A 114791-nucleotide genomic window follows, 5' to 3' on the forward strand; every position below is an offset into this window, starting at 1 on the left:
GAGGGCTACATGGATGTCATCTCGATGCACGAGGCCGGCTTCACCAACACGGTGGCGGCACTGGGCACCGCGCTCTCCGCAGACCACATCCGCACGCTATCGCGCTTCGCGAAGACCATCGTGTGCATGTTCGACGGCGACGCAGCCGGCCAGCATGCGGCGGAGGCCGCCGTTCGCTACGTCGAGAGCACGAAGGCGTCGCTTACCTGCGTCGTGCTTCCAGACAACCAGGACCCTGACGAGTTCCTGAAGGCTCACGGCCGCGAGGCGATGGAGGAACAGCTGCGCCAGGCGAGGCCCCTCATCGAGTTCGTTGTCGACAAGAAGCTCGAAACGCTCGATCTTTCGAGCCCCGGCCTGAGAATCGCCGCGCTCGAGGAGATCGCGAAGGTGCTCGCGCCTCTCAAATCCTCGTACCTCCTCGATGGCTATGCGCAGCAGGTCGCCGGCAGGCTTGGCATCGACGTCGAGGTGACGAAGGAGAAGATCCGCTCCACACCCGTCGAGGGGGAGGAGACGGGGAACGCTCCCGCCGATGACTATGGCTATGAGTACGCGCCCTCGGGTGGCTATGGAGAAGAGTATGCACCCGTAGATGACTACGGCTATGACTACGTGCCAGAGCCCGAGCCTATGGTGCAATCGCAGCCTTCGGTCTCTCTTGGCGCGCTCTCTGCCGAGGATCGCACGCAGATTCGGGCGGAGAGGAACCTGCTCGCCATGATGGCGGACAACATCGACCTGTTCCGTGGCTACGCGGATCGCATCGCGACCTTTGCCTGGGCTGATTCGCGTCATGAGGCGATTGCCTGGTCGATGCTCGCGACGCCGGTGGGCACCACGCCCGCAGACGTCGTTGCCGCCGCGACGCGCGCCTGTCCGGACGCGCCGAAGATTCTCTCGGCGAGCTCCTTCTCCTCGACGAGCGCGTGGGACACGCAGACTAACGTCGAATTCGTCGTTAACGAGGCTGAGATTCGCTCCATTGACCGGAGGGTTTCGATGCTCACCGCGTCTCTTGCCGGCGGCGCAGATCCGGCACGCTCCCGCGAGGCGCTTCAGGAATTGGGGCAGCTCCGGGCGCGCCGGGGTGAGTTGCGGGCATCACAGCCCCTTGAATAGCGATTCTCTGGAATTCTATGAGTTAAACCCCGATATCAGGGTAAGATAGCAATAACTGTGCATCGACGGCCATGTCGAGAGGAAGTCCGTGGCAACGAGTAAGAAGGCAAAGAAGGAAACCAAGCTCTCCGCCGATCTCGAGGGGGTGTTTGGTCAGCTTGTCGACCGCGCCAAGGGCGTCGGTTCAGTCAGCGAGGATGAGATTCAGGTCGCTCTCCGTGACGTCGACGTGGATGATGACGAGCTCGAGGATCTCTACGGGGCCCTTCGTTCCCGTGGCGTCGAGGTCCTCTCTGATGACGACAGCGACCCGGACTCTGATATCGAGGAGTCTAGCGACGACGATGACGATGACAACGTCGGTATCGGCTCCCTCGATGACGATGACGACGATATGCCTCGCGAGAAGATCCCCGCGATTCCTGCCGCCCCCAAGCGCTCCAAGAAGGGCTCGAGCCTCAAGGCTCGTCGCCGTCAGGACGCCGCCACGGTGATGCTCACGGGTGACCCCGTCCGCATGTACCTCAAGGAGATCGGCAAGGTGGACCTTCTCACCGCTGCCGAGGAGGTCGACCTCGCCATGAAGATCGAGGCTGGCACCGAGGCTACGGAGAAGCTTGAGGCTCACGAGAGGGGAGAGCTCGAGCTTTCCCGCGTCGAGCTCCGCCGCCTCAATCGCGTCGAGCAGGTGGGTCTCGAGGCCAAGCAGTCACTCATCTCCGCGAACCTCCGCCTCGTCGTTTCCATCGCCAAGCGCTACGTTGGCCGCGGCATGCTCTTCCTCGACCTCATCCAGGAGGGCAACCTCGGCCTTATTCGCGCGGTCGAGAAGTTCGACTACACGAAGGGCTTCAAGTTCTCCACCTATGCCACGTGGTGGATTCGCCAGGCCATCACCCGCGCTATCGCCGACCAGGCGCGTACGATCCGCATCCCGGTCCACATGGTCGAGACGATCAACAAACTCGTCCGCGTGCAGCGTCAGCTCCTGCAGGACCTCGGTCGCGACCCAACTCCCGAGGAAATCGGCGAGGAAATGGGCATGAGCGCCGAGCGCATCCGCGAGATCCAGAAGATCAGCCAGGAGCCGGTCTCTCTCGAGACGCCGATCGGCGAGGAAGAGGATTCTCAGCTCGGCGACTTCATCGAGGACTCCCAGGCTGTCGCTCCTCCCGAGGCCGCGAGCGACTCAATGCTTCGCGAGCAGCTCGAGCAGGTGCTCGATGGTCTTGCGGATCGCGAGCGTAAGGTCATCAAGCTCCGCTTTGGTCTCGAGGATGGTCACCCGCGCACCCTCGAGGAGGTCGGCCGCGAGTTTGGCGTCACGCGCGAGCGCATTCGCCAGATCGAGAGCAAGACCCTCGCCAAGCTCCGCCACCCGAGCCGCTCCGGCAAGCTCAAGGACTATATGGAGGAGTAAGCGCGTTTGCAAATCACCGGGTAGATGGGTATTCAATACGTTCTTGTTACCCAATAATGCCTAAGTGTTTTGTTTGCTCCGAGTCATCATCTTCTCTGTCCTCCAGATGACGCATAAGGTAACGAAGAACACGCCATTCCCGCAAATACGGGATGGCGTGTTTCATTTATCTTGCGGCCTGTGAGGACGCTCGAGAACGTCTTTAACACCGTACCAACCATCGTGCTTGCGGTAGGCTTGTCGTAGCGTGCGACGTTTAACAAGGATTGTGCGTCGTCTCGAAAGCCCCGAAGATTATTTCTGTTCGATGTTGTCTGGGCGTAAGGAGGGTCGATATTTATGCGCGTATTTGGAATCAGACGCGAAGCTGACACGGTCGGCGGGTGGTCCGACTACGTCGTCGACTCCGTCAATCTCCTCAACGAACACCTGAACCCACGAGGGAAGTACTTCTACTTCGACGAGATCGACGTCGCCCAGCAGATCATCGGCGGATATAAGGTCTGGGATATGTACGGGTGGGTAATCGACGAGTCTGAGCGCGGCGAATTCGAGCCGCTGTGGCTCGCCGAGGCAGACCGGCACGCCGCGCCCGACGGCTCGACGCCGCTCGACAAGTCCCGCGACGTCACCGTCATATGGGAGGACAGGGACGGCGCCCCTCACGCCAGGATCACGTTCTTCGACTCCTTTGACGAGGAACCGGAAGTCATCCCGTACGATTAGCCGATATCAAAGTAGCGACCGATTGGGCCGTCCGAGAGGGCGGCCCTCTTCATGCCGCGATATCATGGCATGTCATTCCGAATCAAGCCTCGCATGGGGCTTTTTTCATATGTGCAGGTAGTCATCAAGGTCGAAGTCATCATCGTAGCCGTCATGCATGGTGAGCCTCCTTAGCCTCGCCAGGTCAAACTCATACCCTATCTCGAATACTACCCACCATTGTGGACATTAAGTTTCGGCCTCGATCAAGGTCGTGGCGCACCGATTTTGCTGCCGCCAAACAGCATGTGCCCAATGGTTTGCCTGGCGATAAGCACGCAGTGAGTCCTTGTGCCCTGGCTCGCTATACTTGACGCGAGATGTTCGCAACTACATCGCTCGGGGGCACCCATGAAGAAGCTTGCCAAAGAGTTCCAGGAGTTCATTAGCCGCGGCAACGTCATGGATATGGCCGTTGGCGTCATCATCGGCGGCGCGTTCACTGCGATCGTCACCTCTCTGACGGAAGACATCATCAACCCGCTTATCAAGCTCATCGCGGGCGGCAACGTCGGCGAGATCGGCGGCCTTGTCGTTCCGGGTACGGAAATCGACTTCGGCAAGTTCCTGGGTGCCGTTATCAACTTCCTCATCGTCGCCGCCATCGTGTTCGCCATCGTCAAGGCGTTCAACGAGGCCCAGCGACTGGCCAAGAGCCACACCCACTCCGAGGAAGAGACTCCTGCCGCGCCTGCGCCCACCTGTCCCTTCTGTCTCGAGGAGCACAAGCCTGGTGCCACGCGCTGCCCGCATTGCGGAGCCGAGCTTCCCGTTGAGACCGAGGCCTAGCTAGGGGCACCACCCCTCATGCGAAGGCGAAGCCATCCTGGCGAGTCATCGCGGTTGACCTTCTCGGCTTTTGCATGCGTCAACGATCGTTTGACTCTGCTGCTGGGTATACGGCTTACAGCTTCTTTGCATGAAGCGACTAGTATGAGTGGGCGCGCATCTGAGCGCGCTTGGTCTTTATGGCCCGGCAATCCGTTTGTCTCGAAAGGCATCTCGTCTGTATGATTGAGCTTCTTAAACGCTTCTCTGGGCCTTACATGCGCTACTTCGTGCTGGGCCCTCTCTGCAAGCTCATTGAGGTCTTCTTCGACCTGCTCACGCCCCTCGTCATCGCGAGGATGATCGACTGGGGCGTCATTGCCGGCGACGCCCGCTCCGTCTTTATCAGCGGCGTCGCGCTAATAGTTATGGCCGTCGTCGGCATCGCGTTTACGCTCGTTTGCCAGAAGATGGCGGCCCTCTGCTCTCAGGGCATCGGTACTGAGATTCGCGGCGCTCTCTATGCACACGTCAACGAGCTCTCCTCCGCCGAGCTCGACCGCTTCGGTACGCCCTCGCTCATCACGCGCATCACCAACGACGTCAATCAGGTCCAGGTCGCGGTCGCTCTCGGCGTGCGCCAGCTTATCCGCTGGCCGCTGCTCGCCGTTGGGTCCATGATCGCGGCGCTGCTCATCGACGTCAGGCTCGGCCTCGTCTTTCTGGTGTCCACGCCTTTGATCGGCGTCATCTTCTGGGTGGTTATGGCTCGCTGTGTGCCGTACTTCTCGAATATGCAGAAGGCTCTCGATCGAATCGCCCTGGTGTGCAGGGAGGGCCTGTCTGGCGTCCGCGTCGTGAGGGCCTTTGTGAGGGAGGACCACGAGCGCAAGCGCTTCCGCGAGGCCACGGAAGCGCAGGCGAGTATAGCCACTGCGGTTGGCAGCCTCTCTTCCATCCTCAATCCCGCCACCTTTCTCATCATGAACGTCGCCGTATGCGTGATTCTCGTTCTCGGCGGTCAGTCCGTTAACGTCGGTGGCCTCACGCAGGGCCAGGTCATGGCATTCGTGAACTACATGACCCAAACGCTCCTCTCGATCGTCTACGTTGCCAATCTCGTCGTCGTCTTCACGCGTGCGAGCGCCTCCGCGGCACGCATCAACGAGGTTTTCGCGACGGAGCCCTCCGTTCGCGATGTCGCAGACCAGGCCTGGGAGAAGCCCGTGTGCTCCGCGGATGTCCCCGCGCTCGCCTTTGACCACGTGACCTTCTCCTATGGAAGCGGGGCGCCTGCCCTCAGTGATGTCACGCTGGCGCTCTACCCAGGTATGACCCTGGGCGTCATCGGCGGCACCGGCTCGGGCAAGTCCACGCTCGTCTCCCTCATCTCACGTCTTTACGATCCAAGCGCGGGCGTCGTCAGCGTTATGGGCGAAGACGTTCGCTCTTGGCCTCTTTCGAGTCTGCGCCACGAGGTCGCCCTCGTTCCACAACGCGCGTCGCTCGTCGCGGGCACGATTCGTTCAAACCTGCTCTGGAGGGACTCCGGCGCCTCAGATGACGAACTTTGGGAGGCTCTTGAGGTCGCGCAGGCGACAGACTTCGTGAAGGCCATGCCCCAGGGCCTCGATAGCGCGGTCGAGGCGGGTGGCAAGAACTTCTCAGGAGGCCAGCGTCAGCGCCTGACCATTGCCCGCGCCCTTGTGGGGTCACCTAGCATCCTCGTGATGGATGACTCGGCCTCGGCGCTCGACATGAGGACGGATGCCGCTCTGCGCCATGCCATCAGGGAGCTTGGCAAGTGCGATGCCGCTGCTGGCAAGACGCCGCTTACGACGGTCATCGTCTCCCAGCGCGTCTCTGCGGTCCGTTCCGCCGACGTCATTTGCGTCCTCGATCATGGTGCCCTCGCCGGCCTTGGCACACACGAGCAGCTCCTTGAAACATGCGGCCTCTACCGCGAGATTTGCGATTCCCAGCTTAAGGGGGAGGCGAACTAGATGAATCCCTATGCTTCGACCGGTTCCGTAGCGACCGTCACCGCGACTGTTGCAGGTAAGGACTCCCTCGGCTGCCCCAATGGTGATACCGGCGGATCTTCCTCCAGCATGTCCACGCTTGAGGTGACGCGAAGGCTCCTTGCCTACGTCGGGCCTTACAGGGGGCTGCTGGTCGCATCCCTCTTGAGCGCGATCGCGGGCGTGACGCTGCAGCTTTACGTACCCATTCTCATCGGTCGTGGAATCGACTGCATGATTGGCGTCGGGCGAGTTGACTTTGACGTCCTCGTCCCCCTCGTGCGCGAGCTCGCCATTGTCGTGATCGCTGCCTCGGCGCTCCAGTGGGTCCAGGGCTACTGCGTGAACCGCCTCTCATACGAGACCGTTCGCGATCTTCGTAATGTCGCCTCTGACAAGCTCAATCGCATGCCCCTGTCTTTCATCGACTCGCATCCGCACGGCGACCTCATTAGCCGCGTCGTGAACGATGTCGACCAGATCGGCGACGGCCTTCTGCAGGGAACCAACCAGCTCCTGAGTGGTGCCGTGACCATCGTCGGCACGCTTGGCTTCATGCTCGCGACTTCCGTGCCCATGGCGCTCGTCGTGGTTCTCGTGACGCCGCTGTCCGTGGGCGCCGCCTGGCTCATCACCCGCCTCTCCGATAAGAGCTTCGCCGAGCAGCAGCGCATCCAAGGCGAGCTTGGCGCCCATGTCGAGCAGTATGTCGGCGAGCAGCGCCTTGTCGACGCGTTCGCATTTGGGCCAGAGGCATGCGAGCGCTTCGATGAGATTAACAAGCGCCTCTACACGTCCGGCGAGCATGCCCAGTTCATGAGTTCGCTCTCGAATCCCGGCACGCGTTTCATCAACAACATCATCTACGCGGTAGTTGCTGTGGTGGGATGCCTGAGCGTCATCACGGGTGCCCCCGCACGCCTTACCGTTGGCGAGGTCCAGGCGTTTCTGAGCTACGCCAACCAGTACACGAAGCCTTTCAACGAGATTACGGGCGTCATCGCCCAGATTCAGACCGCCTACGCGTCTGCTCGACGAGTATTCGCCCTTCTGGACGCCACCGAGGAGGGGCCGGATGGTGCGGGGGCCATAGAGCTCGTCCGTCCGTGTGGCGAGGTCAGCTTCGACCACGTGGACTTCTCCTATGTGCCTGACCGTGAGCTCCTCAAGGACATCTGCATCCACGCGACTCCGGGCGAGCGTATTGCCCTCGTTGGCCCCACGGGCTGCGGCAAGACGACGCTCATCAACCTTCTGCTGCGCTTCTATGATGTGAACTCCGGAACCATCGCGGTGGACGGACGCTCCTCGGACGAGTACACGCGAGCGAGCCTGCGCAGATCGTTCGGCATGGTCTTGCAGGATAGCTGGCTCTTCGCCGGAACCGTTCATGACAACATCGCCTATGGGCGCCCTGGTGCGACGCGCGAGCAAGTCGAGGAGGCGGCGCGCCGTGCCCATGCGGACAAGTTCATCCGTCAGCTTCCCCAGGGTTATGACACGGTTATTGGCGAGGACGGTGGCTCCTTCTCCCAGGGCCAGCGCCAGCTGCTCTGCATCGCCCGCGTCATGCTGACGGATCCCGCGATTCTTCTTCTCGACGAGGCGACCTCGAGCATCGATACGCGCACGGAGCTCCAAGTGCAGGCGGCGTTCGACGAGCTCATGCGTGGTCGCACGAGCTTCGTCGTTGCCCATAGGTTGAGTACGATCCGCAATGCCGATTGCATCCTTGTCATGCGCGATGGCCGCATCATCGAGCGCGGTACGCATGAGGAGCTTCTGAGCCTTCGTGGCTTCTACTCGAGTCTTTACGAGAGCCAGTTTGCCCGAGAAGAGTAGGATGGGGCAAACTTCGATGTTTCGAGTGTCTGTGGGGTGTCGCCATGCGTAAGGATAAGTTCGCTGTTATAGCCGCAATCGTTGGGATCATTTTTGCCATTGGTCTTGTGGGGTGCGGCGATTCCGGCGATGCCGAGTCCAAGGCCGCCATTGCCGATGGCGTGACGGACGGGCTCGAGCAGCTCAAGTCCGGCTCTGGAGAAGCCGTGGACCTTGCGAAGGAGACGCTTAACTCCTATGTTGGGAGCCAGCTCGAAGACATGGGCATATCCGACGACGAGCTGATCTCCACGTATCTCCAAGATTTTGATTACGAGGTTGGCGACGTGACGATGACGGGGTCCTCTGCCACGGTTCACGTGACGCTTACCTGCCGCTCGGTAGCAGATATCGCCAAGGAGTTCGTCTCTCAGTCGCGCGGGCTGAACGACGAAGAGGCGGGCAAAGTCCTCATGCAGTGCGTGGAGAATGCCACCCCGGCCCAGTCCGAGGCCGATGTCTACGTGCAAAAGGGAGCGGATGGCTCATGGGATACGCTTGGGGGACTCAAGAGCGCCCTCGTCAAGCTGTGCGTCTAGTGCCTAGTAGCTAACCTGGCAGGGGATGCCGAGGGCCTCGACGCGTCGCGCGATTGCGTCTAGCACGTCCGGGGAGGCCTTCCTAAGCCCCGGAGCCGGCGTGTCCCTCGCGACGGTGTAGATGGTTGTCTTTTGGGGGCGAATGCGCTTGAGGGCCGCTAGCCATGGCGTCACATACTCGTCGCCGGTGTTGTCGAGCCTCTTGCCCCCATACTCACCAGCCAGGAACATCGTCTGCACGATGACGTGGCCATTAAAGCTCGCAAAGGTCTCGATCTGGTGCTCGACATCGTAGCTGCCCACGGGCCTGTCGAGAAGCTCGATATAGGCGGGGTCGACGGTGTCGAGCTTGAGGATGTTGTCATCGACGAGCATCAACGCATCATGGACGGAGGGCCTGTCGGCGAAGGTCCCGTTGGAGAGAACGGCGATTTTCGCCTTGGGCGCGAGCTCGTTCCTTAGCTTGACTGCGCCTGCGATTGCTTCGGGGAACTCCGGTGCCCCCGTTGGCTCTCCGTTGCCGGCAAACGTGATGACATCTGGCAGCTCGCCCTGGGCAGACATTTCGCGGAGCTTGGCCTCGAGCGCCGGGAGTACCGCAGAGGCGCTATTGTGCCTTCCGTCGCAACGGCGCTCGGAATTAAAGCCGTTCTCGCAATAGAGGCAGTCGAACGAGCAGATCTTTCCCGTCGCGGGCATCATGTTGACGCCGAGGGAGAGGCCGAGGCGCCTGCTACGGACTGGGCCGAATACGGGGCTGTCGTTCAGAAACGTTGCCATGCGTCGCTCCTCGGGTTGGTTGCGTGAGACCATTATCGCATTGAGGGGGAGGCGATAGTCCGGACGAGCGGCGTGGGAAGGCTGCCACGCGAATCCCGCTCAGCAGGGGGGTGCGGCGTAGTGTCCATCTAACAAAAAAGCCTCGCTGGAATCCAACGAGGCCATTCAAGTCTGGCTCCTCGAGTAGGACTCGAACCTACAACAACGCGGTTAACAGCCGCGGGCTCTACCATTGAGCTATCGAGGAATTCATTTGTCAGGAGCGCGTGCTTTGCTCCGTGCGAACGAGGATTAGTATACAGAAGCTGTGGGCGAGTGCAACCATAAATTTTTACAAATTTTGGTGTGATAGGGTTATTTGTGTCCCCAGAAGTCGTTGACCGTAGCGTTTTCGCTGGTAAACGGCCTATTGGGGTAAATTGAACTTGCAAAAAAAATGTTGTCAGAGATGCTAAGTTGCGACTCTCGGGGGATTCATGCTCGTCTATTTGCTTACTGCTGCGGTTGCCATGCTGGCGGCGCTATCTGCCGAGGGGCTGCGGGAGGAGAACCCCAAGGTCTCGAACCTTTTGTGGTCCGTCGTGTTCTTGGCCCTCACCATTCCGGCGTCCCTTCGATATGACATCGGCGTCGACTACAGCGCATCGATGGAGTCAGCAGGCTATCTCGGCTACTGGCAGCTGTATCATCTCTACGCCAACCAGTCGCCCGCATCCGGTATGGATCCCGGCTTCTATGCCCTCATCCGCATCCTCAACCTGTTTACGGACAACCCCCAGTGGATGTTCGCCTTCTTGTCCGCTGCCACGTATGCGCTTGTGATACGAGCTTGCCGCAGGCTGTCGCCCGACCCCGTCCTGTCCCTCGCTCTGTTTCTCGTCGCAGGCTTCTACTTCGAGTCTCTCAACATCGCGCGCCAATGGTTCGCCATTGCGTGCGTTATGAACGGCCTCGAGTGGGTGGGGGAGCGCGACATGAGCGCGCGCCAGGCTTTTGCGCGCTATGCCGTCTGGGTCGTCCTGGGAAGCCTCATGCATCTGAGCTGTCTCATGTGGCTTGCTCTTTGGCCGTTGCTCCGCCTCAGAATGACGCCGGCGCGCGCGGTGCTTCTTCTCGTGGGCTGCGTCGCGTTTGCCCTCGTGGGGATCTCCGTCGCGCGCGTCGTGTTCGCCCAGACGAGGTTCGGCCTCTATCTCGACCCCTCTAGCAGTGTCTATGTCGGCCCTCGCCCGCGCGTCAATGCCATGATCACGCTCGGCCTCACGTGGGCATTCCCGTTCGTGGTCGTCTTGCTGGCTCGCACGAAGGCTGCGGGTTCCGTTGGGGCAAGTGAAGCGCCTGAAAAGGGTGACTCTCGAGTTCAGCTTGCCGGCTCCGGTCTCGAGTCTGCGCTTGTCGCGTGCGCGACCCTGGCGTTCGCTCTTTACGTCTCGGCTGCATTTCTCCCATTCATCGTTGACCGCGTCGCGCGCTACTTCGCGCCCATGCTCATCCTCCTCATGCCTCATACGATCGTGCGCATCGAGGACAAGCGCCTGCGTGCGGCGGCGATGGCCCTCGTACTTGTCGCTTGGGCAGCGGCGACGTACGTACAGGTCGTTGTCGGCGGCCAGTATGGGGTCGTGCCCTATGTGTCCGTGTTTGGTGAGCGTGCAGCGGCGGGCCTTCTCTCGTAGGGCTCCCTTGCTATCATTTACTGGTTACGTTGCGCCTTGGTGTTTGCGAGGCGCTGACAAGACGGGCCCGTATGGGCCAAACATCGTCAAGGAGATGGCTTTGTCCCAAGAGCAAACCACTACAGCCACGGCAACCGTTCCGGCGTCTGAGGCCTTCGCCAAGTCTGACCGCGCCAAGGAGAAGTTCATCCTCGCGCAGCTCGTCGGCAAGGACTTCAAGCGCAAGTATCGCCGCAGTGTGCTCGGAGTCGTGTGGAGCGTCCTCAACCCACTGCTCATGATGGTCGTCATGTCGCTCGTGTTCTCGTTCTTCCTGCGCTATGACAACATGGAGCACTACCCGCTCTACCTCATCCTCGGCAACGTCATCTGGACGATCTTCGCGGACTCCACCAACCAGGGCGTCACTTCGATCCTCGACGCCGCACCCCTGCTCAAGAAGGTGCGCATCAACAAGACGGTGTTCCCGGTCGAGCGCGTTCTCTTCTCGCTCGTCAACTTCGCGTTCTCGATGATCGCCGTCTTCATCGTCATGCTGTGGGAGGGCGTGTGGGTCAGCTGGACCATCATCCTGCTCCCGGTGCTTCTCGTTCTGCTCATGGGCTTCTGCATCGGTATGAGCATGCTGCTCTCTTCGCTCGCAGTCTTCTTCCGCGACGTCATTCACCTGTGGGGCGTCGTCATCCTCGCTTGGAGCTACGTGACGCCGCTGTTCTGGCCCGTCAGCATGATCGCCCAGGTTCCGTACGCGTTCATGCGCGTCATCATGCTCGCGAACCCCATGTATAACTACGTGACGTTCATGCGCATGATCCTCCTTAACGGCCAGCCGCCCGAGCTCATCACCGTCGCCATGTGCGCCATCTGGGCCGTCATCGCGATTGCCCTTGGCTGGGTGGTCTTCCACAAGCTCGAGCGCAAGTTCATCCTCTACATCTAAGTCTCGCACGCGAGAGATTGGCTCATACGTATGGCTTCTAAGACCGACATCACCCCGGGCGAGGATTGTGCTATCGAGGTAGACGACGTCACCATGATCTTCAACATGGCGAGCGAGCGCCTCGACAACCTCAAGGAGTACTTCATCAAGCTCGTGAAGCACGAGCTGTTCTTCGAGGAGTTCCACGCCCTCAAGCACATCAGCTTCAAGGTCAAGAAGGGTGAGGTCCTCGGCCTCGTTGGCACCAACGGCTCCGGCAAGTCGACGATGCTCAAGATCATCGCCGGCGTGCTCGAGCCCAGCGAGGGCAAGGTCACCGTTCATGGCAACATCGCCCCGCTCATCGAGCTTGGCGCTGGCTTTGACATCGAGCTCACCGCGCGCGAGAACATCTACCTCAACGGCGCGCTCCTCGGGTATACCAAGGAGTTCATCGACGCCCACCTCGACGATATCGTTGACTTCGCGGAGCTTCGCGACTTCATGGACATGCCGCTCAAGAATTACTCCAGCGGCATGGTCGCGCGCATCGCGTTCGCAATCGCGACCGTCGTCGAGCCTGATGTCCTCATCGTCGACGAGACCCTCTCCGTCGGCGACGTGTTCTTCCAGGAGAAGTGCGAGAAGCGCATCCGCCAGTTCATCGAGAGCGGCAGCGTCACGGTTCTCTTCGTGAGCCATTCTCTCGAGCAGGTCGAGCGACTCTGCACGCGTTGCGTCTGGATCGAGAAGGGCGAGCAGCGCATGATCGGCGATACGGATGAGGTCTGCAGGGCCTACAGGAGGCAGTACAACTAATGGCCTCCGTCTGCGCTGACTCCGAGAACCGCAAGAGCGTCGCTGCCGTCGTTGTGACGTACAACCGCAAGGACCTGCTGCTCGAGTGCCTCGATTGCCTTTGCAAGCAGGACCTTGGCGTCCTTGACGAGCGCTACGGCCTTTCCGTCATCGTCGTTGACAACGCGAGCACGGATGGCACCGAGGAGGCGCTGACTGCCCTCGCTGAGTCCGGGAAGATCACTTACTTCAACACGGGCGAGAACCTCGGCGGTGCCGGTGGGTTCAACTATGGTATGCGCAAGGCCGTCGAGCTTGGTCACGACTACGTCTGGGTCATGGACGACGACTGTATGACGCACCCTGACACCCTGCGTGAGTTCCTCATCGCGGGCGAGGGCCTGAACGGGGAGTACGGCTATCTCACGAGCGTCTGCCTCTGGACTGACGGCACCCCTTGCTCTATGAACCGCCAGAGGCACCCGCTGCATCACACGATCGAGGATTTTACCCCCGAGCTGCAGCCCTGCACGCTCGCGTCTTTCGTCTCGCTGTTCGTGCCTGCGGACGTCATCGCGGAGCTCGGTCTCCCCATCAAGGACTTCTTCATCTGGACCGACGACTGGGAGTTCACGCGCCGCGTCTCGAGGAAGTATCCCTGCTACGTCGTGGGCACGAGTGTGGTCACGCACAAGTGCAAGGTCAACGGTGCCGGCAACGTCGCCATCGACTCCGGTGAGCGCATCGCGCGCTTCCGCCTTGCGTACCGCAATGACATCGTGCTCTATCGCGGTGAGGGAGCTGCGGGTTACGCGTATGTCGCCGCGCGAGACCTCAACCACCTCTGGCGCATCGCTACCGAGGCGAAGGGTCGCAAGCTCGAGCGCGCCAGGGCCGTGCTGGGTGGAACGTTCGAGGGCTTGAGGTTCCATCCCGCAATCGAGTACGTGAAGAGGCCGGAGAAGCGCTAGTCTCTCCCTTCGGCTGGTTGCTAGATCGAACTGACAGTGTGGGCTCCATCGCCATGTGCCCTGGCGTTCCTGCAGCCTCGGCGAGCTTAGCCATTCCCCAAAACAGATGTGCGCCCCGTCAACAGACTTTGTGACGGGGCGCGCTTTTTGCACCTGGATGGGCCGCAGGACGCCGAGCGTCCCTCCGTAGGATGCCGGGCGTCCCTACTCTTCCATGCCGAGGTAGTGTCGCCAGAACTTTTGGCTGATCATGGTCGGGAAGGCTGCCTGGTAGTCTGCCGCCACGCGCTCGTGCTCGAGCTGCCAACGCTGCTTGAGCTCGCGGACGCGCTGCTTGATCTGTGCGTTGCGCGCGCGGTCCATGCGGCGGACGCAGGCCTTCTCGCCCGTGATGTCGAGGACGACGATGGTCTCGCGAGCAAGGGTGTTTCGGCTGTAGAGTGTGGGCCCGCTGACCATGAGGTGGCCCGGAGCCTTCTTGAGGAGGGCATCCGGCAGCAGGTGCTTGTCATATGGGATGGTCTTCACTAGCTTGTCCGCGAGCGTGAGGCCATGGTGCTTCTCGAGGGTGACCTCGCGAATATTGCCCTCGGAGATGATTGCCGGATCGATCTCATCGAGGGGCACGAACTTGTCGTTGAGCTTGGCGTTCTCGCGCATGAGGGCACTGCCGTCGGCCTCCATGAGCCACTGTGGGCCGCGCAGGTAGTCTTCCACGCCCTGGAGGAGAAGCTCGGCGGCTCCGTACTCGAGGTCGCGGCGGCGAAGCAGAACGTTTCGCCAGACGCGGGCCATGAAGAGCTCGGTGTTGACGTGTCCATCGCACGCGGCCATGACGAGGAAGTTGCGCACGTACTGGTAGCAATCGACGGAGGCGCGTGGGCGTCCCTCGAAGCTCTCGTGCCAGACGCAGATGCCGTTCATCGTCATGTACGTGGGGTTGGAACGCAAGCCGTACTCGACGTCATCGCAGCGCACGAAGACGGGGACGGGCAGTCCCTTCTCGCGGATGTTGGCGACGGGGATGCACGAGAACCACCATGCGCCGTAGGCGTTCTCCACCTCGACGTCGATCCTCTCGTTCTCGACGACCTGGTCGAGGCGATCGACGAAGAGGTCCGGCTTCACCTTGTGGTAGACCCCGCTGCGCAGGACATGGCTCACGTCCTCGAAGAGCCTCTCGGGCTGCTCGACGGAAAGCATGGCGCCGTTTATGAAGGCGTGGGCGTACTTCTCGTTCGCGAGGGCGAGGAGATTGTAGGTGCGCTTGATGCTCTCGGGGAAGACGTGGACGTCGTCGTCCATAAGGATGACGTGGGTGAACTCGGCGGGGGAGTCCATCGCGGCGATCATGCCGCGGGCAAAGCCTCCCGCGCCGCCGACGTTGGCGTTGGGGATGACGGTCACGAGGTCATCAGAGAGGGCCTCGGCGCCGAGCGTCGAGCCGTTGTCGACCACGAACATGTGGAAGGCGTCGTGGATGGGGCCATCGTCCGAGCGAATGGCGTCGCGCATGAGCTCGATGTTGGGGACGATGTAGTGCTCCTTCTTGAAGGTCGTCGTGGAGAGCGCGATGCGCACCGGGTGGATGCGTCCCTCATCGACCTCGGCGAAATAGGCGCCGGAGTGGAGGAGAGTCGTGCCGGATGGAAGAAGCTCGAACGCGACGAGGTCCATGCCCGAGCAATCGAACGTGGCAGAGACGCTTGCGACCTTGCCCGCTTCGGGCTCGACGGTGATCCGGTCAAGTTCGACGGTGTTCTCGGAGTCAGCCTTGGCGCTCTCGGGCATGCCCTTGATGATGACCTCGCAGGTATCGCCGGAGAGCTCGAGCCTGAGCGTCACGGTGGTAATGTCGCAGTACTTGGCCCACTTCGAGGCGGAGCACGCGTTCAGGAAGGTCATGAAGTCAGCGGGCTCTGCGAGCCTGAGCGCAGCCGTCTCCTCGTCGTAGTCGAGGGGGCTCGCGCAGAAGGCGTAAAGCTCGTCGTGTCCCGCGAGGTGCTCCGCGGGCTTGAGAAGGACGTTAGAGAGCTTGTGCTCGATCATGGGCGCTCCTGGTTTCTCAGTCGCTTAGTCGACCGTTTGGCGATTCGGTGAAGGGCGTTTCTCGCCCAGTAGTTAGTAATCAGTAGTATAGTTGTCACAACCTTTAAGACGGTGCGGGACACCGGCAAGGAACAAGCTGGTGAGTTTCCCAGCCTCATGCGAGACCCTTGGATGACGTCCCGTGCCGCAACAGGCATAGGCGTCTTTTTTTGTGAAGGGAGCCACATGGAACAGCAGGGACTGGGACCCAAGGCGACCATCATGGACGCTGCGGCGATGGGCAGAGCCCTTACCCGCATCGCGCATGAGGTCATCGAGAACAATGAGGGGGCGGAGAACCTCGCGATTGTGGGTATCGTCCGCCGCGGTGCCAACATCGCAGATCTCCTCGCGTCTGAGATCGAGTCCATCGAGGGTATCCGCCCGCCGGTGGGCAAGCTCGACATCAGCTTCTACCGAGATGACGTGACCCGTCGCCTCGCACCCGTCATTCACGAGACTCAGATCAACTTTGACGTCGACCACAAGGACATCATCCTCGTCGACGACGTTCTCTTCTCGGGACGTACCGTGCGCTCCGCGCTCGACGCCCTCATGGACCTGGGTAGGCCCAGGACCATTCAGCTCGCCGTCATGGTCGACCGCGGCCACCGCGAGCTTCCCATTCGCGCGGATTACGTCGGCAAGAACGTGCCGAGCTCCCACGAGGAGGACGTCCGCGTCTTCGTCGAGTCGCTTGACGGCCGCGATGCGGTCGAGATTTGGGACATCGAGGCCGAGAAGGCCGCAATCGCCAATAAGGAGGTCGGTGCATAGTGCTTTCCGTTCGCAACCTCATCAACACGACGGACCTCACTGCCGATGACATCACGCAGATTCTCGATACGGCCCGTTCCATGGAGGAGATCAACCACCGCACGATCAAGAAGGTCCCCGCTCTTCGCGGCCGCACGATCGTGAACCTCTTCCTCGAGGCCTCCACCCGTACGCGCTCCTCGTTCGAAATCGCCGAGAAGCGCCTCTCCGCCGACTCCCTGAACGTTCAGGGCTCCAGCTCCTCAGTCTCCAAGGGCGAGTGCCTTGAGGACACCATCAAGACGCTCGACTCTTACGGCGTCGATATGTTCGTCTGCCGTGCGCGCAATGCTGGCACCGCCGAGCTCATCACCCACTACACCGATGCCCGCGTCATCAACGCCGGCGACGGCAAGCACGCTCACCCCTCCCAGGCTCTGCTCGACCTCTACACGATGCGCGAGCACTTCGGCAAGCTCGAGGGCCTCAAGGTCGCCATTGTCGGCGACCTGCTCCACAGCCGTGTCGTCGGTTCCCTCGCCCCGGCTCTTCGCACCATGGGCGCCAAGGTCACGCTCGTTGGCCCTCCGACGTTCCAGCTCCCTGAGCCCGAGGTCTTCGGTGCCGAGGAGACCTATGACTTCGACTCCGTCATCGAGGACGCCGACGTCGTGTACATGCTCCGCGTTCAGCTCGAGCGCATGGAAGGCGCCACGATCCCCTCGAAGCGCGAGTACAACCGTCTCTGGGGCCTCACTGCCGAGCGTCACGCTCGCATGAAGGAGAACGCCCTCGTCATGCACCCGGGCCCGATGAACCGCGGCATGGAGATCGACTCGATCCCCGCTGATGCCCAGAACTCGTTCGTGACCCGCCAGGTCGCCGCGGGCCTCTACACCCGTATGGCCGAGATGTACCTGCTGCTTGGAGGAGAAGAGAATGCTGCTGATTAAGGGTGCTCACGTCGTCGATCCGCAGGTCGGCCTCGACACCGTTACCGACGTCCTCGTCGAGGGCGCTCGCATCGCCCGCGTGGGCGCGAACATCAAGACCCCCGAGGGCGCTGAGGTCATCGATGGCACGGGCAAGTACCTCGTCCCGGGCCTGACCGATATCCACGTTCACTTCCGCGACCCCGGCTACGAGTACAAGGAGACTATCGAGACGGGCTCCGCCGCCGCTGCCGCTGGTGGCTTCACCGACGTCGCCACCATGCCCAACACTAACCCCGTGACCGACACGGGCGAGGGCGTGCGCTACCAGATCGCCAAGGGCGATGCCGCTGGCCTCGTGCACGTCCGTCCCATCGGCGCTTGCACCCGTGGTGAGAAGGGCGAGGCCCTGGCCGAGATCGGCGATATGGTCGCCGAGGGCGCCTGCATGTTCTCCGATGACGGCCACGGCGTCCAGAGCGCTGGCATGCTCCGTACCGTGATGGACTATGTCCGTCAGTTCGATCGTGCCGTCGCCTGTCACTGCGAGGTCAAGTCCCTGACCGAGCACGGCATGGTCAACGAGGGCCGCGTGAGCACCCGTCTCGGCATCGCTGGCTGGCCTGCCGCCGGCGAGGAGATCGAGATTGCTCGCGACATCGAGCTCTGCCGCCTCACGGGCTGCGCTCTCCACATCTGCCACATCTCCACCGCCCGTGGCGCCGAGCTCGTCCGTGCCGCCAAGGCAGAGGGACTGCCCGTCACGGCTGAGGTCTGCCCGCACCACCTCTTCCTCGACGAGGAGCTCCTCGACGAGACCTACAACACCAACCTCAAGATGAACCCGCCGCTGCGCACCCCTGCCGACACCGCGGCTCTCCGCGAGGGCATTTGCGACGGTACGCTCGACTGTGTCGTCACGGACCACGCGCCGCACGCCCTCCACGAGAAGGAGTGCGAGTTCGAGATCGCTCCCTTCGGCGTCGTCGGCCTTGAGACGAGCCTCCCGCTTATGCTCACCAACCTTGTCTCCACCGGCAAGATGAGCTGGCAGCGCCTCGTCGAGGTCATGTGCGTGAACCCGCGCAAGGTCGCCCGCCTCGAGGCCGTTAAGGTCGAGGCCGGTTCTCCCGCGGACCTCACCCTTATCGACCCGACCATCGAGCTCGAGGTCACGCCGGAGCTGTTCTGCGGCAAGCAGCACAACTCCGCCTTCATGGGCGCCAAGCTCACCGGTCGCGCGACGGACACCGTCGTTGCCGGCAAGCATGTCCTGAAGGATTGCAAGCTCGCCTAGTTTTATCTCGCGCGCCCCGGGAGACTTCTCTCGGGGCGCCGTCGCGTATCGTTCGGCCGTCTCGTGCGGCCTATTGCCCGAAAGGAGAGACATGGCCTATCCCACTCCGTCGCCGGCTCGTATCCACGACTTCACCGTCGTCTCGAACGAGCCTGTGGCCGAGGGCGTCTATCGCCTCACGATCGAGGCCCCTCGTCTGGCGGCAGCCCTCGAGCCTGGTCAGTTCATGAGCTTCGAGGTCCCCGGCGATACCCGCCAGCTCATCCGCATCCCTCTCTCGTATTCCTCCGCTGACGCCGAAGCCGGCACCGTGACCACGTACTATGCGGTCGTGGGCGATGGCACGCGCAGGCTTTCCGCCATGGGCGTCGGGTCTAGCTCGACGGTACTCGGCCCCGGCGGCCACGGCTGGAAGATGGACAAGGGCGCGAAGAAGGTCCTCGTCGTCGCTGGTGGCATCGGCATCACGCCCGTCATCGCCGCCGCTCGTTTCGCCGCTGACAACGCCGCCGAGGTCGACGCCGTCGTGGGCGCCCTCACTGCCGCCAAGATCTGCGGGACCGACGAGCTCGAGCCGCTGTGCGGCGAGGTTCGCCTCACGACTGACGACGGCACGGCTGGTACGAAGGGATTCGTGACGGCCGAGGTCGAGCCCATGCTCGCCACGGGCGCGTATGACCTTGTCCTCACTTGCGGACCCGAGCCCATGATGCGTGCCGTCGCGGCTATCGCCGAGGCTGCCGGCGTCAAGTGCGAGGTCTCCGTCGAGCGCATGATGACCTGCGGCTTTGGTGCTTGTAACACGTGCAACGTCGAGACCGTCTACGGCATGGTGGGAGCCTGCATGGCAGGTCCCGTCTTCGACTCGAAGGTGGTGGCATGGTGAGCAACGTCGATATGTCCGTCGATCTCGCCGGCATCAAGCTCAAGAACCCGATCAACACCGCGAGCGGCACCTATGGCTACGGCTGGCAGTTCGAGAGCTTCTATGACGTGAGCCAGCTCGGCGCGATCACCACCAAGGGCTGCGCCGCCGAGGCCTGGCCCGGCAACCCCGCCCCGCGCATGACCGAGGTCACGAGCGGCATGATGAACTCCGTGGGTCTCCAGAACCCCGGCGTCCGCGGCCTCATCGAGGGCTCCGGCGAGTACCTCCAGGAGCTTTCCGACAAGGGCACCGCGGTCATCTGCCAGGTTGCGGGCCACTCCGTCGAGGAGTACGTCGCAGCCGTCGAGCTCTTCGAGGAGCTCGCCCCGTTCGCCGCCGGCCTCGAGATTAACATCTCTTGCCCCAACATCGCCGCAGGTGGCTGCGCCATGGGCTCCACGCCCGAGGGTGCCGCGGGGGTTATCCGTGCCGTCCGTCCGCATACGAAGAAGCCCCTTCTCGTCAAGATGGCTCCCGCTCGCGTCGTCGACGTCGCGAAGGCGCTCGAGGCCGAGGGCGCGGATGCCCTTACGGTCATCAACTCCATCCCTGGCATGGCCATTGACGTCAACACGCGCAGGAGCAAGCTCAGCCGCCCCACCGGCGGCATGAGCGGCCCCGCCCTTCACCCTATCGCGGTGCGCATGGTGTGGGAGGTCCACAATGCCGTCAGCCTCCCCATCGTGGGCGTTGGTGGCGTCATGACCGGTGCCGATGCCGCGGAGTTCATCCTCGCCGGCGCCACGAGCGTGTCCGTCGGCATGGCTAACCTCGTCGACCCGATGGCGGCTCCCCGCATCCTCGGCGAGCTCACCGAGTGGGCCGAGTCGCAGGGCGTTTCCAGCATTTCCGAGCTTATCGGCGCCTTCGAGGGCTAGTCGGACTTTGATTCTCTGGGGCGACCTCCGCGGTCGCCCCTTTTTCGATGGGCGACTCGCCCGGAAGGAGGCCTCATGGGCCGCTTTGACGATCTCTCCGCTCGCGACCGCGTGATGGTTGCGCTCGATTGCGGGCCCGAGGAGGCTCGTGCCCTCGCTGACAAGCTCGAGGGTCATGCCACCTGGCTGAAGGTTGGCATCACGCTCATCTATGACGGCGGCCTGCCGCTCGTCAAGGAGCTCCGCGACCGCGGCTTCAAGATCTTCGTCGATTCCAAGTTCCATGACATCCCGCATCAGGTTCGCGGCGCCGTGATGAGCGCTGCCCATTCTGGCGCGGATTTGGTCACGGTTCACGGCTCTGGTTCCGAGAAGATGCTCGTTGCCTGTCACGAGGCCGCCGAGCAGTCCCTCGTCGAGTTTGGCCACAAGCCCTATGTGATCGCCATCACCGTGCTTACCAGCATGGACGCCGAGGAGCTGGCTAAGGTTGGCGTGACGCGCCCGATTCCCGAGCAAGCCGCGGCCCTCGCGAAGCTCGCCGTTGACTCTGGCCTCGACGGCATCGTGTGCTCGCCCATGGAGGCGCGCGAGATGCGCGAGCTCCTTGGCCCGGATGCACTTATCGTGACCCCGGGCGTTCGTCCGGCTGGAGCCGCTCTGGGAGACCAGAGCCGCGTCGCGACCCCTGCCGCCGCCGTCAATGCCGGCGCGAGCCACATTGTCGTCGGCAGGCCGATTACCCAGACAGAGGATCCGGTCGCCGCCTTCGAGGCCATCGTCGCGGAGATTGAAGCACGCTAAAACCCGCCGAGTCCTGACACTAATCGGCGTATTTGTATCCAAGGTGCCGTTTTTGTGGGGCGGTGAGGTATAAAACGCGGGTAAATGCGTGAAAGTTCTTGCAAAGTGGCTGCTACATTGCCATAGTGTCATACAGCCGATTTGCGGGGCACCCGAAGCCCCTTCGGAACTTGTGTTGAGAAGTACTTACATTTGGAGGAAATATGGCTCTCCCTACGCTTTCCGACGAGCAGCGCGCTCAGAACCTTAAGAAGGCCGCCGAGGCCCGCCACGCTCGCGCCGAGCTCCGTGAGAAGATCAAGAACGGCGAGGTCACCCTCGAGTCCGTCCTGAACTCTGAGGATGAGGCCGCCAAGCGTATGCCCGTCCGCGCTCTCATTGAGTCCCTTCCGGGCTACGGCAAGGCTAAGGCCGCCAAGATCATGGACGAGATCGCCGTCGCTGACAACCGTCGCGTTCAGGGCCTTGGTGCCCGTCAGCGTGAGGCCCTCCTCGAGATTCTCTCCAAGTAGTGTCGCGCACACCTAAGCTGTTCGTAGTTTCCGGACCGTCAGGCGTAGGGAAGGGCACGCTGGTTTCTCTTGTGAGAGAACAGCGCCCGGACCTGGGCCTGACGGTCTCGGCCACAACGAGACAGCCACGTCCAGGTGAGGTTGACGGGGTTTCCTACCACTTCCTCACCAACGATGACTTCGACCGTCGTGTCGAGGCCGGGGAGTTCCTCGAGTGGGCTAACGTCCACGGGAACCGTTATGGCACGCTTGCCTCCGAGGTTGACCGTAACCTGAGCGCCGGTAAGTCCGTCATCCTCGAGATTGACGTCCAGGGCGCGCTCAACGTTCGCAAGGTCTTTCCCGATGCCGTCCTCGTCTTCATCGAGCCTCCTTCCATGGAGGTCCTCGAACAGCGTCTCCGCGGTCGCGAGACGGAGAGCGAAGAGTCCCTTCGCCTGCGTCTTGCGGATGCGGCCGGCGAGCTTGAGCTTGCCCCGCGCTATGACGAGCGAATCGTCAACGATGATCTTGAGAGGGCCACTTCGGAGCTGCTCCGAGTGCTCGAAACGCACGAGATGAATTGAGGAAGTTCAGCAATGTCTGTGATCAAGCCTGAAATCGACACCCTGCTCGAGAAGACCGAGCACAACCCGTTCCTGCTTTGCTCCGTCGCGTCGAAGCGCGCCTGCGACATCAACAACATGCTTCGCGGCCAGCACCTTCGCGTCGTTGCCATCCAGGATGTCGACGACATCACCACCATGGTCTCCGGTGAGGACACCACCTCCATCGCCATGAATGAGCTCGCTGACGGTAAGCTCGGTTACGTCCAGGACGACTTCGACGAGGCCATCAAGGACACGAACGTCACGATTGCCGAGTAGCGCCGTGGCTGATCGCGTCTGCCTCGTTCATTATCACGAGATTGGTCTCAAAGGTAAGAACCGTTCTATCTTTGAGCGCCAGCTCATCACCAACCTCAAGCGTGCCCTTAAGGGGCGTTCGGCTCATGTCGAGCGCCTTGCGGGGTACGTTCGCGTGAGCTTCGAAGACGGTGGCATGCCCGAGGATATCCCCGGCATGGTTGCCGCCGTGCCTGGTGTCGCTCGCGTATCCGTCGCGTGGCGCTGCGCCCGTGACCCCGAGGAGTACAATGCCGCGGCTATCGAGAGCCTTCGTGTCTGCAAGGGCTGCGAGTCTTTCAAGGTTCACGGTCGCCGCTCCAACACCGATTACCCAATTCACAGCATCGACCTCAACCGCCAGGTTGGATCCGCCCTGTGCGAGGCCTTCCCGGATCTCCGCGTTCAGATGCACCAGCCTGATGTCACGGTGAACGTCCACGTCGTTCAATCTGACGTCTACGTGTATGCGGATGCCACCTCTCAGCGCGGCGCGGGTGGTCTTCCCGTGGGTACCGCGGGCAAGGTCGTTACGTTGCTCTCGAGCGGCTTCGACTCTCCCGTCGCCACGTGGATGGTCGGCCGTCGCGGCGCGATCTGCGTGCCCGTGCACTTCTCCGGCCGTCCGATGACGAGCGATGAGTCCGAGTGGCTCACGCAGGATATCGTTCGCGCGCTTGAGCCCGCCGGTATCATCGGGCGCCTCTATGTGGTGCCCTTTGGCGAGTGCCAGCGCGAGATTTCGCTCAAGGCGCCGCAGGCGCTCCGCGTCATCATGTATCGCCGTCTCATGTTCGAGGTTGCGCAACGCGTGGCCGAGCTCGAGGGTGCGAAGGCTCTGGTCACGGGCGAGTCTCTTGGCCAGGTCGCCTCTCAGACCCTTGAGAACATCACTGCCACGAATGACGTCGCCACGATTCCGGTCTTCCGCCCGCTCATTGGCACGGACAAGATCGAGATCATCGATCGAGCCCAGCAGATCGGCACGTATGACATCAGCGCGCAGACGGCTCCTGACTGCTGCACGCTCTTCATGCCGCGCCGTCCCGAGACACATGCCAACCTCCGCATGGTACGTGAGGCGTGGGAGACCTTTGACCATGAGGCGATGGTCGAGTACCTGATGAAGAACATCGAGTACGTGGACTTCAACACCTGCGCCTCGTATCGTCCTCCGCGCGAGCTGAGGGCGAGGCACCGTGAGCTCGCTCCTGCCGAGTGGCCTGGCGAGACCGGGGATGTGGCTGCAAAGAGCGAAGAGTCTGCGAACGAGTAGCCTTTCCTCATTTGGGGACAAAATAGTTTTTTCTCATTTGAAGCGCCGATGCCACGAGTGTCGGCGCTTCTTCTACCTCGTGCTTTCTAGTTTGTTTGACGCGATTTGGCATGTTTTTGCGAAATCCTGTTAGGTCTTCGTTTGATTTGGGTTTGAGTGCGTGGGACTTTCTTGCCCTCGCGCCGCTCTTTGGTCCTAGTTGCCTCCACGATTGAGGGGGAGGCGATTACATGGCTCAACTCATTCGAAAGAACTACAGGTGTTCCCATGGCTCCCGAGGGAAGTCGAGGCTCGCGTTGGTGGCGGGCGTTGTCACGGCGGGCGCGCTCGCTCTCGCCGTTGTCGCCGCTCTTGGAGGATTCCGTGGCGGTGTCGTGATCGAGCGCGAGAGCGTTCCAGCCACTGCCCCCGCGGTAACTGCGGAGACCCTCTCTGCCGCCTCGCCACCAGAGTCAGTCGTTGCTTCCGTCTTCGTCCACATTGACGGGGCGGTTGTGGCCCCGGGAGTCTATGAACTGACGGGGGCGCATCCGCGTGTGAATGACGCCGTCATGGCCGCTGGTGGCCTCGCTGGGGATGCGGATACCACTGCGCTCAACCTTGCTGCCGCGCTTTCCGACGGGGAAAAGGTCCATGTGCCGAGGCAAGGGGAGGCGGTGGCGTCGGGGCAGACTTCTTCGGGACCTGCCTCGGGGTCTGATGGCGGCGCCTCTTCGTCCGGAGTGATTAACATCAATTCGGCGACGACGGAAGAGCTTGACTCGCTTCCTGGCATCGGTCCCTCCACAGCTGCGGCGATCGTGGAGGACCGCGAGCTCAACGGTCCCTTCGCGAGCCCCGAGGACCTTATGCGCGTTAGCGGCATAGGCGAGGGGAAGTTCTCCAAGCTTAAGGATCAAATCCGTGTCTAGGGGGCTTGTGGCGGCCCTATCGCGCAAGAGGGTGTTTGCGTGGGGCCGTGACGAGAGCAGGCCTTGCCTTGAGGACGATGCCTCTCGTGCGCGAGAGGATGCTCGGCCGGCATCGGCTTGCCCAGGCGAGGATGGTCTTTCGCCCTATCCGGAGCGCCCTTATGTGCCCCTCGTCCTCCTCGCCGCCCTCGCGTTTGTGGGTTCGCAATCGCTGGCCTTGCAAGGCTTCTCGGGGATGAAGCTTTTGCTCCTATTCGCGTCGATCGCCTCCCTTCTCGCCTTGGTGATAATTCGGCTTGCTGGGGCATCATGGTCCTTGGCTACGGGAGCATTGGCGCTATCGGTCGCGGTCGTCGCTGGCGGCCTCGAGGGCGGCTGGGCGCTTGCTCGCGCGGATGATGCCGCTTCGGCGCTTGAAGGCACGAGCGTGAGTTCGTGCGAGTTTGTTGTTCGGTCTGATTGCACGAGCGGTCAGAGCGGGTGGCTATGCCGTGCCGAAGCAATGTTGGGAGGCGGAGGACGTGCCAAAGTCTGGCTCACGCTTCCCGACAGGGTCGAGTTCGGCTCTACGGTGACCGGCATCGGGCGCTTCTCGGCAAACGGGAACGATGATTGGGGGCGCACGAGCCGGTCCCAAGGGCTTTGCGGCAAGGTAAAGATGATTCGAGTCACGGGGGTGGCACCCGCGACCGGCGTGGAAGGGGCTCTTGCGTCCTTTCGCGCATGGGCGCTTCGTGCCATTGACCCGTCTTCTGGTGATGGCCGCGCCCTCATGGCTGGCCTGGTGGCAGGTTCGAGAGCGGACCTCAAGGAGCGAGGCCTTGATGACGCGTTCGCGTCCGTCGGGTTATCTCATCTCATCGCGGTGTCTGGCGCTCATCTCGCAGTGATGGCCGGTGGTGTCGAGACCCTGCTCGGTCTTGTGGGCGTAGGCCTTCGTGTTCGGGTTCTCTCCGTGCTTGCGTCGAGTGCTGTCTACGTCGTTTTCTGCGCCTGCCCGTCAAGCGCCGTGCGCGCCTGGGTGATGTTGCTTGCCTCTCGGTGTGGGAGGTCACTGGGCAGGAGGTCTCATTCCCCGTCTGGCGTCGCCGTCGCATGCCTCGCGATGTGCGCCTTGGACCCCTATTGCTCTTGTGACCTTGGGTTCAGGCTTTCGGTCTCGTCCGTCATCGCGCTCGCCTTGTTTGGCTCGTACGCGGATGCCCTTCTAGCTCGCATTTCCTTAGTGTCGTTTCTTCGTAAGGACGGAATCAAAGTTCCCTATCGACTCAGAAGGCGGGGTAGAGCGTTACTTCGCTCGTTACGCTCCGCGATTGCCGTCTCTCTCGTCTGCCAACTGGCGACTGCAGGGACTTGCGCGATGACGTTCGGGCGCCTTTCACTCGTCTCGACCCTCGCAAACGTGTTGATCGGGCCTTTGTTCACCCCGCTTGTGTCGCTTGGCCTTGCGGGGGCTGCGATTTCATGGCTACCGTTTCTCGGAAGCTTGGTATTGAGTCTGGATGCGACGCTCTGCGAGATCGTCATTTGTTTCGTTCGAGGCTTGGGAAAGCTGCCCCTCGCCTGCATTCCCGTTTGCTTGCCGGCGTGGGCCGAGTATGTCCCCCTGCTTGTCATGGCCGTTGTGCTGGTCGTGTGGCCTCGGCCCTCCCGCCGGGCCCTCTTGGGAACGATATCGGCTGCGACGGTCGTCGCCGGTGCCTATGTGTTGCTTTCCTGCGTGCTTGTGGGCCCTAGCGTCACAATTCTCGATGTCGGCCAGGGGGATGCCATCCTCATTCGCCAAGGTCCCCACGCGATCCTTGTCGATTGCGGCCTCGAGGGGAGCCTTTCCTCGGCCCTCGCGAGGAACCACGTGTATCACCTTGACGCCGTGGTCATCACGCACCTTCACGAAGACCATTACGGAGGCTTGGACGATCTCGTCGGCCTTATAGGGGTCGATGCGGTATATGTAGGCGAGGGAGCTTCCGGAAACCTGCCGGATGAGCTCGAAGGCTCGGTGCGAGACCTTACAGGGGCTGCTCCCGGCGAGATAGCGGATGGGGATGTCCTGCGACTTGGTTCCTATTCGATGGGGTGCGTTTGGCCCCATGGTCCTACAGACGGATCGGAGAACGAAGACTCCCTTTGCTTCGTCCTCTCCTATGATGGCGATGGCTGCTCGTTAGAGATGCTGCTCACGGGCGACGCCGAGCAAGAGCAGCTGGAGGAGTATCAGAACGACGTTGGCGACATCGATGTCCTAAAGGTTGGGCATCATGGCTCTCGAGTCTCAATATCGCTCGACCAGGCCCAGACTTTGAGGCCCGAGTTCGCGGTGGCAAGTGCGGGGGAGGGCAATTCCTATGGGCACCCGACGTCCGAGTGCATAGAGACCCTCGAGTCTGCGGGTGCTATGTTTCTCTGCACGATCGAGCACGGGGACGTTCGGGTCGAGCCCTCGCCTGATAACGCGCCTCCTCGCGTTGTGTGCCAGAGATGATTTTGGTGGCGATTGCTCGCCACGTGGTGACGTCTCGCGTTGCGTTGGGGATGGGCGAATCGCATCAAGCGGCTACAATCAGACACGGAAAACATAACGGTTTGGGGGAGAGATGGCTGAAGGAGCAGCGTTGCTTGCCGCATATCTCGTCGTTGGTGCCGACGAGCTCAAGCGTGACACCGCCGTGCGGAGACTTCGCTCCCGCGTGCCGTCTGACATGGCGGATTTCAACCTCGACGAGCTCCAGGGCTCGCAGATCGAAGACCCGATGACCCTCGTGTCTTCGCTGGAGACAATGCCCTTCTGCGCGGACTTCCGCCTCGTCATCGTCCATGAGGCGGATAAGCTCGTTAAGGCCGTCTCGGAGGCAGTCGTTAGCTATCTCGCTGACCCCAACCCCTCCTGCGTCCTCTGCCTCGATGCCGAGAAGCTCGCCAAGAACACGCGCCTGTACAAGGCGGTCGCCAAGGTGGGTGCGAAGTCGGTTATCGATTGCTCCCCGCTCAAGCGTTGGGAGCTCCCTCCCTATGTCGTCAAGCTTGCCGCCGGTCATGGCATGTTCATGGACAACGCCGCTGCGGAGGAGCTCGTCAATCGCGTCGGCGAGGCGACTGTCGCCCTCGATAACCAGGTTGCGACGCTGGCTGAGCTCCTCCGTGCCAGCGGTCGCATCACGCTCGCTGACGTCGAGGCGAACGTCGCGCAGACTGCCGAGGTTAGCCCCTGGGCGTTCGCCGACGCGGCCTGTGAGCGAGATGCTGCTCGCGCGCTGCGCATGTATCGCCTTATGGACAACCCGTCCCTCGTGTTTCTCCACTCCGTTCTCGTTGGGCGCATTCGCGAGCTCATTTGTGCGAAATCCCTCGCGGCGCGTGGTGCCGGTTCGTCGCTTGCGGGTGAGCTTGGGCGTGCTCCCTGGCAGGTGAAGAACCATTCTCGCTGGGCATCTCGATTTGCTTCCGGCGAGTTGGAGGCCCTCCTCTCCGAGGCGGCGTCGTGCGTGCGAGCCCTCAAGGGCAGCGCGGATTCTGACGCCGCCTTCGAGCGCCTCCTGCTTGCGATGACGACGCCGGGGCTCGTGCTTCGCTGATGCGGGTTGGCTTGGCGGAGCCCGAGTCCGCTCGACGTCTGGGTGGAGAAACCCATCGCTGTGGTTGCGGAGTGGCAGGGCATTGCCTCTGGCGGTATCGCGACGGCTTTCTGGCCACTAATTCTCGTCAGAAACTTGTGATTCCTCGTGTTTCGGCCACAAGTCCTTGTAGTTTTGCTATAGTGGCGAGGTTGACCTTGCCGTGTCCGGCTTGTGGAACCCCACTCCACTTGCCAACAGGGGCCTCGCATAGAAGAAATTGAAAGGATCTGCACGTGGCTAACATTAAGTCGCAGAAGAAGCGCATCATCACCGCCGAGAAGGCTCGTATGCGCAACAAGGCCGTCCGCTCTGAGCTCAAGACGGCTGTCAAGCGCGTTCGCGCTGCCGTTGAGGCTAAGGACGCCGAGCTCGCTCAGGCTGAGGCCAACAAGGCTGGTCGTCTGCTCGACAAGGCCGCTTCCAAGGGCATCATCCACAAGAACCAGGCTGCCCAGCGTAAGTCTGGCGTCCAGAAGCTCGTGAACACCATCAAGTAGCTTCTGTTTCATTGTTTTGTAGAAGCCCCGTCGGCGTGCTGGCCGGCGGGGCTTCTTTTGTGCGAGATTCGCTAGGCAAGTTCTCTTCCCGCTGCTTTTCGCGTGCATGCGGTATCATCGTCCACATGACTACTACAGACACATCCCACATCAGGAACTTTTCCATCGTCGCTCACATCGACCATGGCAAGTCCACCATCTCTGATCGCATCCTCGAGCTCACTCGTACGGTTGAGGAGCGCGACATGGAGTCGCAGCTTCTCGATACGATGGATATCGAGCGCGAGCGCGGCATCACGATCAAGAGCAACGCCGTTCGCGTGATGTATGACGCGGATGATGGCGAGACCTACCAGTTCAACCTCATCGACACCCCGGGTCACGTGGACTTTACCTATGAGGTCTCGCGATCGCTCGCCGCGTGCGAGGGTGCCGTTCTCGTCGTCGACTCCACCCAGGGCGTCGAGGCGCAGACGGTCTCCAACGCCAGCCTCGCCATGAACGCCAACCTCGATATTGTTCCCGCGATCAACAAGATCGACCTTCCGAGCGCCCATCCCGAGGAGGTCAAGGAGGAGATCGAGGAGGAGCTCGCCATTCCTGCCGACGACGCTGTTTGCGTATCTGGCAAGACGGGCGAGGGTATCCATGACCTTCTTGAGTCGATCGTCTTCCTCATCTCGCCTCCCAAAGGAGACTACAACGCTCCGCTCAAGGCGCTGATCCTCGACTCCTACTTCGACGAGTACCGTGGCGTCGTCGCCACCGTGCGTGTGTTCGACGGTCACATCGCCAAGGGCGACGACCTCCTCATGATGCAGGGCGGAGAGCGCTTCTTGGCTGACGGCGTGGGCGTCAAGCGTCCCGCGGAGACCCTCGTCGGCGAGCTCGGTGTGGGCGAGGTTGGCTTCGTCGTTACCGGTCTCAAGGATCCCGAGGCCGTGCGCGTCGGCGACACCATCACGCTTGCTGAGAGGCCCTGCGACGCCCCCATGCCGGGCTATCGCGAGGCGAAGCCCATGGTCTACACCGGACTCTTCCCGGTGGACAACAAAGAGTACGAGAACCTTCGCGACGCCCTCGAGAAGCTTCACGTCAACGATCCGTCGCTCGTCTGGACGCCCGAGACCTCCGTGGCCCTCGGCTTTGGCTTCCGCGTGGGCTTCCTCGGTCTCCTTCATATGGAGGTCGTCAAGGAGCGCCTCGAGCGAGAGTTCAACCTCGACCTCATCGCGACGAGCCCCTCGGTCGACTATCACGTGTACAAGACTGACGGCGAGATGGTGGGCGTCCGCAGCCCCCAGGACCTCCCTGATGTCACCTGCATCGACCACATCGAGGAGCCCTTCCTCAAGGCGAAGATCATCTGCCCGCCCGAGTTTACGGGTGCGGTCATGCAGCTTGCCATCGAGCATCGCGGCGTCACAACGAACATGGTCCACCTCACGCAGAAGTCCGTCGAGATGCAGTTCGACATGCCCCTCGCGGAGCTTATCCTCGACTTCTTCGACCAGCTCAAGAGCCGCACGAAGGGCTATGCCTCGCTTGACTACGAGTTCTCCGAGTATCGACCGAGCGACCTCGTGAAGCTCGACATCCTGCTGTCCGGCGACGAGGTCGACGCGCTGTCGTTCATCGTCCACAAGGACAAGGCCTACACGCTCGCGCGCGGCCTTTGCGACAAGCTCAAGGAGATCATCCCGCGCCAGCAGTTCGAGGTGCCTATCCAGGGGGCTATCGGCAACAAGATCATTGCGCGTTCCACCGTTAAGGCCATGCGCAAGGACGTCCTCGCCAAGTGCTACGGCGGCGACATCTCGCGTAAGCGCAAGCTCCTCGAGAAGCAGAAGGAGGGCAAGAAGCGCATGAAGGCCATCGGTTCGGTCGACGTGCCGCAGGAGGCCTTCATGGCGATTCTCAAGGTGGACGAATAGTGGCACGTTCTTCAGTTCGCACGGACGAGCAGCGCGCGCTCGCGATGAGCGATGCCGCTGCTCGCGTCATGGAGGAGGGTGCCGCTTCCGCAGGCCTGTCCTGGCCGCCCGCTCCTTTTGCCAGCAGCGAGGCCGGTTCCTTGGCGGACCGGCTTTCCGCCAACCCGTTTCTCATGGCTCCCATGGCGAGCGTCACGGATTCCGCCTATAGGATCATGGCGCGTGCGGGTGGCGCCGCCATCGCGTACACCGAGATGGTCTCCGTGACGGGTATCCACTATAAGAGTGAGAAGACCTGGCAGCTGGTCGAGCCCAACCAGGCGGAGCCGGATCTTGCCGTGCAGCTCTTCGGCGCTGACCCGGAGCACTTCCGCGAGGCGGCGCCTCTGGTGGCCGAGCGCGTCGGCGATCGTCTTACGCTCGTCGACGTCAACATGGCCTGCCCCGTCCCTAAGGTTACCAAGGGGGGAGCTGGCTCTGCGCTTCTTGATGAGCCTGAGCTCGCCGCAAAGATCGTTCGCGCGCTCGTCGACTCTCTAGACGTTCCGGTTACCGTCAAGATTCGCGTTGGCCGCACGCCCGGTAAGATCGTGGGTCCGGACTTCGCCCGTGCCATGGAGGCGGCTGGCGCGTCCGCCATTGCCGTCCACGGGCGCTTGGCGTCCCAGATGTATCGCGGCGAGTCAGATCCCGCCGCGATAGCGGAGGTCGTCGAGGCGGTGAGTGTGCCCGTCATCGCTTCTGGCGACGCGTTAGACGCTGCTCGCGCCACTCGCCTGCTATCTGATACGGGCGCTGCCGCCTGCTTCGTGGCGCGCGGAAGCTATGGCGACCCTTGGATCTTTGATAACGCTCGCCGCGTGCTTGCGGGGGAAGGGGAGATCGAGGTCACGCCCAGGATGCGGCTCGCTGCCTTCAGGCTTCATGTCCGGCTGCTCGTCGCGACGGGCGCGCATATGGCCCGCGCTCGCAGCCTGGCCGGATGGTATCTCCGTGGCGTTCCTGAGGCCGCGGCGTGGCGCGAGAGGGCTATGCACTGCCGTGACGTCGCTGACTACCTTGCCCTCGCCGACGAGCTCGAGGCAACGCTGTGACGCCACGTCCCTCTGCCGGCGTCGGCGCGTTCTATCTCCATGTCCCCTTCTGCGTGAGGCGCTGTCGCTATTGTGACTTCTCGACGGCGGCGACCCGTCATGATGACCCGCTTATGGCGGCCTATGCGTCCTCGCTTGAGAACCTGGTCGAAGAGGCTCGCGAGCTCGGATTCCTTGCGGAGTGCCAGACCGCCTACCTAGGCGGTGGCACGCCGACGATGCTTGGTGCCAAGAGCCTCTCTTCGCTCGTCTCGGCCGTTCGCTCGGTGCCGTCCGTCCGCGAGCTTAGCTTTGAGGCGAATCCCGAGTCTTTAACCGACGAGGTCCTCGGTGCCACTGTCGTCTCCGGGGCGACGCGCGTCTCTATTGGCGTCCAGAGCTTTGATGACCGTGAGCTCCGGGGCCTTGGTCGCGTGCATACGGCCGGGCTTGCCTCTGATCGCGTAGCCGCCGCCGTGGCTTCGGGTCTCGACGTGTCCCTTGACCTTATGTGCGGAATTCCCTTCCAGACTCCGGAGTCTTGGCACAAGTCCCTCGCGCGGGCAGTCGAGCTTGGCGTTGGGCATGTGAGCTGCTACCCGCTCATGATCGAACCCGGCACCCCACTCGAGCGCATGTGCGAGTCCGGCGAGGTCCCCTGGCCCTCGGACGATACCGAGGCGGATGACATGGAGACGGCGTTCGACGTCTTCGAGTCCGCTGGATATTCGCGATATGAAGTTGCGAGTTACGCCCAGCCTGGAAAACGCTGCCAACACAACATTGCCTATTGGACGGGCATCCCGTATCTTGGCCTCGGAGTCTCCGCGGCTAGCATGCTGAGCCTGCCCGAATACGAAGCCCTTCAAACTGTGGTGTCCTCCCTTCCGGCTCCTTCGGATGGCGCCTGGCGCTTCAGGCTCACGTCGTCGGATGACGTTCGCGCATACGCGCGGGTGCGTTCCCTTGCCGAGCTTAGCTTTGAAGTCGAGCAGATGACCGAGACCGAGGCCGTGGCCGAGGACCTCATGCTGGCCGCGAGGATGACTGACGGAATCCCCGCCGCACTTCAGGCACGCGCCCGTCATGTTCTTGGAGAAAACCGTGTGGGGGAGTGCTTCTCCGCCCTTATCGGCAACGGCTATCTCGTGGCGGCCGACTGCGGCTCGCTCGTTCCGACCAAAAAGGGGTGGTTGCTCGGCAACGAGCTATATGGTCCCCTTTGGAACCTTGCGAGCGAAGGATAGAGTTCGTCCTCTGCGCTCCTAATGTTGAGGACTACTGCTGCGGTTCACGCTATCCGATATGAGTAAACACGTGAACAACCTGGGACAATATAAACGGTTATTCTGATGGGGCTGCAAAAATACTGCCGGTATTCCGGCGCCGAATTGGGAGATAGCCTTGCTTTCCTGGATCACAGACATCTTCATGGCCGTCATGCGTCCGTGTTATGACCTCACGCAGAACTGGTGGCTCACCATCCTCCTCTTCACGCTCATCGTGAAGGTGGTTCTCATGCCGCTGTCGCTGTGGTGCCAGTGGAACTCCATCATCATGGTGCGCATGATGCCTGCCCTCAACCGCGTGAAGGTGAAGTACTTCGGCGATCAGGAGCAGATTGGCGAACGCCAGAGCGAGCTCAACCGCGAGTACCACTACCACCCGCTGCTCTCGCTCATTCCCCTTGCCGTGCAGATCATCATCCTGTTCGGCCTCGTCGACGTCATCCACGCCATCACGGATTCGGGTGCCGCCGGTACCGAATTCCTCGGCCTTGTGCCCATGGAGGATGGTGGGACTTCCTGGATCATGCCCATCCTCGCGACGCTTTCCGCCGTCGTCATGGGCGTGGCCTCCAACCACATCAACCCGCTCCAGCGCGAGCAGTCCACCGCCGAGAAGAACTCGACCAATGGCCTGTCCATCGCGCTCTCGTTCTTCTTGGGCATTTACGTCGCTGCGGGCATGGCCTTCTACTGGGTGTGCTCCAACCTACTGTCCGTCGTGGTCCAGGCCGCGTGCAACCTCATCATTCGCCCGGCGAAGTACGTCGACTACGATGACCTCTCCGCCTCCAAGGTCGAGCTTGCGGAGCTTAACAACCTCTCCAAGAAGAAGGGTCCCTGGTGGAAGCCCGACCCGCTCGCCAAGCGCGAGAAGGCGGATTACAAGCGATTCTTCTCTATCGTTGGCAAGCACGTCGTCTTTTATTCCGAGCGCAGCGGCTTCTGGCGCTACTTCCAAGGTGCCATCGAGTGGCTTCTCGCTAACTCTGATGTCTGCATCCACTACGTCACTGGAGACCCGAACGACCAGGTCTTCGAGTACGCGAAGAGCCATCCGCGCGTTCTCCCGTACTACATCGGCGAGAAGCGCCTCATCACCCTCATGATGAAGATGGACGCAGACGTCGTGGTCATGACGCTTGAGGACCTCGATAACTTCTACATCAAGCGCTCCTACGTGAAGAAGGATGCCTTCTACGCGTTTATGTTCCACCACATGACCTCGACGATCCTCACTGCCCGCCGCGAGGCCTATGACAACTACGACGCTCTCCTTTGCGTGGGCCCGCATCAGCGTGACGAGGTCCGCGCCGCGGAGAAGCTCCGCAACCTGCCCGCCAAGGAGCTTCCCGAGATTGGCTATGACCTTCTCGATCGTGAGATTGCCGCCTACCAGGCACGCGATCACGAGGCGAAGTCTCGTCCGAGCATCCTCATCGCCCCGTCCTGGCAGGAGGATAACATCCTCGATCTCTGTGCTGATGACGTCATTCGTCCGCTGCTTGGTCGCGGCTGGCGCGTCATGGTCCGTCCTCACCCCGAGTACACGAAGCGATTCCGCGCTCGCTGGGAGGCCCTCCAGGCTCGTTATGCGGATGTCCCCGCGGAAGACCTCTACTTCGAGCAGGACTTCTCTTCCAGCGAGTCGATTCTCGAGGCTGACGTCCTCATGACTGACTGGTCGAGCGTCTTCTGCGAATTCTCGCTCGTGACGCTCAAGCCCAGCGTGTTTATTGACACCCCCATGAAGGTGAGCAACCCGGATTGGCAGGAGCTCGGCATCGAGCCGACAGACGTCTCGCTGCGCAACGAGGTTGGTCGCTCCGTCTCCCCGGACGACCTCTCGAAGCTACCCGACATTATCGCGGAGATGATCTCCAATCCTGATGCCTGGCATGACCGCATCGAGGAGGTTCGCTCCCACATGATCTTCAACCTCGGGCACGGCGGCGAGGCAGCTGGCCGTTACCTGCTCGGGAAGATTCTCGAGAAGCAGAATGCTCGAGCCTGCGAGGACGTTGAGGCTAAGGACGAGGACATCCACGATGCCCAGGAGGAGCGAGATGAGGACCTCTAAGAGTCTTGCCGTCTTTTGCTTTGACCTTCTCTTCTTCGCCTTTGGGGCGGGATTGCTGTTTGCGTCGCTTGCGACCCCCGCGTTTGCCTATGTAGACCCGAGTGTCATGACCTATACGATCCAGGCGCTTGCTGGTGTCGCCGTCGCGCTATCTGCTGTGATTGGCGTTGCCTGGAGGCGTCTGCGTCGTGTCGTCCTGAAGTTTCTCAAGGTTGACGAGAACGCTGGAAAGACCGTCGAGACACGCGTGAGCAAGGTAAACGCTATCTCTCACCCGGACTATGCGATGTCTGCCCCCACGACGCTCAGGGAGCCGACTGGCGGGGCCTTTGACGGCGCCCCGCTCACCTGGTCGAAGCGCTTCGGCATCGCGCTGCTCGCTATGGCGTTCTTCATGTTCACGCTCTTCGTCGCCCCCTCCTTCGAGCTTGTCGACGGCAACACGGACAGCCTCTTCTTCACGATCCGCGACGTGTGGGCCCTGCTCGTGGGGTCGGCCTTTGTCATCGGGAGCGTCATCGCCCTCGCGATCTCTTGCGCGCGTGGTAAGGCCTATGACGTGCTCGTCGCCATCGTGTTCGCGCTTGGTGTCGCGGGTTTCGTACAGGCGCTCCTCCTGAACGGCGGCCTGCCGGTGGCGGACGGCCGCGAGGTCGCCTGGGCGAGCTTCTCGTCGAAGATGATTATCGGCGTCATCGTCTGGACCACCCTCGTCGCCGTAGCCGTTGCGGTCGTCGTGAGGGCCCCGGCGCTCGGCCGCCTCTCGCTCGCCACCGTCGCAGTCGTCCTCATCCTGGTCCAGGGCATCTCCATCGCCCGCCCCATCAAGCACGCGGTCTTCGGCACGCCCTCGGACTACATGGTCACGAAGGCTGGCCTGTTCGAGGTCTCCGACAAGAGCAACGTCGTGGTCTTTTGCATCGACACTGTCGACACACAGGAGTTCGACTGCGTTCTCGAGCAGTATCCCGACACCCTCGAGGGTTATGAGGGCTTCATCTACTTCAGGAACTCCGTCGGTTCCATGATCCCCACGGCCTATGGCGTCCCCTTCCTCGTCTCCGGCCAGATGCTCCAGGGCGGCGAGGACTTCCAGCACTACATCGACACGCGCTTCACGCGCAGCAGTTTCGTTTCGGACATGCGTGCGCAGAATTACTCGGTGTCGCTCTACGCCGATTGCCTCTACAGCTACAAGCAGATCGTCGGCGATCAAACGGTCAACATCAAGTCTTCGAGCGACAGAAGGGTTGACGCTTTCGGCACGGTCTCAATTCTTTACAAGGTCGCCCTCTATCGCAACGCCCCCTGGGTCGCGAAGCCAATGTTCTGGTACTACACGGACGATATGAACCAGGCGGTTCTTGGTGGCTCCGCCTCCGGGACGGGTCCCGAGAGCGATGCGTCTTCCCCGTACGTTCTCGACGACGGCGCCTACTACCGCGAGCTTTGCGAGCGCGGCCTTACCGTCTCCGAGGACACGGAGTCCGACGGTGCTTTCAAGTTCATCCACCTCAACGGCGCCCACGTACCCTTCACGTATGACGAGGAGATGAACCAACCCGAGGGCGGCACGGACATGGTCCGTCAGACCCGCGGCACCTTCACGATCCTCCAGCGGTATTTCGACGAGCTCAAGAGGCTCGGCGCCTATGACGACACCACCATCATCGTCACCGCAGACCACGGATATTGGAACTCGGGCATCCACGGCTCTCCCGTCAACAAGCGGGCTGACGGCCTGACCAACCCCGTCTCGCCCATCTGCCTGGTGAAGCCCGCCGGAGCCACCGGCTCCCTCAAGGTGTCCGAGGCCCCCGTGAGCCACATCGACTTCCAGCCGACCGTTCTTCAGGCGATGGGTGGCGATGGTACTGCCTACGGTGAGGGGACAACGTATTTCGATATCCCCGAAAACGCCGACCGTCCGCGCTATTTCGTTGATGAGATCTACGATGGCGTGCAAGAGACCCAGATGAACGAGTGGGTCATCAACGGCGATGCCCTCGACTTCTCCAACTGGTCCCTTACGGGCAAGGTGTGGATGCAGGGCGACCTGTAGAGGCCTCTCCGAGGAAGACGATTCCCCGCGCTGCCAGCGGGATCAGACAGAGGAAGAAGGGCATGGCATACATGCCCTTTGCCTCCCAGAGCAGGTAGACCACGAAGCCAATGAAGAAGGCACAGGGCAGAGCGTATTCTAGGGCGCTCTGCCCTTCTTCTCTAGATTTCTTTGCGAGCCTGAACGCTCCGAATGCCGCGCCAGCGTAAACAAGCGTCTGGAAGCCATCCATGACGACGAGAAGGGTTCTGCATACCCAACCATGGGCGAAGCTGACGTCCCATGCGTCGTAGCGACCGTCCGGCGCATTGGTGCCTTGCGGCGCGGCTTCCGGCCTCATTGTTCCGATCGAGGCGATGTAGAGCGATTGGAATGTTGGGTCGAGCCACTCGGAGGCAACCTTTTTCGAGAAGAACCAGGCAGCGTAGGTGGGGTTTTCCGCAAAGTGTCCAAGAGAATCTCGAATCGAGTCCTCCGCCTCGTGCTCTTGGGCCGTGACATCGCCCTCGTTTCTGATCTGGCTGTCGAGCGCGAATGTGCTCCACCATCCGGGCATGCCCTCCCCGAGGACTCCGTCAGGGCGAAGACCCATCGCAATCCACATCGTCTTCGGTTGGTTGTCTGGGAACGTGACCCCCAGCCTCGATTCCATAATCGATACGGGAATCGAGCCGGCGAGGTTCGACGCCAGTAGGAGCAGGGCGATGGTCGCGGGAATGCGCCACCATTGGGATTTCCTTGCCGAGTCGATGGCGAAGACGATGACAAAGCCGATCGCCACCAGGATATAGGTCGACTTTGCGATGAGCCCAACAAGGAGGAGCAATCCACCTGACACGAGTTGGGCGAATGCCCTTCCTCCGCTCGAGCGCTGCGACTTCATCCATAGGAGCATCGCGAGCATGCAGAGGCACAGGCCCAAAGCGTTGCCGTAGGGAAACACGCAGAAGAGGAGGGGCGCCGCGAACGTGAGCGTCAAGAGCTCGACGACGAGTCGCGTGGGCTTATCCATGCCTGAGGTCCTCGCCATTTCGATTACTACGAGCGAGGTCGCGACGGTTGAGGCCGCGTTGGCGAACTGGAAAGCCATGATGGCGCGTGTGCCAAACAGCCTGAAGAACCCCTCCAATATGAGCAGGATGCCAGACTGGAAAGGATAGTTGGACAGGTACATGTCTCCCGGAAGCCTATTTGCATAGGCGTCTGCCCGGGGCAAGAACGAAGAATACTGGCCTCTTGCGAGCTCCTCGGCATATTGGGTGAGCTGCCTTGAGTCTGAGAATCCGTTGTAGGCGGTCGCGTTGTCCAAGATCCACCAGGTGCAAAAGGCCAGTGCTATGAGGGACAATGCACAGATGAGTCCTCGTTCGCTCACTTTGTCTGCGTGCCTGGCAAGGGCTAGGCACGCAGACGCATAAGCGATGGTGACGAGGGCGCTCCCCGTGATCTCAATCGCCCATTTTGGCTGCAGGGGCGTGTTGAAGGCAACGCGCTCGCCGACGATGGCTCCAAGTGGTCCCATGACGGTCAAGATGAGAGAGCCCGCCGCAAGTAGCAGGCTGATCGCACCAACAAGCACGCAACCCAGCGAGAGGAACCAAGCAAAACGGCCTCTCTTTATGTTTCTCTGGTCCCTCTCGCCTTCCATGCTGATCTGCCTAGTCCCTGGTGAGCTTCCTGTGGATGCGGTGGGGCTTGGAAGCCTCCTCGCCAAGACGACGCACGCGGTCGCGCTGGTAGTCGTCGAAGTTGCCCTCGAACCAGTGCCAGCGGCCAGGCTCCTCGTCGGTGCCCTCCCACGCCAGGATGTGCGTGGCGACTCGGTCGAGGAACCAGCGGTCGTGCGAGGTGATAACGGAGCAGCCGGGGAAGGCGAGCAGGGCCTCCTCGAGGCTCTCGAGGGTCTCGGTGTCGAGGTCGTTCGTGGGCTCGTCGAGAAGCAGCAGGTTGCCGCCCTGCTTGAGCGTGAGCGCGAGGTTCAGGCGGTTGCGCTCGCCGCCGGAGAGGACGCCGGCAGCCTTCTGCTGGTCCGGGCCCTTGAAGCCAAACGCGGAGACATAGGCGCGGGAGTTGATCTCGTCCTTGCCCACGATGATGAAGTCGTTGCCGTCGGAGACGACCTCCCAGACGTTCTTGTCGCCATCGATGCCAGAGCGCATCTGATCGACATAGGAGAGTTTAACCGTCTCGCCGAGCGTAATGGAGCCGCTCGTGGCCTCCTCGGTGGCAGAGCTTGCGAGCGAGCTGTCGCCGGCGGCTACGGCGGCGCCCACGATCATCTTGAAGAGCGTGGACTTACCAACGCCGTTGGGGCCGATGACGCCGACGATGCCGTTTCGCGGCAGCTCGAAGGAGAGGTCGTCTATGAGGACGCGGTCGCCAAAGCTCTTGGAGAGGTGCTCCGCGACGAGGACCTTCGTGCCCAGGCGGGGGCCGGTGGGGATGCGGATGTCGGTCACGCTGACGGTGCGACCGGAACGCGCCTCGGCCTCCATCTGCTCGTAGCGCTCGAGACGCGCCTTGTTCTTGGCCTGGCGGGCCTTGGGGCTGCTGCGGACCCACTCGAGCTCGTTCTTGAGGCGCGTGGCGAGCTTGGCCTCCTTCTGGCCCTGGGCCTCGAGGCGGGCCGCCTTGGTTTCGAGGTAGGTGGAGTAGTTGCCCTTGTAGGGGTAGAGCTGGCCGCGGTCGACCTCGCAGATCCACTCGGCGACGTTGTCGAGGAAGTAGCGATCGTGGGTAACGGCAAGGACGGCGCCGGGATAGTTCTTGAGGAACTTCTCGAGCCAAAGGACGCTCTCGGCGTCGAGGTGGTTCGTGGGCTCGTCGAGAAGGAGCAGGTCCGGGGCCTCGAGCAGCAGGCGGCAGAGGGCGACGCGCCTACGCTCGCCACCGGAAAGCACGTTTACCGGCATTTCGGGATCCGGGCACTGCAGGGCGTCCATGGCCTGGGTGAGCTGGGAATCGAGGTCCCAGCCGTTCACGGCGTCAATCTCATCCTGGAGCTTGCCCATCTCGGTCATGAGGGCGTCGAAGTCCGCATCGGGATCGGCCATCTCGACGCTGATCTGATTGAAGCGCTCGATCTTGGCGAGGGTGTCCCCAAAGGCGAGGCGGACGTTCTCGATGACGGTCTTGTCCTCGTCAAGCGGGGGCTCCTGCTCGAGCAGGCCCACGGTGTAGCCCGGGGTGAGGCGAGCGTCGCCGTTGGTGAGCTCGGTCTTGCCGGCCATGACCTTGAGCAGCGTGGACTTGCCCATGCCGTTGGGACCCACGACGCCGATCTTGGCGCCGGGGAAGAAGCTGAGCGTGACGTCATCGAGAATGACCTTGTCGCCGACGCTCTTACGAGCCTCGAACATCTGATAAATGAACTCTGCCATCTGGATACCTCCTGGTAGCGGTGGCTTGGTTTCGGGTGCGGCCGCGCCGCGCTATGCCATAAACGCTTCAAGACTATCAGAAGATGCGTGCATCGTCTGTGAGCTGCCGTGATGTTTGGGTAGAATGACGGGCGTTAGTGTTTCCGGGAAGTCCGGGATGGGCCTACGAGACGGGAGACCACGAGTCCATGGCCTCGATGAACGATAAAGACTATTACGCGATCCTCGGCGTCGATCACGATGCGACCGAGGAGCAGATTCGTAAGGCCTTCCAGCAGAAGGCTCGCAAGCTTCACCCTGATATCAACAAGGAGCCTGACGCCGAGGAGAAGTTCAAGGAGGTCTCCGAGGCCTACGCCGTGCTCTCTGATCCAGACAAACGCCGTCGTTATGACGCCATGCAGTCTGGCAACCCCTTCGCCGCTTCCGGCGGCTATGGCTCGCCCAGTGCCCAGGGCGACCCCTTCGGGGGCATGGGCGACTTCTGGGGCTTCCCGTTCGGCGGCGGGTTTGGCTCGCAGCGCTCGGCTCGTTCGCGCAGCCGCGCTTACAATCCCCAGGCTGGCGGCGATGTCGTTTATCAGCTTGACATCGACGACAAGCAGGCTAAGGAGGGCTGCCGCAAGGGCGTTACCTATCAGCGCTACGTCGCGTGCGAGGTCTGTCACGGCATGGGCTCCGTGCACACTGACCACGCGAGGACGTGTCCCACCTGCGGTGGCTCGGGCCACATCTCGGTGGACCTCGCGAGTCTCTTTGGCATCGGCGTCATGAACATGGTCTGCCCGGAGTGCGAGGGGTCGGGCAAGGTCGTTGCGGATCCGTGCAGCTCCTGTGGCGGTTCCGGCCGCGTTCTCTCTGCGAGCGAGGTCGTCATCGATATCCCCGCAGGTAGCCACGACGGCGACACCGTTCGCGTGAGCGGCATGGGCAATGCCGGAACGAATGGCTCCACGTCCGGCGACTTCGTCTGCCGCGTTGGCGTGCCCAGCGAGCGTCTCAGCCCTCGCGCGGCCCAGGGCTTCCAGATGATCGGCTTTGCGTTGCCGTTCATCATCCTCGGTCTCACGGTCAAGGTGCTCGTCGATGTTGCCGCCGTGTTCTCGCTGCCCCTGTGCGGCATCGGCATCTGGCTGATTCTGAAGTCCGGCGGCTTTCTGCACCATGGTTCCCGCTGGTGGAAGAACGCCAGCAGCTATCTGGTGAACGGAGCCGTAAACGGCGCGACAGTCGCCATCTTCATGAGCTTTATGGTTTCGTGCATGAGCGGTCTTGGAACCGCAGGCTATACGGGTGCCACGAGGCTTGGCTAGTTCTTCTTCGGCGGCTCGTGCCGCCTTCGGTTCGAACAAGTGAGTTGGGAAGCGAGTATAACGAGCGTGGAAGCTAAGATCGATTATTACGAGGTCCTCGGCGTTGACCATGACGCTGACGCGCGAGCCATCAAGCGTGCCTACATCAAGAAGGCGCGCACCCTCCACCCGGACGTAAACGACGCCCCGGATGCGGAGGAGCGCTTCAAGGAGGTCAACGAGGCGTACTCCGTCCTCTCTGACGAGCAGAAGCGCGCTAACTATGACCGCTACGGGGACCCGGACGGTCCCGCCGGCTTCGGTGGTGGTTATGCGGACGTCTCCGATATCTTCGGCGGCTTTGGCATGGATGACATCTTCTCCTCGTTCTTTGGAGGGGGAGCCTCTTCTGGTGGCGGGAGGGCGGCTCGTACTGCGGGTCGCGACATGGGCATCACGCTTCGCGTCAGCCTCGCGGACGCGGCTCGTGGCGTCACCAAGACCATCACCTACGATCGCCTCGCTCCTTGTGACGATTGCAATGGCACCGGTGCCGCGGAAGGTGGCAAGGTCACCACGTGCTCCCGCTGCCACGGAACTGGTCGCGTCGTGACCGTCCAGCGCACCATCCTCGGCCAGATGCAGACCCAGAGCGAGTGTCCGGAGTGCCATGGCACGGGTAAGGTTATCGACCACCCATGCGAGACCTGTGGCGGACAGGGTCGCACGCCCAATCACGAGACCGTGAAGATCGATGTTCCCGCCGGCGTCCATTCCGGACAGACCCTTAAGGTCGAGGGATACGGCGAGGCTGGAATCCGTGGCGATCGTTCCGGAGACCTTGTCGTTCGCATCGAGGTCCGTGAGGATGAGCGTTTCGAGCGCCAGGGCGATGACCTCTTCTGCGTCGAGGACGTCTCCGCACTCGAGGCCATGTGTGGTTGCACGCTCAAGGTGGAGGGCATCCTCGAGGGTGAGACCGTCGAGGTAAAGGTGCCTGCCGGCTGTCAGCATGCACAGCACATCGAGGTCGAGGGCTATGGCATGCCGCGTCAAGGCAGCTCCGCGAGGGGTAGCCTCGTCGTCGTGGTTAACATCGTCGTGCCGCAGGACCTCTCGAAGGCGGATCTTGATTCCTTGCGTGCCATCGCCGCCTCGCGTGGCGAGCGCGTCTCTGACGAGACGGCTTCCCATGAGGGCTTCTTCGGCAAGCGCCCGGGTCGCGCGGCGTCTGCGAAGAAGGCGTCTGGCGAAAGGCACGGCAAGTGACGCGGCTCGGCTCTTCGCGAGCACGCGTGGCCATGTCGAACCTTGGCTGTCGAGTGAATCGCGTCGAGCTCGACGCGATCGCGCGCGAACTCGAGGCTGCTGGCTGCGAACTCGTCAAAGAGGACGATGCGGACGCCATTGTCATCAATACCTGCGCGGTGACCGGCGAGGCCGAGGCAAAGGCTCGCAAGGCGGTTCGCCATGCCGCCGGCCTTCCGCAGGAGCCAATTGTGCTTGCCACGGGATGCGTGGCGAGCCTCTTCGCTCCCGAGCTCGAGGCTCTTGCCGCCAACGTCATCGTCGAGGCGGACAAGGCCTTTGTCGCCGGTCGAGTCCTGAGCGAGCTTGGCGTTGACTGCGCTTCGGGAGGCCTTGGCGCCTTGCGTTCCCACAGCTCCTCCGTGACTCCTACGGGCCGCATGCGCCCGGGTCTCAAGATTCAGGATGGCTGCGACAACCGTTGCACCTACTGCATCGTCTGGAAGGCTCGCGGAGCGGCAAGGTCCGTCTCGCCTGAGGAAGTGCTCTCTGGCGTTCGCAGCCTAATCGAAGATGGCGCTCGAGAGGTTGTGCTTACGGGCATTGACCTCGGGCGTTATGAGTCCGAGGGCCTTGACCTCGCCGGTCTTCTCGCGCGCATCCTTGAAGAGACCGAGGTTGCCCGTTTGCGCCTTTCCTCTATTGAGCCTGCGGGTGTCACAGACGAGCTTCTCCGCGTAATGGCGAATAGCGAGGGCAGGGTTGCGCCGTTCCTCCACATCCCGCTCCAGAGCGGGTGCGACGCCACGCTGTCCCGTATGGGCAGGCCCTATACGGTCGCGGAGTACGAGGAGGTCGTCGAGCGCGCTCGCATGGCGCTTCCTGGACTTGCTGTCGCGTGTGATCTCATTGTTGCCTTCCCTGGCGAGACGGACGAGGAGTTCTCTGAAAGCCTCGCCACCTGCGAGAGGATCGCTTTCTCGAAGATGCACGTGTTCCGTTACTCTCGTCGCCCGGGAACCGTGGCTGCGAGTATGGATGGCCAGGTCGATCCCGTCGTGAGCGCCGAACGTGGACGTCTCATGCGCGAGTGCGCGGCGGCGTCTCGTCGTTCGTATGTCGAGTCGCTCGTGGGCTCTGAGCAGCTCGTTCTTGTTGAGCATGATGCTCGTGGCGTCACGGGCGGGCTTGTCGATGTGGCTGTCGACGAGGGCCACCTTGGCGAGCTTATTAGTGTCGTCCCAAGTGGGCTTACGCCCGCCGGTCTTCTCGATGCCAGGTCGTGACGTATCATTAGATGATGGCAACGCACAAAAAGGAGGAGCATGGAGCCGTCTCTCGTTAGACTCACCATTCCTGATTCCGTCGACATGACAGCCCTCATGGGCCCTGCGGACTCACTCCTCCGCAGGATTGAGGCCATGACGGACGCAACGATCACGGTACGAGGCAATCAGGTCTCCGTCATGGGTGAGCCCGTTGAGGCTAATCGCGTTATCTCGATATTCTCGCAGCTAATCCAGATGGTTTCTTTGGGCGAGACACCCTCTCCCGACGAGGTTGACCTTCTCCTTACTCGGTCTCGCACGTCCGGCGAGACGGATGCGTCGTTTGCCGACGACATCCTCCTAACCTATCGCGGCCGTGCACTCAGGCCAAAGACCGCAGGACAGCGCCGTTATATCGAGGCCGCCCGCAGGAACACACTTACGTTCGCTCTCGGTCCCGCTGGCACGGGCAAGACCTACCTTGCCATGGCCATGGCCGTGGCAGCGCTCAAGCGTCGTGAGGTTGGCCGCATCGTGCTCTGCCGTCCCGTCGTCGAGGCGGGGGAGTCTCTCGGTTACCTTCCGGGAACCCTCCAGGAGAAGCTCGACCCCTACGTTCGCCCGCTCTACGACGCGCTCTTCGACATGACGGACATGGAGAGGGGAAACGCCCTCATTGAGCAGGGGGTTATTGAGATCGCTCCGCTCGCCTATATGCGCGGCCGCACGCTCAACGATGCTTTCGTCATTCTTGACGAGGCTCAGAACACAACGCCCGAGCAGATGAAGATGTTCCTTACGCGCATGGGCTTCCGCAGCAAGTTCGTCGTCACCGGCGATGCGTCCCAACGTGACCTCAACGGTCCCAGTGGCCTTACGAGTGCGCGCCGCGCCCTCGAAGGCGTGGAGGACATAGCGTTTGTTGACCTTGGCCGCACGGATATCGTGCGTCACGCTCTCGTCGCGCGTATCGTCGAGGCGTATGAGGCCGCCGAGGCTCGTTCGTCTCGTACGCAGGGAGGTCTTGCATGAGCGTCGACATCGCCCTGTTCGTGGAGGACGGCAGCGAGCTTGCCATTTCGGCCGAAGAGCTCGAGCGAGTCTTCAACCTCGTGCTCGATGAGGAGGGGGTCGATCGGCCTTGCTCCGTCTCCGTGAGTGTCGTGGGCGAGGAGTCGATGCAGGAGCTCAACGCGGAATGGCGTGGCGTTGAGTCGCCGACCGACGTCATCTCGCTTGAGTGCGAACGCCCGGATGACCCGGACCTTGTTCCGAGGGAGCCCTGCGAGCTTGGCGATATTGCCATGGCTCCCGCCGTCCTTGCAGCTCAGTCTGTGAAGTTTGGCACTTCGGCTGAGGACGAGACGCGTCTCATGGCGATTCATTCGCTCCTTCACCTTCTCGGCTATGACCACATCGAAGAGGGGGACGCTCGCGTTATGGAAGCTCGCGAGGACGAGCTCCTTGCTCTTGCGTGCGGGCGCGACCTCGGGCACGTCGCAACCACGCGCCATATGGACGACACCCCGCTCCCTTCGTCGCCTGAGAATTCGGAGGGCTAGCATGATTCCTGGGTCAAAGCGCAACCACCCCACGTTCTGGCGAAGCTTTGGCTTTGCCCTCCAGGGCTTTCGTTTTGCCGTTACGAGCGAGCGCAACATAAAGGTCATGCTGGGCGGCTTCGCGTTTGCCGTCGTATGCGGCCTGTTCCTGGAGATTGACCCCGTGCGGTGGGGCGTCATTCTTCTATGTTGCGGAGCCGTGCTGTGCGCCGAACTGCTCAACACCGCCATCGAGACCATCGTTGACCTCGTGAGCCCGGAGTATCATCCGCTTGCCGGGCGTGCGAAGGATATCGCCGCTGCCGCGGTTTGGATTTTATGCCTGTTTGTCGGTATTGCGGGGCTTGTCGTTCTTGGGTCCGCAGCAATCGAGAAGTTCTTCTAGAGAGTGATTCCCATGTCTGAGAACAAACCATTTCGTAGCGGCTTCGTTGCGCTCGTCGGTCGTCCCAATGCTGGCAAGTCTACGCTGCTCAATGCCTGCATGGGCGAGAGGCTTGCCATCACCAGCCCCGTTGCGCAGACCACGCGCAAGCGTCTTCGCGCCGTTGTCAACACGCCTGACAGCCAGATCGTGATAGTCGATACCCCGGGCCTCCACAAGCCGAAGGATGCCCTTGGCAAGGAGCTGAACCGCGCCGCCCTGGGCGAGCTTTCCGACGTTGACGTGGTGGCGATGCTTGTTGATAGCACCAAGCCCGTCGGCACTGGCGACGAGTGGGTTGGCACGCATGTTGACCATGCTCGAGCGCCCAAGATCCTCGTTCTCACCAAGGCTGATCTCACCAAGCCCGATCAGATGGCGGCTCAGCTGGAGGCTGCTGAGAAGCTCGCGCATTTCGATGACGTCATCGTGACGAGTGCCACGGAGGGCTTTAACGTCGACGCATTCCTCCGCCTCGTGAGTGACAAGCTGCCCGAAGGGCCGAAGTGGTTCCCGGAGGGCATGGATTCGGACGCTACGGAGGAGGACCTCGTCAGCGAGTTTATTCGCGAGAAGGTCCTGCTCAACTGCCGGGATGAGGTTCCGCACTCCGTTGCCGTCGTTTGCAACGACATCGTTTGGAAGAAGGGTGGGCACGCGAGCGTCTCAGCCACGATCCTTGTCGAGCGCGATGGACAGAAGGGCATCATCGTCGGCAAGGGTGGTTCGATGATCAAGAAGATCGGCATGACCGCCCGTCCCGACATCGAGCGTCTGCTCGGCGGCAAGGTGTTCCTCGAGCTCCGCGTGCAGGTGCGGCCGCAGTGGCGCCGCGATCAGAACGAGATCCGCCGCCTAGGCTATGAGGCGGCGGAATAGCGTGCCAAGAGGTCGATCCAGGCATACCTCCGCCATTGTTGTCGACAGGACCAAGCTAGGGGAGAGCGATCTTATTCTCACTCTTCTCGAGCGCGACGGCTCCCAGGGGCGCGCGGTTGCGAAGGGCGCGCGCAAGCCCGGGGGCAAGCTTGCGGCGCGGGTCCAGCTGTTCTGTGAACTTGATTTGCTCCTCGCGCTGGGTCGCAACCTCGATGTCGTGGCCGAGGCGCAGCTTACGAATCCGCACCAAGCCCTTCGCGGCGATCTAGAGCGTGTGAGCGCGGCGAGCGTCGTGTGCGAGGTCGCCAAGCTCACGAGCTTTCCCGACGCTCACGATCCGTTCTTGGCCCCCATTTGCTCTCGAGCCCTACTTGCGTGTGAACAAGCCGCCGATCAGGCGCATCTCGACCTCGTTGTAGGGGCCTATGCGCTCAAGGTGCTCTCTCACCAGGGCTGGAGACCAGTTCTTGACGAGTGCGTCGCTTGTGGTGACGCCGCGGTGACTCGATTCTCTTGCGCTGCGGGCGGGGCGCTCTGTGAGAGCTGCGCGCGCAATATCGAGGGAGCGGAGCCGGTGGATGCCGCCACCCTTGGCTGGCTTGCGGCTCTTGTGGGCAGCACGTTCGATCAGCTGCTCGAGGTGCCTATCGACGGACAGGTTTCCTCCCTGTTGCTCGTCATTTGCCATAGGTGGGCGGCGACGTACCTCGAGTCCCGCTTGCGGGCGTTCGAGTTTATGCTCTCCGTCTAGCGAGTCGTTTATTGTTCGAGTCGCGCTCGCGAGCGCGTGTTTTTGATGAGCAGGGTTTTCTAGCTCGCGCGTTATCGTTTTGCAACGTCTTCGTCACCGGTTCTCCACGGTGAAAAATATGCGCAGTCATTCAGATATTGACGGGTCTATCATGCCCATCCGTAATTGAATCCCACTGGATTAGGGGCTTTAACTAATGGAGTTCGTGCTCGACGTTCTGCTTGATGCCGTGAAGGACACTCTCGTCCTCATTCCCTTTCTTTTCTTGACGTACGTCGTCGTCAGCCTTCTCGAGCTGTTCGCTGGCGACAAGGCCGCCTCCGCGATTCAGCGCGCCGGCCACGCCGGGCCTGCCATAGGTGCTGTTCTCGGCGTCATTCCCCAGTGCGGATTCTCCGCCGTTGGCGCCATGCTCTACGCGGACCGCTTCGTCACGCTTGGCACGCTTGTTGCCGTCATCCTGTCGACGTCAGACGAGATGCTGCCGCTGCTCGTAGCTGAGCATGTTGACCCTGCTGTTCTCGGCCATATCCTTTTTAGTAAGGCAGCGATCGGCCTTGTCGCTGGTTTTGCGGTTGATGGAGTCTTGCATCTTCTTGGAAGGGGAGAGCTCGCTGAGCCCGAACCGTTCGAGGCGGAGGATAGCGAAGGGGATGACTTCGATCCGTCGCAATACACCTGCGATTGCGGCTGTGGCGAACCCCTTACTCGTGGTCAGGCTGTCGTATGGGTGCTTATCAACTCCGCTTACCGTACGGCTCAGGTGGTTGCGTTCATCTTCTTCGTCACGCTTGTCCTCGGCGGCCTTATCGAGTGGGTAGGGGAGGACGCCATCAGCGCGTTTCTCTCCAGCAACGCCGTGCTTGCGGTGTTCTGCTCCGCGCTCGTTGGCATGGTGCCCAATTGCGCCGCGAGCGTCATCGTCACGCAGCTGTATCTCGACGGGGCTCTTGGGCTCGCGCCCATGATGGCGGGCACGCTCGTTGCGGGCGGTGCCGGTTACCTCGTGCTATTCCGCACGAACGAGAATGCCCGACAGAACGCCGCGATCCTCGGTCTGCTCTACGCCATCGGCGTCGTGTCGGGCCTCGTGATCCTCGGCCTTGGTCTGTAGGGACGCTTGCGAATGGGCCGCGAGCGAATTGCCCCTTGGAGGGTTTCTATCCGCGCTTTCCGGTAAGGACGGCCGCCACTTTCCTGCTCACGGCGTAAGGGGCAACTCGGCCGAATCCGTAGCAGATCTTCGACAGGAGCCCTGGGGCGCAAGCAGCCCTACCGCGCGCGAGCGAAACGAGGGCGATGCGGCACACCTCTTCAGGGGTGAGGAACAGCGCCTGGGCGCGCGTGGCGCCATTCTCCGCGACTTCCCAAAAGCGGGTGTTAACCGGGCCAGGGCAAAGCGCCATGACCTGCACGCCCCTGGGGGAGAGCTCCTCGTGAAGTGCCTCTGAGAGGGAGAGCACGAAGGCCTTCGAAGCGAAGTATGTGCTCATGCCAGGTCCCGGCATGACGCCCGCAACGGAGGCGACGTTCATGATCTGGCCGTGGCCACGTGCGGCCATACGTGAGCCAAATGCATGGCAAAGCTCGAGCGGGGTCATGACATCGAGCTGAACGAGCTTGCGCTGGCGGTCGAGGTCGCTCTCGACGAATTGGGCCGTATAGCCAAGCCCTGCATTGTTTACCAGCAGCTCGACCTCGATTCCAAGAGCGTCTATCTCGGCGACGAGCGTCGCTGGGCCGTCAATTGTCGCGAGGTCTGCGGTTACCGTTCGAACGATGGTCCCTTCTCGAGCCGTCTCGCCGGCGAGGGCCATGAGGGCGTCGGCGTTGCGGCCATGGAGGACGAGAGACCAGCCTTTGGCTGCGAGCTGTCTTGCCATTTCGCGGCCGAGCCCGCCCGTTGCTCCCGTGATGAGTGCCCACTTGGCCGTATCGCTCACGACGAATCACTCCCAATGAATTCATGGCCTATTCTGCATTCCCATTATGGGGGACAGATTGGGTCATCGACTAGTGCCGTTTAGGAAATGTGCCTAGCGGTGAGCGGACGTCTTGGGAGTGGAAATCCTAGCCCTTAGAGGCGCCTTCACGACCGAAACGCCGGCATAATTGCCGCATCTAAGGGCGAGGACGACGTCGTCCGTCGCCTCGGACAAAGACCGCCTTGCGCTTCCCATGCGGGGCTTGCCCATGTGCGCCTCATACCACACACGGCAAGGAACGGCGAGACCGCCCCTCCAAGAGAGGCCCTGCTCATTGCAGGCGTCTTTAAGAGCGTCAAGGGCCCTGAGCGCATTTTTGGCATCTTCGGTGTCGTCAGACGCCAGGGCATAGACGAGGCACGTACTTTCGAGGCTTTTAAGCAGGTTTTCTGCCAATTGCGCGTCGTTGGCTGCGAATATGATGACCACGGCGTCGACCGCTAGTTCACCCTCGAGAGAGTGCAGGACTGCGGGAGGTCTTGTCCCGCCAATCTCCGAGTACGCGCCCAGGGCATCCTCGAAGTCATTTGCTATCAAAGAGGGGAGGGCGTGGGTTTCGCCAAAGGTGACAAGCGCGATTCGCTTTGGCAAGCGTGAGCGAGCAACATCTGCCATGGTTCTCTCCTCCTCTTTGAAGTACTACAGTATAGCTATGCGTCTGAATGGCACTCGGCGCAGCGCATTACCGTTGGCTCGCTCGTTCCGGCGGAATGCCGAAGCGGGAGGCTCGTCACTTTCACTCTTTGCGGCCCAACTTGTGTTCTTGTCGTGCTCGCGTCGTATCTGTGCTAATCTTTTACAGGTTTGTAAGTACCCCTCACTTGGACGAACGCTTACACCGGCGTCGATCCCAGTTTGGGGCGAACGAGAGAGAAAGGTGTCATCATGACCATCTCCAAGGAGCGCAAGGCCGAGCTCATCAAGGAGTACGGCAAGAACGAGCAGGACTCCGGTTCCGCCGCCGTTCAGGCCGCCATCCTCACCGACCGTATCCGCGAGCTCACCGAGCACATGAAGTCCCACAAGAAGGACTTCCACACCCGTCGTGGCCTCCTCATGCTCGTCGGTAAGCGTCGTCGTCTCCTCTCCTACATCAAGAAGAACGACATCAACGAGTACCGTGAGCTCATCGCTAAGCTTGGCATCCGCGACAACATCTAATTAGCGGGACCTACGGGGCGCCTCAGGCGCCCCTTTTCATATCGTGTGCCCAAGGGTCTGGGCACGGCGGGCTTGCGCGACGTTGCCGCGCCAGACCAAGCGAGAATGGGATCCACTCGTTCTTGGAGTCCGCAGACGGCCCGTCTGCAACGTGGCAGGCGGAGATAAGGGAAAGAAATGGCAAAGGTTACACACGAGTTTGACCTCTACGGCAAGCACTACGTGCTTGAGACCGGTGAGCTTGCGAAGCAGGCCACGGGTGCCGTTCTCGTCAAGCAGGGCGACTCGACGGTGCTCGTCACCGCCGTCGTCTCCAAGGAGCGCAAGGATTACGACTTCTTCCCGCTGACGGTTGACTTCATCGAGAAGATGTACGCCGTGGGTCGTATCCCCGGTGGCTACCTCAAGCGTGAGGCCCGTCCTTCCGAGAAGGCCACCCTCACCGCTCGCATGATCGACCGTCCGCTGCGTCCGTCCTTCCCGGCCGGCTTCCGCAACGAGGTCCAGGTCGTCGCTACCTCCCTCGTGGCAGACCAGGTCAACCCGGTCGACACCATGTGCGTCATGGCCGCTAGCTCCGCCTTCACCGTGGGTGGCGTGCCCTTCGAGGGCCCGCTGGCCTGCGTGCGCATCGGCCGTAACCCCGAGACGGGCGAGTTCATCGTGAACCCGACCTACGAGGAGCGCGACGCCTCCGATCTCGACCTCGAGCTCGCTGGTTCCACCACCTACATCTCCATGCTCGAGGCTTCTGCCGATGAGATCTCCGAGGACGACATGCTCGCCGCCATGGCCTTTGGCCAGGAGGCCATTGCCGCCTTCTGCGAGGAGCAGGAGAAGTTCTTCGCCAAGTACGAGGAGGCCAACGGCCCGATCGTCAAGCGCGAGTACGTCTATGACGAGCCTGTCGCCTACGTCCACGACAAGGTCTTTGCCCACTATGACGAGATGAGCGCCGCCCTCAAGGACGCCGACAAGCTCTCCCGCATTGGTAAGGTCGAGCAGCTCAAGGCCGCCATCAAGGACGAGTTCACTCCCGAGGAGCAGGCCGAGTACAGCCGCGAGATCCCTGTCGAGCTCAAGAGCCTCGAGAAGCATGCCATGCGCATCATGGTCGTCGAGACCGGCGAGCGCGTCGACGGCCGTGCCGCAGACGAGATTCGTCCGCTCATGGTGAAGCCCGACTACCTGCCGCTGGTTCACGGCTCCGGCCTCTTCCAGCGCGGTCAGACCCAGGTCCTCTCCATCTGCACCCTCGGCATGCTCAACGAGTGGCAGCGCCTTGACACCATCGAGCCGGTTGACGGCAAGCGTTACATCCACCACTACAACTTCCCGCCTTACTGCACTGGTGAGACCGGCCGCATGGGCAGCCCGAAGCGTCGCGAGATCGGCCACGGCAACCTCGCCGAGCGCGCGCTTCTCCCGGTGATCCCCTCCGAGGAGGAGTTCCCCTATACCATTCGCGTCGTCTCTGAGGTCATGGAGTCCAACGGCTCTTCCTCGATGGCGTCTACCTGCGGCTCCACCCTCGCCCTCATGGACGCCGGCGTGCCTCTGAAGCGCCCCGTCTCTGGCATCGCCATGGGCCTCATCCAGGAGGAGGGCAAGACCGTCGTCCTGTCTGACATCCAGGGTCTCGAGGACTTCCTCGGCGACATGGACTTCAAGGTGACCGGCACCGAGCGCGGCATCACCGCCATGCAGATGGACAACAAGGCCACCGGCCTCACGCCTGAGATTCTGACCCAGGCCCTGCACCAGGCTCACGAGGGTCGCGCCTTCATCCTGAAGGCCATGCTCGACGAGATCCCCGCTCCTCGCGAGACCCCGAAGGACACCGCCCCGCAGATCATCACCATCCAGATCCCGACTGACAAGATTCGTGACGTCATTGGCTCTGGCGGCAAGGTCATCCGCGGCATCCAGGATGACACGGGCGCCACGATCGACATCCAGGAGGACGGCAACGTCTTCATCGCCGGCACCGATGGTGCTGCTGAGGATGCCGCCGCTCGCATCAAGGCCATCGTCAAGGTCCCCGAGGTGGGCGAGGAGTACCTGGGCCGCGTTGTGGGTATCCAGCCTTTCGGCGCCTTCGTCGAGCTTCTTCCCGGCAAGGACGGTCTGCTTCACATCTCTCGCGTCGCCCAGGGCCGCGTTGACAAGGTCGAGGACGTCCTCTCTGTCGGCGACGAGGTCAAGGTCCGTGTCCTCGAGGTCGACGAGAAGGGCAAGATCAGCCTTGATCGCATCGACAAGCCCGAGGCTCCTGCTGGCTCCAAGCCCGCTTCCCACCACGAGGGCAAGCGCGAGGAGAGGGGCGAGCGCAAGCCGCGTCGTCACCCCGGCGACAACGGCAACACCGGCCGCGCCCCGCGTCGTCACCACGAGGGCTAATCGTATGAATTGCGGACGTTAGACAGGTTAATTCCTGGTTGACACCGCATGCGAAGGGAGGGTCCTCTTCTGGGACCCTCCCTTCGCTGTTATAATTACTTGGTTGCAGAAGGCACGTTCGATGTCTTCTCCCCACACTCATGAAGACGCGGCTTTGCCGCTTTACCTTTTAGTCCCTAGACCAAGGAGGAATTCCTCACATATGTCAAAGACCCCGACGCTCAAGATCATCCCGCTTGGCGGCCTTGATGGCATCGGAAAGAACATGACGGCGTTCGAGTGCGGCGATGACATGGTCCTCGTCGACGCTGGTCTCATGTTCCCCGATGATGATCAGCCTGGAATCGACCTCGTCCTTCCTGACTACACCTATGTCCTCGAGAACGAGGAGAAGCTCCGCGGTATCGTGATCACTCACGGCCACGAGGACCACACGGGCGCGCTCCCGTACCTCCTCATGGACCTCACGCGCAAGGTGCCTATCTTCTCGAGCAAGCTCACGCTTGGCATGATCGAGGGCAAGCTCGCCGAGCACAACATCAAGAGTCCGAAGTTCCGCGAGGTCACTGATGGCTCTAGCCTCAGTCTCGGCTGCTTTACGCTCCAGTTCTTCGCGATGACGCACTCGATTCCCGGCGCGCTCGGCCTCTATATCAAGACGCCTGCCGGCACCGTCATGCACACGGGCGACTTCAAGCTCGACCAGACTCCCATCGATGGCGTCACGCCCAACTACAACGCCATCAACAAGTTTGCCAAGCAGGGCGTCGACCTGCTGCTTTCTGATTCCACGAACGCCAACATCCCTGGCTTCACCCCCAGCGAGGCCACGGTGGGCGCCGCACTCAGGCACATTATCAAGAACGCCCCCGGTCGCGTGTTCGTCGCGAGCTTCTCCAGCCACATCCACCGTCTCCAGCAGGTCTGCGATGCCGCCACTGCGGTCGGTCGCAAGGTCGTCGTGACCGGTCGTTCCATGGTGACTAACACCAAGATTGCCCGTCAGCTCGGCTATCTCAAGATTGCGGACGAGGACATCCTGGATGCGTTCGAGCTCCGCGATATCCCCGAGGACAAGATCGTCGTGCTCTGCACCGGCAGCCAGGGTGAGCCCCTCTCCGCGCTCGCCCGCATGGCGAACGGCGAGCACAAGAGCCTCTCCATCTGCGAAGGCGACACCGTCATCATCTCCGCCACGCCTGTTCCCGGTAACGAGAAGAGCGTTCAGGGCATTATCAACTCGCTGTCCAAGATCGGCTGCGAGGTCTTCGATAAGTCAAACGCCGTCGTGCACGTTTCTGGCCACGGTCGCCAGGAGGAGCTCAAGCTCATGCTGGCCATGGTGCATCCGCGCAACTTCATGCCGGTCCACGGCGAGGCCGTCCACCTTCGCGCTCACGCGAAGCTCGCGGAATCCGTAGGCGTTCCCCGCGAGAATATCTGGCTGCTCGACAACGGCGACTCTCTCCAGATGCGCGATGGCAAGGTCACGCTTGGCCCCAGCGTCGATTCCGGCATTATCTACGTTGACGGCCTTCGTATCGGCGACACTGACCCCGTCGTTCTTCGCGACCGTCAGAAGCTCGCCCAGGACGGAATCGTCACCTGCGTCGTCATGCTCAAGAGCCGCTCCCTCAAGGTCGCTGACGTCGACGTCTCCAGTCGTGGCGTCTCGTTCTCGAGCGATGACGAGCTCCTTGCCGGCATCGAGGACCTCGTTCGCTCCACGGTTGACAAGAACAACCAGGGCAGCCCTTCTGTCGACGTCCTGCGCAAGGCCGTCCGCAACTCGCTCACGAACTACCTCTGGTCCAAGACCCACACCCGCCCGATGATCATTCCGGTCGTCATGGAGGTCTAGCCCCGCATGCCCGCGAAACGCAGCTCAAACGCACAACAGAACAGAAGCTCGCAGAGGAGGCCCGCTTCGGCGGGCGCTCCTTCCGGCATGGCAAACGACCTCGTCGGCGTCGTTATCATTGTCGTCGCGGTTGCGATGATCGCCGCGCTCGTCTCCACGAGCGATGCGATTCTCACTCGTGCCGTGGCTGAGGGCTTGCGCCTTGGCTTTGGTGAGGGCGCACTTCTCGTGCCGATCGCGCTCATCCTCTTTGCCGTGACGATGTTCCTCCCAACGGATTCCTCAATCGTCGCGCGCGTGGCCGCTGGCCTCGCAATGGTCGTGCTTTCGGTTCTATCGATGCTGTCCATCCTCTCTCCCGGTGCCGCAGCGAGTGCGGATGCGGTCCTTTCCGCTGACGTTGCCATTGCATATGGCGGATATGTCGGGTCGGGTGTCGCTTGGGTCCTGCTTACGTTTATGGGGCAGGTCGTCGGCATGGTCATCCTCGTGGGACTCGCCATCTGCGGCCTCGTTGTGTGCGGCTTCTCCATCTCGAAGCTCGCCCTTCGTATCCAGCGCTCCATGGGAGTTGCTGCCGATAAGTTCGTCGCAGCTCGAGAGAGGGGAGCGACTCGTCGTCGCACCGAGCGCGCGAATCAGGCTCAGGCATCCTGGGTCGAGGACGAGCCGTGGGACGATTCTCCTGAGCCTGAGATGCCGCCTACGGAAGAACCTGCGACATCGTTCATCGGTTCTCGCAAGACGTCCGTCCTGCGTCGCAGCTCATCCTCCCCTGATCACGTCGATCACGCCACGGCAACGATGCCCCTGGGTGTCGCTTCCGAGCCTGAGCCCAAGACCTCGGTGCTACGGCGCAAGCGCCATCCCAAGCTAGATATCGAGGACGAGCGTCCCGCTGGTGGCGTTATGCCCGTTGCCGGCGTTAAGGAGGAGCTTGCTCCCACTGAGACTGCCGCTGCTTCCGGCGACGTCGAATCGTCCTCTGCCGATCCGACCATCTGGGACGCCCCCTTTGACGAGGGCGAGGCCAAGTCTGCTGCAGACACGGCCCCTGCGACCGCCGTCCCGTCGTTCCTTATCGACACGGCCGCCAAGGCCGGTGCCGACGTGGACGCGTACAGGAAGACAAAGGAGGCCGCTTCTCCCGCAAAGCCAAAGCCTGGCAGGGGGTCTCGCAAGCGTGTCGCTGCGGCCCCCGATTCGCCGTCGCGTCCGGGTGACGCATCGGATGATTTCACGTTGCCGCCGCTTTCGCTCCTTTCGAGCAACCCGAATTCTGCCAGCTCCGCAAGCACGGACGCCGAGCTCGAGCGTACGGCGAGGCGCCTGCAGTCGACGCTCGAAGAGTTCGGCCTCACGAGCCGTGTCTCTGGTTGGACGGCTGGTCCTCTTGTCACGACCTTCAAGATCGAGATGGGCGATGGCGAGCGCGTCAACAAGATCACGAATCTGCAGGATGACATCCAGCTTTCGCTTGCGTCCGAGTCCGTCCGTATCTTTGCGCCCATCCCGGGTACGTCGCTTGTCGGTATCGAGATTCCCAATAAGAAGCGTCAGAACGTCTGCCTTGGTGACGTTCTCCCGTATGCTCAGGGTGGCCCCCTCGAGTTCGCGATCGGAAGGGACTCAGAGGGCGCGCCGGTCGTCGCGGACCTTGCGCGCATGCCGCACATGCTTGTTGCCGGTACCACGGGCTCTGGTAAGTCGGTGCTCATCAACGCGATCATCATGTCGCTTATCATGCGCACCACGCCCGAGCAGGTGCGTCTGATTCTCGTTGACCCCAAGCGCGTTGAGTTCTCCTGCTATGCGGGCCTTCCGCATCTGTATGTGCCGGTCGTGACCGAGCCCAGGCAGGCTGCGAGCGCCCTGCAGTGGGCCGTCACCGAGATGGACCGTCGCCTCAAGGTCTTCGAGAGGGCCGGCGCGCGCGACGTGAAGGTCTATAACAAGATGGTCGAGGACGGCAAGTTCGCGGACATGGAGAATCCGCCCAAGCCGATGCCATACCTCGTCATCGTCATCGACGAGCTGAGTGACCTCATGATGGTTGCCGGCAAGGACGTTGAGGCCTCGATCGTCCGCATCGCGCAGCTGGCTCGCGCGGCGGGCATTCACCTTGTGCTGGCCACGCAGCGTCCTTCGGCAGACGTCGTCACGGGCCTTATCAAGTCGAACGTTGACACGCGCGTTGCCCTTAAGGTCTCGTCTTCCATTGACTCTCGCGTCATTCTCGATCAGACCGGTGCGGAAAGGCTCATGGGTAGGGGAGACATGCTCTTCCGCAAGAGTGGAGGCGTTCTTCGCCGTGTCCTTGGCGCCTACGCCAGTGACGATGAGATCGAAAACGTCGTCTCCTTCATTCGTGACCAGCGTGAGCCTGAGTATCACGCCGAGATTCTTTCTGCGGTTGCGCCTGCTGCCGCGGGTGGAGCCGCTACCGCGGAAGGCATGGAGGACGATGATCCTCTCGTGTGGGAGGCGGCCCAAGTTGTTGTGGACTCTCAGCTAGGTTCCACAAGTGGCCTTCAGAGACGGCTTAAGGTGGGGTACGCTAGGGCCGGAAGAATTATGGATAACCTCGAGCAGAAGGGCATCGTTGGTCCTCCGGATGGCTCAAAGCCCCGTGAGGTCCTCCTTGATGCCGACGGACTCGAAGAACTTAGGGCTGCTGAGGCGGCCTATAGGGAGGTGTAGATAGGCCAGTGGCTCGTTATCGTTATGCCGAGATTCTCTACAATCGTCGCAGGCAGCTGCGCCTCTCGATCCCGCAGGCGGCCAAGGTGCTTCGCATGCGCGAAAGCGTGCTTGAGGCGTTCGAGGCCGGCGACTTCGATCATCTTCCTGCTCTAGGCTATGCCCAGGGCATGGTTTCTAGCTATGCGAGATACCTTGGCCTTGACTCTCGCGAGATCAGTGAACTTTATGAGCGCGAACACGCCGAGTATGTCGCCGGCGTTACCGGTCGAGCCCCTTCCGGCCTTGCAAGCCTTTCTGATGAGCCCTCTTATAAGGGCGCGGCATCGGCCACGAACATCATCAAGCCCGTCTCGATGACTCCGCCGTCGCTTCCGTCTGCTCAAGATGATTCTGCCGGTATGCCGCGTGCTCGCTATGACTATCGTTCCGAGTATTCCTCTCGTGGCAATTCGTACGTTTCTCGCACTCAGCCCGGAACGTCTCGTTACGGGCAATCCGTATACGCTGGATATCGTGGTTCGCAGGAACAGGATCGTCGCTATACGCGGCGCGATCCCAACGAGCCTGATCGCGATCGTCGAGCTCGCGAGGCCGGCTATGCAAGGCGCTCCCGCGGAGATGGGGAGTCTTACGGCTCATCGTATGGGTCTTCTAGATACGCCGGTCGGGGTGGGAGCTCTCGTGGTCGCGAGCTTCCCGGTGGGGACGTGACCACGCGTCGTGTGAATGCTGGCCAGTATCGCGATGACCTTCGCTTTGACTCTGAGGCACGTCCATATCGTCCTTCTTCCACGCGTGCGGGCCGTGAGGGCTCTCGCAATGTGCCCACGCCCGAGCGCCCCAATGTCAAGAGGCGCCCTCAGCCCAATCGCTCTCGCGATCTTCGCTCGCGCAACAATCAGCCGCAGGCTAGCGGCTTCGCTGGCTTCATCCAGGCCTTCGCCTCGGATCCGAGGCGTGTCGTCGCGCTCATCGCGATTGCCTTGGCTGTCGTTCTGATCATTATCATCTCTTCTTCGGTTCGCTCGTGCGCTTCCTCGAAGAACGATAACGGCAAGGTCGATGTGGTAACTGCTGTCACCTCTGACACCGCTCAGGCTGCGACTACCGCTTCGACGCTCGAGCAGCAAGTTCTCTCTGACGCTGCGGAGAGGAAGGCTGCGTCGAGCGCGGCCGCCGCCTCTCAGGAGACCAAGGTCGCGGTTTCAGTGGATGAAGGTGCAACGACATGGGTTGAAATCACCTGTGACGGTGAGCAAAAGGTGGCAGAGTCCATCACGGGGGCTTGGTCTGAGGAGTATACGGTCACGAAGAACATCGAGATTCGCGTGAGCGACCCAAGCGTCGTCACCGTGACGAAGAATGGCGAGCGTCAGATCTTCGGCAGCAAGAGCGCGGGCGTGTCCTCCGTCACGATTCAGGGGACGGATCCCTCCGCGGCCACGAAGGCGTCAACAACGGCTTCTGCTGGTTCTTCTGACGATGACTCGGATTCTTCCGAGGAATAGCGTCTATTCAGTTTCGTATTCACTACCAGGGCAGTCGCCCCGAAGGGATGCCATATGGCAAAGGATTCAAGTTTTGACGTCGTCTCCACCGTTGACATGCAGGAGGTCGACAACGCCTATCAGCAGACCGCTCGCGAGCTAACGCAGCGTTATGACCTGAAGGGTTCCGGTGCATCCATCGAGCTTTCGAAGGCTGATGCCATCGTGACCGTCAACGCCCCGGCCGATTTTGTCGCTAAGCAGGTCATCGACGTTTTCAACGGGCGCCTCGTTAAGCGTCAGGTCGACCTCAAGAGCTTGAGCTGGGATAAGCCCCAGGCCGCCTCGGGCGGTAGCGTTCGCGTCGTTGGCCATATCGTCCAGGGTATTGACAAGGAGTGCGCGAAGAAGATTTCGAAGGATATTCGCGATCTTAAGCTCAAGGTGAAGGCTACCGTCGAGGACGATAAGCTTCGTGTGACGAGTGCTTCCAGAGACGCGCTCCAGGAGGTAATCGCCTTCCTTCGCGACCAGGACTACGGCATTCCCCTTCAGTTCAACAACTATCGCTAGATTGAGCGTGCGTCCCGGACATTTATCCGGGACGTTCTATCAGTTGGACGTAGAGACGAGAAACGACTGTTGACTCCTTTTATGCGGCGTAGGCCGTCGGGAGTCTTTTGCAAGAAAGGCATCGTATGACGATGAGCAATGTCAATGAGGCTGACGCCCCCCTGATTCTTTTCGTAACGCTCGGGTGTGCGAAGAACGAGGTCGACACTGACCGTATGCGCAGCCTCCTGTTGCGAGCCGGTTATGGAGAGGCCGATGACGTGGCCGATGCGGATGCGGTCATCGTCAACACCTGCTCCTTCCTCGCAAGTGCCGCCTCTGAGAGCATCGAGCGTACGCTTGAGCTCGCTGAGGCTGCCCGCGAGGGCGTTCGCGAGCGTCCCATCGTCATGTGCGGGTGCGTCCCCTCAAGATACGGAGACGATCTCCCTGCCGAGCTCCCCGAGGTCGCGGCTTTCGTTCGGGCGGATGCCGAGGACGGGATCGTCGGGGTCATTGATGGCGTCCTAGGCAGAGAATCTCTCGTCCCAGCTGCTGAGGGCTCCGCTGCCGGCCCGCTTGCCGAGCCGCTCCGCACCGTTGAGGGCGCGAGCGCGTACATCAAGATCTCTGACGGTTGCGACCGTTTCTGCTCCTTCTGCGCGATCCCCTATATTCGCGGGCGCTATGCCTCGAGGCCTTATAGCGAGATCGTCGCCGAGGTCAAGGCCCTTGCGGAGCAGGGTGTTAGGGAGTTCGTTCTCATTGGCCAGGATACGGGCATTTGGGGCAAGGACCTTGGTGAGGACGACACCCTTGCGAGCCTCCTTGTGCGCCTTGCAGAGGTCGTAAGGCCGTACGGCGCATGGCTGCGCGTCCTGTATCTCCAGCCAGAGGGAATGACCGACGAGCTCATTGCTGCGATTCGGGATACGCCCGAGGTTCTCCCGTATATTGACATGCCCATCCAGCACTGCAATGCTCGCGTGCTCAAGAGCATGAACCGTTCCGGCAGCGCCGAGGAGTACTCCGAGCTGTTCGCGCGTCTTCGCCGCGAGATTCCCGGTATGGTTCTGCGCACGACCGGTATGGCCGGATTCCCCGGAGAGACCGACGACGAGTTTGAGGAGCTTGTCGAGTTCATCTCCAAGGAGGAGTTCGATTACACCAGCGTCTTTGCCTATTCGCCCGAAGAGGGCACGCGCGGCGCCGAGATGGACGGCCAGGTTGACGAGGAGACGAAGCTCGAACGCACCCAGCGCCTGATTGACATTGCGGAGGAGCTTGGTTTCTCTGCGACGGCGAGCCACGTCGGCGAGGTGGTCGACGTCATCATCGACGGCGTCGACACAGACGGAGACGAGCCCGAGCTCATTGGTCACGCTTGGTTCCAGGCTCCCGATTGCGACGGCGCGGTTCACATTCCGGAAGGGGAGGCTTCCGTCGGAGACGTCGTTCGCGTACTGCTGACCGAGGCTTTCTGTTACGAACTTGAGGGCGAGATCGTGCCCCCTGATGAGGAGGACTAAATGGCTGACGTCAAGAAAGGCCATTCCATCTGGACTCCCGCTAACATTGTCACCTGCATTCGAGTCGTCTTCGTTCCCGTTTGGCTTCTCATGGCCGAGGTCCTTGGCGGTAAGGTGCCCACTGAGGGTATTTCCTTGGGTATGTTTGCGGTATTTGTCGCGTTCTGCCTTCTTTCCCTTACCGACAAGCTCGACGGATACCTCGCGAGGAGTCGCAACGAGGTGACCACCTTCGGTAAGTTCCTCGATCCGATTGCCGACAAGCTCGTCGTTATCGTTTCTCTGTGCTACCTGCTTGAACGTGGTGAACCTGTTACGTGGCCGCTGCTCGTTATCGTGTCGCGAGAGTTTCTCGTTAGCGGCCTTCGTATGGTCGTTGCTTCCAAGGGAGTTGTTATCGCCGCAAGCGACCTTGGCAAGTGGAAGACTGCTACCACCATGGGAGCCATTTGCACCAATCTTCTTGCGCTTGCGCTGCCTGCGGACACGATTCTGCATACCGTGCTTATCAATCTTGCCTATGCAGCCCTGTTTGTTGCCGTGCTTCTCACGATCTGGAGTGGCGTGGACTATTTCATGAAGGCGTGGGGTTCTCTTGTCGATGAGGAGCCTGTCGATGAGGCGGGTGCTGAATCTTCAGCTCTGACCTGGGATGACGTCACCAAGAAGGCTGAGGGCGTTCTTGAGGCCGCTCGTGCGAAGGGCCTCACTATTGGTACTGCCGAGAGTTGCACTGGAGGTCTTGTCGAGGGTGCCCTCACCGCTATTCCTGGTTCGTCTGATGTCGTCATGGGCGCCGTGGGAAGCTATGCTTGCTCAGTCAAGGAGGCACTGCTCGGCGTTTCGCATGAGACCCTCGAGCGCGTTGGTGCTGTTTCTTCTGAGTGCGCGTCTGAGATGGCTGCCGGCGCACGACGGGCGCTTGATTGCGATGTGGCGGTTAGTGTGACCGGCATTGCTGGCCCGGGAGGCGCTGTTCCTGGCAAGCCCGTGGGTCTAGTTTGGTTTGGCCTTTCGTTCGGTGACGGGACGCGCACGGTCAGTGAGGTCTTCGAGGGGAATCGAGACCAGGTTAGGCTTCAGTCCGTCATGCGTGCGCTCGAGCTCGTCTCTGAGGCTCTGTAGCTCGCTCTGGAGGCCGTGTCTCCTAATCGCATTCTGGTCAACCTTAGCTCTGTGGTTTGTAAGGTTTGCCATTTGGGCTCAATAAGGCGCCGTTCGCAGATTGGCGGGCGGCGCATTTCTGTCTTCATGATGACCCTGAGCTTGGGTGTCAGGTTTCTGTCTGAGGGTTGCAAGGTAGTGTCGGGTTTCCTCGTTATACGCTTTCCCCGTTCTGTTGACCACGAACGAACGTTCGCGTACTATATGGAGGACGACAATGGAAGGGAACGAGGAAATGGCAAAGTCCAGCGGTACGTCTCGCGAGATTCATGCGCCCACCACGGGCAAGGCTCGCGAGGAGATGATCGAATCCACAACTGCGGAGATCGAGAAGAAGTTTGGCAAGGGCGCAATCATGAAGTTCGGTGATGGTGGCCCAGACCTCCACGTTGATGCCATTCCCACCGGTTCTATTGCTCTTGACGCCGCGCTTGGCATCGGCGGTGTTCCGCGTGGTCGCATCATTGAGATTTATGGTCCTGAGTCCTCTGGTAAGACCACCCTTTCCCTTGAGATTCTTGCGGAGGCTCAAGCCATGGGCGGCGTCGTTGCCTTTATCGACGCGGAGCATGCTCTTGATCCTGGTTATGCCGCCCGCATCGGCGTTGATATCGACGAGGTCCTGATCTCCCAGCCGGATACCGGCGAGCAGGCGCTTGAGATTTGCGACATGCTTGTCAGGTCTGGTGCGATTGATGTCGTAGTTGTCGACTCCGTCGCCGCCCTTGTTCCCAGGGCTGAGATCGAGGGAGAGATTGGTGATACCACGGTTGGCCTTCAGGCCAGGCTTATGAGCCAAGCTCTCCGTAAGCTTGCCGGTTCTCTCTCCAAATCGAACACGACCTGCATTTTCATCAATCAGCTTCGTGAGAAGATTGGCGTCATGTTCGGTAACCCCGAGACAACGCCGGGTGGCCGCGCCCTCAAGTTCTTCTCATCCGTTCGTATGGATATCCGTCGTGTTGACTCCATCAAGCAGGGCGGCGATATCATTGGCAACCGCGTTCGCGTGAAGGTCGTCAAGAACAAGGTCGCATCTCCGTTTAAGGTTGCCGAGTTTGACATCATGTATGGCACGGGTATCTCGAAGGAGGGCTCGATTCTTGACCTTGGCGTCGAGAAGAACGTCATTAATAAGTCTGGTGCCTGGTATACCTACGAAGGCGAGCGTCTTGGGCAGGGACGAGAGGCCGCCAAGGAGATGCTCCGCAGCCACCCGGATCTTCGTGAAGAAATCGAGAACCGCGTGAGGGTTGCCGTGGGCCTTATTGACGCTCCGGAGGAGGATTCTCCTGAGGCCACCTCGCCTGAGGCTGACGGTGCCGAGTAGTCGCGCTCGTAAGATCGTCAAGCCGGGGGAGCCGCATGAGCATCATGCGTCCTCCGGCTTTTGTTGGTCTGCGACCTATCCAGACAGAGCAGCTGCCCTGGGCCAGCGTAAGCCCAAGGTGATAGTCGCTTCAGAGGGTTTCGATGACCTATATATTCCTGTGCCCGTAGCCAGGAAGCTTGAATCGTCGGATTCCAAAGAGCCGCAGAGCCATGCCGAGCTCATGTACATCATTCGCGAGCTCGGGGATGCCTGTGCCTGGGAGCGCTTGGTCGACATGGTTTCTCGCAGGGAATATTCGTCCAAGGAGGCCGAGGACAAGCTCGTTAGAGATGGCTTTTCGCGTGACTGTGCGCGTCGTGCCATCGAAAAGGCAATCACTCTCAGGGTTATTGATGACGAGAGGTTTGCAGGATCCTTTATTCGCATGAAGCTATCCGCTGGCTGGGGGCCAGTTCGTATCGAGCGAGAGCTTGCGCATCGTGGCGTAACGTTGTCTGACGTCGCTGGCTGGCCTGAGGAGTTCCTCGATGACGAGAGCCCTGAGGACCGCGCTTTTGAACTCCTTGAGCGTAGGCGTATCCCTGAGAAGAACCCATACCAGAAGCTCGTGAGGTTCCTCTGTTCTAAGGGATATCCACTTTCTGTCTGCACGTCTGTCGTTTCAGATTATCTGTCCAGAGCTCGAGAAGACGGCACGTGCTAGTTCCATTTAAGACAGTGAGTGTCATGCACGGCATTTGCGGCGGGGTGCGGGTGTCATGCACGGCATTTGCGGCGAGCTGCGGCCATCCGCTTTCGCACTTGTTCGCACTTGATGGGGGACGTTACATAACGTTGACTGAATATTCGGTTAACCATAAAATAGAACAACCATTTGGGTTTATCCCGTCCGCCGGCCTTATCGCGGCAGACGTACTCTTTGTTCATGTACCTGCGATGTTCGCATAAGCATAGACGCCGGGATTCGCTCGGATGGTGGGCTCTGTCTCGTTGTGAGACGGTTTCCTGAACATCCTCACCAAACGTTTTCCTAGGAGTCACTATGGGCATCGAGATCGTCGTTATTGCAGCGCTTGTTGCGCTTGCAATTGGTTTTGCAATTTCGCACTTCGTCGTCAACGGTCAGAACTCCGCTCGAGTACAGGATGCAAATCGTCAGGTTTCTGAGGCCGAGGAGAAGGCCAAGCAGATTACCCACGATGCAGAGCGTCAGGCTGAGACCACGAAGAAGGAAGCTGTTCTCGCCGCTAAGGAGGATATCCTTAAGCAGCGTCAGGCCGCCGAGGCTGAGGAGAAGCAGCGCAAGAGCGAGCTTCGATCCATGGAAAGCCGCATCATGCAGCGCGAAGAGTCTCTTGATCGCCGCAATGACGCCCTTGATCGTCGCGAGCACCAGCTCTCTAGCCAGGCTGGCCAGCTTGACCGTCGCCAGTCTGACCTTGACGAGCTCATGAAGCAGCAGACTACCGAGCTCGAGCGCATCGCCGCCCTTTCCACCGACGAAGCTCACAAGGAACTTCTCGATCGCGTCCGCAAGGATACCGTTCGCGAAGAGGCGCAGATTCTTCGCGAGAGTGAGCAGCGTGCCCGCGCCCAGGCGGATAAGACCGCTCGCGAGATCGTCACCACTGCTATTCAGCGTTGCGCTGCCGATCAAGCTGGTGAGGTTACGGTAACTACGGTTCATATTCCTTCCGATGACCTCAAGGGCCGTATCATCGGTCGCGAGGGTCGAAATATTCGCACCTTCGAGCAGGTCTCTGGTGTTTCTCTCGTAATCGACGATACGCCTGAGACGGTGCTTCTCTCCAGCTTTGAGCCAGTTCGTCGCGAGACGGCTCGCGTTGCTCTCGAGAACCTGATCGCAGATGGCCGCATTCACCCCGCCCGCATCGAGGAGATGTATAAGAAGGCGGAGACTCTCGTACAGCAGAGGGTTCAGGAGGCCGGTGAGCAGGCAGCCTTCGACGCTGGGATCCATGATCTCCACCCCGAGATTGTAAAGACGCTCGGCGCTCTCCGTTACCGCACTTCCTTTGGACAGAATGTCCTCTCACACTCCAAGCAGGTTTCTGAGCTTTGCGGCATCATGGCTTCCGAGCTCGGTCTCGACCCGACGCTTCCCAAGCGCGCTGGTCTTCTCCACGATATCGGCAAGGCGATTGACCACGAGGTTGAGGGACCTCATGCCGTTATCGGCGCTGATCTTGCCCGCCGTTATGGCGAGCGCCCTGAGGTCGTACACGCTATCGAGGCTCACCACGCAGACGTTGAGCCCAACACCATCCTTGATCAGCTCGTGATGGCCGCCGACGCCGTTTCCGCCGCGCGCCCCGGTGCTCGCCGCGAGAGCGCTGAGACCTACATCAAGCGTCTCCAGAAGCTCGAAGAGATTTCGAACGCCCACGATGGCGTCGAGCGTACCTATGCCATGCAGGCTGGTCGTGAGCTTCACGTTATGGTGCAGCCCGAGAAGATCTCTGACGCTGAGGCCACGGTGCTCGCCCATGACATCGCCAAGCAGATCGAGGACGAGATGGAATACCCCGGTCAGGTCCGCGTCGTTGTCATTCGCGAATCTCGCGCTGTCGACGTTGCCAAGTAGACGTCGTTTACCATCGAATGGCTGAAGATAGAACAGATTTCATGAGCGAGGGGGCCTCGAAGGGGACTCCCTCGCTCGCTGATTTCGTTGCAAGCGTTTCGGGGGATTCCGCCATTAGGGTTGAAGAGTCCCTGGGTAACGGCTTTGTCAGGCTTCGTGTCGGCGAGGCGGAGCGAAGGCAGGCGAAGCATGACATTCGCTGTGCCGAGGACGTTGTCATTGAGATGCTTCGTAACTCTCGTGACGCCGGTGCCCACACCATATTCGTAGCTACGAATCGCGATGGTGATGAGCGCAGCATCGTTATGATTGACGATGGCTCTGGCCTTCCTGATTCCATGCGTAAGAAGATTTTCGATGCGCGCGTTACGTCCAAGCTCGATTCGGTGCATATGGACAGATGGGGCGTGCACGGAAGAGGCATGGCCCTGTTCTCCATTCGGGAGAATTCTAAGAGCTCCGATGTCATGGCCTCTGGCGTAGGGCTCGGCTCTTCCATTCGTGTCGTCTCGGATACGACGGCTTTGACCGAGCGCAAGGATCAAAGTACGTGGCCGACTATCGGCCGCGGAGATGAGGGCGAACCTAGACTTCGTGGTCCTAAAAACATAATCCGAACGAGCTGCGAATTTGCTTTGGAAGAGCGTGGCGTTTGCGAAGTGTATCTCGGATCTGCGGCAGAGGTACTTGCCACTATGCGCGCGCTCACTAATGAATCTCCAGATCGCTCCCGCCTTCTATTCGTTGATGATATCGATGAGGTCAGAGTGATTGATCGTCCTGCTGTTGCCGGGGATGCCCATGAGCTCGCTTCTATCGCCGAGTCACTTGGACTCTACATTTCGGAGCGGACTGCCCACCGCATATTAGCCGGTCAAATTAAGCCGCTTAGATCGGTCGCAAATAGGCTCACTCATCAGGGTGGCACCCCTGGTCCAAAGGAAATCGATCTCACTCGGGATCGTAGGGGCCTTCGTATTTCCAAAGACGACGTCGAGGAGTTCGCGCGTATTATGGAACGGGACTTCTCGTTATTGTCTGAGCGCTATTACCTCGCCCTTGCTGGCGACCCGAGGATTAGCGTCTCGCATGATAAGGTAGTCGTAACGTTTGACCTTGAAAAAGAAGACTGACGCGTCAGATCCTGCGCGTCTTATCGCGGTTCCAACGCTAACTATCGCAGCACAACAGCACCCGAATTATTCCAGTACACGACAGGAGCTTTACCCATGGACTACCTAAAGGTCTCGAGCAAGTCGTCTCCCGCCTCTGTTGCGGGTGCCATTGCAGGTATGGTCAAGGATGGCGTGCCGGTCAATATCCAGTCTGTGGGTGCCGGCGCTGTTAACCAGGCTATCAAGGCCGTCGCAATTGCACGCGGATTCTTGATTCCTGCCGGCTATGACATCTCCTGTGCCCCGACTTTCTCTGATATCGACATTGATGGCCAGAGTCGCACGGCAATTCGTATTGCAATTTATGTTCATAGGCTTACCCCTGCCGATGCCACTCGCATCGAGCAGGGCGCTGGATCGGTGGTTGCGTAGTGGAAGCTTCTCGTTCTCTTGCTGGTCTTACGTATCACGTCAAGACCTTCGGTTGTCAGATGAACCTTCATGACTCTGAACGCGTTTCTGGCGTGCTTGGGTCGTGCGGCTGTATCGAAGTTGCCTCGCCCGATGAGGCGGATATCGTCGTCTTCATGACTTGTTGTGTTCGCGAGAAGGCGGATACCCATCTGTATGGGCAGGTTTCTGCCATGGTGAGCGCTCCGGTACCGCCGAGCGGGCGTAGGCTTGTCGCCATTGGAGGCTGCATCGCCCAGAGGGATGGCGAGAACATCCGTAAGCACATGAAGAACGTCGATGTCGTCTTTGGTACGAGGGCTATCTCGAGTCTTCCCGAGCTGCTTGCTGGCGCTCTCGATGGTAATGGCAAGTCTGTTCAGGCGGACGTGAGCGAGGACGGTCCCGGCTTTTCCAGCGACCTCCCAAGCAGGCGTGAGACTCCTTGGCATGCTTGGGTTCCCATCATGACGGGCTGCAACAACTTCTGCAGTTACTGCATCGTGCCGTATGTCCGTGGCAGGGAAAGGGATCGCGTTTTCGAGGATATTGTCGACGAAGTAAGTCGCCTTCGTGAGGATGGTGTTCGCGAAGTCTGCCTTCTTGGCCAGAACGTCAACTCTTTCGGTCGCCAGCGCTATGGCTCACCCCGTTTTGCCGAGCTTCTCCTCGCGGTGGGGGAGACTGGCATCGAGCGTATTCGTTTCACGAGCTCTCACCCCAAGGATCTCTCGCCCGAGACAATTCTTGCGATGGCCGAGACTCCTGCCGTCATGCCGCAGCTTCATCTTGCGGTTCAGAGTGGTTCTACACGCGTTCTCAAGGCTATGAACCGTCATTATTCACGTGAGGATTATCTTGCCCTTGCTGACCAGATTAAGTCCGCAATGCCAGGAATCGCACTCTCAACGGACATCATCGTTGGTTTCCCCGGCGAGACCGAGGAAGACTTTGAGCAGACCCTCTCTCTCGTGAAAGAGGTCGGCTTTGAGTCTGCTTTCACCTTCATTTATTCGAAGCGCCCCGGTACCCCAGCTGCGGAAATAGATGACCCAACTCCCCGCGAGGTAATTCAGGAGCGATTCGACCGCTTGGCTGAGCTTGTCGCCCAGCAGGCATTCGATGCCAATCAGGTCGAGCTTGGTCGCACTGTCGAGGTGCTTGTGGAGGGTATCTCGAAGCGTGATGGCGATGTCCTTGTTGGTCATAGCCCGAAGAACAAGACCGTTCACTTCCGTGCTCCGGAAGGCATCGAACCCGATTCCCTCATCGGTAAGCTTGTTGATGTGAAGGTCGAGGAAGCACGTACTTGGTATCTGCGCGGACCGATGGTGGGGGAGCCCAGGTGAGTGAGGGGCGGAGAGGTCCCGTTGTCTGCATAGTTGGGCCTACTGCCTCCGGTAAGAGCTCGCTTTCTGAACTCGTCGCGCTTGAACTTGGGAGTGACGTCATCTCGGTCGATTCCATGCAAGTTTATCGCGGCATGGATATCGGTACTGCTAAGACGCCACTTCAAGAGAGGCGCGTTCCGCTGCAGATGGTCGATGTCGTAGGTATCGATGAGGACTATTCCGTTGCGAGGTTCCAGGAGGACAGCAGAAAGCTCATAGATGAGCGCTTGGCTGCGGGAAGCACTCCAGTTCTTTGCGGTGGCACGGGTCTCTATCTTGATGCTGTCATTGATGAGATGGAATTCCCGACCGGGGTAACCCATGGCGTTACACGTGGCCGCTATGAGCAAATGCTAGAGGACAAGGGTGCACGAGCGATTTGGGACCTCCTCTACGAGCGCGACCCTCACGGAGCGGAGGCGATTCACCCTAATAACTCCAAGCGAGTGGTTCGTGCTCTTGAAATGCTTGACCAGGGAGTCAAGTATTCCGCTCAGCTTGAGAACCTCCGTGTCCGAAAGCCTCGCTATGACGCTAAGATATGGGCTCTCACCATGGACAGGGATAGGCTTTACGCTCGTATCAACCAGCGCGTTGACATGATGGTCGAGCAAGGCCTCGTATCTGAGGTTGAAGGTCTTGTCTCCAGAGGTTATGGAGTTGACCTAACGGCCCGTCAGGCTATTGGCTATAAAGAGATTCTGCAATATCTTGATGGCGAGATTAGCCTGGATGAGGCTGTCGAATTGATTAAGCGGCGAACGCGCCGCTATGCAAAGCGACAGCTTTCGTGGCTCCGTAGAGACGGGCGGGCGAACTGGATTGATCTCGACGTTGTTTCCCCTGATGAGGCGATGCATCTTATCGTATCTGATCTCCGCTCTCGTTATCGAAGCTAACGGGTCTTTCGTTTCTTAGAGGTGGTCGGTCATGCCGAGATTCAAGTATATTGAGACGGCTCCGGTTCCAGAAAGAGCTCTCATTGTGGGAGTGGATACTGGCAAGGGCGATTGGCCCATGGCTGACTCCCTCGATGAGCTCGAGAGACTCGTTGCTACTGCAGATGGTGTGGTCGTTGGACGGGAGACTCAAAAACTCGACGCTCCTTCTCCGAAGACCTTCGTTGGCTCCGGTAAGGCTGAGGAGATTGCCGCTGCGGTTCGCAGGTTCGACGTTGACGTAGTTGTGTTTGACGATGAGCTCTCGCCGTCTCAGCAGTCAAATCTTGAGCGAACCTTTGGTGAGCCGGTTAAGGTCATAGATCGAACAGCCCTCATTCTCGACATCTTTGGCAGGCATGCTAAGACCAGAGAGGGTCGTCTCCAGGTCCAGCTCGCTCAGCTGCAGTATCTGTTTCCACGCCTTCGTGGCATGTGGAGCCATCTCATGGGTGAACAAACTCGAGGAGGTATCGGTAGTAGATTTGGCCAGGGTGAGAGTCAGCTTGAGGTTGACCGTAGGCTAATCAGGGATAGAATCTCCGCGCTGAAGCGCGAACTTGTCAAGCTCGAGACGCGTCGTGAGACTCAGAGCAAAGCGCGCTGGGACTCTGGCATTTGGCGCGTAGCGTTGGCAGGGTATACGAATGCCGGTAAGTCTACCTTGCTTAATGCGCTGACCGATTCTGGCGTCTACGCAAAGGATGAGCTATTTGCGACGCTTGACCCCACGACCCGCTCCATCGATTTGGCTGAAGGACGCAAGATAACTCTTACCGATACGGTTGGCTTTATCCAAAAGCTTCCCACGAGTCTTATCGAGAGTTTTAAGTCCACTCTTGCCGAGGTGAAGGCAGCCGATTTAGTCCTTGAGGTCGTTGACGCCAGTGATTCCAATTGGCAGAAGAAGCGTGATGCCGTCAATGAGATTCTCGATCAGATAGGGGCGAAGGGCATTCGCCGTGTGCTTGTATTTAACAAGTGCGATCTGCTCGGCCCTGATGACCTTTCGAGTCTTCGCGCCTATCATTCTGATGCCGTATTCGTATCCGCTGAAGAGGAAACGGGCTTGGCGGCACTCCTTCACAGGATTGCGGAGGAGGCGAGCGCTGGAGATACGACCCTTACGGCGCTAATTCCTTATGAAAAGGGCATTCTCATGAAGATGGTTCATGAGCGTTGCCAGGTTATTCACGAGCAATACCAAGGTGGGGGCTTGCTCGTCACGGCTAGAGTCTCCGCTCGTATGGCTGCGACACTCGCGCCTTATCAGGTTGGGGATTCTGATTCCATTAAGTAGCGTGATGCTTTAGCTGAAGACCAAGGTGAGAAGCGCTAGAACGATTGGTTGATGAACCACGTAAATTTCCAGAGCGTGTCTACCAATCCACTCAAGAGGAGCGCACCTTATCTTATTTAAGATACTGGGTACTCCTTGGTGCTTCATGTATAAGCCGAGTGTTGAACCTACAAGGAATAGAAGCGAGTAGGGGATTGGCGGATAGTAATCACCCGATGAAAATGATGGCCCTGGAAACCCTAGCCAGTTCAGCATTTCTGTTATGTAGAGGCACCTTGGTAGCGTAATGTATGGCCCACCAAAGACGCCTAGTCCAAGCCTGCCTTGTGGCACTTCTAGGGTTAGCAAAAAGGCCAGGAACAGCGTTGTTGCTAAAAATGAGAGTTCAATTGATTTCGATCCATTTGCCGGGCGCGAGACAAGACCGTTAGGTTCGATTGCGCATGCATCTCGTTTTTTGCGAAAGAGCTCATTTAGTGCCCAGACCAGAAACGAGCTGAAGCCCATGCAGTAAATGATCCCGTAGCTAATAGGTGTGTCTACGGCAATTAACGTCGTCGCAATCCAGATGACGGCTGCGACGAATAGGTATTTTAGGGCCCACTTCAGGTTGTTTCTTGAGTAGCTGCACATGATTCCCGCGATGAGCAGGAAACACCATGAGATGGAGGCCCGCCAAACGTCCTGCAACGGGCTTCTAAACCAGCCTAAACGAACATCCCAGAGATAGACGATGTCATAGCAAGCATGAAACGCGACCATCGATACGACGGAAATGCCTCGTAGGACGTCATAGCCGCGCACTCTTTGGCTTGAAACCATATGCTGGCTTGAAACCATATGGCGACCTACATGGAGCGGAAAAGACCGGTGACGCGGCCGAGGATTGTTGGGTTCGTTGCGTAGATGGGTTCCATCGTGTCATTCTCGGGCTGAAGGCGAATGCGATCCTTTTCCCTGTAGAAGGTCTTAACGGTTGCGGAATCTTCAATGAGGGCGACGACAATCTCTCCGTTGTGGGCGTCATGCTGTTCTCGGACAACGATGTAATCGCCGTCAAAAATGCCGGCATTAATCATCGATTCGCCGCGGACGCGAAGGATGAAGGAACTCGAGTCACCCACGACGTTCGTGGGCAGGGTCATGACTTCCTCAACGTTTTGTTCGGCGAGAATAGGCAAGCCTGCGGCTACGCGACCAACGAGCGGGAGAGTCACCGTGTTCGTGTTGACGTCCTGCTTTACCTCTGCAAGCTTTGGGCTTTGTTTGGCTCGCGCTTTGGCATCCTCGCAGATTTCAATCGTGCGCGGCTTATTCGGATCTCTTTTGATGTAGCCGGCTTCTTCGAGCTTGTGGAGATGAGAGTGGACAGTCGAGGGCGAGGACAGGCCGATAGCTGAGCCTATCTCTCGAACGGAGGGGGGATAGCCATGTGTCGCCGTAAAGGCGCAAATGAAATCGAACGCCTGTTGCTGACGCTTGGTGATCTTCTCTTTGGGCATGTCTCCTCCTTTGTTTTGAGCAATCATACACCCGTTCGCTTTTGCATTCAAACAAATGTTCTAATTTCTACTTGACACGAACAAGCGTACGAGTATTCTATTTATAGAACAAATGTTCAGATATAGTTTAATGTCCGCAAGATGAAGTTAGATAGATGCTGTAAGAGTTGCTTATTGGGGAGGATATAAGATCATGACGAACAATATGTATTTCGTGTCCGGCACATCTGCCCTTAAGCCACAGGCTGTTGCTAACTTCACCGTCATTGGTGGCGGCAAATCTACCGCTGTGTCTGCTTCAGAGAATCTGAGGCCCACCGTCGCTTCTCTGAATGCTCCGAGCCTCGGTGCTCGCGAAGAACTCGGTGGCATGCTTGCATTCATCGTCACCTCTATCGTTGTCCTTGCCTTCTGGGCATTTACTCGAGGCGTCTTCTAGCTAAGATAATGGCTGCTTATGGTATCTTTCCTTGAGAATGTATTATCGAGGGGAGTACCATGCGCTGTCCAAAGTGTGGCTGCGAGGAGTCAAAGGTTGTCGATTCCCGTCCTGCGGAGAGTAACGATTCGATTCGGCGTCGTCGCGAGTGCACGCAATGCGGATTCAGGTTTACGACGTACGAGCGCCGCGAGGAACTGCCGCTCGTTGTTTTAAAGCACTCTGGTACCAAAGAACCTTTTGATCGCGAGAAGATCATGCGTGGTCTTGTCAGGGCTACTGTTAAGCGCGATATCCCTGTCGATGTCTTGGACTCCATCATTGTTGATATTGAGTCCGATCTCCGCGATCACGGTATTACCGAGGTGGAATCTAGTGCCCTTGGAGAGATGGTTTTGAAGCGCCTCGCCGACATTGATAAGGTCGCGTACGTTCGCTTCGCTTCTGTTTATCGTGATTTCAAAGATATCGACGAGTTTTCTGCAGAGCTGAGGAGACTGTCTAATGAACAATGACGAGATCATTCTTCCAATCAAAAGGCTTGATGAGTCCGTGCAGCTTCCCGCCTATGCCTATCAAGGTGATGCGGGTCTCGATCTTCGCTCTTCTGAGGATGTGAGTCTTGCGCCGTTCGAGCGAAGGCTTGTTTCTACGGGTCTTGCGATTGCGATTCCGGAAGGTTATGCCGGATTTGTTCAGCCCAGGAGTGGGCTTGCCTTGCGCGAGGGCCTTTCTATGGCTAACACACCTGGTCTTATTGATTCGCATTACCGTGGAGAGCTTAAGGTCTGCGCCATTAACCTTGATCCCGAGAAGACGATTCATATCGAGCGGGGCGAAAGAATTGCTCAACTGGTTATCCAGAAAGTTCCGGCAGTTACTCTATCCGAGGTTGAGGAGCTTGATGAGACCGACAGGGGAACCGGTGGTTTCGGTTCAAGCGGTGTTGCGTAGATAGAATTCGATTGTTTGTCGTCCTTGAGGAGCTGACAGTCCATGATCGCCACTGAAAGCCATGACCTTGCCATCGTCGGCGGAGGTCCAGCCGGCCTCGCTTGCGCTCTTTACGCCACGCGTTATGGCATTGATGCCGTAACTGTCGAGAGGGGTGCATTCGGTGGTCAGATTTCTACCACGCCTGAAGTCGACAATTATCCTGGATTCCCTGAAATTGCTGGTCGTGACCTAGGCGAGCAGCTTTATGAGCATGCTAAATCGCTCGGGGCTTCGATTCTTCAGGATGAGGTTACAAGCCTTTCGAAAACAGCAGATGGTTTTGAACTGGAGTGCTATGGTGTGACCCTTAAGGCAAAGGCAGTCGTTTATACCGCAGGTGCTCAACCACGCATGGCTGGGTTTGCTGGTGAGGATTCGTTCCGTGGGAGAGGCGTTTCCTATTGCGCCACATGTGATGGTATGTTTTATCGCGGTAAGGATATCTATGTTGTCGGTGGCGGCAACACGGCATGTGAAGAGGCCCTCTACCTTTCTAAGATAGGTAAACAAGTCACGATGGTCGTTCGTAAGGATCGGATGCGTGCCGCCCAGAGTTTGCAAGATAAGATCGCAAGCTCGAGCTCTATCTTAGTTAGGTACCAAACTAAAATTGAATCAATCGAGGGAGAAGTGCTTCCTAGCAGGATTACGCTCAGGAGCTTAGTGAATGATGAAGTTGAGACCATAGAATGCGAACCCGGCTCATTTGGCATCTTTGTTGCGGTTGGTCATGATGCAGACACTGCATTGGTTGCTGGTCTCGTTGATCTTGCCACTGATGGCTCGATCATAACGGATGATTCCATGGCTACGAAGACGCCGGGTTTGTTCTGTGCAGGCGATGTTCGCGAAAAGCCGCTCAGGCAGGTGGTAACTGCTGTGTCAGATGGAGCCGTCGCTGCTCAGTCTGCAATGCGCTATCTGGACAGCATCTAATTCAAGCCTTCGCGCACTCGTTGATTAAGTTGCTCGGTGGCGTCTGTGCCTCTCATTAATGACCTCCGGGCGCCACTGTCCGGGCACCACTATCAGTTTATGAGTGCTTATCGCGTTGAATACAGCCGTCACTGCCTTTTCGTGTAAAGATTCCGGCTCCCCTTTCTTTATCCTTAAATCAAATAACGATAATATATCTTATGTAAAGTGCCTGCTAATCAGCATTAGCAGGTATGAATGATGTCAAGAAAGCCAGGCATCCCAACCAAGAATGGGGCCGCGATACTGCCGCGACCCCCGTTTCATGACTAGTGACTTAGATTCGATACCTTTTCCGGTCTTAGGCTCTTTCCTTTGGCACAAAGGTCCCATGGCAAAGCATCCGAACCGTCGATTCGGATTCGTCACCCTCTTTCTCGTCCATAAGGACAAGAATCCGGTCACCTTCCTCAAGAACTAGAGCACCGTTAGGCAATAGCTCACGGCCATGACGGCGAACGGATACGACAAGCGCGTGTTCAGGCCAGGGTATCTCTGAGATCGCCTTATTGGCTGCATTGCAGCTTGCTTCAACAACGTAACTGTGAATTTGCCTACCGTGTCCACCCCAATGCTCGTGAGTCTCGTTGGTGCTGATTCCGAGGAACCTGGCAAGGAGATGCTCGTAGTAGGGATCGACCTGGAGCAGATTCGCGGTTACGTAAGCAAAGACGCTCACGATGGAAAGCGAAAGAAGCGCGTCTAGACTTCCGGTTAGCTCGAATGCAAGGACGACTCCGGTGACGGGGGCCCTCACGACACCAGCAAATAGACCAGCAATTCCAAGAACCATGAAGTTCATGACGAGGTTTTGATGCATCCCAAATAGGCCGGTCGCCACATCGCCGAAGATTGTTCCGACAAGAGCGCCCATAACCACCAACGGGAACAGCGTGCCGCCAGGCGTACCAGCTCCAAAGCAAACACCGGTAAAGAGGTACTTCCCGAGCAAGATCAGCAAGAGAGTTGCAAGTGTTAGCCCCTGGGGACGCATAAGTAGCTCGAGGATCGCGTCTCCTCCGCACATGAGGTCTGGGGCCGTGATGGCAACAATGCCAGCAAGCATGAACGGAATAATGTAGCGAAGCGGATTCGGCAGCTTAATGCGAGACATTGCATTCTGAATGGCGAACATGCCCAAGTTATGCAGCGCCCCGATCGCTCCAATTATGATTCCAAAGACGATGAGAAGGGCATATGCCTCGTGGGGAATATTCTCGATGAGTGTGAAGCTGATGACCGGAGAAAGACCAAGTACCTGAGAGACGACGTAGTCACTCATGACCGCGCTCATCATGACCGAGATGATCAGCGGTGCATTGAACGTCTTATGAATCTCCTCGAGGGCGAACATGACGCCGGTAAGGGGCGCATGGAACGCCGCGGCCATACCTGCACCTGCTCCGCATGTGACGAGCAGACGTTCCTCTCCCCTTCCACGCTTGAAAGCTCTGGATACGGCCTTGCCCGCCATGCCGCCCAGTTGCACTGAGGGGCCTTCTCTACCAAGAGACAAGCCGGCAAATGCCCCCACGGTTCCCTCGAGGAACTTCGCAACAATGACGCGATGCCAAGGCGCGCTCAACTTGCCCATTACCTCGGCATCAACTTGAGGAATACCAGAACCCGAGGTAGCCGGCTCGAAACGCACAAGCGCGGCTACAACGAGAGCCATAATCGCAAGAGCGACAAACCATCCGATAGCGAAAAGGATATTAGAGGAGATCTGGCTAGTGAGAAATCTCATCGTCTTTTCAGCCCAGGTGAGCGAAAGTCGATAGAGAGTAATGATCGACCCTCCGAGAAGGCCAACGAGAGCGCCTTCCCACACGAGGCTGACTTGGAATCGTTTTGACAAACGCCTGCGAATGGGGTCTTTGGTTTCACTAGCCACGAATGTGATGCTCCTACTTAACCTTAACGAGTGAGAAGATCTCTCGATCGTATTCCTTGGTAAGGGCTTCGCGCGGATTGAGGAACGCAAGCTCAAGGATGAAAGCAAAGCCAATGACCGTGGCGCCCGTCTGCTCGGCGAGGCGTGCCGTGGCAAGGGCGGTGCCCGCGGTTGCGATAAGGTCGTCAATTACGAGGACCTTATCGTCGGAGGTCATGGAGTCGGTATGAATCTGCAGCTCGTCAGTTCCGTATTCAAGGGCGTAGCTCTCCGTATAAACCTCGCGAGGAAGCTTGCCAGGCTTGCGAGCTGGGACGAATCCAGCGCCTAGTCGATAGGCAACTGGTGCGCCGATGAGGAAACCACGCGCCTCGGATCCAATGACCTTTGTAATCCCTCTGCCAAGGAAGTGATCAGAGATTGCGTCAACGCAGGATGCAAGCCCCTGTGCGTTAGAGATGAGCGGGGTTACGTCCTTGAAGATGACCCCAGGCTCCGGATAGTCAGGAATGTCGACGATGAGGTTCTCGTACGGGAAGCGCGCCTCGTTATCTTCGCTCACGATGTCTCCTTGCGTGAAATTGCGAATAATACAGCGGGCCTTAATGCCCGGCAATCACCTAATCGTCAATCAACTCTCTGCGCATGATTGAACATCGTACGACGCCCGTTAGCGTAAGCATTCGGTCAAGAGCCACCTCTCGTCGAAGCCTTCGCTCGTCCGGAGTTTCGCCTTGATGGCGAGAGAGCGACGCTAGCGCCTGCTCAAACATGGGTATCTCGCGATTCGCGGCCGCAAGATACTGGCGGAGGTTCTTCGGCTCAATGCCAAAGCGTGTGAGTTCGTTGCAAGCCCGAATGAGGCGAAGATCGCTTCCTCGAACGAGGTCTCTACCGGCAGGCGATTTTACGAGCTTGATGATTGAACAATCCGCAAGCTTGCGAACGAGAGAGATGGGAACGCCAGCAACCTCCGGAATCCTATCAATGGGGTGCAGTTCGCGCTCTGCCTCTGGGCTTACAGAAAGCGTGGGATCTACGGGGTCTGGAGCGGCTTCGCAGCCATCTTCAGGCATGGAATCCGTAGTCCCCTTTTTGCCGTCAAGCTCATCTTTGATAACGCTGAGAGGCAAAAAGCGGCTCTTCTGAAGATAGAGGATCGTCTCGAGACGCTGGATGTCACGAGCGGAATAGAGACGATAGCCTCCTGGCGTTCTTGACGGCGTCAGAAGGCCCTCGTCCTCGAGATAGCGAACTTTCGAAACGGAAAGATCGGGGTATTGCCCCTGAAGCTTGGAGACGACCTTTCCTATGGTGAGATAGCCGGCGTCGGCCATCTGGCTACTCGCCCGTAGCGATCTTCGGGGCGCGCACGGTGTGGTACACCATGCGGAAGGTGCCTACCTGGATGGTTGAGCCATCAGCAAGCGCGGAGCTGTTAACGATAGCTCCATCGACCCACGTACCGTTGAGGGAGCCAAGGTCTTCGACGGTGGCGAAATTACCAGAAATCGAAATCTTCGCGTGGTGACGGGAGACGGTCATGTCGTTTAGGAAAACGTCACTCGACGGATCGCGACCAATGGTAATCTCCGGAGTTGCTAGCTCGAAGGTCTGGCCGGTCTGGGGACCCTTGAGGATGGTGAGCGTCGGATTGCTGGGGCGCACGCCGCCCATGAGGTCCGGAACGGTGGCATCTGAGGACGGCATGCAGAAGATGGCAGTAGCGTCTGTCTCAGGCTTATTAATGTTGTTCTGCATGGTATCTCCCTCGCATTGTTGTTAGTTCATTGTACCCCTACCGGCAGGCGATGGCCTCAATCGAGACCTTTGCGCCTAGGGGCAATGCCGCGACCTGAAAGACCGAACATGCAGGCCTTGGCCTTTCGAAGCGCTTCTCGCAAACGGAGTAGACCGTATCGAGGTCTTCGATGCTCGCGAGCTGAATAGTGACTTTAGATACTTCGGACAAAGTAAGGTCGAGCTGTGCTAGGACGGCGGCAACGTTGTCGATGCAGCGCTCCGTCTGACACTCAACTGAATCGTCGGTGTGACATACGCAATCCTTGTCGACTGGCAGCTGAGAAGATACGAAGACATAGCGTGCCGCGCTTGTGCCTTGAGAGAAGGGACCTTGCGTTCTCGGGGCGGAATCGCACGTAATCGAGTACATGAGGACCTCCTAGGCGGCTTGAGTTACGGATAGCCAGGGGAAAATCGTGTCATTGAGTCCAAATCCGCTTGCGGTGCGGCCAAGCTGGCTGCGCGCGGAGTACGAGCACGTTGACACGACATGCTCGCCTTGCGTCCACTGACGCACCTCGACCGTATCACCAGGGACAAAGAGACGATCCCGCGGAACGATGCGTTCGCAAGAGATGTCTCCCCCATCTGGCCAAGAGAGCCCGTTGGCGTATGAGTCTGGCGAGACGACGCAAGAGAAGGCCATGTTGTATGCAAACGTGCGACTCCCCTCACGGAGGCGAGGATTGGCATACGAATGCCACTCGTACGTGTCAAACGCCCAGTCAAGCAACGATGCGGTATCAGCGAAGCGGCCCTCCTTCGTCTGACATCCCAGTACGCTCGTGTAGAGCGTCACCCCGTTTCTTCTGGCGCACCCAAGGAAGGTGGTGACGTAATTACCGGTACCCGTCTTAATGCCGAGAAGGCCGGGATAGGTTGAGAGCAAATCGTCCACCGTCGGCAACGTAACGTTATATCCGCCGATTGGCACCGTAACCGCGGTCTGGCGAACCGTGTCCGCTATGAAGGGATGCTTCGTCATGGCATAGCGCGCGAGGATGGTGAGGTCGTGTACAGTCGAGTGGTGGCCCTCCGCATCGAGGCCGTGGGAGTTTTCGAAGTGGGTGTTGTTCATCCCCAGTTCTGCCGCTTTGTCATTCATCATCTGGACGAAGGCGTCCTCTGAACCCGCAACAGCGACGGCGGCCTCGTACGCGCCGTCATTCGCCGAGTACACGAGCGCGGCTCGAAGAAGGTCGCGAAGCGTCGAGGTGTCGCCAGACTGATACCCTGCGACCATTGCGTTCTCGTCGAGTGCTGGAGTGGATAGGGTGCAAACGGTATCGAGAGAGACTCCGCTTTCGAGGGCGACGACGGCGGTCATCACCTTCGTGACGCTAGCCATATTGATTTCCTCGTCAGGGTTCTTCTCGTAGAGGACGTTTCCTTGCGCGTCGACCACCATGGTTGCCTCGGCTTCGGCGAGGTTTGGCTCGGACTCGACTGCTAATGCGTTGGCCGGAGCGTAGCTAAACGCCAGCACGACGGCGAGGGCGAAGCCACAAATGACGAGCTTTCTAGAGCGCTTGACCGTTATAGACCACACTTTTTACGCCTCTTCGATTCGCGGATGATTGCTACGCCTTCTGCCGTATAGACATACGCCGTGAGCAAGGAGAAGATGCATCCACCATATACGAAGAGGAGGCCAATTGAGCCGCCAACGTCATTTAGGCCGGGAAGCCAAGAAACGGATACGAGGTTGAGTCCGTCGATAACGGGAACTCCGAGGAGAAGAAACGAGAATCCCGTCATAAGGAGCGCGGTCGCGATCTTGCCTACGTACACAACGTCGATCGGGCGCTCGTGGAACCTGGCGACGATGCGAGATCCTATAGCAAGGTAGATATCCCTACCGATAATGAGAATGGCCACCCAAGCGGGAAGCTCGCCGGTGATGACAAGGCCAAGAACCCCGGTAAAGAGCAGCAGCCTGTCGCATACGGGGTCAAGGAGTTTCCCAAACCAGCTTACGGTCTGCGTACGGCGGGCAATTTGCCCATCCATCCAATCGGTGCAAGCCGCAACGATGTAGATGATGATCGAAGCGACGCGATTGATTCTTAGGTTGAACATGACGAGAAATACTATCGTCAAGACCATGCGCGATAGAGTTACACCGTTTGCAACGGTAAGAATCTTGTTTGAAGGGTTATCCGAGCTGCCCACCGGAGCTTCTATATCAGTTTCAAACCCACGACTAACCTTGTACTCGAGCCAATCTTTGAACTTCAAATCTTACTCCCCCGATACAAGCGCCATGGGATACGGCGCAAGCTTAGTCGATGATACCCCATCACTTTGCTGTCCTATCAGGACCCGTCTCCCCTTTCGGAAACGTGACGGAATTGTTAGCTGAGGCCTCTCCTTCTGCCCAAGCTTGCAAGCTGGATTCAAGCAACATTGAGTGTATGGGTCGCGTATTTGGATATAAGGGATGCGTGCAGCGATTAAGCCAAGATGAAACAAAGAGAAAGGCTAAAGAAAAAGACCGACGGAAACCGCCGGTCTCATCAAATTCTGGTCGGGTGGACTGGATTCGAACCAGCGACCCCTTGACCCCCAGTCAAGTGCGCTACCAAACTGCGCCACCACCCGTTGCTGCTCAACCGCAGCAGAAAAGAGATTAACATCCGAGCGGATAACGCGCAAGGATTAATTTCAAGAAAATTGAAATTTGTTTGCGCGAGTCTCTTTGCTATGCATAAAAGCCCAGGTTACCCCTCGAGAACTTCGCTCAGCTCAAGCCATTCCATTTCGAGTGCATCGAGGGCCTCGCGAGCGTCATCGACGTTCGTTTGAGCTTTCTCGAGAGCGAGATAATCCGTCGGGTCGACCTCCCCCATCGTGTGCTCGAGATCCTCGATTCGAGCGCGTTGCGTTTGCATTTTGCGTTCGACGCTCGAAAGCTGCTTCTTAAGTTTCCACTCTTCTGAGCTCGAAAGGCCACTTGTCGATTTTGCAGGGGCGGACTCGGAGCTATTGCTGCCCTCAGACGTGGATATTGGGGCCTTGGGTGCGGGACCGTGACCGGAAACGTCTCCGGAGCCATGGCGCTCTCCAATCAGCGAGAGATACTCGTCAACCCCGCCTGGACAATGCCTCAGCTTGCCATTAATGAGAGCAAACTGATCGTCGGTCACGCGTTCCATGAGGTAGCGATCGTGGGTGACAAGCAAGAGCGTTCCTGGCCACGTGTCGAGCAGGTCCTCCATGACGGCGAGCATGTCAGTGTCGAGGTCATTTCCCGGCTCGTCGAGAATCAGGACATTAGGCTCATCAAGCAGCACGCACATGAGCGCCAACCTGCGCGCTTGGCCACCAGAGAGGTCCGCAATGGGTGTGTCCAGCTCGCGCTTGTCGAAACCGAGGCTCTCGAGGAGCTTAGTGGGCGTGTACTCCTTACCGCCAATCATATACGTGCGCTTATACGTGCCGAGAAGCTCTCGAACGCGCCAATCGAGTTTGTCGGCGAGCATGTCAATGTGCTGGGAGAGAATACCGAGCTTGACGGACTTGCCTATCTTGGCGCGACCGCTCGTGGGGGCAATCTTGCCGTCAAGCAAGCGAAGAAGCGTGGTCTTGCCGGCACCGTTCTCGCCGAGGATTCCGTAGCGGTCTCCGGGGCCAATGAGCCAGTCGACGTGATCGATGACTCGCCTGCCCTCATAGTCTACGCAAGCCTGCTTGAGCTCGAAAACCTGCTTTCCAAGCCTGCTTACGGCGAGGCGCTTGAGTTCGAGGGGGTTTCGCAGGGGCGGTTCGTCTGCGATGAGCGCCCGTGCCGCCTCGATCCTGAACTTTGGCTTGCTCGAGCGAGCCTGGGCGCCACGAGATAGCCAAGCAAGTTCCTTGCGGAGGATATTCTGCCTGCGCTCTTCGATTGCGGCTGCCTGACGGGCGCGCTCCGCTCGTTGTTGGATGTAGGCCGAGTATCCGCCCTCGAAAGGCTCGACCACGCCGTCGTGGACCTCCCACATGCTCTCGCACACCTCGTCGAGGAACCACCTGTCATGGGTGATTACGAGAAGCGCTCCCACACCGCTTTGCCAACGGTGACGCAAGTGACTAGCGAGCCAAGTGATGGCTCCCATGTCGAGATGGTTTGTAGGCTCGTCGAGAAGAAGGACGTCATAGGAGCCAATGAGGAGCCTCGTGAGGTCCACGCGCCTTCTCTGGCCGCCGGAGAGCGTACCGACCTTGGCGTTCCAGTCGACGTCGCCAATAAGCTCCGCAATGATGCGCCTTGTCTCGGCATTGGAGGCCCATTCGTACTCGGGCACGTCGCCTACCACCTCGTGCGAGACGGGCATGTCGTCGTCGAGGTTGTCAGATTGGCCGAGCATGCCGACGGTTATGCCTCCGCGCCAGGTGACGTTACCGTCCTCCGGCTCGAACACGTGGCCTATCAGCTGCAGGAGCGTCGACTTTCCGTCGCCGTTTTTGCCGACGATTCCGATGCGGTCTCCCTCGTTCACGCCGATCGTGACGTCGTTGAGGACGCGCTTGCCGGGCCACTCGTGCTCGACGTGTTCACAGCCTATGAGAATTCCCACGTGGGTCTTGCCTTTCCTAGCAGTCTCTTTCAGACGAAAGCTCGTCCATGACCATCTGCGTGTCGGCTCCGTCCGCCAGCCTTCTCAGCGCTTGAATCTCCGCGGCATAACCGTCGAGCTCGTTGGGGGTTTCGAGAATCATGGGCAGGTCACGAGTCCTCGGGTTGGTAACGATGCCGGCGAAACACTCGAGCCCAAGATGTCCCAAGCCGAGACGTTCGTGCCTATCCTTATGGGAGCCGAGGGGGTTCTTAGAGTCATTGAGGTGGAGCGCACGAAGCCTGTCGATTCCCAGCACGCGGTCGAACTCGTCCAGGACGGCATCGGGGTCGCCGGAGATGTCGTAACCGCCATCGCTCACGTGGCATGTGTCGAGGCACACTCCGATAAGCTCGTTATGGTCGACGCGATCTATGATTCGCGCCAGCTCCTCGAAGGTCTTGCCGACCTCGGTCCCCTTGCCAGCCATGGTTTCAAGAAGGACGGTCGTGCGTTGCCCGGGTACGAGGGAAGAGTTGAGCCCCTCTGCGATGAGAGCAATGCCCTCATCGGCTCCTTGGCCAACGTGCGATCCGGGATGGAAGTTGTAGAAATTGCCCGGAAGCAATTCCATCCGCTCGAGGTCCTGCCTCATGGCCATGCGGGCAAATTCCCGTACGTCCGGTTTGGCGGAACAAAGATTTAAGGTATAAGGCGCGTGCGCGACGAGAGTACCGATACCGGATTCTCGAGCGATGACCGAAAACCTCCGGAGATCTTCCGGATCCGGTTCTTTTGAAGACCCACCACGGGGGTTTCGCGTGAAGTAAGCAAAGGTGGTGGCGCCAATCGAGACGGCACGCTTTGCCATCGCCTCAAACCCGCCCGAGGTGGAGAGATGACAACCAAGGGTTAGCACGCGCTATCCTGTTCTGCCTCAAGCATGTTGTTGGCCGCGGGAAGAACTATCGTGGCATCGGCGGCGGGAACCTCAGGCTCAAGCATGTGCGCGAGTTCGCTCACGATGACGTTGGCGACTTCGGCCTTGGGTATGCAGGGATACTCGGTTTCCGAGTGAACGCCGACGAGGGTCACGGCGTCGGTTTCGGAGCCAAAGGTGGAGTCTGCCCTCGTGACATCGTTTGCGACGATAAGGTCGCAGCCCTTGCGCGCGAGCTTCTTCTTGGCGTTGTCGATGACGTCGTTCGTCTCGGCGGCAAAACCAATGACGATGCGATCGCCCCTGTCCTTCGATATGGTGGCGAGGATGTCGGGGTTCTCGACGAGTTCGATCGAGCCGAGGTCTTCCTTGCCCTTCTTCAGCTTGTGATCGGCCTGGACGGCGGGGCGATAGTCTGCCACTGCCGCGGCAAGGATTGCAGCGTCGGCCGTGGCGAACGCGTCGACGGTAGCATCGAGCATTTCTTGAGCGCTCGTGACGTGAACCACCGCAATCCCAGTGGGCGCAGGAAGCGCGACGGGACCGGAGACGAGCGTGACGCGTGCGCCGTGCGCGGCAGCAGCCTCGGCGACCGCATAGCCCATCTTGCCCGAAGAAGCGTTCGATAGGTAGCGAACCGGATCGATCGCCTCATGCGTGGGGCCAGCGGTGATGACGACGTGCTTACCCGCAAGATCAGACGAGGCGCGAAGCCTAGCGAGCGTTGCGGAGACGATCTGATCAACCTCGGCGAGTTTGCCGGTGCCGGTGTCGCCGCAAGCAAGCCTGCCGGTTGCGGGCCCAACCAGGAAGACACCGCGGGACTCGAGGGTCTCGGCGTTCTGCTGGGTGGCGGGATTCTCCCACATATGGACATTCATGGCGGGAGCCACGATTATCGGACAGGAGCAAGCCAGAAGCGCAGTCGAAACCATGTCGTCAGCGATGCCATAGGCCATCTTCGCCATGACGTTGGCGGTTGCCGGGGCGACGAGGGCGATATCCGCCCACTCTGCCAGCTCGATGTGCGGAATGGGAGAGGAGTTTTCGAATACGTCGAGATAAACCTCGTGACCGGAGAGGGCTTCGAATGTCTTGGGGCCGACGAGTTCCGTAGCCGCCTCGGTCATTGCGGCTCGGACGTCGCAACCGTTCTTCTGCAGCCCACGCAGAATTTCGCAGGCTTTATAAGAGGCGATGCCTCCGGTCACGAATAGGGCTACCTTACGAGAGCGAGAGCTCTCTCCCTCAATCATGATTACTCCTCCTTGGAGATGACGAGCATGCGCTTGCAATAGGGGCACGTCGTAACCTCGGCGTTTGAACGACGGATATCCGTATAAGAGCTCGGCTGGAGCGCGACGCGACAGACCGAGGGGCGATTGCCAACGAGGGTCTCGACAGCGATTCCGCCAAAACGCTTGCAGGCCGCGTCATAAGCGGCGAGGTTTTGGGTGCTGATTTGGGCGACAACGCTTTCGCGCTCCTTGGCGAGCTCGGAAACGTGGGCTCGAATGGACTCGACGTCCGCCTTGAACGAATCCGTCTGGGCCTTTTCCTCGGCCTCGAGCTTGGCTACGAGGTCGCGAGCGTTCTTCTCCGCGCGCTCGACGGTTTCGAGCTGGCCAACGAGGGCATTGGAGTCGAACTCAGCCTTTTCGATGCGCTTTGCGAGGGTCGCAAGGGCGGCCTCGAAATTCTGCGCATCGCGATAGGTGCCGTTGGAAACGCTCTCCTGAATCTCGGTTACCTTGTCCGCGTAATAGACCTTGTCCTCCTCGAGATCCTGAAGCTCGATCTCGATGTCTTTGCGCTGGCCGATGATCTTTGTGAGCTCGCCCATGACCTTCTTGACCGCGGCCCTTGCGGCCTCGACCTTTGCCCTCTGGGGAAGATCCTGAGCTACCTTCTTCGACCTCATGAGCTCGAGGTCAATCTCCTGGAGCCTCAGCAGCGCGGTTGCCTCTGACATAGTTCTCACTCTCCCGTGCCCCACGCATGCCAGCGCAGGCTCTCGTCTAAGGTGATTATTCGCGTGTCAGGCGCCCCGAGTGACAGTGTCTTTGCAAGAAGGCCTGCAAAGGGAAGCTCGGAAGCGTCATGACCCAAAAGTATAGCGGCAACTCCCGCTTCGGAAAGCTCAAGGAGGCGATGATATCCGGCCTCCCCGGCAATCACGCAACCCAAGCCCTTCTGGATGACGTCGTGGCCGAGTGAGCCGAGCGATCCGGAGCAGAAGGCGATTCTATCCTGAGGCGTGTCAGGGTCTCCCCATATGACGGGCGTGCAAGCGAATGCTCTGCCGGCGCGGGCGGCGAGCTCGGATAGCGTAAGGGATGAGGCGTCAAGCATGGCTCCGAAGCCGTCGGGCTCTTGCAAACGACCGATACGCCCTAGCGACAGTTTGCCAGCGATAAGGTCGAGCGCATCCTCGGAACGGTCAAGGTTGGTGTGCATGGCAATAAGTGACACGCCGAGTCTTGCCGCCTCGTAGGCCGATGCGCCGCCAATAGAGCTGGTGCCCGCCTCCGGCGTAATGGGAAAGGGAGGCTCGAGAAACGCCGGATGGTGGGTGACGAGGACGTTAGCGCCGGACTCCTTCGCGAGCCTGATGTTGGAGGGAGTCGGGTCGAGCGCGCACGCGATTGCCTCAACCCTGGCACTTGGGGAGCCAACGGATAGGCCAGGCTTGTCCCACGGCTCTGCCAGGGCCTCGTCGTACTGTGCGAAAAGCAGATTGACGACATCGCTGACGAGCATGTCTCCTCCTCGTAGAAACAAAGACGGGGCCGCAAGGGCCCCGTCGGATATCGACTTACCCCTTGCGAACGATTTCTAGCAGGGCGTCACAGAACGCATCGAGGTCTTCCTCGCTCACACGCTCATCAAAGCTGATGCGAAGAGCGCCAAGGGCCTGATTCCTTGGAACGCCCATGGCGGAGAGGACGTGACTCGGATCGAGAGAGTCTGACGAACAGGCTGAGCCCGCAGAAACCTCGAATCCAAGGTCATCGAGCTTGAGAATGAGGGTCTCTGATTCCATCCCGGGGACCATGACGCTGATCATGCCGGGCATGCGCGTGTCATCGACGAAGGCCTGGGTTGTTGGCAGGATGCCGGTTCCTTCTGCGCAGAGGCGCGCGTATGCCTTGTTCGCCATAGCGGCGACCTTGGGCCTTACGGTGGTCAAGTCGCGCATGACGACGCGGCATGCCTCAGCGAATGCAACGACTCCGGCGACATCCTGGGTACCCGGACGCTTGCCGCCCTCCTGGCCGCCGCCGAGGCTTTGTGCCTCAAAGGGGCACCTTGTGCGAATCGCGAGCGCGCCTACACCGAGCGGGCCACCGATCTTGTGGGCTGCGACGGAGATGGCGTCCGCCTTGTCGGCGTCAAGGGGAATGCGGCCGAAGGCCTGGACAGCGTCAACGTGAATGACCGCGCCACCGGCATGGGCGACCTCGACAAGTTTTGCTGTGGGCTGGATGACGCCCGTCTCGTTGTTGGCTGCCATGACGCTCACGAGGGCACAGCTCTCCCCCATGATGCGAGCAAGCTCGTCGGGATGGATGACGCCATTGCGGTCAGGACCCACAAGTTCGACTTCGAACCCACGGGACCTCAGCAGCGTCGCCACGTCAAGAACGGAGTCATGCTCGATGGCGGAGAGGATGACCCTCTTCTTCTTGTTTGAGCTCTTGCGGCGAGCGCCCTCCGCCATGCCAAGCACGGCAAGGTTGTTGGACTCCGTGCCACCAGAAGTGATCACGATCTCGCCGGGGCGGAACCCGCAGCCGATGGAGGCGGCTATCGTCCTTCTGGCAACCTCGAGCTCGCGCGCTGCCTCTCTGCCGAGCGAATGGAGCGAGTTGGGGTTAGCCTCCGAGCCGGGTTTCTCGTGGTAGGCAAGCCAAGCATCTCGGGCCTCCGGTCGAAGTGGGGCCGAGGCGGCATAGTCTAGATAGGTGTAGCGCTTGCTCATATGGAATTAAGCCCTCTTCGTAAGACCCTCGCGACCTGCAGCGCGAATCTCGGCGATAGCCGCAGCGCGATCCGCCTTGCCATAAACGGCACTGCCAGCAACGAGCATGGTGGCGCCGGCGGCAACGAGATCGGCAGCATTGGCCGCGCTGCAGCCACCGTCAACCTCGATGATCGGATTCACGCCGCGCTCGGCAGCGAGAGCCGCGACCTGGGCCACCTTGCGCAGGGAGCCAGGAATGAACTTCTGTCCACCGAAGCCGGGGTTAACAGACATGACGAGAACGAGGTCGAGATCTTCGATGATGGCCTCGAGAGAGCTCACGGGCGTAGCAGGATTGATAACCATGCCGGCCTTCGCGCCAGCATCATGAATCGCGGAGACGATGCGGTGGGCGTGCGTGGCGGCCTCGACGTGGAAAGACACGAGGTCCGCGCCTGCCTTCGCGTACTCGACGGCCATCTCGTCCGGGTTGGAAATCATGAGGTGTACGTCTGCAGGGACATCGGTGCTGGCCTTGACGGCCTTCACGACATTGGTTCCAAACGTCAGGTTGGGAACGAAGTGGCCGTCCATGACGTCGACGTGGACATAGTCTGCGGTGGAGATTGCCTCGAGGTCATTCGCAAGATTCGCGATGTCGGCCGAGAGGATGGAGGGGGCGATCATTACGTCGTTGAGCATGCTATATCCTTTCGCGATGCCATGTGTTGTGATTCACGGCGCCTAATTCTAGTTATATTTGCCCATGCCGTAAAACTCGTGAGTCAAAGGTCTTCCGACAAGCTTTTCGACAACGTCATCAAGGGCGACCCCGCCATGAACGAGGCCCCAGACTGCCTCTGTGATTGGAACGTCAACTCCCATCTTGTGAGCCAGCTCACGAACGGAAATCACCGCGTTTGCGCCTTCGACGACCATATGGCTCTCGCGCTCGAAGTCCCGAAGCGATATCCCATGAGAAAATGCCTCGCCGAAACGACGGTTGCGGGAGTGTTTGGAAGTGCAAGTGGCAACAAGGTCCCCCATGCCGGCAAGGCCCATGCAGGTCATGGGGTCTCCGCCCAACGCGTTCACGACGCGGCCGATCTCGGCGATGCCGCGCGTCATGATGACGGCGAGCGTGTTGTCTCCGAGGCCGGTGCCAGCGGCCATGCCGCATGCGATGGCGATGACGTTCTTAACCGCTCCGCAGGTCTCCACCCCCCTGACGTCGGGAGATACGTATACGCGGAATTTTGGCGTTGCCACTATGTCGAGAAGCGAACGCGTGAGACTGGCGTCAACACCCGCGAGTACGGCGGCGGAGTACATGCCGAGGTGAACCTCTTCAGCGTGGTTTGGGCCAGAAAGGGCACAGAAGCGCCCGGGAGAGCCGAGCTCGTCTGCGGCCACCTCGGTCATGAGCATTCCGGTTTTGGCCTCGATGCCCTTTGTGAGGGTGATCACAGGAACGTCGCGCGCGAGGAACTCCGCTAGCTCGCCGGACACTCGGCGAAGATGGACGGAGGGCAGCGCGAGCACAACAACGCTTGCATCACGAACCGCTTCTCCTAGCGAGCTGGTGGCGACAACGTTTGCCGGTAGCTCATAGTCCGCGATATACCGGGGGTTATGGTGCGTCCCGTTGATTGCGTCCGCACTTTTGGCGCTGTGACACCAGAGTCGCACTTCATCAACGTTCTGGGCTACGAGACCGGCGAAGGCGGTTCCCCATGAACCGGCACCTATGACGGCGGCGCGAGCGTTCATTTGGATTCTCCTATGGTGTCGTCGTCAGGTGCGGGCTTGTCGCCACGCTTGTGGAAGGAGAATTCCTTCTCTTGGCCGTTGATGAGCTTCTTGATATTTGATCGATGGGCCCACACGACGACGAGGCCCGCAAGCTCGAGAAGAAGGTCGAGCCCGAGGTTTGGACCATATATGAGCGCAAAGACCGGGCCCAAAATGGCGGCCACGGTTACAGAGCCCGCGGATACCCTCTTCGACGCGACGGCGATAACGAGGAAGATGGCGAGCTCCATGAGACCCACGGGCCAAGCGAAGCCAAGGAGGGTGCCTACGCCCACGGCAATGCCCTTTCCGCCATGGAAGTGGAGGAAGGGCGAGAAGATGTGGCCGCAGATGGCAGCAAGGGTTACGAGGCCCTCGAGCCCGGACGCGTCACCATGGGGCGCGACAGAGGCACCCCCGGTGATGAATGCGGGGAAGAACCAAAGGGCGAGACCAGTGGCTAGCGCGCCCTTGCCGGCGTCAAGAAGCAACGTGAGGGCGGCTGCGCCCTTACCGATCTCGCGAGCGACGTTTGTGGTTCCGATGTTGCCGGAGCCTACCTTCTGAATGTCAACGCCCCTCGCCCTCGCGATGATCTTGCCAAACGGTATGCCGCAGACAAGAAACGTGACAACGAGATAGGCAACGAGAACGGGGTAGTTAATCGACATGAGCCAAATGTCCCTTCGAGAGCTCTTAGGCTCGCCTTAGGCGGACTGCTTCTTTCGGAACCTCAGACGGAGAGGAGTACCTTCGAGATTGAATTGATCGCGAAGGCGATTTTCGAGATATCGCTTGTAGTTATCATCGATGAGCTCAGGGAAGTTGCAGAAGAACGTAATGGCGGGCGGGCGATTGCCGGTTTGGTTCGCATACTGGATTCGAAGGCGCTTCGGCCCCTTGACGATGGTGTGGCCACTCTCGCGCATCTGAGCGAGGAGGTTGTTGAGCGCGCTCGTAGGCACCTGGCCGGAGTGGGCGGCACCCACGCGGTCAACGACGGCCCAGACCTTCTCGAGCGAGCGGCCCGTGAGCGCGGAGACGCGGATGACGGGAGCCCAGGGGGCAAACGTCATTCGACGGGCGACGGACTGCATGACCTCCTCGCGAGCGTGGTCGTCGGTCACAAGATCCCACTTGTTGAGAAGGATGATAAGGGCACATCCACGTTCGATAGCAAGGCCGGCAATCTTCTGGTCCTGCTCGGTGACGCCCTCGGAGGCATCGACGACAAGCAGACAAACCTCCGCCTCGTCGATGGCGCGAAGGCCCCTGACGAGGCTGTAGTACTCGACGTCTTCGTGAACGAGGTTGCGCTTGCGCATGCCAGCGGTGTCGACGAGACGATAGCGCTTGTCGCCACGCTCGACGATGACGTCGAGGGCGTCGCGCGTCGTGCCGGCGACGTCGCTCACGATGGAGCGATTCTTGCCGGCAAAGCGGTTGGTGATCGAGGACTTGCCAACGTTCGGGCGGCCAATAATGGCAACACGGAGGGCATCCTCGGGATACTCGGGCTCTTCCGCGGGCTCAGGAAGGGCTGCGACGACCTCGTCGAGAAGGTCTCCCGTACCATGACCGTGGACGGCGGAAATGGGCCTGGGCTCACCAAGGCCGAGGGCATAGAAATCCCACATGGTCTTGTCGTCCGCGGGATTGTCGAGCTTGTTGGCTACGAGGAAGACGGGCTTGCCGGCTCGACGCAGGATGCGCGCAACCGTCTCGTCCTCTTCGGTCACGCCAGTGGTGGCGTCGACGACGAAGATGATGACATCCGCCTCCTGGCAGGCGGCCTCCGCTTGCTCGCGGATGCGGCCGGCAAAGGCGTCGTCGGAGCGACCGGTCTCGATACCACCGGTGTCAATGAGAGTGAACTCGCGACCACACCAGTCTGCCTCGTGGTAGCTGCGATCCCTGGTAACGCCACGGCTTTCGTGGACGATGGCTTCCTTCTTCTGTGCAATACGGTTAACCAGCGTGGACTTGCCGACGTTGGGGCGTCCGACGATGGCGACGATGGGCTTGGCCATGAGTGCTCCTTGCTCGAATGTTCAGGTGTAAAAGTCTAACATGCCCCATTCCGGCATCCTGAAGAAAAGCGGTTTGCCACGCTTTTAGCAAAGAGCCTCGATTGCCTTGACCAGGGTTTCAATATGGGCGGTGGGCGTTGAAGCACCAGCAGTTACGCCGATCGACGAGGCTCCGTCGAACCAGCTGGCCTCGAGCTCATCCGGGGATTCGATGTGATGGGTTCGCGGGCAGGCGGTTGTGCAGATTTCTGCAAGGCGCGTCGTATTCGCAGAGTTTCTGCCGCCTATGACGACCATAACGTCCGAAGTCGACGCGAGGCGAGCCGCCGCCCCTTGGCGCTCGCTCGTAGCCTCGCAGATGGTGTTCACGACGCACACCTCTTGCGCTCGCCCCATAAGCTCGCAGACGACCGCGTCGAGCGTTGCCTTTGCCTGCGTAGTCTGGACCACTACACCAACTTTCTTGGATAGGTCGACCTGATCGAGAGCATCGACGTCAGCTACGGCCAAAGCCCCGGGGGCATGCCCGAGGATAGCCTCAACTTCGGGATGACCGGACTCCCCAACCACGAGGACCTGATATCCCTCGCGCTGGAGACGTTCTGCCGCATGATGCACTCGCTTGACGTATGGGCACGTAGCGTCGACGACGTTGAGACCGTTCTCTCGAGCCTGGCGCTCAATTTCGGGGACTACCCCATGCGTCCTAAGTACGAGGGTGGAGCCGGCATCATCGGGTACCTCGTTGGCAACGGTCACTCCCGAGGCCTCAAGCCCAGCAACTACCTGGGGATTATGGATGAGCGGACCAAGCGTGCGGACGGGTCCGTCGCTCTCGCTAGCCAACTTATGAACGAGATCGAGCGCACGTTGAACTCCGTAGCATGCTCCCGCGTATTCGGCAACGGTGATGGTCGCAGACATGGGGTCCTCCAAGAGTGAGTGGTTACCAAAGACCGGGGTAATCGTTTCGAAGCTCGTCTCTGAGCGCATAGACGTCATTCATGGCGACGCGTTCCATCTCGGAGACCCTGCCCTTGCGGTCTGTGGCCTCGAGCTCGTCAAAGGAAATGGGCGTCCCGATGGCGATCTTGGGCATACGGCGGCGCGTCTTTCGGGTCTTATACGGGTCTGCGGCGCCCACGACGGCACAGGGGATAACGCCGGCTCCCGCCATCTGCGCAATCATCGCAAAGCCACCGTGAAGTTCGATTGGCTGCTCGTCATTCTTGACGCGAGTGCCCTCGGGATAGACGAGCACGTACTCGCCGCGCCTCAAAGCATCACGACACGCCTTGAGGGCCTTGAGATCGGCAGAGCCGCGGTCAACCGGGATTCCGCCGACGCGTCGGAAGAGCCATCGAGCAGGAGCGATCTTGTCGAAGTCGACCTTGTAGAGAGGCCTGACGTGAATTCCGCGGCGCCAGAGGCCAACAATGAAGACAACGGGCTCGACCATTGAGACGTGGTTCATGACGAGCACCGCGCCCTTGCCGTCCTCGCCGGCCGTCAGGTTCTCCTCTCCACGAAAAGTCGTGGGATAGACGATGGATGAGTAGACGTGAAGAACGGAGAAGACGAACGCATAGAGCGCCCGCGCGCCCGCGGGGAAGTTCACGATGCTGTTGCGTAGATAGTCGAAGCCTTTACGCTTCGAGCTCTTTGCCTTGCCTTTCGTTTGGGTGTCGCTCATGCGCGCGCCTTTGAGATGAGGGCGGAAATTTGGTCGCAAACCTCGTCAACGGTGAGGCCGGTGGAGTCGATGTGCACGGCGTCCTCTGCGGGCTTGAGTGGAGAGGTCTTTCGAGTGGAGTCAGCCTTGTCGCGGGCGATGAGCTCGGCTTCGATGGCGGCGGCCTCTGCAGAGTCCGCTACGGCGCTTGAGTCTTTGGAGGTGTCTCCGCCGTGGCGCTGGACGGCGCGGCGGCGCGCACGCGCGGAGGGGTCTGCCGTCAGGAAGATCTTGACCTCGGCCTCAGGAAAGACGACCGTTCCGATGTCCCTTCCTTCGGCAACAACGTCTGCGTTCTTGGAGGAGGCGCGCTGAAGTTCAACCATGGCAGCCCTGACCTCGGGGACCGCTGCGACGGCAGACACGTTCTCGTCGACCTCGGGCGTCCTGATGGCCTTCGTTCGATCGGCTCCGTCGACGAAGACGACGGGACCCTCAGGGCCGTTCTCGAGGGAGATCTCGATGCGGTTGGCAAGGTCTGCGACAGCGGCGGAATCGGTCACGTCGATGCCACGGGTAAGGGCGGCGTCGGTGACGGCGCGGTACATTGCGCCGGTGTCGAGGTACGTAAGGCCTTCGCGAGAGGCCATGGCCCTCGCAACCGTGGACTTGCCAGACCCGGCCGGCCCGTCAATGGCAACGATCATGTCTTCCTCCTTTTAAGGGCTTTTAACCCATGCTAGCTCATCTTTGCGATCAGGTCGTCCGTCTCAATGTCGGCGAGGGGAGACTTGCCAGGCACGAATCCCGTCTTTGCACGCCGCTCGAGCTCGCTTGGGGCAAGGCCCGAGGTCTGTAGGGAGAGACGCTCGCCATTTGAGACGAATACGTGGGACGAAACATTCGCAACGACGCGATCCCAGAACAGTTCCACGGGAATGCCGTAAACGGCGGCCATGAAGGCCCTCGTGAAACCACCATGCGTGACGACGACGGTCTTACCCTCGAGACCCTTCGCATATTCGACAAAAGTGCGGGCGCGCTCAATAAGGTCCTCGTAGCTTTCCGCCCCCGGGGCCGGGAGGGACTTGCCGTCGACCACACGCCAGGGGAACGGGTACCCGAGAGCCGGCAGGTCTGCGACGCGCTTGCCCTCCATAGAGCCAAAGTCCATTTCGATCACGCGGTCGTCCTCGATCGCCTCAAGGCTAAGCTGCTTCGCGGCAACGTCGGCAATGGCATGGGCCCTCGATAGGGGTGAGGTAATGATGCGGTCTGGCTTCCAGGCAACGATGGCGCGAGCCGCGCGTTTCGCCTGCTCGATGCCCAGCTCGGAAAGCTTGACGTCAATCCTGCCGGAAAGGCGTGCCTCGATGTTGTATTCGGTCTGAGGGTGCCTCATGAGGATGATGCGACCGTGTTCCTTCATACCCTACTCCCCTTTCGTCTGCGCGAGGAGCCTCTTGCGCTCATCGGCCGTAAGCTGACGCCATTTGCCAGGTTTGACATCCTTTAGCACGAGCGGGCCAAACGTGTCCCTGTGGAGTGCGATCACTTCGTGACCAACTTCAGAGAGCATGCGTTTGACCTGGTGCTTTCTTCCTTCATGAATGGTGAGGCCAACAAGCGAGCAGCCCTTGGGAACACCCTTTGGACAGACGGCGTTCGCAAGGGATGAATCGGCTTCGATGCGCTCTACCTTCGCCGGCGCGCAGGGGCCGTCATCCAACGTGATGCCACGCTCGAGCCTGTCGATTGCGGTACGAGAAAGTCTGCCCTCGACAAGTGCGACGTAATGCTTGTCCTTCTCGAACGAGGGATGGAGAAGTCTCTGCGCCGCTTCGCCATCCGTCGTGAAGAGAAGGATTCCCGTGGTGTCGCGGTCGAGTCTCCCCACGGGAAAGAGCCCCGGATACTGGTCCTTGGGAACAAGCGATGCCACGCACGGCCTCCCGGCCGGGTCGCTCATGGTGGTCACATAACCTGCAGGCTTATTGAGGATGATATACACGGCCTCATCGGCAAGGCGCACCTCCCGGCCGTCAACGGTGACCACGTCAGTGGTGGGATCGACCTTACTGCCGAGCTCCGTCACGACGACGCCGTTGACGCGAACGCGACCAGCCGTCATAAGGTTCTCTGATCCCCTGCGGCTGGCAGCGCCCGCTCGAGCAAGAAACTTCTGGAGACGCATCGGAACGATGCGCTCCTCCTGGCTGGTTTGTTTACTCATCCGTGGCATCACCGGGCATGTCATCCGAAAGGAGCTCGCGCTCTTCCTCGAAGTCGGCCTCCGCCTCTTCGAGGGTCGACTCGATGACGCGGCCGCTCAGGCGCTCGCGGATGAACTTCTTCGACTCCTCGTCAGGGGCGAACTGCTCGAGATCCGGGAGTTCGCGGAGGCTCTTGAGGCCAAAGCGCTCGAGGAACGCCTGCGTGGTCGCGTAGCGAATGGCTTGAGCGCGCTGAGGATCCCTGCCCGCCTCTCGGACGAGGCCCTTGTCGACGAGGGACGCGATGACGCCATCGGAGTTGACCCCGCGGATGGCCTTCACGCCCTCGCGGGTGACGGGCTGATGGTACGCGATGACCGCAAGCGTCTCCAGCGCCGCCTGGGAGAGCTTCCTGGTGTCCCAGCTCATGACAAGCGCCTCGACCTGATCATGGAAGGCCGGATGGGTGAAGAGCCTCCAGCCCCCGGCGACCTCGCGAAGCTGGAAGCCGCGGTTTGCGTCAGAGTACTCGGCGGCCAGGTCGGCAAGGGCCTCAGAAGCTTCGCCCGGGGTAATGCTGAGCACCGCCGCAAGGTCAGTTGCGCTGACGGGGTCGCTTGACACGAGAAGCATCGCCTCAAGCGCGCCACGAATCGAATTGGCGTCGAGCTTATCCAACTCCTGCATTAGTATTCCCCTTCCAGCTCGGCCAGAGCCGTCGCGTCAATCTCGTAGGCGGGCGCGCCCTCGATGCGGTAGATCTCGATTTCTCCGAAGGTCTCAGCCTGCGAGAGCGTGACGGAGCCAAGCTTGTAGAGCTGAAGGATCGCGAGAAACGTAACCACAACCTGTTCTGGGGTTCGTTCTCCGTCGAGAAGCTCGTTGAACGTAAGATGCCCGCGTGAGCGTGTCACGCGATCGACGGAAGCCACGGTTAGCGCGACCGGCAACCTCTTTGGCGCGATGTGCTCCGCCTCGAGGAGGAAGCCCTCTCGCCTACTGTCTAGGTCAGCGCAGATGACAGCGAGCCCCCTCAACGTGATGCCCTCGAGGTAATCGGGAACGACGTGGAGAAAGTCTGGGTCGGGACCCGCGACACGCGGATGCATGCGCGCCTCGGACTCCATGCGGCTTCCGAGAGCGGCCGCGGCATTTCTAAACTGCTTGTATGCGATAAGCCTGGCGACGAGGACCTCTCTCGCTTCGTCTGCGGTCAGGCCCTCGAGGTCGTCGTCCTCGTCTTCCTCCATCTTGTGAACGGGTGCGTCGTCGGGAACGAGCGACGCAGCCTTAATGTCCAGGAGCGTGGAGGCGACAAGGACAAAGTCGCTTGCGACATCAAGGTCGAGCTCCCCCATCCTCTCGACCTCGGCAAGGTACTGGTCCGCCACCTCAGAGATGGAAATGGCTCCGATGTCCACGCGCTGCCTGCTCACAAGCTGAAGGAGCAGGTCAAAAGGACCCGAATAGGCTTGGGTCTGAATGCGGTAGCTCACGTCACACCCCCATGAGCAGGTTGTATAGACCACCGGCTGTGAACTCGAGATATGCCCCCACGGGATCAAGGCCAAGCCTGGGAAGGGCATAGAGCAATACGAGAAGGATGGGCATGGCGTAGTTCTGGACCTGATAGTAGCGCCTGAGCGTCTCGCCCTTAAGGAAGTAACAGAGCACCTTTGAACCATCCAGGGGCGGGAAGGGAATCAGGTTAAAAAAGGCTAGGGTGAGATTGATCCACACGTAGGTAGAGAAGAGGGACAGAATTAGAGCCATAGGGGTATAGCCGAAGACCATGGGCCCTGTGGAAAACAAGCTGGGATCGCGCTCGATGGCTCCCCACACGAGATTAAAGAGACCCGTGCCGAGACAAGCCTGGAGGATGTTGGATGCGGGTCCGGCGAGCGCCACGAGAACCTCGTCACGCCTTGGATTTTTGAGGCGATTCGGGTTGTAGGGAACGGGCTTTGCGTAAGCGAAGACGAACCCGCCCAGAAGCTCCATGAGGATCGGCAGAGCGAACGAGCCAAACCCGTCCAGATGGCGAGCTGGGTTTAGCGTCAGCCTGCCTGCCTCCTTCGCGGTGTCATCCCCACAGAGGTGAGCCACCCATCCGTGTGCGACTTCGTGCACGACGGCAGACAGCATGAGCAGGACGACCGTAATCGTGATGGTGAATAGCCGGCTCGGGGACATTACGCTCCGATCCCACTCTGGGCTTCCTCGAGGGCGGTCGAAAGCTCGAGCCACTCCTCCTCGAGGGCCGGGATCTTCTTCTTGAGAGCGTTATACTCCGCCATCGCCTCGTCAAACTTTTTTGCGTCGGCGTAGAGCTCCTCAGAGGCCATAAGCTCCATAAGCTCGTCGTAGCGCTTATGCGCGGGCTCGAGGGCGGCCTCCACCTCCTTGAGGCGCTTCTTGGTGGACCGCATGGCCTTGGAAGCCGCGTTTCTCGCCTCGGCTTCGGCGCGACGCTGCTCCTTGGTCTTTACGTTCCTGCCACTGGTCTGTGCGGGTACATCGGCTGCCTTAGTCTCGACCGCCTTTGAAGCCTTTGCCACGACAGTCTTAGCGTCCTCTGCCCCCGCAGCCTCAAGCACGGCACGTTTGAAGAGGTAGTAATCATAGTCGCCGTCGTAAACGGTGACACGACCGTCGCGGACCTCGACGACCTTATTGGCCACGGCACGCACGAGATGCTCATCGTGGCTGATCAGGAGAATGGTTCCCTTGAAGTCCACGAGGGCCTGCTCCAGCACGTCGACAGAGTCAATGTCGAGGTGGTTGGTGGGCTCGTCGAGGCAAAGAAGCGGGTCGGGCGCTACGAGCATCTTCGCGAGGGCGAGACGAGCGCGCTCGCCGCCGGAGAGAACGCCCACGCGCTTCTCGACGTCGTCGCCATGGAAGAGGAAGGCGCCAAGGAGACGACGCTCTTCCGAGCTCGTCCAACCGGGGGCCGCCTCGTCCATCTCACGCATGACGGTGTTGGATTCGTTGAGGGTCTCAAGCTGGTGCTGGGCGTAGTAGGCGCTTGTCACGTTCTGGCCGAGCTCGATCTTGCCTGCGTCTGGAGTCTCGAAACCAAGGGCGAGCTTCATCAGGGTCGACTTGCCAGCGCCGTTGGGGCCCACGAGCGCGACGTGATCGCCACGATAGAACGTCACGTTAGCGTCGCCGTAAACGAGGTTATCGTCAAACGCCTTGCGAACATGCTCGATGGATATAACCATATCTCCCGTGCGGGGAGGCTCCGGGAAACTGAAGTGAACGTGCTTGGATTGCTCGGGGAGCACGACGAGCTCGCTCTTGATCTGCTCGATCTTCTTCATGCGCTCCTGAGCCTGAGCCGCCTTCGTGGGCTTGTAGCGGAATTTGTCGACGAAGACCTGCATATGAGCAATCTCTCGCTCCTGGGCGGCGCGTTTGGCTCGCAGCTGCTCGAGGTTGTCCTCGCGCTGACGAAGGTAGCTGGAGTAGTTGCCCGTATACGTTGTGAGGCGACGGTTCTCGAGTGCTGCCACGTGGGATACGCAGGCATCCATGAACGCACGGTCGTGGCTTACGAGAAGGACGGCGCCGTCATAGCCGGCGAGGAACTGCTCGAGCCACTTTACGCTTTCGAGGTCGAGGTGGTTTGTGGGCTCGTCCAGGAGCAGCAGGTCGGGATGACGAAGAAGGAGCTTGGAGAGGGAGATGCGCATCTGCCATCCGCCAGAGAAATCCTCCGCGGGCTTGTCGAGGTCCTCTACGGGGAAACCGAGACCGCAAAGGATGGCTCGAGCGCGGCTCTCGAGCTCATAGCCGCCCAGTCTCTCGAACCTGTCCTGAGCGTGGCCATATTCATCCAGGAGCGACTCGAGCCCATCGCCATCGCCAGCGTTGGCGATTTGCGCTTCGAGCTCCGAGATGCGAGCGCCGAGCGAGCGGATCTCCGTCGCAGACGCCATGACCTCATCGAGGGCGGTGTCATGACCGGCAAGCTTAGCCTCCTGCTCGAGGTAACCGACGGTAGTCCCCTTCTGAAAGCTAACGGTGCCTTCGTCCGGGGTCTCGGTTCCCATGACAATCTTGAGAAGCGTCGTCTTGCCGGCGCCGTTAGGGCCAACGAGGGCCCAGCGCTGACCCGCATTGAGCTGTAGCGTCGCTCCTTCGTATAGGGTGCGACCACCAAACGATTTGGAAACCTTATCGGCAAGAAGAATCAAGGCACTCTCCTGAGCTTGAATCTGTGGCTAGTTCTGGCAGAGATGAATGGCGAATCCGGCGATCTCGCGCTTGAAGTAGACGAGCTTCGTTGTGCCATCAGGGTTGAGGGCGCGGGAATCCTCGTTGATCTCGAAGCCACGAGCGGCAAACCACTTCTCAGCGGCGGGAATGTCATTGACGCCAAAGCCGATGTGCCCCTTCTCGCCGCGACCGCACCCGCTCATAACCTCAACGAGCGTGTCCGCGAACACGGAAACGGGAGTCTTGACCGGAGCGAGTCCCATGAGAGCCTCGAAGAGGGACGCGATCTCCATCGCCTCTTCAGGGCTTGCAGCGTTGATTCCGACGTGAGCCACACGAAGACCAAAAGCGTCGACGGGATTACTGGTTTCCTCGGGCATACGAACCTTCTCTCCGGCCGCAAGGCCAAACTCGCTCGATGTTGAAGCGGCGTTCAACTCACTCGCAGCATCATCGCATAACAAAAAGGCCGGAGCAAAAGCCCCGGCCTCGTCGTTTATGGTGGAGAATAGGGGGTTCGAACCCCTGACCTCATGACTGCCAGTCATGCGCTCTCCCAACTGAGCTAATTCCCCGAAGTGGTGGGCGATGCTGGATTCGAACCAGCGACCCCATCCGTGTGAAGGATGTGCTCTACCCCTGAGCCAATCGCCCACTTCGGCTGCCGTCGCAGCGGAAAGGAGTCTATCACAAGCACTCGAGAATATGCAAGCAAGAAATTGAATGTCTTATCAATTGGTGCCAAACAGATGATGCGATGAACGTGCAAATAGCATGAACATAGCCAGTTTGTAAGCTGCAATCAGAAATTCGAATTAGAGCGCATGCAGCCGATCCAGGCTGCGAGCGTAAAACACACCCGCCGTATAAAGCGCAAGGTCAGCGACCACGCAGAACACGTCACCCACAGCGAGCACCCCTCCCTGCCACCACCAGAGAAAGACCGGGATGAGCGTGAGGGCAGATATCACAAGACCGACTCCGCTAAGAATTGAAAACGTCTTTAGGTTGCGCCCGCCCGCAAGGGCGAGCTTGCCATACCGGCCGGTAACAAGGAGATAGATACCGACGAGACAGACGTCCGCGCCGGCAATAGCGTTGCGGAGACTTTCTGCGTCGCCGGTGACATAGCCCCTGCCAAAAACCTGGGAAACGCCGCCGAGAAGACGAAGCAGGCCCCAGACGAGCATGATCGTGGAGTATCCCCTCAGGAGGCGGTATAGCTCCTTCGCATCCTTAGAAAGAGTCTCCTCAAGTTCCTGTTCAAGGCCAATGGCCTCAATCGCAGATACGCTGCGTTTGGATGACGAGGTGGCTACTTCCTCGGTATTAGGCACGTAACGCGCGACTTCGAGCAACAGAAAGCCAGAAAGGCCTACGGATACGATCGATGAGATGGAGCTCGTTGCGTTTTGCTGGAATACCGAGAACAGGAGGTCTACGAAGCTGAGGGAAAAGACGATGCGCCCGCACTTAATTGCGCTATCGCGAATACCCGGATTTTCCGGCAACTTAAAAGCCCGTATTCCAAAAAGCGAGCCAACGAACGCGACTGCAGCGAAGATGACCCAAGAAGCTACGAGGAGCACCCATACCGAAATATGAAATCCAAGAACCTGAGTAGTTGGATATAACTCACATGCGGCCGAGACTAATCCGGCATAGGCAAGAGTCGTATAACCAAGAATTACGGCGACGCACAGAAGCGAGATGGCCAGCCAAATAAGATAGGCGCAGGAAAGCGGTCTGATCAGGGACATTCTGCCCCTAGAATCCGTCTCTCCCATTACCAATCCTCCCGTGTCGCTTCCGTCTGTTTGTCAAGTATAGCCAGACTGAATGGATGGCGCATCGCGAGGCCCCGGGCAGGCTGTCGGAGGTGTACGCCGTCGTGCTCGACTACGTGTGCGGGCGCTGGGGCGTGGATGAGGCCGACGTCGTGCGGCCGTTCTGGCCGGGCGGCGACTTCGAGTCGTTCGAGTACCCAGAGGGCTGCGTCGTGGTCGATAACCCGCCGTTCTCCATCCTTGCCAGGATCCAGGTTCTACCTCGAGCGCGGCATCGGACTCTTGATAACGAAAGCGGGCCGCAGAGCACATGCGCCCTACGACCCGCGACTAATTCTGGTGGGCCCAGCAGGATTCGAACCTGCAACCTGGGGATTATGAGTCCCTCGCGCTAACCGTTGCGCCATAGGCCCGTTAACAAAAAGGGCGACGACCTAAGCCGCCGCCCCATCATGTATGGTGGAGAATAGGGGGTTCGAACCCCTGACCTCATGACTGCCAGTCATGCGCTCTCCCAACTGAGCTAATTCCCCGAATTGGTGCGAAAGAGATATTACCAAACCTTAGAAGTCGCGCAAGGCAGAATTTAGAATTTCTTTCTAGCTCAAACAAGAACATGCGGACCTCCAAGGACTTGCTCGCACTAGAAAGAAACCTCTCCGAGAGAACTAGTGAACTCCCCTAGCCTCTCCAAGCCCGTCTCTAGGTCGTTATCGCTTACGCAATACGAAAGGCGCGCGAATCCCTCGACTCCAAAACAAGAGCCGGGAACGAGCGCAACTCCAGCTTCCCTAATCGCTCGCTCGCAGAATTCCTCCGAACTCATGCCAAACGAATCAATCCGAGGGAATGCGTAGAACGCTCCCCCGGGAGAATTAAACGAGAGTCTCATAGCATCGAGTCGCGAGCAAACTAGATCGCGTCGGGATTTATACGTGGCAACCATCTCGTCAATCCCAAGCCCAAGCGCAACGACAGCTGCATCCTGCAGAAACGCCGGAACGCTTGAAACGAGATATTGGTGCATCTTTTCGACTTGAGACTTGAGAGAGGGTGCCGCCGCGAGCCAGCCAAGACGCCATCCCGTCATCGCCCAGGGTTTAGAAAACGAGTCCACGACGATGGTCTGCTCGCGAAGCTCTGGATGTCGAACGGCAAAGCGCTCGTATCCGGCATCATAAACAAGTCTGTTGTAGACGTCGTCGCAGATGACGCAGAAGCCATGGCGGGCAGCACAGTTAGCAACGGCGTCTAGCGTCTCCGGGGTATAGATGCAACCAGTTGGGTTGTTGGGAGACGTAATGATGATCGCTCGCGTACGTGACGTTATGACGGATTCGAGCTCTTCCTCGCAAATCTGGAATCCATGCTCGCTTGTGTCAAACGGAACGTATGTCCCGTGAGCGGCGCGCACGATCGTCTCATAGAGGCCAAACGCCGGAATCGGCACAATGACCTCATCGCCGGGGTCTAGTAAAGCGAGGAGAGACGCTGACAGCGCCTCCGTGGCACCGCAGGTAACGATGAGCTCACCCTCGTCGTATGAAAGCCCGTGGCCACGCATGTATGCGCTCAAGGCGGCAAGCAACTCGGGGCGTCCGTTGTTGGGAGGATAGTGCGTTAGACCGCGCGATAGCGACTCCGTAACCGCCTCGCGAACAGGCTCCGGGGTGTCAAACTCGGGCTCACCTAGAGTGAGCTTGACACATCCCGGAGTCTGGTTCGCGAGCGCAGTGAAGCGGCGAATGCCGCTCGTCGCCAGACGGGCAAGGTCAGTATTTGTCTGGCATGCAGACATAGGAACTAAGCCCTAGCAGCGAGAACGAGCTGAGCGACCTTCTCGGCGACCTCGTCGATGGCAACCTCGGAACGCTCGCCGGTGGCACGGTCCTTGAGCTCAACGTTGCCATTCTTAACGGCCTTCTTGCCGCACACGATCTGGTACGGGAAGCCCATAAGGTCGTTATCGGCGAACTTGACGCCGGGGCGCTCCTTGCGATCGTCGACGATGACTTCGATGCCCTTCTCGGCAAGAGCGGTACTGACCTTCTCCGCGACAGGCCAGACGAGATCGTCGTTGACGTCTAGCGGGATGATCGAAACCTCGTACGGGGCGACGGAGACGGGCCAGATGATGCCGTTCTCATCATTGTGCTGCTCAACGATGGCGGCAAGCGTGCGAGAGACGCCAACACCGTAGCAACCCATGATAAGCGGCTTCTCCTTGCCATCCTCGTCCATGAAGTAGGCGCCCATCGCCTCGGAGTACTTGGTGCCGAGCTGGAAGACCTGGGAGACCTCGATGCCTCGAGCGGAGGCGAGCGGACGACCGCAGTGAGGGCAGGGATCGCCGGCGACGACGGTAACGAGGTCAGCCCACTCGTCAGGGGTGAAGTCGCGGCCCGGGCAGGCGCCGGTGAAGTGGTAGTCGACCTCGTTAGCACCGCACGTCCAGCTCTTGGAACCCTCGAGGCTCTTGTCGCAGACGAGACGAATGCCCTCGGGGAGGTTCACGGGACCGATAAAGCCCTTGAACAGGCCATACTCCTCGAGCTCCTCGTCGGTCATGAGGCGATAGCCCTTACCGAAGACGTGCTCCGCCTTGCAGTCGTTGAGCTCGTGGTCGCCGGGGACGATGGCTACGACGGGATTGCCCTCGGCGTCGATGATGGCGAGGGCCTTACGCGTGCCGTTCTCAGGGAAGCCGAAGAACTTGGCGACGTCGGCGATGGTGCCGAGACCCGGGGTCTCGACCTTGGTGAGGGTGCCGTCGCCTGGGCCCTCGCTAACGGCGACCGTCGTGCTCGCCGCTTCGTCATCCGCGGCGAAACCGCAATCGTCGCAGTAGACGAGGCTAGCCTCGCCGGCATCCGCGAGAGCCATAAACTCGACGGAAGTATCGCCGCCGATCTCACCGCTATCGGCAACGACCGGGAGGGCCTTCAGGCCGCAGCGTACGCAAATGTTGGCGTACGCCTCCTTCATCTTGTCGTACTCCTCCTGCAGGCTCTCCTGAGTGGCAGAGAAGGAGTAGGCATCCTTCATGATGAACTCGCGCCCGCGCATGAGGCCGTAGCGAGGACGGAACTCGTCGCGGAACTTGTCCTGGATGTGGTAGAGGTTGACGGGCAGCTGCTTATAGCTCCTGAGCTCGTTGCGAACGAGGGCGGTGATGGTCTCCTCGTGAGTCGGGCCGAGGACGAACTCGCGCTCATGACGGTCGTTAAAGCGGACGAGCTCCTTGCCATAGGCATCGATGCGGCCGCTCTGACGCCACAGGTCCGCGTCGACCATGATGGGCATCATGAGCTCCTGGGCGTCATGGGTATCCATCTCGTCGCGCACGATGTTCTCGATCTTGCGGATGGAGCGCCAAGCAAGCGGCAAATACGTGTAGAGACCAGCGGCCTCCTTACGAATCATGCCCGCGCGAAGAAGCAGGCGATGGCTCGCGAGCTCGGCCTCGGTGGGATCCTCTTTGAGGGTGGGGGCGTAAAGACGGCTCATCTTCATTGGGTTCATAGCTGTATCCTTTAATCGGCGCAATTGGCGCTCGTTAATTGGCCTAGTCATTCTAACGCGAACCGGACAAAAGGCCCAAGCTTGCGAGCGGTCCGTTGTTTATTCGAAACGCGCGTGTATTTCGGCGAAAAGTTCGTCGACTATGCGATCCTCGGGGACCTTCCGCAGGGTCTCTCCCCCAGCGATGATAAGCCCGGTGCCAAGTCCGCACGCTACGCCGATGTCGGCGCCACGCGCCTCGCCCGGGCCGTTGACGACACACCCCATGACGGCAACGGAAATGGGAGCCGAGATCTTCTGGAGCCTCTCCTCAACCTCATTGGCGATCTCGATAAGGTTGACCTGGCACCTACCGCAGGTGGGACAGCTCACGAGCTCCGGTGTGCGACGGCGCATACCGAGGGACTGCAAAAGCTCCCAGGCGACGGGTACCTCCTCGGTGGGAGGGGCGGTGAGGGAAAGGCGCATGGTGTCGCCAACACCCTCAGAAAGCAGCACGGAGAGCGCTGATACGTTCTTGACTGTGCCCTGACGAATGGTGCCAGCCTCAGTAACGCCAAGGTGCAGCGGCACATAAGGCAAAACGCGGGAAAGCTCGCGATTGGTGAGAATCGTCGCGGGAACGTCGTGAACCTTGGCGGAGAGAACGATGTCTCTGAAGCCGCGCTCTTCGAAGTGCCGCACGAAGGAGACGGCGCTCTGGACAAGTTTCTCGGGTTGCGTCAGGTCTTCGCGAGCGTCAATCTCCTTGTCGAGAGAGCCGGCGTTCACTCCGATGCGAATGGGGATCCCAGCCTCCCCCGCCGCGTCAATGACGGCATCCACGCGATCGAAAGAACCGATGTTACCGGGATTGATGCGAATGCCGGCTGCACCGCGACGCGCCGCCTCGATAGCAAAGCGGTGGTCGAAGTGCACGTCAGCAACGACGGGAATTGGCGACTCTGCGCACGTCTCGGCAAAGCCATCGAGGGCATCAGCGTGTGGAATCGCAACGCGAACGATTTCACAGCCGAGCTCAGCGAGATCATGGATCTGCGCTAGCGTCGCTGCGGGATCGGTCGTGGCGGTGGTGCACATGGATTGGACGGACACGGGAGCTCCCCCGCCAACAGGAACGTTACCCACGAGCACCTGATGAGTGAGCTCCCTAGGAAGCGGAGCGTCCTGTTGGGACGGAAGTCGAAGGTCGAGCATGCTAACCTCCAAAGACAATTCGAACGATGTCCTGCTTCAAGACGAAGAAGAACAAGATCATTGCGAGAACAATGCCCAGGTAAGACAGGGCATTCTGAACGCGTATCGAGACATCCCTGCGAATAAGCAGCTGTATGACCTCGATGAGAAACTTTCCACCGTCAAGCGGAGGAATGGGAATGAGATTCATGAATCCTAGCGAAAGCGATATCGCCGCCATGAGGAATAGGAAGTCTCTCGCACCCGACGCGGCCGCCTGAGAGGCCATGACGGAAATACCAACGACGGACGACGACTGCGAGACAACCTCGGCAGTGTGGGCAGGTTGGAGCAGTTGCGCAATATAGGATACCGTTGCCGCCACATAGTTAAGGGCAGCCTTAATAGAATCGGCGACGCTTGGGTGCAACGTCGTAACGACGGCCGTGATGCCAAACTTTCCCGACTCAAGCGGGTTGTTAGCTGGGTCAACGGCACCTTCGAGTTGCTGACCATCGCGATTGAACTCCACGGTGAAAATCTGGCCAGACGCAAGGCACTCGTTGAGTTGGTCGCAAAGCTCCACCCAGGTGGAGACCGACGTCCCATTGACGGAGGAGATTCGGTCGCCTTCGGTCAGACCACACCGCTCGGCAAGCGAACCCACCTCAACGGACCCGATTTCAGGCACGTTTTCGACAACTTGGACTCCGCCGATCGAAAGACAACCAACGACTAGAGCAATGCCAAGAACGACATTGACCGCGGGACCCGCAACAAGGGTCAACACACGAGCAAAGAACCCTTTGCCCTGATACGTCCGTGATCGCTCCTGCGCAAGGAACGCGTCGGCTCCACCGTCAGGAAGGGCATGACTCTCCCCCGCCTTCGTAGAACCGGGGAGCGAGAAGTCGTGGCCCCGATCGAACGCAGTCAACAGGTTCGCATCGCGCTCTACGGTTTGAACTTGCTCTGGCCATGTCTTTTGGCTTGGGTTTTCTCCAAGGCTCTCATCGTAGTACGGCTCTATAGACGCCCAATCAACCAGGACGGAAAGAACGTCGACAAGCTCATTCGTATCCATGGCAAGGTCTTCGGAAAGCTGAGAGATTTTGATGCGGCCAGCACGCGCGACGGCGGAAAGAACCTCGGCGGCGCGTACGCCTGCAGGGCCATTCATGCCGCAAATGCGGTTGTATCCCCCAAGTAGAATGGGAGTGACGCCAATCTCCGTGCCGCGCGTCCGGCTCTTGTGCGAAAGCTTATAGCGACAAGGCATGCCGAGAAAGAACTCCGTTACGCGCATGTCGAAAGCCCTGGCGGCGAGAAAATGCCCTCCCTCGTGAAGGAACACGAGTATCGAGAGAAGGAATATCCCCCAAAAGGCTGCCGAGGCAAAAGATGAGAGCCAGCTCATGCAAGCTCCGAGACAAGGGCACGAGCGCGACTGCGCGAAAGAGCGTCAACCTCGGCAATCTGTTCGAATGAGGAGAGCGGCTCGACCTCCGTCATCTCCAGTACGCGCTCGACAATGCGATCGATATCGCAGAATCCACAGGCGGCGTTTCTAAAGGCCTCGTTTGCCACCTCATTGGCTGCGTTCATCGCACAGGGAAGCGTGCCGCCCGTACGGCCCGCCTCAAGCGCGAGGGAAAGACAGCGGAACGACTCGACATCAGGCGCGGCAAAGGTGAGGGGTTCGCTGAAGCGCCAATCCACGTGAGTGGCCGGACTTTCCCAGCGCTCTGGATAGCTCAAGGCATATTGAATGGCGACTCTCATGTCTGAGGGGCCAAGCTGCGCCTTAACCGAGCCATCTGAAAACTCGACGGCGGAATGCACCTTACTCTGCCTGTGAACGAGCACATTGATGTCATCAATGGGAACATCGAAGAGATGATGGGCCTCGATGACCTCAAGCCCCTTGTTCATCAGGGTCGCGCAGTCGATGGTGATCTTAGATCCCATTTTCCACGTGGGGTGCGCGAGGGCTTGCGCCGCCGTGACATTTTCGAGCTGCTTGCGAGAGCTGCCGAAGAAGGGGCCACCAGAGCAGGTTAGCCAAATCTTCGAAAGGTCCTCGCGCCTCTCCCCAACGAGGCACTGGTAGATGGCGTTATGCTCGGAGTCGACAGGGAGGACCCTGCCCGGCTTAGCCATGGGCATGAGAAGGTCCCCACCGATGACAAGGGCCTCCTTATTTGCGGGCGCCCAAATCTTGCCGCAGCGGAGGGCCTCGGCGCTCGCCCAGATGCCAGCTTCGCCAACAACGGCAACGAGTACGCAATCGACGTCCGGAAGGCTGGCAAGACGCGTGACGGCGTCCTGGCCAAAACCGAGGTCGCACCCCTCGGGGAGCTCCTCGAGAATCGGGTCGTCCTTGCGGGTCTCGTCTGCAACGGCAACATGGGGCACGCCAAATTCCCGAGCAACTTCTACAAGCCCCTTGCAGGAAGAGTTCACCGCGATGGCAGTAAGTTCCACCTTGTCAGGGTGCATGCGACAGATATCAAGCGTTTGGGTGCCAATAGACCCCGTGCAGCCCAAGAGGGCCAGACGAGTCGGGTGACGCCTTTCAAGGCTTGAGGACATGTCCTCGAATATGCTCACAGAATCCCTCCGATGTGCAGGACGAAATAGGCGGTCATGGTTGCAAAGAGCATGGAATCCGAGCGATCCAAAAGGCCTCCATGACCAGGAATTAAGTTCCCGGAGTCCTTTACTCCAACCGCGCGCTTGAGGCGGCTCTCAAAGAGGTCGCCGATGACGCCTGAAACGCCGCAGACAAGACCCCCGATAAGTGCGAGGAGCAAGCTGATCCCACATACCTTGAGCGCGTAGAGAGCAATCCATGTCAGGCAGCTACCAAGAAGACCGCCCACGAAACCCTCCCAGCTCTTATTGGGAGAGATGCGGGGAGCCATCTTATGCTTTCCAAATTGCGACCCGAAAATATATGCAGTGGCATCGTTAACCCAGACAGACCCCATGACGCCGAGCGTTAGGAGCGCGCCTTCAGTTCCAAGGTACGAAGCCCTGATAACGACGACAGATGAGAACAGCAGGCCCGTATAGGCAGCCCCGAATACCGTAATCGCCGCATCAGAAATGCTAGCTCTAGGAGTGAGGACATACCAAGTGCCAGCTGCGAGCATGAGCAGAAGCGTAACTCCGGTCTGACCCTCAACGGAGACTAGCGCTGCAAGCGGATACAGAGCGGCGGCGGCTAGTCCGATAAACTCGTTAGGCATTCTGCCACCGAGACGAGCCATGCGGTAGAACTCAGACCCACAAAGCCATGACATAGCAGAAACGAGGAACATCGTGGGAACTCGACCCCAAAAGAGGCAGACGAGAATAATCGCGGCATAGAGAAGACCATATGTCGAACGAGTGATGAACTTCTCAGCACTCGAGCGAAAACGCTGGCTGCGAAGGCCGCCGATGACGCGCGCGTCTTCGCGAGCCGCTCGTCTGCGCTCCATGGTGTCTGACACCTTATTGATGCCTACGGAGCTCTTGGATGGCGTTTCCTTGTCGCGATGTTCTTCTGTAGACAATTAGGCCTTCACCCCGCCAAAGCGACGGTCTCGGCCCTGGAAAGCCTTAATGCCGCGGAGGAGTTCCCAGCGATCGAAATCTGGCCACAGGGTGTCTGTGACATAGAACTCGCTGTAAGCAAGCTGCCAAAGAAGATAGTTGGAAAGTCGAAGTTCTCCGGAGGTTCGAATGAGAAGCTCCGGATCAGGAAGATCGGCGGTATAAAGCGAGGCCGCGACAGCGCCCTCGTCGATATCCTCGATATTGATGTCTCCACTTGCCACGCGGGCCGCGAGAGTGCGGGCGGCACGGGCGAGCTCAGCCCTTGCGCCGTAGTTCACAGCAAGGGCAAGCACCATGCCCGTGTTGCCCGCAGTCTCAGCAAGACCCTCCTCGAAGACATCGCGCGTCTTCTCCGGAAGAGCCTCGATATCTCCGAGAAATACAAGCCTGACGTTTTCCTGATGGAAAAGGGGGAGCTCCTTGAGAAGCGTGGTGGCGAACAGATGCATGAGGAGATCGACCTCACGCTGCGGACGCTTCCAGTTCTCAGTTGAGAACGCATATGCAGACAGAACATTAACCCCGAGTCGAACGCAAGCGGTGATGGTCTCGCGAAGACTGGAAATACCCGCGATGTGACCCTCTCCCCTCTCCTTGCCCTGGCGGGTGGCCCAACGGCCATTGCCGTCCATGATTACGGAGATGTGGCTGGGGAGATGGTCGAGATTGACATCAGACAGCGAGATGTCATCCGGTGCATCGGCAAAGTACTCGATCAGCTTCTGCTCGTCGCGCAGCACGTTCTGCTCCTCAAATAAGTGGTGGACAGGCTCCTAGATCTCCATTACCTCGGCTTCCTTAGCCTTGGTAGCCTCGTCGATCTTAGCGACGAACTCGTCGGTCAGCTTCTGGATGACGGCCTGCTCGCGACGAACATCATCCTCGGAGAGCTCCTCGTCGCGCTCGAGCTTTGCGTTTGCCTCGCGACGGACGTTGCGCACGGCAACGCGAGCCTCCTCGGCGTAAGTGCGGCATTCCTTAGCGAGCTCCTTGCGACGCTCGCCCGTCGGCTTCGGGAACGGAAGGCGGATGACGACGCCGTCATTCGACGGAGTGATGCCGAGATCAGACTGGGAGATAGCCTTCTCGATAGCGTTGAGGCTGCTCTTATCCCAGGGCTCGACGCAGAGCATGCTGGCCTCGGGAACCTTGACGCCGGCAAGCTGCGTGATCGGGGTCGCCTGACCGTAATAATCAACCATGATGGAATCAAGGACGTGCGGATTGGCACGGCCCGTACGAACACGTGCGAAGTTGGCCTTAAGAGATTCGAGGCACTTATCCATGCGCGTACGCGCGTTGTTGGTGATCTCGCTCATTAGTGGGTCTCCTCCCCATAGACGGTAGTACCAACCGGAAGCCCCTGGAGGGCATCGGCGAACACGTGCGGCTGATCAATGTTGAACACGATCATAGACATGTTGTTGTCGCTGCAGAGAGCCGTAGCGGTGGCGTCCATAACCCTAAGATCGCGAGTAAGAACCTCACGGTAGGTAATCTGGTCAAACTTCTTAGCCTCAGGGTGCTTAACGGGGTCTGCGTCGTAGATGCCGTCCACCTTGGTGGCCTTCATGAGGCAGTCAGCATCAATCTCGCAGGCACGAAGAGCAGCGGCAGTGTCCGTCGTGAAATACGGGTTGCCGGAACCAGCCGCGAAGATTGCAATATAGCCCTTCTCGAGGTGCTTGATCGCACGACGACGAATATAAGGCTCGCACACTTCATCCATCTTGATGGCGCTCATCACGCGCGTAGTCATGCCGTGACGCTCGAAGCTGTCCTGAAGGGCAAGAGCGTTCATGACAGTGGCGAGCATGCCCATATAGTCTGCCTGAGCTCGATCCATACCGCCAGCGGCGCCAGACACGCCACGGAAGATGTTGCCTCCACCAACGACGATGCCAATCTCGATGCCATCATCGTGGATGAGCTTAATCTCCTCAGCAAGGTGGTCGACGACCTTGGGGTCTACGCCATAGACGCCGCCACCCATAAGGGCCTCGCCAGAGAGCTTGAGCAACACGCGCTTGTACTTATAGTCCGTCAAGGAGACTTCCCTTCCTCAAGGTGTCGATTCTTATTGATTCTAGCAGAGGCTAATTACGCGGTTCCCACCAATTACAGGAGCACTAGACATGCAAATGGGCCCGACACCTTATGGTGCCGGGCCCGAAAATCAAAGCTAAGCTAAAAGCTACTCGCCGAAAGTGAAGCGATCGAAGGCGACAACCTCGATGGAGTCGCCAAGCTCCTTGCCAACCTTCTCGGCGTACTGACGGATGGTGATGTCGCCATCCTTGATGAAGGCCTGCTCGGAGAGGACGGACTCACCGTAGAACTTGTTGAGACGACCCTCGGCGATCTTGACCTGAATGGCCTCGGGCTTACCGGACTCGGCAGCCTGAGCCTTGTAGATGCTCATCTCGTGCTCGACGATCTCGGCGGGAACGTCCTCGCGGCGAGCAGAGATGGCACCGGCAGCGGCGGCCTGCATCGCGACGTCGTGAGCGAAGGTCTTGAAGGAAGCGGCCTCGGCGGTCTCCGGCTTAGAGAAGGAGAACTCGACGATGGTGGCAAGCTTGCCGTTGGCATGGACATAAGAGCCGAAGGTGCCGGCCTCAACCTCACGACGGGTGAAGCGAGCAATCTTCATGTTCTCGCCCATGGTGTGAATCATCTCGGTGAGAGCAGCGTCGACGGTCTCGTTAGCGGAGAACTCGGCGGCCTTCAGAGCCTCGTCGTCGGCCGGGTTGACCTTGGCGACAACAGCGGCGACGTTCTTGGCGAAGCCGGTGAACTTGGGGTTGCCACCGACGAAGTCGGTCTCGCAGGTGACCTCGACGAGAGCGGCAACCTTGCCGTCCTCGGAGACATAGGCGGCGACGGTGCCCTCGTTGGTCTCACGGCCGGCCTTCTTGACGGCCTTGGCCATACCCATCTTACGGAGAACGTCGACGGCCTTCTCGATGTCGCCATCGGCCTCGACGAGGGCCTTCTTGCACTCCATCATCGGGGAATCGGTCATCTCGCGGAGCTGCTTGACGAGCGCGGCGGTGATCTGAGCCATGTTTAGCCTCTCTCTATCTACCTGCACATGCAGGATGTCTGACTTTACGTACGGGCGCCGCCCAACAAGTGGACGGCGCCCCCAAATCCTATTGTGCTACGCGAAAGGGATATCCCTACTCGGCAGCGGGCGCCTCGACGGCCGGGGTGGTGGCACCAGCGGCCATCTCCTCAGCGGTGATCTGCTCCTTGCCGGTGCCAGCAAGGATGGCGTCAGCGACGAGCTCGGTCATGAGGGCGACGGAGCGAATGGCATCGTCGTTCGCGGGGATGCCGAAGTCAACGACGTCCGGGTCAGAGTTGGTGTCAAGGAGAGCGACGACCGGGATGTGAAGACGGTTGGCCTCGCGGATCGCGAGCTCCTCGCGCTTGGAATCGATGACGAAGAGAGCGGCAGGAAGCT

General features: G+C 59.9%; 106 protein-coding genes and 6 tRNA genes (2 of these 112 cut by a window edge). 59 read left to right on the plus strand and 53 right to left on the minus strand.

Annotated features, from left to right (window positions below):
• The 7 genes from dnaG to Q0H23_RS00270 all read left to right on the plus strand — a co-directional run.
• Positions 1 to 1122 carry the 3' portion of a DNA primase gene (dnaG, locus tag Q0H23_RS00240; RefSeq protein WP_293834494.1) on the plus strand. It extends 777 nt beyond the left edge of the window, so only the last 1122 of its 1899 coding nucleotides appear in the window; its start codon lies off the left edge, out of view; the stop codon is at positions 1120 to 1122.
• 145 nt (positions 1123 to 1267) lie between these two features.
• Positions 1268 to 2542, plus strand: coding sequence for an RNA polymerase sigma factor RpoD (gene rpoD, locus Q0H23_RS00245; protein WP_293834760.1), 1275 nt, complete (start codon positions 1268 to 1270; stop codon positions 2540 to 2542).
• A gap of 339 nt (positions 2543 to 2881) precedes the next feature.
• Complete coding sequence (locus Q0H23_RS00250; protein ID WP_293834495.1) at positions 2882 to 3268, plus strand: hypothetical protein; 387 nt, start codon at positions 2882 to 2884, stop codon at positions 3266 to 3268.
• A gap of 390 nt (positions 3269 to 3658) precedes the next feature.
• Positions 3659 to 4096 (plus strand): large conductance mechanosensitive channel protein MscL, encoded by a 438-nt coding sequence (mscL, locus tag Q0H23_RS00255; protein WP_293834496.1) that lies wholly within the window; start codon positions 3659 to 3661, stop codon positions 4094 to 4096.
• A gap of 221 nt (positions 4097 to 4317) precedes the next feature.
• Entirely contained in the window at positions 4318 to 6078 is a 1761-nt protein-coding gene (locus Q0H23_RS00260) for an ABC transporter ATP-binding protein (RefSeq protein ID WP_293834497.1), read from the plus strand.
• The gene (locus Q0H23_RS00265; protein ID WP_293834498.1) at positions 6079 to 7938 is read left to right on the plus strand and encodes an ABC transporter ATP-binding protein; all 1860 of its coding nucleotides are present in this window, start codon (positions 6079 to 6081) and stop codon (positions 7936 to 7938) included.
• A 44-nt stretch (positions 7939 to 7982) separates the two neighbouring features.
• Complete coding sequence (locus tag Q0H23_RS00270; protein ID WP_293834499.1) at positions 7983 to 8516, plus strand: hypothetical protein; 534 nt, start codon at positions 7983 to 7985, stop codon at positions 8514 to 8516.
• Positions 8517 to 8519: 3 nt separating this feature from the next.
• Here the strand turns inward: Q0H23_RS00270 and Q0H23_RS00275 are convergent, their stop codons facing one another.
• A complete protein-coding gene (locus Q0H23_RS00275; protein ID WP_293834500.1) occupies positions 8520 to 9296 on the minus strand; it encodes a radical SAM protein in 777 nt (258 codons plus the stop codon).
• A gap of 172 nt (positions 9297 to 9468) precedes the next feature.
• Positions 9469 to 9543, minus strand: a tRNA-Asn gene (locus Q0H23_RS00280).
• 229 nt (positions 9544 to 9772) lie between these two features.
• Between Q0H23_RS00280 and Q0H23_RS00285 the strand changes: the two genes are divergently transcribed.
• From Q0H23_RS00285 to Q0H23_RS00300, 4 genes are all read left to right on the plus strand, one after another.
• Complete coding sequence (locus Q0H23_RS00285) at positions 9773 to 10972, plus strand: EpsG family protein (RefSeq protein ID WP_293834501.1); 1200 nt, start codon at positions 9773 to 9775, stop codon at positions 10970 to 10972.
• 100 nt (positions 10973 to 11072) lie between these two features.
• A complete protein-coding gene (locus tag Q0H23_RS00290; protein WP_293834502.1) occupies positions 11073 to 11912 on the plus strand; it encodes an ABC transporter permease in 840 nt (279 codons plus the stop codon).
• A gap of 30 nt (positions 11913 to 11942) precedes the next feature.
• Positions 11943 to 12710, plus strand: a complete 768-nt coding sequence (locus Q0H23_RS00295) for an ABC transporter ATP-binding protein (RefSeq protein ID WP_293834505.1) — start codon at positions 11943 to 11945, stop codon at positions 12708 to 12710.
• The gene (locus Q0H23_RS00300; protein ID WP_293834507.1) at positions 12710 to 13660 is read left to right on the plus strand and encodes a glycosyltransferase; all 951 of its coding nucleotides are present in this window, start codon (positions 12710 to 12712) and stop codon (positions 13658 to 13660) included. Before Q0H23_RS00295 ends, Q0H23_RS00300 begins: the two co-directional genes overlap by 1 nt.
• A 204-nt stretch (positions 13661 to 13864) precedes the next feature.
• Here the strand turns inward: Q0H23_RS00300 and Q0H23_RS00305 are convergent, their stop codons facing one another.
• The gene (locus Q0H23_RS00305) at positions 13865 to 15709 is read right to left on the minus strand and encodes a glycosyltransferase (protein ID WP_293834510.1); all 1845 of its coding nucleotides are present in this window, start codon (positions 15707 to 15709) and stop codon (positions 13865 to 13867) included.
• Positions 15710 to 15934: 225 nt separating this feature from the next.
• On the opposite strand from Q0H23_RS00305, the gene pyrR reads away from it, so the two are divergent.
• The 19 genes from pyrR to Q0H23_RS00400 all read left to right on the plus strand — a co-directional run bounded on the left by pyrR (position 15935) and on the right by Q0H23_RS00400 (position 37475).
• Positions 15935 to 16525 (plus strand): bifunctional pyr operon transcriptional regulator/uracil phosphoribosyltransferase PyrR, encoded by a 591-nt coding sequence (gene pyrR, locus Q0H23_RS00310; protein WP_293834512.1) that lies wholly within the window; start codon positions 15935 to 15937, stop codon positions 16523 to 16525.
• Entirely contained in the window at positions 16525 to 17457 is a 933-nt protein-coding gene (locus Q0H23_RS00315) for an aspartate carbamoyltransferase catalytic subunit (protein ID WP_293814116.1), read from the plus strand. The genes pyrR and Q0H23_RS00315 overlap by 1 nt, the downstream gene beginning before the upstream one ends.
• Positions 17444 to 18733 carry a dihydroorotase gene (locus Q0H23_RS00320; protein ID WP_293834515.1) on the plus strand — a complete coding sequence of 430 codons (1290 nt, stop codon included), beginning with the start codon at positions 17444 to 17446 and terminating at the stop codon, positions 18731 to 18733. The genes Q0H23_RS00315 and Q0H23_RS00320 overlap by 14 nt, the downstream gene beginning before the upstream one ends.
• A 91-nt stretch (positions 18734 to 18824) precedes the next feature.
• Complete coding sequence (locus tag Q0H23_RS00325; RefSeq protein ID WP_293834517.1) at positions 18825 to 19619, plus strand: dihydroorotate dehydrogenase electron transfer subunit; 795 nt, start codon at positions 18825 to 18827, stop codon at positions 19617 to 19619.
• Positions 19613 to 20539 carry a dihydroorotate dehydrogenase gene (locus Q0H23_RS00330; RefSeq protein WP_293834520.1) on the plus strand — a complete coding sequence of 309 codons (927 nt, stop codon included), beginning with the start codon at positions 19613 to 19615 and terminating at the stop codon, positions 20537 to 20539. Before Q0H23_RS00325 ends, Q0H23_RS00330 begins: the two co-directional genes overlap by 7 nt.
• A 75-nt stretch (positions 20540 to 20614) precedes the next feature.
• Entirely contained in the window at positions 20615 to 21343 is a 729-nt protein-coding gene (gene pyrF, locus Q0H23_RS00335) for an orotidine-5'-phosphate decarboxylase (protein ID WP_293834523.1), read from the plus strand.
• 203 nt (positions 21344 to 21546) lie between these two features.
• The gene (gene mihF, locus Q0H23_RS00340) at positions 21547 to 21855 is read left to right on the plus strand and encodes an integration host factor, actinobacterial type (RefSeq protein ID WP_293814121.1); all 309 of its coding nucleotides are present in this window, start codon (positions 21547 to 21549) and stop codon (positions 21853 to 21855) included.
• Positions 21855 to 22421 carry a guanylate kinase gene (gene gmk, locus Q0H23_RS00345; protein WP_293814122.1) on the plus strand — a complete coding sequence of 189 codons (567 nt, stop codon included), beginning with the start codon at positions 21855 to 21857 and terminating at the stop codon, positions 22419 to 22421. The genes mihF and gmk overlap by 1 nt, the downstream gene beginning before the upstream one ends.
• Positions 22422 to 22433: 12 nt before the next feature.
• Positions 22434 to 22721: a DNA-directed RNA polymerase subunit omega gene (locus Q0H23_RS00350; RefSeq protein WP_293814123.1), complete on the plus strand. Its 288-nt coding sequence runs from the start codon at positions 22434 to 22436 to the stop codon at positions 22719 to 22721.
• A gap of 4 nt (positions 22722 to 22725) precedes the next feature.
• The gene (gene thiI / locus Q0H23_RS00355) at positions 22726 to 24015 is read left to right on the plus strand and encodes a tRNA uracil 4-sulfurtransferase ThiI (protein ID WP_293834525.1); all 1290 of its coding nucleotides are present in this window, start codon (positions 22726 to 22728) and stop codon (positions 24013 to 24015) included.
• A gap of 230 nt (positions 24016 to 24245) precedes the next feature.
• Positions 24246 to 24926 carry a helix-hairpin-helix domain-containing protein gene (locus Q0H23_RS00360; protein WP_293834527.1) on the plus strand — a complete coding sequence of 227 codons (681 nt, stop codon included), beginning with the start codon at positions 24246 to 24248 and terminating at the stop codon, positions 24924 to 24926.
• 772 nt (positions 24927 to 25698) lie between these two features.
• On the plus strand, positions 25699 to 27411 hold the full coding sequence (locus Q0H23_RS00365; protein WP_293834763.1) for a ComEC/Rec2 family competence protein: 1713 nt from the start codon (positions 25699 to 25701) through the stop codon (positions 27409 to 27411).
• Between the two features lie 112 nt (positions 27412 to 27523).
• Positions 27524 to 28501, plus strand: coding sequence for a DNA polymerase III subunit delta (holA, locus tag Q0H23_RS00370; protein ID WP_293834529.1), 978 nt, complete (start codon positions 27524 to 27526; stop codon positions 28499 to 28501).
• Positions 28502 to 28776: 275 nt separating this feature from the next.
• Complete coding sequence (gene rpsT / locus Q0H23_RS00375) at positions 28777 to 29040, plus strand: 30S ribosomal protein S20 (RefSeq protein WP_293814128.1); 264 nt, start codon at positions 28777 to 28779, stop codon at positions 29038 to 29040.
• Positions 29041 to 29165: 125 nt separating this feature from the next.
• Positions 29166 to 30974, plus strand: a complete 1809-nt coding sequence (gene lepA, locus Q0H23_RS00380) for a translation elongation factor 4 (protein WP_293834532.1) — start codon at positions 29166 to 29168, stop codon at positions 30972 to 30974.
• Positions 30974 to 32068 (plus strand): tRNA-dihydrouridine synthase, encoded by a 1095-nt coding sequence (locus tag Q0H23_RS00385; protein WP_293834534.1) that lies wholly within the window; start codon positions 30974 to 30976, stop codon positions 32066 to 32068. Before lepA ends, Q0H23_RS00385 begins: the two co-directional genes overlap by 1 nt.
• Positions 32065 to 33294, plus strand: coding sequence for a coproporphyrinogen-III oxidase family protein (locus tag Q0H23_RS00390; protein WP_293834536.1), 1230 nt, complete (start codon positions 32065 to 32067; stop codon positions 33292 to 33294). The genes Q0H23_RS00385 and Q0H23_RS00390 overlap by 4 nt, the downstream gene beginning before the upstream one ends.
• A gap of 157 nt (positions 33295 to 33451) precedes the next feature.
• On the plus strand, positions 33452 to 35413 hold the full coding sequence (yidC, locus tag Q0H23_RS00395) for a membrane protein insertase YidC (protein WP_293834539.1): 1962 nt from the start codon (positions 33452 to 33454) through the stop codon (positions 35411 to 35413).
• On the plus strand, positions 35400 to 37475 hold the full coding sequence (locus Q0H23_RS00400) for a sulfatase-like hydrolase/transferase (RefSeq protein WP_293834541.1): 2076 nt from the start codon (positions 35400 to 35402) through the stop codon (positions 37473 to 37475). The genes yidC and Q0H23_RS00400 overlap by 14 nt, the downstream gene beginning before the upstream one ends.
• Here the strand turns inward: Q0H23_RS00400 and Q0H23_RS00405 are convergent.
• Both Q0H23_RS00405 and ettA read right to left on the minus strand, forming a co-directional pair.
• Positions 37441 to 39189, minus strand: coding sequence for a hypothetical protein (locus Q0H23_RS00405; protein WP_293834542.1), 1749 nt, complete (start codon positions 39187 to 39189; stop codon positions 37441 to 37443). The genes Q0H23_RS00400 and Q0H23_RS00405 overlap by 35 nt on opposite strands.
• Positions 39134 to 40855, minus strand: coding sequence for an energy-dependent translational throttle protein EttA (ettA, locus tag Q0H23_RS00410; RefSeq protein ID WP_293834544.1), 1722 nt, complete (start codon positions 40853 to 40855; stop codon positions 39134 to 39136). The genes Q0H23_RS00405 and ettA overlap by 56 nt, the downstream gene beginning before the upstream one ends.
• A gap of 188 nt (positions 40856 to 41043) precedes the next feature.
• On the opposite strand from ettA, the gene Q0H23_RS00415 reads away from it, so the two are divergent.
• The 9 genes from Q0H23_RS00415 to Q0H23_RS00455 all read left to right on the plus strand — a co-directional run bounded on the left by Q0H23_RS00415 (position 41044) and on the right by Q0H23_RS00455 (position 49393).
• Complete coding sequence (locus Q0H23_RS00415) at positions 41044 to 42168, plus strand: DnaJ domain-containing protein (protein ID WP_293834546.1); 1125 nt, start codon at positions 41044 to 41046, stop codon at positions 42166 to 42168.
• Between the two features lie 66 nt (positions 42169 to 42234).
• Entirely contained in the window at positions 42235 to 43416 is a 1182-nt protein-coding gene (dnaJ, locus tag Q0H23_RS00420; RefSeq protein WP_293834549.1) for a molecular chaperone DnaJ, read from the plus strand.
• A gap of 32 nt (positions 43417 to 43448) precedes the next feature.
• Positions 43449 to 44681 carry a MiaB/RimO family radical SAM methylthiotransferase gene (locus Q0H23_RS00425; protein WP_293834766.1) on the plus strand — a complete coding sequence of 411 codons (1233 nt, stop codon included), beginning with the start codon at positions 43449 to 43451 and terminating at the stop codon, positions 44679 to 44681.
• A 39-nt stretch (positions 44682 to 44720) separates the two neighbouring features.
• Positions 44721 to 45695, plus strand: coding sequence for a PhoH family protein (locus Q0H23_RS00430; protein WP_293834551.1), 975 nt, complete (start codon positions 44721 to 44723; stop codon positions 45693 to 45695).
• Positions 45692 to 46225 (plus strand): rRNA maturation RNase YbeY, encoded by a 534-nt coding sequence (gene ybeY / locus Q0H23_RS00435; RefSeq protein WP_293834553.1) that lies wholly within the window; start codon positions 45692 to 45694, stop codon positions 46223 to 46225. The genes Q0H23_RS00430 and ybeY overlap by 4 nt, the downstream gene beginning before the upstream one ends.
• A 1-nt stretch (position 46226) precedes the next feature.
• The gene (locus Q0H23_RS00440; protein ID WP_293834555.1) at positions 46227 to 46610 is read left to right on the plus strand and encodes a diacylglycerol kinase family protein; all 384 of its coding nucleotides are present in this window, start codon (positions 46227 to 46229) and stop codon (positions 46608 to 46610) included.
• Positions 46611 to 46622: 12 nt separating this feature from the next.
• Positions 46623 to 47528 (plus strand): GTPase Era, encoded by a 906-nt coding sequence (gene era, locus Q0H23_RS00445; protein WP_293834557.1) that lies wholly within the window; start codon positions 46623 to 46625, stop codon positions 47526 to 47528.
• 1 nt (position 47529) lies between these two features.
• Entirely contained in the window at positions 47530 to 48279 is a 750-nt protein-coding gene (recO, locus tag Q0H23_RS00450) for a DNA repair protein RecO (RefSeq protein WP_293834559.1), read from the plus strand.
• A 196-nt stretch (positions 48280 to 48475) separates the two neighbouring features.
• Positions 48476 to 49393, plus strand: coding sequence for a putative manganese transporter (locus tag Q0H23_RS00455; protein WP_293834562.1), 918 nt, complete (start codon positions 48476 to 48478; stop codon positions 49391 to 49393).
• Between the two features lie 46 nt (positions 49394 to 49439).
• Here Q0H23_RS00455 and Q0H23_RS00460 read toward each other — a convergent pair whose 3' ends face one another.
• Positions 49440 to 50222: an SDR family oxidoreductase gene (locus Q0H23_RS00460; protein WP_293834564.1), complete on the minus strand. Its 783-nt coding sequence runs from the start codon at positions 50220 to 50222 to the stop codon at positions 49440 to 49442.
• A gap of 93 nt (positions 50223 to 50315) precedes the next feature.
• Entirely contained in the window at positions 50316 to 50879 is a 564-nt protein-coding gene (locus tag Q0H23_RS00465; protein ID WP_293834566.1) for a hypothetical protein, read from the minus strand.
• Positions 50880 to 51149: 270 nt separating this feature from the next.
• Between Q0H23_RS00465 and rpsO the strand changes: the two genes are divergently transcribed.
• The 16 genes from rpsO (at position 51150) to hflX (ending at position 72253) form a co-directional block, all read left to right on the plus strand.
• Positions 51150 to 51425, plus strand: a complete 276-nt coding sequence (gene rpsO / locus Q0H23_RS00470) for a 30S ribosomal protein S15 (RefSeq protein ID WP_293814146.1) — start codon at positions 51150 to 51152, stop codon at positions 51423 to 51425.
• Positions 51426 to 51602: 177 nt separating this feature from the next.
• Positions 51603 to 53825 (plus strand): polyribonucleotide nucleotidyltransferase, encoded by a 2223-nt coding sequence (locus tag Q0H23_RS00475; RefSeq protein WP_293834568.1) that lies wholly within the window; start codon positions 51603 to 51605, stop codon positions 53823 to 53825.
• Positions 53826 to 54027: 202 nt separating this feature from the next.
• The gene (locus Q0H23_RS00480; RefSeq protein ID WP_293834570.1) at positions 54028 to 55686 is read left to right on the plus strand and encodes a ribonuclease J; all 1659 of its coding nucleotides are present in this window, start codon (positions 54028 to 54030) and stop codon (positions 55684 to 55686) included.
• 87 nt (positions 55687 to 55773) lie between these two features.
• Positions 55774 to 58386 (plus strand): DNA translocase FtsK, encoded by a 2613-nt coding sequence (locus Q0H23_RS00485; RefSeq protein WP_293834573.1) that lies wholly within the window; start codon positions 55774 to 55776, stop codon positions 58384 to 58386.
• A gap of 8 nt (positions 58387 to 58394) precedes the next feature.
• Positions 58395 to 59897, plus strand: a complete 1503-nt coding sequence (locus Q0H23_RS00490; RefSeq protein ID WP_293834575.1) for a helix-turn-helix transcriptional regulator — start codon at positions 58395 to 58397, stop codon at positions 59895 to 59897.
• A 54-nt stretch (positions 59898 to 59951) separates the two neighbouring features.
• Positions 59952 to 60449: a YajQ family cyclic di-GMP-binding protein gene (locus Q0H23_RS00495; RefSeq protein ID WP_293814151.1), complete on the plus strand. Its 498-nt coding sequence runs from the start codon at positions 59952 to 59954 to the stop codon at positions 60447 to 60449.
• A gap of 125 nt (positions 60450 to 60574) precedes the next feature.
• Entirely contained in the window at positions 60575 to 61957 is a 1383-nt protein-coding gene (rimO, locus tag Q0H23_RS00500; RefSeq protein ID WP_293814152.1) for a 30S ribosomal protein S12 methylthiotransferase RimO, read from the plus strand.
• A complete protein-coding gene (gene pgsA, locus Q0H23_RS07945; protein WP_366509928.1) occupies positions 61958 to 63082 on the plus strand; it encodes a CDP-diacylglycerol--glycerol-3-phosphate 3-phosphatidyltransferase in 1125 nt (374 codons plus the stop codon). It abuts the gene before it with no gap.
• 274 nt (positions 63083 to 63356) lie between these two features.
• Entirely contained in the window at positions 63357 to 64451 is a 1095-nt protein-coding gene (gene recA, locus Q0H23_RS00515) for a recombinase RecA (RefSeq protein ID WP_293814153.1), read from the plus strand.
• Positions 64441 to 65157: a regulatory protein RecX gene (locus Q0H23_RS00520; RefSeq protein ID WP_293834577.1), complete on the plus strand. Its 717-nt coding sequence runs from the start codon at positions 64441 to 64443 to the stop codon at positions 65155 to 65157. Before recA ends, Q0H23_RS00520 begins: the two co-directional genes overlap by 11 nt.
• A gap of 339 nt (positions 65158 to 65496) precedes the next feature.
• Positions 65497 to 67059 carry a ribonuclease Y gene (gene rny, locus Q0H23_RS00525; RefSeq protein WP_293834580.1) on the plus strand — a complete coding sequence of 521 codons (1563 nt, stop codon included), beginning with the start codon at positions 65497 to 65499 and terminating at the stop codon, positions 67057 to 67059.
• Between the two features lie 41 nt (positions 67060 to 67100).
• A complete protein-coding gene (locus Q0H23_RS00530; RefSeq protein ID WP_293834582.1) occupies positions 67101 to 68192 on the plus strand; it encodes an ATP-binding protein in 1092 nt (363 codons plus the stop codon).
• Between the two features lie 96 nt (positions 68193 to 68288).
• Positions 68289 to 68606, plus strand: a complete 318-nt coding sequence (locus tag Q0H23_RS00535; RefSeq protein ID WP_293834584.1) for a stage V sporulation protein S — start codon at positions 68289 to 68291, stop codon at positions 68604 to 68606.
• Positions 68607 to 68665: 59 nt separating this feature from the next.
• A complete protein-coding gene (gene miaB, locus Q0H23_RS00540; RefSeq protein ID WP_293834772.1) occupies positions 68666 to 69973 on the plus strand; it encodes a tRNA (N6-isopentenyl adenosine(37)-C2)-methylthiotransferase MiaB in 1308 nt (435 codons plus the stop codon).
• Positions 69970 to 70914, plus strand: a complete 945-nt coding sequence (gene miaA, locus Q0H23_RS00545) for a tRNA (adenosine(37)-N6)-dimethylallyltransferase MiaA (RefSeq protein WP_293834587.1) — start codon at positions 69970 to 69972, stop codon at positions 70912 to 70914. The genes miaB and miaA overlap by 4 nt, the downstream gene beginning before the upstream one ends.
• A gap of 31 nt (positions 70915 to 70945) precedes the next feature.
• Complete coding sequence (gene hflX, locus Q0H23_RS00550; RefSeq protein WP_293834589.1) at positions 70946 to 72253, plus strand: GTPase HflX; 1308 nt, start codon at positions 70946 to 70948, stop codon at positions 72251 to 72253.
• A gap of 9 nt (positions 72254 to 72262) precedes the next feature.
• Here hflX and Q0H23_RS00555 read toward each other — a convergent pair whose 3' ends face one another.
• Both Q0H23_RS00555 and lexA read right to left on the minus strand, forming a co-directional pair.
• Positions 72263 to 73093, minus strand: coding sequence for a heparan-alpha-glucosaminide N-acetyltransferase domain-containing protein (locus tag Q0H23_RS00555; protein ID WP_366509929.1), 831 nt, complete (start codon positions 73091 to 73093; stop codon positions 72263 to 72265).
• A gap of 8 nt (positions 73094 to 73101) precedes the next feature.
• Positions 73102 to 73755 (minus strand): transcriptional repressor LexA, encoded by a 654-nt coding sequence (gene lexA, locus Q0H23_RS00560; RefSeq protein WP_293834592.1) that lies wholly within the window; start codon positions 73753 to 73755, stop codon positions 73102 to 73104.
• 193 nt (positions 73756 to 73948) lie between these two features.
• Between lexA and Q0H23_RS00565 the strand changes: the two genes are divergently transcribed.
• From Q0H23_RS00565 to Q0H23_RS00580, 4 genes are read left to right on the plus strand one after another with little or no spacing between them, the layout of a single operon-like run.
• The gene (locus tag Q0H23_RS00565) at positions 73949 to 74194 is read left to right on the plus strand and encodes a hypothetical protein (RefSeq protein ID WP_293834595.1); all 246 of its coding nucleotides are present in this window, start codon (positions 73949 to 73951) and stop codon (positions 74192 to 74194) included.
• A 59-nt stretch (positions 74195 to 74253) separates the two neighbouring features.
• Entirely contained in the window at positions 74254 to 74709 is a 456-nt protein-coding gene (gene nrdR, locus Q0H23_RS00570) for a transcriptional regulator NrdR (protein WP_293814164.1), read from the plus strand.
• Positions 74699 to 75148 (plus strand): dUTP diphosphatase, encoded by a 450-nt coding sequence (dut, locus tag Q0H23_RS00575; protein WP_293834597.1) that lies wholly within the window; start codon positions 74699 to 74701, stop codon positions 75146 to 75148. The genes nrdR and dut overlap by 11 nt, the downstream gene beginning before the upstream one ends.
• Before the next feature lie 42 nt (positions 75149 to 75190).
• The gene (locus Q0H23_RS00580) at positions 75191 to 76126 is read left to right on the plus strand and encodes an FAD-dependent oxidoreductase (protein WP_293834601.1); all 936 of its coding nucleotides are present in this window, start codon (positions 75191 to 75193) and stop codon (positions 76124 to 76126) included.
• A gap of 340 nt (positions 76127 to 76466) precedes the next feature.
• On the opposite strand, the gene Q0H23_RS00585 is transcribed toward Q0H23_RS00580, so the two are convergent.
• The 44 genes from Q0H23_RS00585 to rpsB form a co-directional block, all read right to left on the minus strand.
• Positions 76467 to 78059 carry a ClC family H(+)/Cl(-) exchange transporter gene (locus tag Q0H23_RS00585; RefSeq protein ID WP_293834603.1) on the minus strand — a complete coding sequence of 531 codons (1593 nt, stop codon included), beginning with the start codon at positions 78057 to 78059 and terminating at the stop codon, positions 76467 to 76469.
• Between the two features lie 13 nt (positions 78060 to 78072).
• The gene (locus Q0H23_RS00590) at positions 78073 to 78621 is read right to left on the minus strand and encodes an adenine phosphoribosyltransferase (RefSeq protein WP_293814168.1); all 549 of its coding nucleotides are present in this window, start codon (positions 78619 to 78621) and stop codon (positions 78073 to 78075) included.
• 58 nt (positions 78622 to 78679) lie between these two features.
• Entirely contained in the window at positions 78680 to 79396 is a 717-nt protein-coding gene (locus tag Q0H23_RS00595; protein WP_293834606.1) for a MerR family transcriptional regulator, read from the minus strand.
• 4 nt (positions 79397 to 79400) lie between these two features.
• Positions 79401 to 79820, minus strand: coding sequence for an FHA domain-containing protein (locus Q0H23_RS00600; protein WP_293834608.1), 420 nt, complete (start codon positions 79818 to 79820; stop codon positions 79401 to 79403).
• Between the two features lie 37 nt (positions 79821 to 79857).
• Positions 79858 to 80232: a Rid family hydrolase gene (locus Q0H23_RS07950; RefSeq protein WP_366509931.1), complete on the minus strand. Its 375-nt coding sequence runs from the start codon at positions 80230 to 80232 to the stop codon at positions 79858 to 79860.
• A 9-nt stretch (positions 80233 to 80241) separates the two neighbouring features.
• Positions 80242 to 81411 carry a D-alanyl-D-alanine carboxypeptidase family protein gene (locus Q0H23_RS00605; RefSeq protein ID WP_293834610.1) on the minus strand — a complete coding sequence of 390 codons (1170 nt, stop codon included), beginning with the start codon at positions 81409 to 81411 and terminating at the stop codon, positions 80242 to 80244.
• Positions 81399 to 82100 (minus strand): CDP-alcohol phosphatidyltransferase family protein, encoded by a 702-nt coding sequence (locus Q0H23_RS00610; protein WP_293834612.1) that lies wholly within the window; start codon positions 82098 to 82100, stop codon positions 81399 to 81401. Before Q0H23_RS00610 ends, Q0H23_RS00605 begins: the two co-directional genes overlap by 13 nt.
• Before the next feature lie 286 nt (positions 82101 to 82386).
• Positions 82387 to 82463, minus strand: a tRNA-Pro gene (locus Q0H23_RS00615).
• Positions 82464 to 82582: 119 nt separating this feature from the next.
• Positions 82583 to 84421, minus strand: coding sequence for an ABC-F family ATP-binding cassette domain-containing protein (locus Q0H23_RS00620; protein WP_293834614.1), 1839 nt, complete (start codon positions 84419 to 84421; stop codon positions 82583 to 82585).
• A gap of 16 nt (positions 84422 to 84437) precedes the next feature.
• Complete coding sequence (locus Q0H23_RS00625) at positions 84438 to 85319, minus strand: deoxyribonuclease IV (protein WP_293834616.1); 882 nt, start codon at positions 85317 to 85319, stop codon at positions 84438 to 84440.
• On the minus strand, positions 85313 to 86596 hold the full coding sequence (coaBC, locus tag Q0H23_RS00630) for a bifunctional phosphopantothenoylcysteine decarboxylase/phosphopantothenate--cysteine ligase CoaBC (protein ID WP_293834619.1): 1284 nt from the start codon (positions 86594 to 86596) through the stop codon (positions 85313 to 85315). Before coaBC ends, Q0H23_RS00625 begins: the two co-directional genes overlap by 7 nt.
• Positions 86597 to 86598: 2 nt before the next feature.
• Positions 86599 to 87312 carry a C4-type zinc ribbon domain-containing protein gene (locus Q0H23_RS00635; protein WP_293834621.1) on the minus strand — a complete coding sequence of 238 codons (714 nt, stop codon included), beginning with the start codon at positions 87310 to 87312 and terminating at the stop codon, positions 86599 to 86601.
• Positions 87313 to 87317: 5 nt separating this feature from the next.
• Complete coding sequence (locus tag Q0H23_RS00640) at positions 87318 to 88100, minus strand: Nif3-like dinuclear metal center hexameric protein (protein ID WP_293834624.1); 783 nt, start codon at positions 88098 to 88100, stop codon at positions 87318 to 87320.
• A 55-nt stretch (positions 88101 to 88155) separates the two neighbouring features.
• Positions 88156 to 89322, minus strand: coding sequence for a cysteine desulfurase family protein (locus Q0H23_RS00645; RefSeq protein WP_293834627.1), 1167 nt, complete (start codon positions 89320 to 89322; stop codon positions 88156 to 88158).
• A 6-nt stretch (positions 89323 to 89328) separates the two neighbouring features.
• Positions 89329 to 90006 (minus strand): ribulose-phosphate 3-epimerase, encoded by a 678-nt coding sequence (rpe, locus tag Q0H23_RS00650; RefSeq protein ID WP_293834630.1) that lies wholly within the window; start codon positions 90004 to 90006, stop codon positions 89329 to 89331.
• Between the two features lie 48 nt (positions 90007 to 90054).
• Entirely contained in the window at positions 90055 to 91074 is a 1020-nt protein-coding gene (locus Q0H23_RS00655; RefSeq protein WP_293834634.1) for an NAD(P)H-dependent glycerol-3-phosphate dehydrogenase, read from the minus strand.
• Complete coding sequence (locus Q0H23_RS00660) at positions 91071 to 91766, minus strand: glycerol-3-phosphate acyltransferase (protein WP_293834636.1); 696 nt, start codon at positions 91764 to 91766, stop codon at positions 91071 to 91073. The genes Q0H23_RS00655 and Q0H23_RS00660 overlap by 4 nt, the downstream gene beginning before the upstream one ends.
• A 36-nt stretch (positions 91767 to 91802) precedes the next feature.
• Entirely contained in the window at positions 91803 to 93125 is a 1323-nt protein-coding gene (gene der, locus Q0H23_RS00665) for a ribosome biogenesis GTPase Der (protein ID WP_293834639.1), read from the minus strand.
• Positions 93126 to 93209: 84 nt separating this feature from the next.
• The gene (gene ispH, locus Q0H23_RS00670; RefSeq protein ID WP_366509932.1) at positions 93210 to 94127 is read right to left on the minus strand and encodes a 4-hydroxy-3-methylbut-2-enyl diphosphate reductase; all 918 of its coding nucleotides are present in this window, start codon (positions 94125 to 94127) and stop codon (positions 93210 to 93212) included.
• A complete protein-coding gene (locus Q0H23_RS00675) occupies positions 94072 to 94818 on the minus strand; it encodes a lysophospholipid acyltransferase family protein (RefSeq protein WP_293834641.1) in 747 nt (248 codons plus the stop codon). The genes ispH and Q0H23_RS00675 overlap by 56 nt, the downstream gene beginning before the upstream one ends.
• Complete coding sequence (gene cmk, locus Q0H23_RS00680) at positions 94815 to 95504, minus strand: (d)CMP kinase (protein WP_293834643.1); 690 nt, start codon at positions 95502 to 95504, stop codon at positions 94815 to 94817. Before cmk ends, Q0H23_RS00675 begins: the two co-directional genes overlap by 4 nt.
• Positions 95505 to 95536: 32 nt before the next feature.
• Positions 95537 to 96226, minus strand: a complete 690-nt coding sequence (locus Q0H23_RS00685; RefSeq protein WP_293814187.1) for a histidine phosphatase family protein — start codon at positions 96224 to 96226, stop codon at positions 95537 to 95539.
• A 3-nt stretch (positions 96227 to 96229) separates the two neighbouring features.
• Entirely contained in the window at positions 96230 to 97030 is an 801-nt protein-coding gene (locus Q0H23_RS00690) for a pseudouridine synthase (RefSeq protein WP_293834646.1), read from the minus strand.
• Positions 97023 to 97697, minus strand: a complete 675-nt coding sequence (gene scpB, locus Q0H23_RS00695; protein WP_293834648.1) for an SMC-Scp complex subunit ScpB — start codon at positions 97695 to 97697, stop codon at positions 97023 to 97025. Before scpB ends, Q0H23_RS00690 begins: the two co-directional genes overlap by 8 nt.
• Positions 97697 to 98506, minus strand: coding sequence for a ScpA family protein (locus Q0H23_RS00700; RefSeq protein WP_293834650.1), 810 nt, complete (start codon positions 98504 to 98506; stop codon positions 97697 to 97699). The genes scpB and Q0H23_RS00700 overlap by 1 nt, the downstream gene beginning before the upstream one ends.
• A 1-nt stretch (position 98507) precedes the next feature.
• Complete coding sequence (locus Q0H23_RS00705) at positions 98508 to 99203, minus strand: site-2 protease family protein (RefSeq protein ID WP_293834652.1); 696 nt, start codon at positions 99201 to 99203, stop codon at positions 98508 to 98510.
• Positions 99203 to 101212, minus strand: coding sequence for an ABC-F family ATP-binding cassette domain-containing protein (locus Q0H23_RS00710; protein WP_293834655.1), 2010 nt, complete (start codon positions 101210 to 101212; stop codon positions 99203 to 99205). The genes Q0H23_RS00705 and Q0H23_RS00710 overlap by 1 nt, the downstream gene beginning before the upstream one ends.
• 27 nt (positions 101213 to 101239) lie before the next feature.
• Positions 101240 to 101614 (minus strand): VOC family protein, encoded by a 375-nt coding sequence (locus Q0H23_RS00715; protein ID WP_293834657.1) that lies wholly within the window; start codon positions 101612 to 101614, stop codon positions 101240 to 101242.
• Positions 101615 to 101733: 119 nt separating this feature from the next.
• Positions 101734 to 101809, minus strand: a tRNA-Ala gene (locus Q0H23_RS00720).
• Positions 101810 to 101813: 4 nt separating this feature from the next.
• Positions 101814 to 101888: transfer RNA gene (locus tag Q0H23_RS00725), tRNA-Val, on the minus strand.
• A 161-nt stretch (positions 101889 to 102049) separates the two neighbouring features.
• A complete protein-coding gene (locus Q0H23_RS00730) occupies positions 102050 to 103021 on the minus strand; it encodes a hypothetical protein (RefSeq protein ID WP_293834659.1) in 972 nt (323 codons plus the stop codon).
• 337 nt (positions 103022 to 103358) lie between these two features.
• A tRNA-Ile gene (locus Q0H23_RS00735) sits at positions 103359 to 103434 on the minus strand.
• A gap of 44 nt (positions 103435 to 103478) precedes the next feature.
• Positions 103479 to 103554 (minus strand) — tRNA-Ala (locus Q0H23_RS00740).
• A gap of 110 nt (positions 103555 to 103664) precedes the next feature.
• A complete protein-coding gene (locus Q0H23_RS00745; RefSeq protein WP_293834662.1) occupies positions 103665 to 104819 on the minus strand; it encodes an aminotransferase class I/II-fold pyridoxal phosphate-dependent enzyme in 1155 nt (384 codons plus the stop codon).
• Positions 104820 to 104824: 5 nt separating this feature from the next.
• Complete coding sequence (locus Q0H23_RS00750) at positions 104825 to 106534, minus strand: proline--tRNA ligase (RefSeq protein ID WP_293834776.1); 1710 nt, start codon at positions 106532 to 106534, stop codon at positions 104825 to 104827.
• Between the two features lie 108 nt (positions 106535 to 106642).
• Positions 106643 to 107740 carry a flavodoxin-dependent (E)-4-hydroxy-3-methylbut-2-enyl-diphosphate synthase gene (gene ispG, locus Q0H23_RS00755; protein WP_293834664.1) on the minus strand — a complete coding sequence of 366 codons (1098 nt, stop codon included), beginning with the start codon at positions 107738 to 107740 and terminating at the stop codon, positions 106643 to 106645.
• A 1-nt stretch (position 107741) separates the two neighbouring features.
• Entirely contained in the window at positions 107742 to 109136 is a 1395-nt protein-coding gene (locus Q0H23_RS00760; RefSeq protein WP_293834666.1) for a site-2 protease family protein, read from the minus strand.
• Positions 109133 to 110329, minus strand: coding sequence for a 1-deoxy-D-xylulose-5-phosphate reductoisomerase (gene dxr / locus Q0H23_RS00765; protein WP_293834668.1), 1197 nt, complete (start codon positions 110327 to 110329; stop codon positions 109133 to 109135). The genes Q0H23_RS00760 and dxr overlap by 4 nt, the downstream gene beginning before the upstream one ends.
• The gene (locus Q0H23_RS00770) at positions 110326 to 111204 is read right to left on the minus strand and encodes a phosphatidate cytidylyltransferase (RefSeq protein ID WP_293834670.1); all 879 of its coding nucleotides are present in this window, start codon (positions 111202 to 111204) and stop codon (positions 110326 to 110328) included. The genes dxr and Q0H23_RS00770 overlap by 4 nt, the downstream gene beginning before the upstream one ends.
• Before the next feature lie 75 nt (positions 111205 to 111279).
• Positions 111280 to 112062 (minus strand): isoprenyl transferase, encoded by a 783-nt coding sequence (locus Q0H23_RS00775; protein WP_293834672.1) that lies wholly within the window; start codon positions 112060 to 112062, stop codon positions 111280 to 111282.
• A 33-nt stretch (positions 112063 to 112095) separates the two neighbouring features.
• Positions 112096 to 112641 (minus strand): ribosome recycling factor, encoded by a 546-nt coding sequence (gene frr, locus Q0H23_RS00780; RefSeq protein WP_293814201.1) that lies wholly within the window; start codon positions 112639 to 112641, stop codon positions 112096 to 112098.
• On the minus strand, positions 112641 to 113369 hold the full coding sequence (gene pyrH, locus Q0H23_RS00785; protein ID WP_293814202.1) for a UMP kinase: 729 nt from the start codon (positions 113367 to 113369) through the stop codon (positions 112641 to 112643). The genes frr and pyrH overlap by 1 nt, the downstream gene beginning before the upstream one ends.
• Before the next feature lie 147 nt (positions 113370 to 113516).
• Positions 113517 to 114389: a translation elongation factor Ts gene (gene tsf / locus Q0H23_RS00790; protein ID WP_293814589.1), complete on the minus strand. Its 873-nt coding sequence runs from the start codon at positions 114387 to 114389 to the stop codon at positions 113517 to 113519.
• 115 nt (positions 114390 to 114504) lie between these two features.
• Positions 114505 to 114791, minus strand: the 3' portion of a protein-coding gene (gene rpsB, locus Q0H23_RS00795; protein ID WP_293834674.1) for a 30S ribosomal protein S2. Its footprint extends 469 nt past the window's final position; only the last 287 of its 756 coding nucleotides appear in the window; its start codon lies off the right edge, out of view — the gene reads right to left on this strand; its stop codon occupies positions 114505 to 114507.

The sequence above is a fragment of the uncultured Parolsenella sp. genome (genome assembly GCF_934660935.1).
GTDB lineage: Bacteria > Actinomycetota > Coriobacteriia > Coriobacteriales > Atopobiaceae > Parolsenella.

What these genes read in the sequence shown, in the direction of transcription:
- Q0H23_RS00250 (WP_293834495.1), top strand. Translation starts at nt 2,882, where the DNA reads ATGCGCGTATTTGGAATCAGACGCGAAGCTGACACGGTCGGCGGGTGG.
- mscL (WP_293834496.1), top strand. Translation starts at nt 3,659, where the DNA reads ATGAAGAAGCTTGCCAAAGAGTTCCAGGAGTTCATTAGCCGCGGCAAC.
- Q0H23_RS00260 (WP_293834497.1), top strand. Translation starts at nt 4,318, where the DNA reads ATGATTGAGCTTCTTAAACGCTTCTCTGGGCCTTACATGCGCTACTTC.
- Q0H23_RS00265 (WP_293834498.1), top strand. Translation starts at nt 6,079, where the DNA reads ATGAATCCCTATGCTTCGACCGGTTCCGTAGCGACCGTCACCGCGACT.
- Q0H23_RS00270 (WP_293834499.1), top strand. Translation starts at nt 7,983, where the DNA reads ATGCGTAAGGATAAGTTCGCTGTTATAGCCGCAATCGTTGGGATCATT.
- Q0H23_RS00275 (WP_293834500.1), bottom strand. Translation starts at nt 9,296, where the DNA reads ATGGCAACGTTTCTGAACGACAGCCCCGTATTCGGCCCAGTCCGTAGC.
- Q0H23_RS00285 (WP_293834501.1), top strand. Translation starts at nt 9,773, where the DNA reads ATGCTCGTCTATTTGCTTACTGCTGCGGTTGCCATGCTGGCGGCGCTA.
- Q0H23_RS00295 (WP_293834505.1), top strand. Translation starts at nt 11,943, where the DNA reads ATGGCTTCTAAGACCGACATCACCCCGGGCGAGGATTGTGCTATCGAG.
- Q0H23_RS00300 (WP_293834507.1), top strand. Translation starts at nt 12,710, where the DNA reads ATGGCCTCCGTCTGCGCTGACTCCGAGAACCGCAAGAGCGTCGCTGCC.
- Q0H23_RS00305 (WP_293834510.1), bottom strand. Translation starts at nt 15,709, where the DNA reads ATGATCGAGCACAAGCTCTCTAACGTCCTTCTCAAGCCCGCGGAGCAC.
- pyrR (WP_293834512.1), top strand. Translation starts at nt 15,935, where the DNA reads ATGGAACAGCAGGGACTGGGACCCAAGGCGACCATCATGGACGCTGCG.
- Q0H23_RS00320 (WP_293834515.1), top strand. Translation starts at nt 17,444, where the DNA reads ATGCTGCTGATTAAGGGTGCTCACGTCGTCGATCCGCAGGTCGGCCTC.
- Q0H23_RS00325 (WP_293834517.1), top strand. Translation starts at nt 18,825, where the DNA reads ATGGCCTATCCCACTCCGTCGCCGGCTCGTATCCACGACTTCACCGTC.
- Q0H23_RS00330 (WP_293834520.1), top strand. Translation starts at nt 19,613, where the DNA reads ATGGTGAGCAACGTCGATATGTCCGTCGATCTCGCCGGCATCAAGCTC.
- pyrF (WP_293834523.1), top strand. Translation starts at nt 20,615, where the DNA reads ATGGGCCGCTTTGACGATCTCTCCGCTCGCGACCGCGTGATGGTTGCG.
- mihF (WP_293814121.1), top strand. Translation starts at nt 21,547, where the DNA reads ATGGCTCTCCCTACGCTTTCCGACGAGCAGCGCGCTCAGAACCTTAAG.
- Q0H23_RS00350 (WP_293814123.1), top strand. Translation starts at nt 22,434, where the DNA reads ATGTCTGTGATCAAGCCTGAAATCGACACCCTGCTCGAGAAGACCGAG.
- Q0H23_RS00360 (WP_293834527.1), top strand. Translation starts at nt 24,246, where the DNA reads ATGGCTCAACTCATTCGAAAGAACTACAGGTGTTCCCATGGCTCCCGA.
- Q0H23_RS00365 (WP_293834763.1), top strand. Translation starts at nt 25,699, where the DNA reads ATGGCTGGCCTGGTGGCAGGTTCGAGAGCGGACCTCAAGGAGCGAGGC.
- holA (WP_293834529.1), top strand. Translation starts at nt 27,524, where the DNA reads ATGGCTGAAGGAGCAGCGTTGCTTGCCGCATATCTCGTCGTTGGTGCC.
- lepA (WP_293834532.1), top strand. Translation starts at nt 29,166, where the DNA reads ATGACTACTACAGACACATCCCACATCAGGAACTTTTCCATCGTCGCT.
- Q0H23_RS00400 (WP_293834541.1), top strand. Translation starts at nt 35,400, where the DNA reads ATGAGGACCTCTAAGAGTCTTGCCGTCTTTTGCTTTGACCTTCTCTTC.
- ettA (WP_293834544.1), bottom strand. Translation starts at nt 40,855, where the DNA reads ATGGCAGAGTTCATTTATCAGATGTTCGAGGCTCGTAAGAGCGTCGGC.
- Q0H23_RS00415 (WP_293834546.1), top strand. Translation starts at nt 41,044, where the DNA reads ATGGCCTCGATGAACGATAAAGACTATTACGCGATCCTCGGCGTCGAT.
- Q0H23_RS00425 (WP_293834766.1), top strand. Translation starts at nt 43,449, where the DNA reads ATGTCGAACCTTGGCTGTCGAGTGAATCGCGTCGAGCTCGACGCGATC.
- Q0H23_RS00430 (WP_293834551.1), top strand. Translation starts at nt 44,721, where the DNA reads ATGGAGCCGTCTCTCGTTAGACTCACCATTCCTGATTCCGTCGACATG.
- ybeY (WP_293834553.1), top strand. Translation starts at nt 45,692, where the DNA reads ATGAGCGTCGACATCGCCCTGTTCGTGGAGGACGGCAGCGAGCTTGCC.
- Q0H23_RS00440 (WP_293834555.1), top strand. Translation starts at nt 46,227, where the DNA reads ATGATTCCTGGGTCAAAGCGCAACCACCCCACGTTCTGGCGAAGCTTT.
- era (WP_293834557.1), top strand. Translation starts at nt 46,623, where the DNA reads ATGTCTGAGAACAAACCATTTCGTAGCGGCTTCGTTGCGCTCGTCGGT.
- Q0H23_RS00455 (WP_293834562.1), top strand. Translation starts at nt 48,476, where the DNA reads ATGGAGTTCGTGCTCGACGTTCTGCTTGATGCCGTGAAGGACACTCTC.
- Q0H23_RS00465 (WP_293834566.1), bottom strand. Translation starts at nt 50,879, where the DNA reads ATGGCAGATGTTGCTCGCTCACGCTTGCCAAAGCGAATCGCGCTTGTC.
- rpsO (WP_293814146.1), top strand. Translation starts at nt 51,150, where the DNA reads ATGACCATCTCCAAGGAGCGCAAGGCCGAGCTCATCAAGGAGTACGGC.
- Q0H23_RS00475 (WP_293834568.1), top strand. Translation starts at nt 51,603, where the DNA reads ATGGCAAAGGTTACACACGAGTTTGACCTCTACGGCAAGCACTACGTG.
- Q0H23_RS00480 (WP_293834570.1), top strand. Translation starts at nt 54,028, where the DNA reads ATGTCAAAGACCCCGACGCTCAAGATCATCCCGCTTGGCGGCCTTGAT.
- Q0H23_RS00485 (WP_293834573.1), top strand. Translation starts at nt 55,774, where the DNA reads ATGGCAAACGACCTCGTCGGCGTCGTTATCATTGTCGTCGCGGTTGCG.
- Q0H23_RS00495 (WP_293814151.1), top strand. Translation starts at nt 59,952, where the DNA reads ATGGCAAAGGATTCAAGTTTTGACGTCGTCTCCACCGTTGACATGCAG.
- rimO (WP_293814152.1), top strand. Translation starts at nt 60,575, where the DNA reads ATGACGATGAGCAATGTCAATGAGGCTGACGCCCCCCTGATTCTTTTC.
- pgsA (WP_366509928.1), top strand. Translation starts at nt 61,958, where the DNA reads ATGGCTGACGTCAAGAAAGGCCATTCCATCTGGACTCCCGCTAACATT.
- recA (WP_293814153.1), top strand. Translation starts at nt 63,357, where the DNA reads ATGGCAAAGTCCAGCGGTACGTCTCGCGAGATTCATGCGCCCACCACG.
- rny (WP_293834580.1), top strand. Translation starts at nt 65,497, where the DNA reads ATGGGCATCGAGATCGTCGTTATTGCAGCGCTTGTTGCGCTTGCAATT.
- Q0H23_RS00530 (WP_293834582.1), top strand. Translation starts at nt 67,101, where the DNA reads ATGAGCGAGGGGGCCTCGAAGGGGACTCCCTCGCTCGCTGATTTCGTT.
- Q0H23_RS00535 (WP_293834584.1), top strand. Translation starts at nt 68,289, where the DNA reads ATGGACTACCTAAAGGTCTCGAGCAAGTCGTCTCCCGCCTCTGTTGCG.
- miaB (WP_293834772.1), top strand. Translation starts at nt 68,666, where the DNA reads ATGAACCTTCATGACTCTGAACGCGTTTCTGGCGTGCTTGGGTCGTGC.
- hflX (WP_293834589.1), top strand. Translation starts at nt 70,946, where the DNA reads ATGCCGAGATTCAAGTATATTGAGACGGCTCCGGTTCCAGAAAGAGCT.
- Q0H23_RS00555 (WP_366509929.1), bottom strand. Translation starts at nt 73,093, where the DNA reads ATGGTTTCAAGCCAGCATATGGTTTCAAGCCAAAGAGTGCGCGGCTAT.
- lexA (WP_293834592.1), bottom strand. Translation starts at nt 73,755, where the DNA reads ATGCCCAAAGAGAAGATCACCAAGCGTCAGCAACAGGCGTTCGATTTC.
- Q0H23_RS00565 (WP_293834595.1), top strand. Translation starts at nt 73,949, where the DNA reads ATGACGAACAATATGTATTTCGTGTCCGGCACATCTGCCCTTAAGCCA.
- nrdR (WP_293814164.1), top strand. Translation starts at nt 74,254, where the DNA reads ATGCGCTGTCCAAAGTGTGGCTGCGAGGAGTCAAAGGTTGTCGATTCC.
- dut (WP_293834597.1), top strand. Translation starts at nt 74,699, where the DNA reads ATGAACAATGACGAGATCATTCTTCCAATCAAAAGGCTTGATGAGTCC.
- Q0H23_RS00580 (WP_293834601.1), top strand. Translation starts at nt 75,191, where the DNA reads ATGATCGCCACTGAAAGCCATGACCTTGCCATCGTCGGCGGAGGTCCA.
- Q0H23_RS00595 (WP_293834606.1), bottom strand. Translation starts at nt 79,396, where the DNA reads ATGGCCGACGCCGGCTATCTCACCATAGGAAAGGTCGTCTCCAAGCTT.
- Q0H23_RS00600 (WP_293834608.1), bottom strand. Translation starts at nt 79,820, where the DNA reads ATGCAGAACAACATTAATAAGCCTGAGACAGACGCTACTGCCATCTTC.
- Q0H23_RS07950 (WP_366509931.1), bottom strand. Translation starts at nt 80,232, where the DNA reads ATGTACTCGATTACGTGCGATTCCGCCCCGAGAACGCAAGGTCCCTTC.
- coaBC (WP_293834619.1), bottom strand. Translation starts at nt 86,596, where the DNA reads ATGATTGAGGGAGAGAGCTCTCGCTCTCGTAAGGTAGCCCTATTCGTG.
- Q0H23_RS00635 (WP_293834621.1), bottom strand. Translation starts at nt 87,312, where the DNA reads ATGTCAGAGGCAACCGCGCTGCTGAGGCTCCAGGAGATTGACCTCGAG.
- Q0H23_RS00640 (WP_293834624.1), bottom strand. Translation starts at nt 88,100, where the DNA reads ATGCTCGTCAGCGATGTCGTCAATCTGCTTTTCGCACAGTACGACGAG.
- Q0H23_RS00645 (WP_293834627.1), bottom strand. Translation starts at nt 89,322, where the DNA reads ATGAGCAAGCGCTACACCTATCTAGACTATGCCGCCTCGGCCCCACTT.
- rpe (WP_293834630.1), bottom strand. Translation starts at nt 90,006, where the DNA reads ATGCTCAACGACGTAATGATCGCCCCCTCCATCCTCTCGGCCGACATC.
- Q0H23_RS00655 (WP_293834634.1), bottom strand. Translation starts at nt 91,074, where the DNA reads ATGAACGCTCGCGCCGCCGTCATAGGTGCCGGTTCATGGGGAACCGCC.
- Q0H23_RS00660 (WP_293834636.1), bottom strand. Translation starts at nt 91,766, where the DNA reads ATGTCGATTAACTACCCCGTTCTCGTTGCCTATCTCGTTGTCACGTTT.
- der (WP_293834639.1), bottom strand. Translation starts at nt 93,125, where the DNA reads ATGGCCAAGCCCATCGTCGCCATCGTCGGACGCCCCAACGTCGGCAAG.
- ispH (WP_366509932.1), bottom strand. Translation starts at nt 94,127, where the DNA reads ATGACGTCTATGCGCTCAGAGACGAGCTTCGAAACGATTACCCCGGTC.
- Q0H23_RS00675 (WP_293834641.1), bottom strand. Translation starts at nt 94,818, where the DNA reads ATGAGCGACACCCAAACGAAAGGCAAGGCAAAGAGCTCGAAGCGTAAA.
- cmk (WP_293834643.1), bottom strand. Translation starts at nt 95,504, where the DNA reads ATGATCGTTGCCATTGACGGGCCGGCCGGGTCTGGCAAGTCCACGGTT.
- Q0H23_RS00685 (WP_293814187.1), bottom strand. Translation starts at nt 96,226, where the DNA reads ATGAAGGAACACGGTCGCATCATCCTCATGAGGCACCCTCAGACCGAA.
- Q0H23_RS00690 (WP_293834646.1), bottom strand. Translation starts at nt 97,030, where the DNA reads ATGAGTAAACAAACCAGCCAGGAGGAGCGCATCGTTCCGATGCGTCTC.
- scpB (WP_293834648.1), bottom strand. Translation starts at nt 97,697, where the DNA reads ATGCAGGAGTTGGATAAGCTCGACGCCAATTCGATTCGTGGCGCGCTT.
- Q0H23_RS00705 (WP_293834652.1), bottom strand. Translation starts at nt 99,203, where the DNA reads ATGTCCCCGAGCCGGCTATTCACCATCACGATTACGGTCGTCCTGCTC.
- Q0H23_RS00715 (WP_293834657.1), bottom strand. Translation starts at nt 101,614, where the DNA reads ATGCCCGAGGAAACCAGTAATCCCGTCGACGCTTTTGGTCTTCGTGTG.
- Q0H23_RS00730 (WP_293834659.1), bottom strand. Translation starts at nt 103,021, where the DNA reads ATGGGAGAGACGGATTCTAGGGGCAGAATGTCCCTGATCAGACCGCTT.
- Q0H23_RS00745 (WP_293834662.1), bottom strand. Translation starts at nt 104,819, where the DNA reads ATGTCTGCATGCCAGACAAATACTGACCTTGCCCGTCTGGCGACGAGC.
- Q0H23_RS00750 (WP_293834776.1), bottom strand. Translation starts at nt 106,534, where the DNA reads ATGAAGATGAGCCGTCTTTACGCCCCCACCCTCAAAGAGGATCCCACC.
- ispG (WP_293834664.1), bottom strand. Translation starts at nt 107,740, where the DNA reads ATGCTCGACCTTCGACTTCCGTCCCAACAGGACGCTCCGCTTCCTAGG.
- Q0H23_RS00760 (WP_293834666.1), bottom strand. Translation starts at nt 109,136, where the DNA reads ATGAGCTGGCTCTCATCTTTTGCCTCGGCAGCCTTTTGGGGGATATTC.
- Q0H23_RS00770 (WP_293834670.1), bottom strand. Translation starts at nt 111,204, where the DNA reads ATGGAGCGCAGACGAGCGGCTCGCGAAGACGCGCGCGTCATCGGCGGC.
- frr (WP_293814201.1), bottom strand. Translation starts at nt 112,641, where the DNA reads ATGAGCGAGATCACCAACAACGCGCGTACGCGCATGGATAAGTGCCTC.
- tsf (WP_293814589.1), bottom strand. Translation starts at nt 114,389, where the DNA reads ATGGCTCAGATCACCGCCGCGCTCGTCAAGCAGCTCCGCGAGATGACC.